This window comes from Microbacterium sp. X-17 (assembly GCF_039615055.1).
This window is the reverse complement of sequence record NZ_JBDHNI010000002.1, coordinates 1-113,523: the sequence shown is the minus strand read 5'-3', so window position 1 is coordinate 113,523 and position 113,523 is coordinate 1. Positions and strand designations below refer to the sequence as shown.

The 113,523-nt window shown below is 71.0% G+C and carries 106 protein-coding genes and 1 rRNA gene (1 of these 107 only partly in view); 88 read left to right on the top strand and 19 right to left on the bottom strand.

Annotated features, from left to right (window positions below; genetic code table 11):
- On the bottom strand, positions 1-636 hold the 5' portion of the coding sequence (locus tag ABCS02_RS09040; RefSeq protein WP_345835307.1) for an A/G-specific adenine glycosylase. The gene continues 231 nt to the left of window position 1, outside the view; the window shows 636 of its 867 coding nt (coding positions 1-636); its start codon is at positions 634-636; the stop codon falls past the left edge of the window.
- A gap of 127 nt (positions 637-763) precedes the next feature.
- On the opposite strand from ABCS02_RS09040, the gene ABCS02_RS09035 reads away from it, so the two are divergent.
- From ABCS02_RS09035 to ABCS02_RS09015, 5 genes are read left to right on the top strand one after another with little or no spacing between them, the layout of a single operon-like run.
- A complete protein-coding gene (locus ABCS02_RS09035; protein WP_345835306.1) occupies positions 764-1,315 on the top strand; it encodes a hypothetical protein in 552 nt (183 codons plus the stop codon).
- Positions 1,315-2,202 carry a tRNA pseudouridine(55) synthase TruB gene (gene truB / locus ABCS02_RS09030; protein WP_345835305.1) on the top strand — a complete coding sequence of 296 codons (888 nt, stop codon included), beginning with the start codon at positions 1,315-1,317 and terminating at the stop codon, positions 2,200-2,202. The genes ABCS02_RS09035 and truB overlap by 1 nt, the downstream gene beginning before the upstream one ends.
- Positions 2,199-2,567, top strand: coding sequence for a hypothetical protein (locus tag ABCS02_RS09025; RefSeq protein WP_345835304.1), 369 nt, complete (start codon positions 2,199-2,201; stop codon positions 2,565-2,567). The genes truB and ABCS02_RS09025 overlap by 4 nt, the downstream gene beginning before the upstream one ends.
- Before the next feature lie 44 nt (positions 2,568-2,611).
- Positions 2,612-3,043 carry a hypothetical protein gene (locus ABCS02_RS09020; protein ID WP_345835303.1) on the top strand — a complete coding sequence of 144 codons (432 nt, stop codon included), beginning with the start codon at positions 2,612-2,614 and terminating at the stop codon, positions 3,041-3,043.
- Positions 3,040-3,996, top strand: a complete 957-nt coding sequence (locus ABCS02_RS09015; RefSeq protein WP_345835302.1) for a bifunctional riboflavin kinase/FAD synthetase — start codon at positions 3,040-3,042, stop codon at positions 3,994-3,996. Before ABCS02_RS09020 ends, ABCS02_RS09015 begins: the two co-directional genes overlap by 4 nt.
- Here ABCS02_RS09015 and deoC read toward each other — a convergent pair.
- Positions 3,990-4,706, bottom strand: coding sequence for a deoxyribose-phosphate aldolase (gene deoC / locus ABCS02_RS09010; RefSeq protein ID WP_345835301.1), 717 nt, complete (start codon positions 4,704-4,706; stop codon positions 3,990-3,992). The genes ABCS02_RS09015 and deoC overlap by 7 nt on opposite strands.
- Before the next feature lie 93 nt (positions 4,707-4,799).
- On the opposite strand from deoC, the gene ABCS02_RS09005 reads away from it, so the two are divergent.
- The 4 genes from ABCS02_RS09005 (at position 4,800) to ABCS02_RS08990 (ending at position 9,922) form a co-directional block, all read left to right on the top strand.
- On the top strand, positions 4,800-5,417 hold the full coding sequence (locus ABCS02_RS09005; RefSeq protein WP_345835300.1) for a hypothetical protein: 618 nt from the start codon (positions 4,800-4,802) through the stop codon (positions 5,415-5,417).
- Between the two features lie 168 nt (positions 5,418-5,585).
- Positions 5,586-7,742 (top strand): DEAD/DEAH box helicase, encoded by a 2,157-nt coding sequence (locus ABCS02_RS09000; protein ID WP_345835299.1) that lies wholly within the window; start codon positions 5,586-5,588, stop codon positions 7,740-7,742.
- A gap of 89 nt (positions 7,743-7,831) precedes the next feature.
- On the top strand, positions 7,832-8,860 hold the full coding sequence (locus ABCS02_RS08995) for an ATP-dependent 6-phosphofructokinase (protein ID WP_345835298.1): 1,029 nt from the start codon (positions 7,832-7,834) through the stop codon (positions 8,858-8,860).
- 66 nt (positions 8,861-8,926) lie between these two features.
- The gene (locus ABCS02_RS08990; protein WP_345835297.1) at positions 8,927-9,922 is read left to right on the top strand and encodes a heparan-alpha-glucosaminide N-acetyltransferase domain-containing protein; all 996 of its coding nucleotides are present in this window, start codon (positions 8,927-8,929) and stop codon (positions 9,920-9,922) included.
- Positions 9,923-9,928: 6 nt separating this feature from the next.
- Here the strand turns inward: ABCS02_RS08990 and ABCS02_RS08985 are convergent, their stop codons facing one another.
- The gene (locus ABCS02_RS08985) at positions 9,929-12,049 is read right to left on the bottom strand and encodes a S9 family peptidase (RefSeq protein WP_345835296.1); all 2,121 of its coding nucleotides are present in this window, start codon (positions 12,047-12,049) and stop codon (positions 9,929-9,931) included.
- A gap of 54 nt (positions 12,050-12,103) precedes the next feature.
- On the opposite strand from ABCS02_RS08985, the gene ABCS02_RS08980 reads away from it, so the two are divergent.
- The 3 genes from ABCS02_RS08980 to ABCS02_RS08970 all read left to right on the top strand — a co-directional run bounded on the left by ABCS02_RS08980 (position 12,104) and on the right by ABCS02_RS08970 (position 14,947).
- Complete coding sequence (locus tag ABCS02_RS08980) at positions 12,104-13,018, top strand: phosphodiesterase (RefSeq protein ID WP_345835295.1); 915 nt, start codon at positions 12,104-12,106, stop codon at positions 13,016-13,018.
- Between the two features lie 31 nt (positions 13,019-13,049).
- Entirely contained in the window at positions 13,050-14,504 is a 1,455-nt protein-coding gene (locus ABCS02_RS08975; RefSeq protein ID WP_345835294.1) for an aspartate ammonia-lyase, read from the top strand.
- A 92-nt stretch (positions 14,505-14,596) separates the two neighbouring features.
- On the top strand, positions 14,597-14,947 hold the full coding sequence (locus ABCS02_RS08970; RefSeq protein ID WP_345835293.1) for a DUF4190 domain-containing protein: 351 nt from the start codon (positions 14,597-14,599) through the stop codon (positions 14,945-14,947).
- Positions 14,948-15,001: 54 nt separating this feature from the next.
- On the opposite strand, the gene ABCS02_RS08965 is transcribed toward ABCS02_RS08970, so the two are convergent.
- Positions 15,002-15,865, bottom strand: coding sequence for a fumarylacetoacetate hydrolase family protein (locus ABCS02_RS08965; protein WP_345835292.1), 864 nt, complete (start codon positions 15,863-15,865; stop codon positions 15,002-15,004).
- Between the two features lie 182 nt (positions 15,866-16,047).
- Here ABCS02_RS08965 and ABCS02_RS08960 point away from each other — a divergent pair, with 182 nt between their 5' ends.
- Entirely contained in the window at positions 16,048-16,416 is a 369-nt protein-coding gene (locus ABCS02_RS08960; protein WP_345835291.1) for an FKBP-type peptidyl-prolyl cis-trans isomerase, read from the top strand.
- Positions 16,417-16,530: 114 nt separating this feature from the next.
- Positions 16,531-17,088, top strand: a complete 558-nt coding sequence (locus ABCS02_RS08955; protein ID WP_345835290.1) for a YceI family protein — start codon at positions 16,531-16,533, stop codon at positions 17,086-17,088.
- A gap of 109 nt (positions 17,089-17,197) precedes the next feature.
- On the opposite strand, the gene ABCS02_RS08950 is transcribed toward ABCS02_RS08955, so the two are convergent.
- Positions 17,198-18,502 (bottom strand): MFS transporter, encoded by a 1,305-nt coding sequence (locus ABCS02_RS08950; protein WP_345835289.1) that lies wholly within the window; start codon positions 18,500-18,502, stop codon positions 17,198-17,200.
- A 140-nt stretch (positions 18,503-18,642) separates the two neighbouring features.
- Here ABCS02_RS08950 and rpsO point away from each other — a divergent pair, with 140 nt between their 5' ends.
- The 3 genes from rpsO to ABCS02_RS08935 all read left to right on the top strand — a co-directional run bounded on the left by rpsO (position 18,643) and on the right by ABCS02_RS08935 (position 21,267).
- A complete protein-coding gene (rpsO, locus tag ABCS02_RS08945) occupies positions 18,643-18,912 on the top strand; it encodes a 30S ribosomal protein S15 (protein WP_345835288.1) in 270 nt (89 codons plus the stop codon).
- 143 nt (positions 18,913-19,055) lie between these two features.
- Complete coding sequence (locus tag ABCS02_RS08940) at positions 19,056-19,934, top strand: alpha/beta fold hydrolase (RefSeq protein WP_345835287.1); 879 nt, start codon at positions 19,056-19,058, stop codon at positions 19,932-19,934.
- A gap of 121 nt (positions 19,935-20,055) precedes the next feature.
- On the top strand, positions 20,056-21,267 hold the full coding sequence (locus tag ABCS02_RS08935; protein ID WP_345836314.1) for an LLM class flavin-dependent oxidoreductase: 1,212 nt from the start codon (positions 20,056-20,058) through the stop codon (positions 21,265-21,267).
- A 3-nt stretch (positions 21,268-21,270) separates the two neighbouring features.
- Here ABCS02_RS08935 and ABCS02_RS08930 read toward each other — a convergent pair whose 3' ends face one another.
- Positions 21,271-22,071, bottom strand: coding sequence for a hypothetical protein (locus tag ABCS02_RS08930; protein ID WP_345835286.1), 801 nt, complete (start codon positions 22,069-22,071; stop codon positions 21,271-21,273).
- A gap of 14 nt (positions 22,072-22,085) precedes the next feature.
- On the bottom strand, positions 22,086-22,568 hold the full coding sequence (locus ABCS02_RS08925; RefSeq protein ID WP_345835285.1) for a VTT domain-containing protein: 483 nt from the start codon (positions 22,566-22,568) through the stop codon (positions 22,086-22,088).
- A gap of 173 nt (positions 22,569-22,741) precedes the next feature.
- Between ABCS02_RS08925 and ABCS02_RS08920 the strand changes: the two genes are divergently transcribed.
- A complete protein-coding gene (locus tag ABCS02_RS08920; protein ID WP_345835284.1) occupies positions 22,742-24,691 on the top strand; it encodes a glycosyltransferase in 1,950 nt (649 codons plus the stop codon).
- Positions 24,692-24,869: 178 nt separating this feature from the next.
- On the opposite strand, the gene ABCS02_RS08915 is transcribed toward ABCS02_RS08920, so the two are convergent.
- Entirely contained in the window at positions 24,870-26,045 is a 1,176-nt protein-coding gene (locus ABCS02_RS08915; protein ID WP_345835283.1) for a hypothetical protein, read from the bottom strand.
- A gap of 318 nt (positions 26,046-26,363) precedes the next feature.
- Here ABCS02_RS08915 and ABCS02_RS08910 point away from each other — a divergent pair, with 318 nt between their 5' ends.
- The 4 genes from ABCS02_RS08910 to ABCS02_RS08895 all read left to right on the top strand — a co-directional run bounded on the left by ABCS02_RS08910 (position 26,364) and on the right by ABCS02_RS08895 (position 30,830).
- Positions 26,364-28,631, top strand: coding sequence for a polyribonucleotide nucleotidyltransferase (locus ABCS02_RS08910; protein ID WP_345835282.1), 2,268 nt, complete (start codon positions 26,364-26,366; stop codon positions 28,629-28,631).
- Between the two features lie 301 nt (positions 28,632-28,932).
- Positions 28,933-29,208 (top strand): hypothetical protein, encoded by a 276-nt coding sequence (locus ABCS02_RS08905; protein WP_345835281.1) that lies wholly within the window; start codon positions 28,933-28,935, stop codon positions 29,206-29,208.
- A 96-nt stretch (positions 29,209-29,304) separates the two neighbouring features.
- Complete coding sequence (locus ABCS02_RS08900) at positions 29,305-30,306, top strand: hypothetical protein (RefSeq protein ID WP_345835280.1); 1,002 nt, start codon at positions 29,305-29,307, stop codon at positions 30,304-30,306.
- Positions 30,306-30,830: a hypothetical protein gene (locus tag ABCS02_RS08895; RefSeq protein ID WP_345835278.1), complete on the top strand. Its 525-nt coding sequence runs from the start codon at positions 30,306-30,308 to the stop codon at positions 30,828-30,830. Before ABCS02_RS08900 ends, ABCS02_RS08895 begins: the two co-directional genes overlap by 1 nt.
- Before the next feature lie 467 nt (positions 30,831-31,297).
- On the opposite strand, the gene ABCS02_RS08890 is transcribed toward ABCS02_RS08895, so the two are convergent.
- Positions 31,298-31,675, bottom strand: a complete 378-nt coding sequence (locus ABCS02_RS08890; RefSeq protein ID WP_345835277.1) for a hypothetical protein — start codon at positions 31,673-31,675, stop codon at positions 31,298-31,300.
- Between the two features lie 61 nt (positions 31,676-31,736).
- A complete protein-coding gene (locus tag ABCS02_RS08885; RefSeq protein WP_345835276.1) occupies positions 31,737-32,318 on the bottom strand; it encodes a hypothetical protein in 582 nt (193 codons plus the stop codon).
- A gap of 186 nt (positions 32,319-32,504) precedes the next feature.
- Here ABCS02_RS08885 and ABCS02_RS08880 point away from each other — a divergent pair, with 186 nt between their 5' ends.
- Both ABCS02_RS08880 and ABCS02_RS08875 read left to right on the top strand, forming a co-directional pair.
- Positions 32,505-33,362: a hypothetical protein gene (locus ABCS02_RS08880; protein ID WP_345835275.1), complete on the top strand. Its 858-nt coding sequence runs from the start codon at positions 32,505-32,507 to the stop codon at positions 33,360-33,362.
- 1 nt (position 33,363) lies between these two features.
- Positions 33,364-33,651: a hypothetical protein gene (locus ABCS02_RS08875; protein WP_345835274.1), complete on the top strand. Its 288-nt coding sequence runs from the start codon at positions 33,364-33,366 to the stop codon at positions 33,649-33,651.
- A 38-nt stretch (positions 33,652-33,689) separates the two neighbouring features.
- Here the strand turns inward: ABCS02_RS08875 and ABCS02_RS08870 are convergent, their stop codons facing one another.
- Positions 33,690-34,751 (bottom strand): histidine kinase, encoded by a 1,062-nt coding sequence (locus ABCS02_RS08870; protein WP_345835273.1) that lies wholly within the window; start codon positions 34,749-34,751, stop codon positions 33,690-33,692.
- Between the two features lie 304 nt (positions 34,752-35,055).
- On the opposite strand from ABCS02_RS08870, the gene ABCS02_RS08865 reads away from it, so the two are divergent.
- The 5 genes from ABCS02_RS08865 to ABCS02_RS08845 all read left to right on the top strand — a co-directional run bounded on the left by ABCS02_RS08865 (position 35,056) and on the right by ABCS02_RS08845 (position 39,055).
- Positions 35,056-35,781: a response regulator transcription factor gene (locus ABCS02_RS08865; RefSeq protein ID WP_345835272.1), complete on the top strand. Its 726-nt coding sequence runs from the start codon at positions 35,056-35,058 to the stop codon at positions 35,779-35,781.
- Between the two features lie 189 nt (positions 35,782-35,970).
- Positions 35,971-36,996, top strand: a complete 1,026-nt coding sequence (locus tag ABCS02_RS08860) for an aldo/keto reductase (RefSeq protein WP_345835271.1) — start codon at positions 35,971-35,973, stop codon at positions 36,994-36,996.
- 90 nt (positions 36,997-37,086) lie between these two features.
- The gene (locus ABCS02_RS08855) at positions 37,087-37,689 is read left to right on the top strand and encodes a histidine phosphatase family protein (RefSeq protein WP_345835270.1); all 603 of its coding nucleotides are present in this window, start codon (positions 37,087-37,089) and stop codon (positions 37,687-37,689) included.
- Between the two features lie 107 nt (positions 37,690-37,796).
- A complete protein-coding gene (gene dapB, locus ABCS02_RS08850) occupies positions 37,797-38,615 on the top strand; it encodes a 4-hydroxy-tetrahydrodipicolinate reductase (RefSeq protein WP_345835269.1) in 819 nt (272 codons plus the stop codon).
- The gene (locus ABCS02_RS08845; RefSeq protein ID WP_345835268.1) at positions 38,612-39,055 is read left to right on the top strand and encodes a hypothetical protein; all 444 of its coding nucleotides are present in this window, start codon (positions 38,612-38,614) and stop codon (positions 39,053-39,055) included. Before dapB ends, ABCS02_RS08845 begins: the two co-directional genes overlap by 4 nt.
- 457 nt (positions 39,056-39,512) lie before the next feature.
- Here ABCS02_RS08845 and thyX read toward each other — a convergent pair whose 3' ends face one another.
- A complete protein-coding gene (gene thyX, locus ABCS02_RS08840; protein WP_345835267.1) occupies positions 39,513-40,250 on the bottom strand; it encodes an FAD-dependent thymidylate synthase in 738 nt (245 codons plus the stop codon).
- Positions 40,251-40,353: 103 nt separating this feature from the next.
- Between thyX and ABCS02_RS08835 the strand changes: the two genes are divergently transcribed.
- From ABCS02_RS08835 to dapF, 16 genes are all read left to right on the top strand, one after another.
- A complete protein-coding gene (locus tag ABCS02_RS08835) occupies positions 40,354-40,782 on the top strand; it encodes a thioredoxin family protein (protein ID WP_345835266.1) in 429 nt (142 codons plus the stop codon).
- Position 40,783: 1 nt separating this feature from the next.
- Positions 40,784-41,320 (top strand): DUF4395 domain-containing protein, encoded by a 537-nt coding sequence (locus ABCS02_RS08830; RefSeq protein ID WP_345835265.1) that lies wholly within the window; start codon positions 40,784-40,786, stop codon positions 41,318-41,320.
- A 91-nt stretch (positions 41,321-41,411) separates the two neighbouring features.
- On the top strand, positions 41,412-41,837 hold the full coding sequence (locus ABCS02_RS08825) for an OsmC family peroxiredoxin (protein WP_345835264.1): 426 nt from the start codon (positions 41,412-41,414) through the stop codon (positions 41,835-41,837).
- Positions 41,830-42,753 (top strand): TIGR01777 family oxidoreductase, encoded by a 924-nt coding sequence (locus ABCS02_RS08820; RefSeq protein ID WP_345835263.1) that lies wholly within the window; start codon positions 41,830-41,832, stop codon positions 42,751-42,753. Before ABCS02_RS08825 ends, ABCS02_RS08820 begins: the two co-directional genes overlap by 8 nt.
- A 31-nt stretch (positions 42,754-42,784) precedes the next feature.
- On the top strand, positions 42,785-43,762 hold the full coding sequence (dapA, locus tag ABCS02_RS08815) for a 4-hydroxy-tetrahydrodipicolinate synthase (protein WP_345835262.1): 978 nt from the start codon (positions 42,785-42,787) through the stop codon (positions 43,760-43,762).
- A gap of 62 nt (positions 43,763-43,824) precedes the next feature.
- Positions 43,825-45,501: a ribonuclease J gene (locus ABCS02_RS08810; RefSeq protein ID WP_345835261.1), complete on the top strand. Its 1,677-nt coding sequence runs from the start codon at positions 43,825-43,827 to the stop codon at positions 45,499-45,501.
- 53 nt (positions 45,502-45,554) lie between these two features.
- Positions 45,555-48,161, top strand: coding sequence for a DNA translocase FtsK 4TM domain-containing protein (locus tag ABCS02_RS08805; RefSeq protein ID WP_345835260.1), 2,607 nt, complete (start codon positions 45,555-45,557; stop codon positions 48,159-48,161).
- A gap of 1 nt (position 48,162) precedes the next feature.
- Entirely contained in the window at positions 48,163-48,732 is a 570-nt protein-coding gene (pgsA, locus tag ABCS02_RS08800) for a CDP-diacylglycerol--glycerol-3-phosphate 3-phosphatidyltransferase (protein ID WP_345835259.1), read from the top strand.
- Entirely contained in the window at positions 48,729-49,277 is a 549-nt protein-coding gene (locus ABCS02_RS08795) for a CinA family protein (RefSeq protein ID WP_345835258.1), read from the top strand. Before pgsA ends, ABCS02_RS08795 begins: the two co-directional genes overlap by 4 nt.
- Positions 49,278-49,427: 150 nt before the next feature.
- Positions 49,428-49,736, top strand: coding sequence for a helix-turn-helix transcriptional regulator (locus ABCS02_RS08790; protein ID WP_345835257.1), 309 nt, complete (start codon positions 49,428-49,430; stop codon positions 49,734-49,736).
- Entirely contained in the window at positions 49,737-49,964 is a 228-nt protein-coding gene (locus ABCS02_RS08785) for a DUF3046 domain-containing protein (protein ID WP_345835256.1), read from the top strand. It begins immediately after the preceding gene.
- A gap of 236 nt (positions 49,965-50,200) precedes the next feature.
- A complete protein-coding gene (gene recA / locus ABCS02_RS08780; protein WP_345835255.1) occupies positions 50,201-51,253 on the top strand; it encodes a recombinase RecA in 1,053 nt (350 codons plus the stop codon).
- Entirely contained in the window at positions 51,250-51,834 is a 585-nt protein-coding gene (locus ABCS02_RS08775; protein WP_345835254.1) for a regulatory protein RecX, read from the top strand. The genes recA and ABCS02_RS08775 overlap by 4 nt, the downstream gene beginning before the upstream one ends.
- A 42-nt stretch (positions 51,835-51,876) precedes the next feature.
- Positions 51,877-53,442 (top strand): tRNA (N6-isopentenyl adenosine(37)-C2)-methylthiotransferase MiaB, encoded by a 1,566-nt coding sequence (gene miaB, locus ABCS02_RS08770; RefSeq protein ID WP_345835253.1) that lies wholly within the window; start codon positions 51,877-51,879, stop codon positions 53,440-53,442.
- Between the two features lie 54 nt (positions 53,443-53,496).
- A complete protein-coding gene (miaA, locus tag ABCS02_RS08765; RefSeq protein ID WP_345835252.1) occupies positions 53,497-54,420 on the top strand; it encodes a tRNA (adenosine(37)-N6)-dimethylallyltransferase MiaA in 924 nt (307 codons plus the stop codon).
- Between the two features lie 23 nt (positions 54,421-54,443).
- Positions 54,444-55,307, top strand: a complete 864-nt coding sequence (gene dapF / locus ABCS02_RS08760; RefSeq protein WP_345835251.1) for a diaminopimelate epimerase — start codon at positions 54,444-54,446, stop codon at positions 55,305-55,307.
- Here the strand turns inward: dapF and ABCS02_RS08755 are convergent.
- Positions 55,294-55,944 (bottom strand): methyltransferase, encoded by a 651-nt coding sequence (locus tag ABCS02_RS08755; protein ID WP_345835250.1) that lies wholly within the window; start codon positions 55,942-55,944, stop codon positions 55,294-55,296. The two genes, dapF and ABCS02_RS08755, sit on opposite strands and share 14 nt — an antisense overlap.
- A gap of 74 nt (positions 55,945-56,018) precedes the next feature.
- On the opposite strand from ABCS02_RS08755, the gene hflX reads away from it, so the two are divergent.
- Positions 56,019-57,524 carry a GTPase HflX gene (hflX, locus tag ABCS02_RS08750; protein ID WP_345835249.1) on the top strand — a complete coding sequence of 502 codons (1,506 nt, stop codon included), beginning with the start codon at positions 56,019-56,021 and terminating at the stop codon, positions 57,522-57,524.
- 71 nt (positions 57,525-57,595) lie between these two features.
- Here hflX and ABCS02_RS08745 read toward each other — a convergent pair whose 3' ends face one another.
- On the bottom strand, positions 57,596-59,485 hold the full coding sequence (locus ABCS02_RS08745) for a prolyl oligopeptidase family serine peptidase (RefSeq protein ID WP_345835248.1): 1,890 nt from the start codon (positions 59,483-59,485) through the stop codon (positions 57,596-57,598).
- A 178-nt stretch (positions 59,486-59,663) separates the two neighbouring features.
- Here ABCS02_RS08745 and ABCS02_RS08740 point away from each other — a divergent pair, with 178 nt between their 5' ends.
- Both ABCS02_RS08740 and metE read left to right on the top strand, forming a co-directional pair.
- Complete coding sequence (locus tag ABCS02_RS08740) at positions 59,664-60,629, top strand: methylenetetrahydrofolate reductase (RefSeq protein ID WP_345835247.1); 966 nt, start codon at positions 59,664-59,666, stop codon at positions 60,627-60,629.
- Positions 60,626-62,935, top strand: coding sequence for a 5-methyltetrahydropteroyltriglutamate--homocysteine S-methyltransferase (gene metE, locus ABCS02_RS08735; protein ID WP_345835246.1), 2,310 nt, complete (start codon positions 60,626-60,628; stop codon positions 62,933-62,935). Before ABCS02_RS08740 ends, metE begins: the two co-directional genes overlap by 4 nt.
- On the opposite strand, the gene ABCS02_RS08730 is transcribed toward metE, so the two are convergent.
- Both ABCS02_RS08730 and lexA read right to left on the bottom strand, forming a co-directional pair.
- Positions 62,923-64,305: a hypothetical protein gene (locus ABCS02_RS08730; RefSeq protein ID WP_345835245.1), complete on the bottom strand. Its 1,383-nt coding sequence runs from the start codon at positions 64,303-64,305 to the stop codon at positions 62,923-62,925. The genes metE and ABCS02_RS08730 overlap by 13 nt on opposite strands.
- Before the next feature lie 114 nt (positions 64,306-64,419).
- Positions 64,420-65,100 carry a transcriptional repressor LexA gene (lexA, locus tag ABCS02_RS08725; protein ID WP_345835244.1) on the bottom strand — a complete coding sequence of 227 codons (681 nt, stop codon included), beginning with the start codon at positions 65,098-65,100 and terminating at the stop codon, positions 64,420-64,422.
- Positions 65,101-65,357: 257 nt separating this feature from the next.
- Between lexA and ABCS02_RS08720 the strand changes: the two genes are divergently transcribed.
- From ABCS02_RS08720 to ABCS02_RS08695, 6 genes are read left to right on the top strand one after another with little or no spacing between them, the layout of a single operon-like run.
- Complete coding sequence (locus ABCS02_RS08720; RefSeq protein WP_345835243.1) at positions 65,358-65,720, top strand: LysM peptidoglycan-binding domain-containing protein; 363 nt, start codon at positions 65,358-65,360, stop codon at positions 65,718-65,720.
- A 9-nt stretch (positions 65,721-65,729) separates the two neighbouring features.
- Positions 65,730-66,821, top strand: a complete 1,092-nt coding sequence (locus tag ABCS02_RS08715) for a histidinol-phosphate transaminase (protein WP_345835242.1) — start codon at positions 65,730-65,732, stop codon at positions 66,819-66,821.
- On the top strand, positions 66,818-67,426 hold the full coding sequence (gene hisB / locus ABCS02_RS08710; RefSeq protein WP_345835241.1) for an imidazoleglycerol-phosphate dehydratase HisB: 609 nt from the start codon (positions 66,818-66,820) through the stop codon (positions 67,424-67,426). Before ABCS02_RS08715 ends, hisB begins: the two co-directional genes overlap by 4 nt.
- Complete coding sequence (gene hisH / locus ABCS02_RS08705; protein WP_345835240.1) at positions 67,423-68,058, top strand: imidazole glycerol phosphate synthase subunit HisH; 636 nt, start codon at positions 67,423-67,425, stop codon at positions 68,056-68,058. The genes hisB and hisH overlap by 4 nt, the downstream gene beginning before the upstream one ends.
- An 11-nt stretch (positions 68,059-68,069) precedes the next feature.
- The gene (gene priA, locus ABCS02_RS08700; protein WP_345835239.1) at positions 68,070-68,822 is read left to right on the top strand and encodes a bifunctional 1-(5-phosphoribosyl)-5-((5-phosphoribosylamino)methylideneamino)imidazole-4-carboxamide isomerase/phosphoribosylanthranilate isomerase PriA; all 753 of its coding nucleotides are present in this window, start codon (positions 68,070-68,072) and stop codon (positions 68,820-68,822) included.
- Complete coding sequence (locus tag ABCS02_RS08695) at positions 68,803-69,576, top strand: SseB family protein (RefSeq protein ID WP_345835238.1); 774 nt, start codon at positions 68,803-68,805, stop codon at positions 69,574-69,576. Before priA ends, ABCS02_RS08695 begins: the two co-directional genes overlap by 20 nt.
- Before the next feature lie 144 nt (positions 69,577-69,720).
- Here the strand turns inward: ABCS02_RS08695 and ABCS02_RS08690 are convergent, their stop codons facing one another.
- A complete protein-coding gene (locus ABCS02_RS08690) occupies positions 69,721-70,080 on the bottom strand; it encodes a DUF1844 domain-containing protein (protein ID WP_345835237.1) in 360 nt (119 codons plus the stop codon).
- Between the two features lie 182 nt (positions 70,081-70,262).
- Here ABCS02_RS08690 and infC point away from each other — a divergent pair, with 182 nt between their 5' ends.
- The 16 genes from infC to argH all read left to right on the top strand — a co-directional run bounded on the left by infC (position 70,263) and on the right by argH (position 90,001).
- Entirely contained in the window at positions 70,263-70,898 is a 636-nt protein-coding gene (gene infC, locus ABCS02_RS08685) for a translation initiation factor IF-3 (RefSeq protein WP_345835236.1), read from the top strand.
- Between the two features lie 32 nt (positions 70,899-70,930).
- A complete protein-coding gene (gene rpmI / locus ABCS02_RS08680; RefSeq protein WP_345835235.1) occupies positions 70,931-71,125 on the top strand; it encodes a 50S ribosomal protein L35 in 195 nt (64 codons plus the stop codon).
- 32 nt (positions 71,126-71,157) lie between these two features.
- Positions 71,158-71,544: a 50S ribosomal protein L20 gene (gene rplT, locus ABCS02_RS08675; protein ID WP_345835234.1), complete on the top strand. Its 387-nt coding sequence runs from the start codon at positions 71,158-71,160 to the stop codon at positions 71,542-71,544.
- Between the two features lie 78 nt (positions 71,545-71,622).
- A complete protein-coding gene (locus ABCS02_RS08670; protein ID WP_345835233.1) occupies positions 71,623-72,435 on the top strand; it encodes an RNA methyltransferase in 813 nt (270 codons plus the stop codon).
- 159 nt (positions 72,436-72,594) lie between these two features.
- Positions 72,595-73,635 carry a phenylalanine--tRNA ligase subunit alpha gene (gene pheS, locus ABCS02_RS08665; RefSeq protein ID WP_345835232.1) on the top strand — a complete coding sequence of 347 codons (1,041 nt, stop codon included), beginning with the start codon at positions 72,595-72,597 and terminating at the stop codon, positions 73,633-73,635.
- Positions 73,635-76,139, top strand: coding sequence for a phenylalanine--tRNA ligase subunit beta (gene pheT, locus ABCS02_RS08660; protein WP_345835231.1), 2,505 nt, complete (start codon positions 73,635-73,637; stop codon positions 76,137-76,139). The genes pheS and pheT overlap by 1 nt, the downstream gene beginning before the upstream one ends.
- 223 nt (positions 76,140-76,362) lie before the next feature.
- Entirely contained in the window at positions 76,363-77,103 is a 741-nt protein-coding gene (locus ABCS02_RS08655; protein ID WP_345835230.1) for a dienelactone hydrolase family protein, read from the top strand.
- A gap of 45 nt (positions 77,104-77,148) precedes the next feature.
- Entirely contained in the window at positions 77,149-80,052 is a 2,904-nt protein-coding gene (locus tag ABCS02_RS08650) for an MMPL family transporter (RefSeq protein WP_345835229.1), read from the top strand.
- Complete coding sequence (locus tag ABCS02_RS08645; protein ID WP_345835228.1) at positions 80,049-81,893, top strand: hypothetical protein; 1,845 nt, start codon at positions 80,049-80,051, stop codon at positions 81,891-81,893. The genes ABCS02_RS08650 and ABCS02_RS08645 overlap by 4 nt, the downstream gene beginning before the upstream one ends.
- Before the next feature lie 193 nt (positions 81,894-82,086).
- A complete protein-coding gene (gene argC / locus ABCS02_RS08640; RefSeq protein WP_345835227.1) occupies positions 82,087-83,136 on the top strand; it encodes an N-acetyl-gamma-glutamyl-phosphate reductase in 1,050 nt (349 codons plus the stop codon).
- A gap of 19 nt (positions 83,137-83,155) precedes the next feature.
- The gene (gene argJ, locus ABCS02_RS08635; RefSeq protein ID WP_345835226.1) at positions 83,156-84,313 is read left to right on the top strand and encodes a bifunctional glutamate N-acetyltransferase/amino-acid acetyltransferase ArgJ; all 1,158 of its coding nucleotides are present in this window, start codon (positions 83,156-83,158) and stop codon (positions 84,311-84,313) included.
- Entirely contained in the window at positions 84,310-85,215 is a 906-nt protein-coding gene (gene argB, locus ABCS02_RS08630) for an acetylglutamate kinase (RefSeq protein WP_345835225.1), read from the top strand. Before argJ ends, argB begins: the two co-directional genes overlap by 4 nt.
- Positions 85,212-86,438 (top strand): acetylornithine transaminase, encoded by a 1,227-nt coding sequence (locus ABCS02_RS08625; protein WP_345835224.1) that lies wholly within the window; start codon positions 85,212-85,214, stop codon positions 86,436-86,438. The genes argB and ABCS02_RS08625 overlap by 4 nt, the downstream gene beginning before the upstream one ends.
- Positions 86,435-87,358, top strand: a complete 924-nt coding sequence (gene argF / locus ABCS02_RS08620) for an ornithine carbamoyltransferase (protein ID WP_345835223.1) — start codon at positions 86,435-86,437, stop codon at positions 87,356-87,358. The genes ABCS02_RS08625 and argF overlap by 4 nt, the downstream gene beginning before the upstream one ends.
- The gene (locus ABCS02_RS08615; RefSeq protein ID WP_345835222.1) at positions 87,337-88,482 is read left to right on the top strand and encodes a heparan-alpha-glucosaminide N-acetyltransferase domain-containing protein; all 1,146 of its coding nucleotides are present in this window, start codon (positions 87,337-87,339) and stop codon (positions 88,480-88,482) included. Before argF ends, ABCS02_RS08615 begins: the two co-directional genes overlap by 22 nt.
- Before the next feature lie 85 nt (positions 88,483-88,567).
- Positions 88,568-90,001: an argininosuccinate lyase gene (gene argH, locus ABCS02_RS08610; protein WP_345835221.1), complete on the top strand. Its 1,434-nt coding sequence runs from the start codon at positions 88,568-88,570 to the stop codon at positions 89,999-90,001.
- A 9-nt stretch (positions 90,002-90,010) separates the two neighbouring features.
- Here argH and ABCS02_RS08605 read toward each other — a convergent pair whose 3' ends face one another.
- Positions 90,011-90,538, bottom strand: coding sequence for a hypothetical protein (locus ABCS02_RS08605; RefSeq protein ID WP_345835220.1), 528 nt, complete (start codon positions 90,536-90,538; stop codon positions 90,011-90,013).
- 289 nt (positions 90,539-90,827) lie between these two features.
- On the opposite strand from ABCS02_RS08605, the gene ABCS02_RS08600 reads away from it, so the two are divergent.
- The 15 genes from ABCS02_RS08600 to ABCS02_RS08530 all read left to right on the top strand — a co-directional run bounded on the left by ABCS02_RS08600 (position 90,828) and on the right by ABCS02_RS08530 (position 108,436).
- Positions 90,828-91,316, top strand: coding sequence for a hypothetical protein (locus ABCS02_RS08600; RefSeq protein WP_345835219.1), 489 nt, complete (start codon positions 90,828-90,830; stop codon positions 91,314-91,316).
- On the top strand, positions 91,316-92,983 hold the full coding sequence (locus tag ABCS02_RS08595) for a protein kinase (RefSeq protein ID WP_345835218.1): 1,668 nt from the start codon (positions 91,316-91,318) through the stop codon (positions 92,981-92,983). Before ABCS02_RS08600 ends, ABCS02_RS08595 begins: the two co-directional genes overlap by 1 nt.
- A gap of 199 nt (positions 92,984-93,182) precedes the next feature.
- A complete protein-coding gene (pstC, locus tag ABCS02_RS08590; RefSeq protein WP_345835217.1) occupies positions 93,183-94,121 on the top strand; it encodes a phosphate ABC transporter permease subunit PstC in 939 nt (312 codons plus the stop codon).
- On the top strand, positions 94,121-95,467 hold the full coding sequence (pstA, locus tag ABCS02_RS08585) for a phosphate ABC transporter permease PstA (protein ID WP_345835216.1): 1,347 nt from the start codon (positions 94,121-94,123) through the stop codon (positions 95,465-95,467). The genes pstC and pstA overlap by 1 nt, the downstream gene beginning before the upstream one ends.
- Entirely contained in the window at positions 95,464-97,065 is a 1,602-nt protein-coding gene (gene pstS / locus ABCS02_RS08580) for a phosphate ABC transporter substrate-binding protein PstS (RefSeq protein WP_345835215.1), read from the top strand. The genes pstA and pstS overlap by 4 nt, the downstream gene beginning before the upstream one ends.
- Before the next feature lie 177 nt (positions 97,066-97,242).
- Positions 97,243-99,789 (top strand): hypothetical protein, encoded by a 2,547-nt coding sequence (locus ABCS02_RS08575; RefSeq protein WP_345835214.1) that lies wholly within the window; start codon positions 97,243-97,245, stop codon positions 99,787-99,789.
- Between the two features lie 83 nt (positions 99,790-99,872).
- Positions 99,873-101,075: a hypothetical protein gene (locus ABCS02_RS08570; RefSeq protein WP_345835213.1), complete on the top strand. Its 1,203-nt coding sequence runs from the start codon at positions 99,873-99,875 to the stop codon at positions 101,073-101,075.
- A gap of 40 nt (positions 101,076-101,115) precedes the next feature.
- Positions 101,116-102,711, top strand: a complete 1,596-nt coding sequence (locus tag ABCS02_RS08565; RefSeq protein ID WP_345835212.1) for a hypothetical protein — start codon at positions 101,116-101,118, stop codon at positions 102,709-102,711.
- A 108-nt stretch (positions 102,712-102,819) separates the two neighbouring features.
- Positions 102,820-103,446 (top strand): hypothetical protein, encoded by a 627-nt coding sequence (locus ABCS02_RS08560; RefSeq protein WP_345835211.1) that lies wholly within the window; start codon positions 102,820-102,822, stop codon positions 103,444-103,446.
- Positions 103,447-103,543: 97 nt separating this feature from the next.
- Positions 103,544-104,656, top strand: a complete 1,113-nt coding sequence (locus ABCS02_RS08555) for a hypothetical protein (protein ID WP_345835210.1) — start codon at positions 103,544-103,546, stop codon at positions 104,654-104,656.
- Complete coding sequence (locus ABCS02_RS08550) at positions 104,653-105,468, top strand: hypothetical protein (protein ID WP_345835209.1); 816 nt, start codon at positions 104,653-104,655, stop codon at positions 105,466-105,468. Before ABCS02_RS08555 ends, ABCS02_RS08550 begins: the two co-directional genes overlap by 4 nt.
- Before the next feature lie 149 nt (positions 105,469-105,617).
- The gene (locus tag ABCS02_RS08545; RefSeq protein ID WP_345835208.1) at positions 105,618-106,466 is read left to right on the top strand and encodes a sortase; all 849 of its coding nucleotides are present in this window, start codon (positions 105,618-105,620) and stop codon (positions 106,464-106,466) included.
- Positions 106,467-106,946: 480 nt separating this feature from the next.
- Entirely contained in the window at positions 106,947-107,729 is a 783-nt protein-coding gene (locus ABCS02_RS08540; protein ID WP_345836313.1) for a phosphate ABC transporter ATP-binding protein, read from the top strand.
- 207 nt (positions 107,730-107,936) lie between these two features.
- Positions 107,937-108,200 carry a ribbon-helix-helix protein, CopG family gene (locus ABCS02_RS08535; RefSeq protein ID WP_345835207.1) on the top strand — a complete coding sequence of 88 codons (264 nt, stop codon included), beginning with the start codon at positions 107,937-107,939 and terminating at the stop codon, positions 108,198-108,200.
- Positions 108,197-108,436, top strand: a complete 240-nt coding sequence (locus tag ABCS02_RS08530) for a toxin (protein ID WP_345835206.1) — start codon at positions 108,197-108,199, stop codon at positions 108,434-108,436. Before ABCS02_RS08535 ends, ABCS02_RS08530 begins: the two co-directional genes overlap by 4 nt.
- A 40-nt stretch (positions 108,437-108,476) precedes the next feature.
- Here ABCS02_RS08530 and ABCS02_RS08525 read toward each other — a convergent pair whose 3' ends face one another.
- The gene (locus ABCS02_RS08525) at positions 108,477-108,962 is read right to left on the bottom strand and encodes a hypothetical protein (protein ID WP_345835205.1); all 486 of its coding nucleotides are present in this window, start codon (positions 108,960-108,962) and stop codon (positions 108,477-108,479) included.
- A 223-nt stretch (positions 108,963-109,185) separates the two neighbouring features.
- Here ABCS02_RS08525 and tyrS point away from each other — a divergent pair, with 223 nt between their 5' ends.
- From tyrS to ABCS02_RS08510, 3 genes are all read left to right on the top strand, one after another.
- On the top strand, positions 109,186-110,490 hold the full coding sequence (gene tyrS / locus ABCS02_RS08520; protein ID WP_345835204.1) for a tyrosine--tRNA ligase: 1,305 nt from the start codon (positions 109,186-109,188) through the stop codon (positions 110,488-110,490).
- A gap of 152 nt (positions 110,491-110,642) precedes the next feature.
- Entirely contained in the window at positions 110,643-111,446 is an 804-nt protein-coding gene (locus tag ABCS02_RS08515) for a DUF4184 family protein (protein WP_345835203.1), read from the top strand.
- Positions 111,447-111,986: 540 nt separating this feature from the next.
- Positions 111,987-113,508, top strand: a 16S ribosomal RNA gene (locus tag ABCS02_RS08510).
- Positions 113,509-113,523 lie beyond the last annotated feature (15 nt).

Genomic DNA, 113,523 nt, shown 5'->3' with positions numbered 1-113,523 from the left:
CCCGGCAGTGCGCCACGCGCAGCGATCCGCGAGGGGGCACGCGTCGCAGCGCGGGGCGCGCGCCGTGCAGACGGTCGCGCCGAGCTCCATCGCCGCAGCGTTGACCACCGCCGCCGCGTGTCGATCGGCCGGCAGGAGCGCCGCCATCCGCTCGAGGTCGCGTCGGGACGGCGCATCCGGGTGCGCCCGCCCCTCGACGGCGCGCGCGAGCACGCGGCGGGTGTTGGTGTCGACGACGGGGTGCCGGTCGCCATAGGCGAACACGGCGACGGCGCGCGCCGTGTAGTCGCCGATCCCGGTCAGAGCCAGGAGCGCGTCGATGTCCCGCGGCACCGTGCCGTCGTGCCGATCCCGGATCTCCGTCGCAGCCCGGTGCAGCCAGAGCGCCCGACGGGGGTACCCGAGGTTCGCCCAGTGCCGCACGGCGTCCGCGGGCGTCGCCGCGGCGAGCGCCGCGGGCGTCGGCCAGCGTTCCAGCCAGGCCTCGAGGTGCGGGATGACCCGGTTCACGGGCGTCTGCTGCAGCATGAACTCGCTGACGAGCACGCCCCAGGCTCCGAATCCCTCCCGCCGCCACGGCAGGTCCCGCGCGTTCTCGCGGTACCACGCCCCGAGCGGCGCGGCGAAGTCGGGCATCCTCCCACCCTAGGTCGCGCAGAACTCCTGCACTTCTGTCCCCGAGGTCCGCCGGGAGGCGGATCCGGGGGCCACGCCGCCCGGGCTGCAGGAGTTGTGCGGCGGCGGCGCGGCCTAGGCTGGGGGCATGCGCCTGCCGATCACGCCTGCGACCACGCTGTGGCGCGAGCTGCGTGACGAGGTGCGCCACCACTACCCCCGTGGACGGATCGTGATCGGCGTCGACGGGACGCGTGCGGCGGCGTTCGCGGACGGCCTCGCGGAGACGTTCGCCGAGGACGGCGGCGTCGCCGTCCGCGCCTCGCTCGCGGCGTTCCTCCGCCCTCGCGCGCACCGCACGGACGACGCCCCGTACGACACCGCGACGTTCCGTCGGGTGCTGATCGACCCGTTCCGGGACCTCGGACAGACGGGCGGCACGGCGGGGTTCCAGCTCGCCGCGTTCGACGCCGAGCGGGACACGCCCGTCGTGGCGCAGTGGACGACCGCGCCGCGCGACGCGATCCTGATCGTCGACGGAACCGGGTTGCAGCAGCCGGGTCTCGCGGGCCTGTGGAACTGGACCGCGTGGCTCGACGCCGGCGAGCCGCATCGGCAGGGCGAGGCGACGCGGGCCGACGCGATCGTCGACGTGACGCGCCCGGGCGATCCGCGGCGGGTCTTCCGGGACTTCTGCTGATGCTGGATCCGGTGGGCATCCTGCCGGTCGACAAGCCGGGCGGGATCACGAGCCACGACGTCGTCGCCCGCGCGCGCAGGGCTCTCGGCACGCGGAAGATCGGGCACGCGGGCACCCTCGATCCGATGGCGACGGGCCTCCTGATCCTCGGGGTGGGCGCGGCGACGCGCTTGCTGACGTTCCTCGTCGGCCTCGACAAGACGTACACCGCGACCGTCCGCCTCGGCGTCGCGACCGACAGCGACGACGCGGACGGCGAGGTCACGGGCGAGACGGATGCCGCCGGTGTCGAACGCGCCCGGATCGAGGCCGCCATGACGGCGCTCACGGGACGCATCGCGCAAGTGCCGAGCACGGTCTCTGCCATCAAGGTCGGCGGCCGGCGCGCGTACGACCTCGCCCGAGCCGGGGAGGAGGTCGAGCTCGCGGCGCGCGAGGTCGTCGTCTCGCGCTTCGCCCTCCTCGACCTTCGCCCCGTCGGACGCGCGCTCGACCTCGACGTCGTCGTGGACTGCTCGAGCGGCACCTACGTCCGCGCGCTCGCGCGGGACCTCGGCGCCGCCCTCGGCGTCGGCGGCCACCTGACGGCCCTGCGCCGGACCCGGATCGGGGACTTCGACGTGGCGGATGCGGCGGGCCTCGACGCGCTCGATCCCCAGCGGCTCCTCCCTCCGGCCGAGGTCGCGGCCCGCGTGCTCGGCCGGCTCGACGTCACGGCGGAGGAGGCGCGCGACCTCCGGCACGGGAAGCGGATCGGCGACGCCGCCCGCCTCACCGGCGAGCGCGCCGCTGCCATCGATCCGGACGGCGTCCTCGTCGGGATCGTGGAGCGCCGGGGGAGCGAGCTCAAGAGCCTCATGAATATGCCGGAAGGGGCATCCGCGTGATCCTGTGGTTCACCCTCGTCCAGGTCGGCGTCGCCGTCGTCGGCGGCATCCTGTGCCTCGTCCTCGGTCTCGCCGGGCGGCGCCCGAGCGACCTCACCGTCGGTGCGCTGGCTCTCCTCGAACTGCTGCTGATCGCGCAGGTCGTGATCGCCATCGTCTCGCCGCTCGCGGGGAATCCCCCGACCGGCAGCGCGCTCGAGTTCTGGGTGTACCTCATTTCCGCGGCTCTTCTCCCGCCCGCGGGCGTCGCATGGGCCCTCCTCGAACGCAGTCGCTGGAGCACGGTCGTCATGGGGATCGCCGCGTTCGCGGTCGCGATCATGGTGTGGCGCATGTACGTCATCTGGACCGTCCAGAACACCTGAGCCCCGGGGGCCGGGTGTCCCGCACCCTCTAGACTCGATACGCCATGTCCTCGACGTCCGCCTCCCCCCGCCGCATCCGCGGGCTCGGCACCCTTCTCGTGATCGTGTACGGGATCATGGCGCTCGCGGCGACCGGGCGGTCGTTCGTGCAGATCGTCGGCGACTTCGAGGCCGCGCCCCTCGCGTATTCGCTGTCGGCGCTCGCGGCCGTCGTCTACATCCTCGCGACGCTTGCGCTCGTCTTCTCCGGCTCCCGCGCCTGGTACGTCGTCGCGTGGGTCGCGATCTGCTTCGAGCTGGCCGGGGTCCTGGTCGTGGGCACGCTGAGCCTGCTCGACGCCGCGCTCTTCCCGCACGACGCCGTGTGGTCCCTCTACGGCTACGGGTACGTCTTCGTCCCGCTCGTGCTTCCGGTCCTCGGTCTGTGGTGGCTGCGGGTGCACCGCCCCGCGGCGGTCCCCGCAGCGGCGGGATGATCGTCTTCCACGACCCGGGGGAGGTGCCGCCGGGATTCGGGCCGTCGGTCGTCGCGATCGGCAAGTTCGACGGCGTGCACGCCGGCCACCGCGTGGTGCTCGAGCGCGCCCGGGTGGATGCCGCCGCCAACGGATGCGCCGTGGTCGTGGTCACCTTCGACCGGCATCCGCTGAGCGTCCTGCGCCCCGGCAAGCGTCCGGAGAGCGTCGCCGGGGTGTCGCAGAAGCTGCGGCTGCTCGCCGGGATGGGCGTCGACGCCACGCTGCTCCTCACCTTCGACGCGCGGCTCGCGGCCCTTTCGCCCCGCGATTTCGTGCGCTATGTGCTGGTGGAGCAGCTGCAGACGCGAACCGTGCTCGTCGGCAACGACTTCCGATTCGCGCGGGACGGGGCAGGAACGCCGGAGACGCTCGTCGCGCTCGGCGAGGAGTACGGCTTCCGGGTGGACGTCGTCGAGGACGTGCGCGCGATCGACAACGAGCGGCGGGTCTCCTCGACGTGGATCCGCGAGGCGCTCGCCGACGGTGACATCGAGACGGCCTCCCGGCTCCTCGGCCACGCGCCGTCGGTCTACGGAGAGGTCGTTCACGGCCTCAAACGCGGGCGCGAGCTCGGCTTCCCGACAGCGAACCTGTCTCACGATCTCGAGGGGTTCGTGCCCGCCGACGGCATCTACGCCGGCTGGCTCGTCGACGAGTCGACGCCGCTGCGCCCGGGCACCCGGTACCCCGCCGCGATCAGCGTGGGAACGAACCCGACGTTCGACGACGTCGAGGTGCGGCAGGTCGAGGCCTACGTTCTCGACGAGGTCGACCTCGACCTGTATGGGCACATGGTCGAGGTGGAGTTCACGGCGCGGATCCGCGGGATGGTGGCGTTCTCCGACGTCGAGGCGCTCACCGAGCAGATGACCGACGATGTGCGCCGCGTGCGGGACGTCCTCGCTCAGTAGCTCGACGGGTCCGCAGCGCCGCTCGCGGCGGCGCCGGAGCGGATGTCCTGGAGCTCGCCCAGGATCGTCGCGCTCGCGCTCGTCCCGAGCCGGGTCGCCCCGGCATCCAGCATCTCGAGGGCGGTCGCGAGTCCCCGGACGCCGCCGGATGCCTTCACCCGGACCCCGGGTCCGACGCTCGCACGCATGAGCCGGACGTCGGCCGTGGTCGCCCCGCCCCCGCCGAAGCCCGTCGAGGTCTTGACGAAGTCCGCGCCGGCGCGCTCGGCGAGGCGGCAGCCGCGCGCGATCTGCTCGGCGTCGAGGAAGGAGGTCTCGAGGATCACCTTCACGACGCGGCCCTCCGCCGCGTCCACGACCGCGCGGATGTCGTCCGCAACGACGTCATCGAAGCCGGAGCGCAGCGCGCCGATGTTCACGACCATGTCGAGCTCGACTGCTCCGTCGGCGACGGCGCGGCGGGCCTCCGCGACCTTGGCGTCGGTCGTCGTCGCGCCGTGCGGGAACCCGATGACCGTGCCCACCGCGACGCCGGTCCCCGCGACACGGACGACGGCGTGCGCGACATCGGCGGGGCGCACGCACACGCTGAAGACGCCCCACTCGACCGCGACCGCGAGCTCGGCATCCACCTCGGTGCGCGTCCCTTCCGGGCGCAGGATGGCGTGGTCGATCGTCGCGGCGAGCTCCGCCACGGTGAGTTCCGGCATGCGTCCAGGGTACGGCCGCGTCGCGGGACGCCCGAGTCGCGCCGGGTTAGGCTCGGACGGCGCGCGCGGGCGCACGGATGTGGGAGGTCGGTCATGCTCCGGAACGGACGGACGAGGCTGGCCGCAGTGGCCGGCGTGCTGCTCGTCGCGGCGTTCGTGACGGCCTGTTCCCCGGATCCCGGGCCGGCACCCGTGACAACGGACGCGCTGCCTCCGGCGGCTGCGGACGGGCCGACGGAGACCCCGACGCAGACGCCCGCGCCGGTGACGCTGCCGGCGTCTTGCGCCCAGCTCTACTCGCCAGCGATGTTCGCCGCGCTCCCGCAGACGGGCCCGCTCAACGACCCGGGCATGCAGCTCCCGTCAACGCAGATCACGAGCGCCCTCGTGATCCTCCAGAGCGGCATCCCGACCCTGCGCTGCACGTGGGGCAGTCCGTCCGGGAAAGGGTTCTCGACGAACGCCTCCGTAGTGTCCGCGGACCAGGCGACGAAAGTGCAGGCCGCGCTCGACGAGGCCGGTTTCACGTGCCAGACGCAGGCGGCGGGCGTGCTCTGCACGGTTTCCGGTACGACGTCCGACCTCAACGGTCAGGCCGTGACGCACGGGGAGACGCAGTACCTCGACGGTGCGCTCTGGGTCACGACGGCGTGGGTCGGCGCGCTGCCGGACGGCTACACGCAGGACATCGTCCACACCCTCGGCCGGTGAGCGGCCGGATGCCGTAGACTCGTCGTGGCGTTCCGCAGCGGCGCGCACTCGCCGTAGCGAGTGATCCACTGGTCGGTTCCGCCCTGTTCGCATCGACACGGCTCTGCTGCGTGCGAACGTCATCTCCGACCGGTTCGCCCGGTCGCCGGCACGACGCTCAGGAGGAGCATGCCGACCACGGCACCCGCCGCAACGCGGCACAGGAAGCCGAGCTCGTCTCGTCGCGACGACGAGGCGCCCCTCATCCCGATCCTCGCCCGCAAGGTCCGCGAGGTCGAGGCCAAGGCGCAGCGCGGAAAGCTCGGCCCGACCAATCGCGTGAAGTTCCAGGTCATCGCGTTCCTGGTGCGCGAGGAGCGCGCGCGCGTCAAGAGCGACGCCGACGTCACCGACGCGGCTCGCGCGGAACTCCTCAAGCGGCTCGACGGCGTCGCGACGATCCTCGCCAAGACGGCGGCGCGCGACACGTCCCTCATCCAGCTCCTGGAGGTCGACCAGGCCACGTCGCCGGTCGCCCGCCGGATGCGCCGCGATTGGCTGCTCGAGTCCGGCGCCGAGCTGCCGCCGGACGAGCTGATCATCACCGACGTCGTCCCCGCCGCGACCCCGGTCGTCCCCGCGGCTGTCGCGTCGCGGCAGGTCGTGCCGACGGCGATCGAGGCGCGCCAGCTCGCGAACCCGTTCCTCGCGCCCGACCTCACCGCCCGCCCCGCGGGCGACACCCCGCGCCGCCGTCTCGACGGCTGGGAGCTGATGGGCCCGCTGTACAAGGCGTTCGAGTCCGGCGCCGGCGGGGGAGCGGCCACGATGGACCTCCCGCCCGTCCCCGAGTTCGACCACCTCTCGCCGCGCGGGCTCGACGTCATGCCGCACCAGTCGCGGTTCCTGGAGGCCGTCCGCGACGGTCACCGGACCTTCCTGCTCGCCGACGAGCCGGGGCTCGGCAAGACCGCCGAGTCGGTGCTCGCGGCCTCCGTCGCCGGCGCCTACCCGCTGCTCGCGGTGGTCCCGAACGTCGTGAAGATGAACTGGGCCCGCGAGGTCTCGCGGTGGACGCCGCAGCGGCGTGCGACGGTCATCCAGGGCGACGGAGAGGACGTCGACGCGTTCGCGGACGTCTTCATCGTCAACTACGAGATCCTCGACCGGCACCTCTCCTGGCTCGGCTCGCTCGGGCTCAAGGGCATGGTGGTCGACGAGGCGCACTTCATCAAGAACCTGACGTCGCAGCGCTCGCAGAACGTGCTTGCTCTCGCCTCCCGCATCCGCGAGAACGTCCGCAACCCGCTGCTGCTCGCCCTCACCGGAACGCCGCTCATCAACGACGTCGAGGACTTCGACGCGATCTGGCGCTTCCTCGGGTGGACGAACGGCGAGAAGCCGGGTCCGCTGCTCATGGGGCGGCTGGACGAGACGGGTCTCACGCCCGCCGACAAGGCGTTCTACCCGGCGGCGCGTGATGCCGTGATCTCGCTCGGCATCGTGCGGCGCAAGAAGAAGGATGTCGCCGCCGATCTTCCGGACAAGCTCATCGCCGACCTCCCGGTCGAGCTCGACGACGAGTACGGGCGCTCCATCCGGCAGGCCGAGCGCGAGCTCGGGTCCCGGCTCGCCGCGCGCTACCGGCGGATCGTCGAGGCTCGCGGCACGGCGCACCGGGCCGGTCCGATCCCGGCCGACGAGGTCGACCACGACATCGTGCGGCTCGTCGCGCAGCACGAGCTCGACGAGTCGAAGTCCGCGGCGGCGGGCTCCGAGAACGTCTTCACGATGGTGCGGCGGATCGGTCAGGCCAAGGCGGTCCTCGCGGCCGACTACGCGGCCCAGCTCCAGCGCTCGGTCGGCAAGGTCGTGTTCTTCGCGAAGCACATCGACGTGATGGATGCCGCGGAGGCGCACTTCGCGGCGGCGGGCATGAAGTCCGTCTCGCTCCGCGGCGACCAGACGTCGGCCGCGCGCCAGCAGGCGATCGACGCGTTCAACGACGATCCGGCGGTCGGCGTCGCCGTCTGCTCGCTCACGGCGGCGGGTGTCGGCGTGAACCTCCAGGCGGCGTCGAACGTCGTGCTCGCGGAGCTGTCGTGGACCGCGGCGGAGCAGACGCAGGCGATCGACCGCGTGCACCGCATCGGGCAGGACGAGCCGGTCACCGCATGGCGGATCATCGCGGCGCACACGATCGACACGAAGATCGCCGAGCTGATCGACACGAAGCAGGGTCTCGCGGCCCGCGCGCTCGACGGCGAGGCCGTGGATCCGTCGTCCAGCGACTCCGTACAGCTGTCCGCGCTCATGCACCTGACGCGCGAGGCGCTGACCTCGTAGTCCGTCCTCGCCCCCGCCCGCATCCCGGCGATAGGGTCGAGGCGGGCAATGGCGCCTGGTCTCGTCCGCCCGACAGCAGGGATCCACATATGAAGATCGGCATCCTCACCAGCGGGGGCGACTGCCCCGGTCTCAACGCCGTCATCCGCGGCGTGGTGCTCAAGGGCACGAAAGCGTACGACCTCGAGTTCGTCGGCATCCGCGACGGCTGGCGGGGTCTGGTGGACGCCGACTTCTTCCCGCTCACGCGCCACGACGTGAAGGGCCTCTCGAAGGTCGGCGGCACGATCCTGGGCACGAGCCGCACCAACCCGTATGAGGGGGCGCGCGGCGGCGCGGAGAGCATCGCCCGGACGATGCGCGACCACGGCATCGACGGCATCATCGCGATCGGCGGGGAGGGCACGCTGGCCGCGGCGAACCGCCTCCACAAGGACGGGATCGCGGTCCTGGGCGTGCCGAAGACGATCGACAACGACCTGCGTGCGACCGACTACTCCTTCGGCTTCGACACGGCCGTGAACATCGCGACCGAGGCGATGGACCGGCTCCGCACGACCGGTGACTCGCACCAGCGCTGCATGGTCGCCGAGGTCATGGGCCGCCACGTCGGGTGGATCGCGCTGCACGCCGGGGTCGCCGCGGGCGCCCACGTCATCTGCATCCCCGAGGTGCCGATGTCGCTCGAGGAGATCTGCGCGCTCGTCGAGAAGGCGCACGACCGCGGCCGCGCGCCGCTCGTCGTGGTCTCCGAGGGCTTCACCCTCACGGGCATGGACCAGGCCTACAGCGACAAGGGCCTCGACGCCTTCAACCGGCCCCGCCTCGGCGGCATCGGCGAGGTGCTGGCGCCGGAGATCGAGCGGATCACGGGGATGGAGACGCGCGCCACGGTGCTCGGCCACATCCAACGCGGCGGCTCCCCGTCCGCGTTCGACCGTGTCCTCGCCACGCGCCTGGGTCTCGCCGCGGCCGACGCCGTGATGGACGGGGCATGGGGCGAGATGGTCGCCATGCACGGCACCGACATCGTGCGCGTCCCCTTCGAGGACGCCCTCGGCGAGCTCAACAAGGTCCCCCTCTACCGCTACGAAGAGGCCGCCGCCCTCTTCGGCTGACCCACCTGATCCCGCTTGGCGGGACGGGGGCGGCGGGGGAACGGGGCGAGGGGTAGCGTGAGGGCCATGGCGGTGTCGAGCGATGTATCCCCGGAGAGGGATGCCGCGGCAGGCGGGCCTGCGACGGGACGGATCCTCTCCGTCGACCGCTTCCGCGGCGCCCTCGTCATCCTCATGGTGGGCGGGAACTACCTCGGCGGCGTCGGCTTCGTGCCGTCCTGGCTCAAGCACGCGCCGGACATCGGCCTCACGGTCGCCGACCTCGTCGCACCGGCGTTCGTCTTCGCGATCGGGCTCTCGTACGGTCCGTCGTTCGCGCGCCGAGCCCGCTTCGGTCTCGGCGTCGCCTACCGCCACTTCCTCACGCGCTACCTCGCCCTCATCGGCATCGGCGCGATCCTCACGGCCGGCGGCACCGCCGTCGCCGGCCAGCCCACCGACTGGGGCGTGCTCCAGGCGATCGGCGTCGCGGGCCTGATCTGCCTCGTCGTCATCCGCTTCGGCACCGTCGTCCGCTTCGCCGCGGGGGCGGTCCTGCTCGTCGTGTTCCAGCTCATCCTCGAGGCGGGCGCGGTGCCGGTCGTCCACGCCTCGGTGCAGGGCGGGTTCGTCGGCGCGCTCTCGTGGGGCGCGCTCCTCATCCTGTCGACGGCGGTCGCCGACGTCTGGCGCCGCGGGCTCCTGCCGCTCCTGCTCTGCTCCGGCATCCTCACCGTCGTCGCGGTGGTGTCGGTGTTCGTGGTGCCGGTCGCGAAGACGCGCGTCTCCCTCAGCTACGTGCTGGTGACGCTCGCGGTCGCCTCGATCGCGTTCCTGCTGACGGATGCCGCGGCTCGCGCGCTCCCGCGCCGCGCGGGCCTCGTCTCCTGGTGGGGCGAGTACCCGCTCGTGCTCTATCTCCTGCACCTGCTGCTGCTCGCGCTCGTCGTGCTGCCGGACGCGCCGTGGTGGTACGCGGACGCGCCGCCCTGGCTCGCCGCCGCGCAGCTCGCCGTCATCCTCGTCGTGCTGTCGTGGGTCGCGTGGCTCCTGCACCGGGGCCGCGCCCGCGTGCGGCTCTGACCCGGCTCAGGACTCCGCGACGCCGAGCACATCGAGGAGCCAGGCGAGCTCGAACGCGCGCTCCCGCCACGCGTTGTAGCGGCCGCTCACGCCGCCGTGGCCGGCGGCCATCTCGCACTTCAGCAGCGCATCTGCTCCGGTCTCGCGCAGCCGCGCGACCCACTTCGCCGGCTCCACGTAGAGGACGCGCGTGTCGTTGAGCGACGTGACCGCGAGGATCCGCGGATAGGTCACGCCGTCGCGCACGTTCTCGTACGGCGAGTACGACTTCATGTACGCGTACACGTCGGCGTCGTGCAGCGGGTCGCCCCACTCGTCCCACTCGATGACGGTGAGCGGCAGCGAGGGGTCGAGGATCGAGGTCAGCGCGTCCACGAACGGCACGTCGGCGAGGATGCCGGCGAACAGCTCCGGCGCGAGGTTCGCGACCGCGCCCATGAGGAGGCCACCCGCGCTGCCGCCTTCCGCAACCAGGCGGTCGGGAGTCGTGTAGCCGTGGTCGATCAGGTGCGTCGCGCAGTCGACGAAGTCGGTGAACGTGTTGCGCTTCGTGAGCGTCTTGCCGTTCTCGTACCACCCGCGACCCATCTCGCCCCCGCCGCGCACGTGCGCGACGGCGAACACGACGCCGCGGTCGAGCTCCGACAGCCGCGGCACGGAGAAGCTCGGATCGATCGAGTGCTCGTACGAGCCGTACCCGTAGAGGTGCAGGGGTCGGGGGGCCGACCCGGCGTCGCCGAACGAGCGCTTCCACACGAGCGAGATCGGGATCTCCGCGCCATCGGCGGCCGTGGCCCAGACGCGGGCCTGCGCGTAGTCCGCGGGGTCGTATCCGCCGAGGACCGGCTGGCGCTTCAGGAGCGTCAGCCCTGCGGTCGCCACCTCGTAGTCGTACACGGTGCTCGGGGTCACGAACGAGCCGTACCCGAGCCGCAGGACGGGCGGTGCCCACTCCGGGTTCGACCCCGCGCCGACCGCGTAGAGCGGCTCGTCGAACGCGAGCTCGTCCACGTCGCCGGTGGCGTAGTCCAGCATCCCGATCCGTGGGAGGCCCGCGCGCCGGTAGCCGACGACGCCCCAGTCGCGGAAGGTCGACAGGCCGAGCAGCCGCCGGCCGGGCTCGTGCGGGAGCACGACCTCGCGGGGGCCCGCGGGATCGGATACCGCAACGCGCACGAGCTCGAAGTCGAGGGCGTCCTGGTTGTGGAGGATGTACAGGACGTCCTCGCCGTCGACGACGGCGTGCGAGGAGTCGTACTCGACCCCCTCGTTGCGCGGCCACACCACGCGCGGTTCCGACCGCAGGTCGGTCGCGTCGACGAGCCACTCCTCGGACGTGATCGACGACCCGACGCCGATCATGAGGTACCGCTCCGAGCGGGTGAAGCCGGCGTCGACCCAGTACCGCTCGTCGGGCTCGTGGAAGAGGCGCGTGTCCGACGCGACCGGGGTGCCGAGCTCGTGCAGCCACACCGTGTCGGGGCGCCAGGCCTCGTCCACGGTCGAGTAGACGACGAACCGGCCGTCGGGGGAGAGGGAGGCGCCGGCGAACGTGTTCGGGATCTCGTCGGGCAGCGCGGTCCCCGTCGCGAGGTCACGGACTCGCAGCGTGTAGCGCTCGTCGCCCTCCGTGTCGACGCCGTAGAGGAGGAGTGCGCCGTCGCTCGACGCGTCGAACGAGCCGAGCGAGAAGAAGTCGTGTCCCTCCGCCTCGGCGTTGCCGTCGAGGAGCACCTGCTCGTCGGGGGCCTCGACGCCCGGCGTCAGCTCCGGCGGCGTCCAGTCGTCCGGGCCCGTGAGCGGCGCGCGGCAGTGGATGCCGTACTGCTGGCCCTCCACGGTCCGGGAGTAGTACCACCAGCGGCCCTGTCGCACCGGCACGGAGAGGTCCGTCTCCTGCGTCCGGTCCTTGATCTCGCCGAAGATCCTCGCCTGCAGTCCTTCGAGGCCCGCGGTCCGCGCGCGGGTGTACGCGTTCTCCGCCTCGAGGTGCGCGAGGACGTCGGCGTCGTCCTTCGCCCGCAGCCACTCGTACGGGTCCTCGAACGCGTCGCCGTGGTGCTCGCGCACGACGGGGCGACGCGCGGCTGTCGGAGGGGCGGAAAATGCGGGGTTCAGGTCGGCCACATGTCCACGCTATCCGGCTGCGTGGTGTCCGGTCGCCGCCCTAGGCTGGGCGGCATGGATGCCGTGCAGTTCGGTCAACACGCCCCCTACCGCCGGCTCATCGTCCACCTCAGCGACACGCACCTGCTCGCGGGCAACCCGCCGCTCGGCGGCGTGTACGACACGGCCTCCGGCCTCGCGCGCACGCTCGCGGCCGTCGAGGACCTCGGTGTCCGGCCGGACGCGATCGTGTTCACAGGCGACCTGACCGATCTCGGCGAGCCCGAGGCGTACCGCGCGCTGAAGGCCGCGGTCGATCCAGTCGCCGCTCGGCTCGGCGCCCCGGTCGTGTGGGTCGCCGGCAACCACGACGAGCGCCCCGCGCTGCACGAGGCCCTCCTCGGCGAGACCCCGACCGAGCGGCCAGTCACGGGGGTGTGGGACCTCGGCGGCCTGCGCCTCGTGGCGCTCGACACGTCGGTGCCCGGCTGGCACCACGGCGACCTCGACGATGCACAGCTGGCCTGGCTGTCCGACGTGCTCGCCGAGCCGGCGCCGCTCGGCACGATCCTCGCGATGCACCATCCGCCGCTGCCGAGCCACCTACCCGTGTTCGACATCCTCGAGCTCCGCGACCAGCCGCGTCTTGCCCGTGTGCTCGCGGGCACCGATGTCCGCGCGATCCTCGCGGGGCACCTGCACTACTCGACGAGCGGCACATTCGCCGGCATCCCGGTGAGCGTCTCGGCCGCCACCTGTTACACGATGAACCTCGCGCGTCCGGCGGCGTCGGTCAACGGGATGGATGCCGGCCAGTCGTTCCAGCTCGTCCACGTGTGGGACGACACGATCACGCACGCCACCGTGCCCGTCGTCGACGCGCCCACCGGCGGGTTCTTCACCGCCGAGTGGGTGGCGCGCATGGCGGGTCTGAGCCCGCAGGAGCGCCTCGACGCCTTCTCCCGTAAGCCGCCGCGGGTCCCCGCGTAGGCTCTCACCGACATTCGACCCGAGGAGCTCCATGTCGCAGGACGCGACCACGCGCACCGAGACCGATTCGCTGGGGTCGATGGAGATCCCCAGCGACGCCTACTGGGGCATCCACACGGCCCGGGCGCAGGTGAACTTCCCGATCACGAAGCGTCCGATCTCGGTCTATCCCGAGCTCGTGGTGGCGCTCGCGATGGTCAAGCAGGCCTCCGCTCGCGCGAACCGCGAGATCGGTGTGCTCGACCCGGAGCGGGCCGATCTGATCGACCGCGCCGCGCAGCGGATCATCGACGGCCAGCTGCACGACCAGTTCGTCGTCGGGGTGATCCAGGGCGGCGCCGGGACCTCCACGAACATGAACGCGAACGAGGTCATCGCCAACCTCGCGCTCGAGCTCGCCGGCCGCCCCAAGGGCGACTACGCGTACCTCTCGCCGATCGACCACGTCAACCGCAGCCAGTCCACCAACGACGTGTACCCGACGTCGGTGAAGATCGGGCTCTCGATCGCGCTGCGGAGCCTGCTCGACGAGCTCGCGCTGTTGGGGGCGTCCTTCCGCGCGAAGGGGGTCGAGTTCCACGACGTCGTGAAGGTGGGCCGCACGCAGCTGCAGGATGCCGTGCCCATGACGCTCGGGCAGGAGTTCCACGGGTTCGCGACGACGCTCGGCGAGGACGAGCAGCGGCTCCGCGAGAACGCGCAGCTGCTGACCGAGATCAACATGGGCGCGACCGCGATCGGGACGGGCATCACGGCGCATCCCGCTTTCGGGGGCGCCGTCCGGCGGCACCTCAGCGAGATCGCGAGCCTCGACCTGCTGACGGCCGACGACCTCGTGGAGTCGACGAGCGACACCGGCGCGTTCATGTCGTTCTCGGCATCCCTCAAGCGCAACGCCATCAAGCTGTCGAAGATCTGCAACGACCTGCGTCTTCTTTCGAGCGGGCCGCAGGCGGGACTCGGCGAGATCGACCTGCCGCCCCGCCAGGCCGGGTCGAGCATCATGCCCGGCAAGGTCAATCCGGTGATTCCCGAGGTCGTCAACCAGGTGGCGTTCGCAGTGGCGGGGGCGGATCTTACGGTGACGATGGCCGCCGAGGCGGGGCAGCTGCAGCTCAACGCGTTCGAGCCAGTGATCGCCCATTCGATCTTCCAGTCGATCACGTGGATGCACCAGGCGATGTGGACGCTCCGCGTGCACTGCATCGACGGGATCACGGCCAACCGGGAGCGCCTCGGCGCGATGGTCGGCTCGTCCGTGGGCGTCGTGACGGCCCTGACGCCGTTCATCGGCTACGCGGCCGCGGCGGCGCTCGCCAAGACCGCGCTCCTAACCGGGCGGTCGGTCGCCGACCTGGTGGTGGAGGCGGGGCTCATGACGCGCGCGGAGGTGAAGAAGCAGCTCTCGCCCGCGCGCCTCTCCGGACTCGAGGCGATCACGACGACGATCCCCGTGATGCGCGCCCCGGAGGACATCGTTCCGTGATCGCGCGACGCGCCCTCGGGGTGCTTGCGGGAAGCTCTCAGCAATCGCTAAGGTTCGGGATTGACCAGCCACACTTTCCTATTGGAGGAATCGTGACCGAACCCACGTCGTACCCCGCGGCCCCCGCGCCCGCACCCGCTCAGTCCGGATCCGCGCCCGGCCGCACGCTTGGCATCGTCGCCATCTTCGTTGCGATCTTCTTCAACATCATCGGCCTCATCCTCGGCATCGTCGCGCTCGTCCAGAGCCGTCGTGCCGGGGTCAAGAACGGCCCCGCGATCGCCGCGATCATCATCGGCGCGGTCCTGATCGTGATCGGCATCATCATCGTGATCGTCGTCTCGGTGACGGTCGGTGCCGCCGTCAACGACCTCATGCGGCAGTGCGCCGAGCTCGGCGCGGGGAGCCACGTCATCAACGGCGTGACGGTCACCTGCAACTGATCTGACAGAGAAAGCGCCGGCGCGGATCATCCGCGCCGGCGCTTTCTCGTTGCCTCAGTCCAGGATGCGGCAGTGCGTCGTGAGCTCGCCGATGCCGTCGATGCCGACCGTCACGGTCGAGCGGTCGCGCAGGAAGATCTGGGGATCCCGCGAGTAGCCGGCGCCGCCGGGGCTGCCCGTCGAGATGAGCGTGCCCGGCAGCAGCGTCGCCGACTGCGACAGGTGCGAGACGAGCTTCGCGACACTGCGGATCATCTGCCCGGTCGTGGCATCCTGCACCGTGTGCCCGTCCAGCACCGTCCAGATCCGGAGCGCCTGCGGGTCGGGGATCTCGTCCGCGGTCACGACGAAGGGCCCCGTCGGGGTGAAGCCGTCGAACGACTTGCACCGCGACCACTGCGCCTCGGCGAACTGGATGTCGCGGGCGGTGATGTCGTTGACGACCGTGTAGCCCCACACGTGTCGGAGGGCGTCGGCCTCGGCGACGTCCTTCGCGGGCGCGCCGATGATCACCCCGAGCTCCGCCTCGTAGTCGACCGACGTCGACAGGGTGTGCGGCCAGGTGGTCGTGCCCTCGTGCCCGGTGAGCGAGTTCGGCCAGAGCACGAAGACGGTCGGTGCGGTGTCGGCCTTGAGGCCCAATTCGCTGGAGTGCGCGGCGTAGTTGAGGCCGACCGCGAGGATGGCAGGCGGGGCGAGCACCGCCGAGGCGAACCGCTGTCCGTCGAGGGCTGCCGGCACCGCCGTCGGCGCGGCCCGTCGCACGCGATCGAGCTCGGCGGTGCCACCTTCGATGAGCTCGGAGAGCAGCCGGGGTGCGCCGGGATAGAGCTCGTCCACGAGCCGGACCTCGTCGCCGTCGATGAGACCGAGTCGGGGTCCGTCGGATCCGGGTACGAGGAGATGAGCGAAGCGCACCCCCTCAGGCTACCGAAGCGTGTCGGGCCGGGGCCTCGACGAGACAGACTCAGCGCCCGGGCCGCGGCGATGCCTGCGTGTCCTCCGGGCGCTGAGTTGATCTCGTCCCAGGATGCCGACGGGTCCGGATCCTGTCAAGAGTTCGCCACGGAGGCCCGGCCGCGCATGCTTGGATGGAAACCATGAGCGACAACCTGTCCAAGCCCGAGATCGATGCCCCCGCCGGCCCCGCCCCCGCGGAGCTCGTGATCCGCGACATCGTCGTCGGCGACGGCGCCGAGGCGGTCGCCGGTGCGACCGTGACGGTCCACTACGTCGGCGTCGAGTTCGAGACCGGCGAGGAGTTCGACTCCTCCTGGGGTCGTGGCGAGAGCATCCAGTTCCCGCTGCGCGGCCTCATCCAGGGGTGGCAGGACGGCATCCCGGGCATGCGCGTCGGCGGTCGCCGCGAGCTCGTCATCCCGCCCGCCCTCGCCTACGGTCCCGCGGGCGGCCACTTCCTCGGCGGGAAGACGCTGATCTTCGTCATCGACCTCGTCGCGGTCGCCTGATCCGTCACCGGATCGTCACGACGAATTTGCATTCGTCGGAATAGATCCGCGGCGGGCGCGGTTGCTCCTCGGTGAGGCCGCGATCGGCGCGGCGCAGGACTGCGGAGGGCACCCATGACTGACTCGACCATCGACATCCCCGGCTACAAGGCGGGCACCTGGGTGCTCGACCCGGTGCACAGCGAGGTGACGTTCTCGGTGCGTCACATGATGATCTCGAAGGTGCGCGGCTCGTTCGGGGTCAAGGCGGCGACGCTCGTCGCTCCCGAGAACCCGCTCGAGACGACCGTGACCGCGACGGCGGATGTCGCCTCGGTGAACACGAACTCGGAGCAGCGCGACCAGCACCTCCGCTCGGCGGACTTCTTCGACGCCGAGACCTTCCCGACGATCGGTTTCACCTCGACCGGCGTCCGCGTCGAGGGCGGCGACTTCCTCGTCGACGGCGACCTGCAGATCCGTGGCATCACGAAGCCGGTCACGTTCGAGGTCGAGTTCAACGGCTTCGGCACCGACCCGTACGGCAACTACAAGGCGGGCGCGACGGCGAAGACCGTCATCAACCGTGAGGACTTCGGCCTCACCTGGAACGCGGCGCTCGAGTCCGGCGGCATCATGGTCGGCAAGGACGTCACGATCGAGCTCGACCTGCAGGGCACCATCCAGTCCTGACCCCCGCGGGCCCGGGCCCCACCCCTTCGGGGCCGGGCCCCCACCCCACGCCAGAACGCGCTTGTGTCACGAAAACGGACCGTTTTCGTGACACAAGCGCGTTCTCACGTCAGGCGACGGGTTGATTCGCGTCGTAGGACCGGAAACCGGGGCTCAGGCGGACGAGCGTCGTCACGATCGCGAGGATGAGGAGGCCGCCGAGCAGCGGCGGGAACCACAGCGCCGTGAAGGTCGCGAGCGCGCCGGCGTAGAGCGCGCCGATGCGCGGGCCGCCGGTGACGACCACGATGAAGATCCCCTGCAGCCGCCCGCGGATCGCATCCGGGACGGCGGCCTGCATCATCGTCCCGCGATAGATCGCGCTCACGTTGTCCGCGCCGCCGGCGACCGCCAGCACGACGACCGCCACCGCGATCAGCACGAGGTTCGGGTTCGCTTCGCTCACGGTGCCCGGCGGGGCGAACCAGCCGAGCGCCGCGGCGCCGAGGACGAGCCCGAACGCCGCGATCGCCGCACCGTAGACCAGGACGGCGCGCTCGATCCCGATCCCGTGCCGCCGGAACCGGCCGACCGGACCCGAGAAGAGGCTCGCGAGGACGGCGCCGATCGCGAACGCGGCGGTCAGCGCGCCGGTCGTGATCGCGCCGCCGCCGAGCAGCACGGCGCCGATCGCGGGGAACAGCGCGAGCGGCTGCCCGAACGTCATCGCGACGATGTCGAGGATGTATTGCAGGCGGATGTTGGCCGCGCGGCGGAGGAACGCGACCCCGTCGCGCAGCGACTCCAGGCCCGGCCGCACGATCGTGCCTTCCGGGCGGATGCGCGGGAGCGTCCAGAGGCCCAGGAACAGGCTCGTCATGAGCAGGACGTCGACCGTGTACGTCCAGCCGTACCCCACCGTCGCGACCAGGACGCCGGCGAGCGCCGGGCCGACCATCACCATGAGGCCCATCTCCATGCCCTGGAGCGCCGCCGCGGCGGGCAGCATCTCCCGCGGCAGCAGCCGCGGCACGATCGCCGCCCGGGTCGCCTGCACGATCGAGTTGGCGGCGGAGATCACGATGCTGAGGACGTACAGCGACCACACCGACTCCGCGCTGGCCCACGCCAGCACCGCGAGCGCCACGGTCGACGCGAACGTCACGGCGGCGGCCAGGAGCGCGACGAGGCGCCGATCGAACGCGTCGGCCAGCATGCCGCCGTAGAGGCCCGCCACCACCATCGGGAGCAGCCCGGTGACCGCGATCATCGCGACCGCGAACGTGGACCCGGTCAGGGCGAAGACGTGCAGCATGACCGCCACAACTGTGACCTGGCCGCCGAGTCCGGAGAGGGTCGTCCCGATCCAGAGCCGCGCGAACGCCGGGTGCGACGTCAGCGGACGGATGTCGAGAAACGCGCTGCGGGACGGCATCCCCCCATCATCTCGTCGTTTCTCCGGTGCGCCGCGCTGCTGGTAGACTTCTTCGGTTGCCGTCACGACGGCCGCGGATGAAGAGAGCTCGCGCAGAAGGCGACGAGCGCCGCGCAGCGAGAAGAGAGGGGATCGGCCCTATGGCACTTGAAGCAGAGACCAAGAAGGCGATCATCGAAGAGTATGCGACGCACCCCGGTGACACCGGTTCCCCCGAGGTGCAGGTTGCCCTGCTGACGCAGCGCATCAAGGACCTCACCGAGCACTTGAAGGAGCACAAGCACGACCACCACTCGCGTCGTGGCCTCTTCCTGCTCGTCGGTCAGCGCCGCCGCCTGCTCGGCTATCTCCAGGACATCGACATCGAGCGCTACCGTGCGCTGATCGAGCGACTGGGGCTCCGCCGATAAGGCACCCCGGCATATATCGCTTTCCGAAGGCCGTCCCACGGTGTGGGGCGGCCTTCGTCGTTCCCGCTTCGACGCCGTCCCGACTGTGACGAAGCTCGACGTGTCGCCCCACCGGTAGGGTCGATTCGGAGGAGATTCACAGCATGACGATGATGGACGAGGCGATCGAGCGCGACCGCGCGATCGTGGACATCGACTGGCACATCTTCCCCGACGGCACGCGCCGCGATCGCTTCGCGGCGCCGAGCGGAGAGCTCGTGCGGGTGCGGCTCGGCGATCCCGATGCGCCGCGGGTCCTGCTCGTTCCGGGTGTCGCGGGATCGAAGGAGGACTTCGTCCGCCTCTTCCCCCTGCTCGCGGATGCCGGATACCTCGTCGAGTCCTACGACATCGCCGGCCACTACGAGTCGATCGACGCGGGACCCGCGAACCTCCACCCGCCGCGCGAGCACTACGACTATCCCCTGTACGTCGACGATCTGATCGCGATCCTCGAGGACGGCGCGCCCGCGCACGTCCTCGGCTACAGCTTCGGCGGTCTCGTCGCCGAGCTCGCCCTCGTGCAGCGGCCGGAACTCTTCCGCAGCATCGCGCTGATGTCCACCTCTCCCGCGTTCGGGCAGGTGTTCCGCGGGGTGAAGCACATCGGCCCGATCTCCGACATGCCGCCGCACCGCGCCGCGGGCCTCATTCTCTGGGGCATCCGCTACAACCTGAACCGCACCCCGCCCGGCCGCATCGCGTTCGTGCGCGAGCGGCTGGATGTCACGCCGCGAGCCTGCATCGACGACGTCATCGCGATGATGATGGCGACGCCCGACGTGCTGGAGGGGGTCGCCGCCGCGGACGTCCCGAAGCTCGTCGCCGTGGGGAACAGCGATCTCTGGCCGGCCGAGCAGCACCGCGCGTTCGCGGAGCGCATCGGCGCGCGGATGCAGGAGTATCCGACGGGCCACGCGCCGTGCGAGACGACGCCGCACCAGCTCACACGCGATCTGCTCGCGCTGTACGCGGAGGGCTGACCCGCCGGGAATACCCCGGGCCGGGGAGCGTTTCACGACATACATTCACTTGCATGAAAACGGGCGCACAAGGCCCGGGAAGCGGGAAGACATCGTGAGCGACACCGAGCACTGGCCGGGGATGCAGTTCGGGATCATGAGCGTGAGCGACATCACGCAGGATCCCACGACGGGCTATACGCCGACGGAGGCCGAGCGGATCCGGGACACCCTCACGATCGCGAAGCACGCGGAAGAGGTCGGCCTCGACGTGTTCGCGATCGGCGAGCACCACAACCCGCCCTTCTGGTCGTCCTCGCCGACCACGACGCTCGCGTACATCGCGGCGCAGACGGAGCGCCTCGTCCTGTCCACCTCCACGACGCTCATCACGACGAACGACCCGGTCAAGATCGCGGAGGACTTCGCCGTCCTCCAGCACGTCTCGAACGGGCGCACGGACCTCATGCTGGGGCGCGGCAACACCGGCCCGGTGTACCCGTGGTTCGGGCAGGACATCCGGCAGGGGCTGCCGCTCGCGATCGAGAACTACAACCTCCTGCACCGGCTCTGGCGGGAGGATGTCGTCGACTGGTCGGGACAGTTCCGCTCGCCGCTGGAGTCGTTCACCTCGACGCCGCGCCCGCTCGACGGGGTGCCCCCGTTCGTGTGGCACGGCTCGATCCGGACTCCGGAGATCGCCGAGCAGGCGGCCTACTACGGTGACGGCTTCTTCGCGAACAACATCTTCTGGCCCAAGGAGCACTACCAGAGGCTCATCGGCCTCTACCGCCAGCGCTACGCGCACTACGGCCACGGCACGCCCGAGCAGGCGATCGTCGGTCTGGGCGGGCAGTTCTTCGCTCGGACGAAGTCGCAGGACGCCGTCGCCGAGTTCCGTCCGTACTTCGACAACGCGCCGGTGTACGGACACGGCCCGAGCCTCGAGGACTTCACGGAGATGACGCCGCTCACGGTGGGCTCGCCGCAGCAGGTCATCGACCGCTACGCCTCGATGCGCGAGACGTTCGGCGACTACCAGCGGCAGCTGTTCCTCGTCGACCACGCCGGCCTTCCGCTGAAGATCGTGCTCGAGCAGCTCGACATCCTCGGCGGCGAGATCGTGCCCGTGCTGCGGAAGGAGCTGGCGCGCGACCGCCCCGCGGAGGTTCCGGACGCGCCCACGCACGAGCTCCTCGTTCGGGCCGCGTACGGCGACGGCCCCGCCCGTCAGGCGCGGCCGAACGCCAACCGCGGCGACAACCTGACGGTCGGCTCGCCCTACCAGGACACGGTCGACGCGGCGCCGCAGGGCGCGGCGTTCGGTGCCGCGGCGGCGCGCACCGGCGCGTAGCGGTCAGTCCGGGATGACGCGGTACGCGTGGGCGGTTGCCTGCGCGTACCACCCGACCCGGCGATACGGACGGATGCGGACGCCGGCCGGGATGCCCACCCGGTCGGCGTCCGCGCGTCCGGGGCCGCCGCAGTCGAGGATGAGCGGTGTCGGCGTCGGGCCCGTCCCGCACCTCCCGAGCCACAGCACGGCGTGCACGATCTCGCCGGACTTCGACGCGATGAACACGATGTCGGCGGGCTTCAGCTGCGCGACGAGCGTGTCGTAGTCGCCACGGATGACGCGGATGCCGGGCACGGCATGCGGATCGCCGGGCGGCAGCAGGTGCGTCTGCGCCTGCTTCGCGACATCCGTCGAGAAGTGCAGCCCGAGCGCGTATGCGTACGCGAAGCCGGTGAAGTTGCTGCAGTCCAGGCCCGGTCCGCGGCGTCCCGAGCGGACCTCCTTCCACGGCCAGTCCGCGGGCGGGTGCCAGGCCGGGACGTGGTGGTGCTGGTAGTCGAGGCCGATGAGCGCCCCGGCGACCGCGAGCACGCGTTCCCGGGCGGTTTCCGCATCGAGGGCTGCCGCCGGCGCGGGATACCGACGCTGGGTCGGTCCCCAGTTGCCCCAGCGCGTGCGGGTCGAGCGCGAGTACCAGTCGGTGTCGGGGATGCTCGCCTGCGCCGCGGGGTCGTTCCACGGCCACGTGTCGAAGCCGGCGAGCCGCGCCTCGGTCGGCGTCTCGAACGCGAGGGCGTAGGGGGAGCGGTAGTCCGGCGCGACGGCCTGCGGGGTGAGGGCGTCGAGCCCCGTCATCGTCATGACAGATCAGTCTGTCAGCGGTCGGCGACGTTCTCCACGAGCGCCTCGGCATCCTGCCGTGACCGCCGGGTAATGCGAGAGATGAGCGCGTCGAGGCCCAGACCCAGAGCGATCGCGACCACGACCGAGACGATGACGGCGACGACCGGCCCGCCCGGGAGGATCGCCGCGATCGCCGCACCCACGAGCGCCTGGTACGCCGCCCACAGTGTGGCCGCGATGGCCGCGACCAACGCGAACCGCGCCGCGGAGACCCTCGACGCGCCGGCCGTGAGGCTCACTGCGATGCGGGCGAACGGGATGAAGCGCGCGACGAACAACGCGACCGCGGTGCGCTGATCGAGCCGCCGTCGCGCCCACGCGAACCCGACCTGGATGCTGTGGTGCCGCATCCACTTCCAGCGGGTGAGCCCGACCGAGTCGATGACGACGACGAGACCCATGACGGGCAGCGCCCATGGGCTCTGGGCCACCTGCGAGATGATCTCGTCGATCACGCTGCCGTGTCTAACGGCCGCCGGTGAACGGGAGTCGAACGGCGTCGGCGACGTGGCGAGGGACAGCCGGTGACCGCCCGCGGTGCATCCGGTGAACACTCGTCGACCTCGCGTGTGGACCGCGCTTGGGTGCGACGGCCAGCCGCCACCCTGGATACGTGAGAGTCGCGGTCATGGCAGAGTCCTTCCTGCCGCACATGAACGGAGTCACGGGCTCCGTCCTTCACGTTCTCCGCAATCTGGCTCGGGCGGGGCACGAGGCGCTCGTCATCGCGCCGCACTCGGGGGAGTACACCGCCGATCTGTACGGCGCTCGCACCGAGCTCCTCCGCTCCCTCCCGATGCCCTCCTACCCCCAGGTCCGGGTGGTCATGGCCCGCACGGCCCGGCTGACCGCGCTCCTGCGCGACTTCGAGCCGGATGTCGTCCACCTGGCGTCCCCGTTCGTGCTCGGCTGGCAGGCCGTCAACGCCGCCGACGCCCTGCGGATCCCGAGCGTCGCGATCTACCAGACGGACGTGGTCTCGTACGCGGAGAAGTACGGTCTGCCGCGGGCGAAGCCGCTGGTCGAGGCGCATGTCGCGCGCCTGCATCGCCGCGCGACCCTGACCCTCGCCCCGTCCTCGTCGTCGGTCGCGCAGCTCGAGGGGCTCGGCGTGGATCGGCTCCGACGCTGGGGGCGCGGCGTCGACACGGTCCTCTTCGATCCCCGCAAGCGCGACGACGCCCTGCATGCGTCGCTGGCCGGCGACGACGTCATCGTCGGCTACGTGGGCCGGCTCGCGCCGGAGAAGCAGGTCGACGACCTGAAGGCGCTCGTCGGCATCCCGGGCGTGCGCCTCGTGATCGTCGGCGACGGCCCGTCGCGGCCGGCTCTGGAGCGCGAGCTGCCGGACGCCGTCTTCCTCGGCCACCTGTCGGGGGAGCGCCTCGCCGAGGCGATGGCGAGCTTCGACGTCTTCGTGCACCCCGGCGAGAGCGAGACGTTCGGTCAGACGATCCAGGAGGCGCTCGCCAGCGGGGTTCCGGTCGTCGCGACGGGCGCCGGCGGGCCGGTGGACCTCGTCCGCTCCAGCATCGACGGTTGGCTGTACCGGCCCGGCGACCTCGGCGACCTGCGGGACCGGGTCGAGGATCTCGTCGGCGATGCGTCGAAGCGGGCCGCGTTCGCGCGGGCGGCGCGCGAGTCCGTCAAAGACCGCACGTGGGACGCCCTGTGCGCACAGCTCATCGGCTACTACGAGGAGGCGCGGGCGCTCCGGCCGATCGACGACGCGCTGCTCGTGCGGCGGTCGACGCGGCCCGCGGCGGTCCTGCAGCCGGCGACGGTCGCGCCGAAGTGGTCACGGTTCGTGGCCCTCGGCGACTCGCTCACGGAGGGCCTGTGCGACGGATCGCGCATGCCGTCCGGGGAGTTCCGCGGCTGGGCCGACCGGCTCGCCGAACTCCTCGCGCAGACGAGCAGCGCGCCCGGGGCCTTCCGGTACGCGAACCTCGCCGTACGCAGCCGCAAGATCCATGACCTGACGGTGGAGCAGGTGCCCCGGGCGCTGGAGCTGCGGCCCGACCTCGTGTCGATCTTCATGGGATCGAACGATCTCGTGAGCCGCCGGAATACGCCGGAGGCGCTCGCCGACGAGCTCGAGCGCTGCGTCCGGCGCCTGCGGGACGCCGGCTCCGACGTCCTCCTCGTGACGCCGTTCCTGCCCCGTCGCCGCGCGGCGATGCTGTTCGCCCGCCGCTTCGCCGAGTTCAATGCGCACGTGCGGCGGATCGCGGCCGAGACCGGCTCGATGCTGCTCGACGTCGAGGCGCTGCCCGCGGTCGGCGACCTCGGCATGTGGGCCGACGACAAGGTGCACCTGCGCTCGCGGGGTCACCGCTACCTCGCCTACCGCTCCGCCGACGTTCTCGGCGTTCCGGATGCCGAGGCGCTCGGCGGTCTGGAGGCGGCCCTGCACGACGAGGAGCCGCTCACCTCCGGGTGGCTCCGCCGCGACGCCCTGCCGTGGATCTGGCGCCGCCTGCGCGGCCGCACCGCCGGCGACGGCCTGACCGCGAAGCACGCCGACTACATCGAGCTCCCGCGCCCCGGCATCGGCCGCAAGACCCCCGTCGCCTGACTCGCGGTTTCCCCGCCGACCCGCCCGGTTCCCTCACCCGCCGGTTCCCCCGGGCCGACGCGGCCTGTCCACCCCTCCGCGAGAACGCGCCCGTGTCACGTTTGCACGGCGTGTCTGTGACATACGCGCGTTCTCACGGGGTGGTGGACCGGGGTGGTGGGACCGGGTGGACGCGGGGTCAGTACCAGTTCGTGCGCTCGGAGTGGTCCCACGCGGAGCAGGGGGTGCCGTAGCTCCGGTCGATGTACGACAGGCCCCAGTCGACCTGCGTGGCGCCATTCGTCCGCCAGTCGGCACCCGCGGACGCCATCTTGCTCCCGGGAAGCGCCTGCGGGATGCCGTAGGCCCCGCTCCACGGGTTCAGCGCGTCGGCTCGCCACCCCGACTCGCGGTTCCAGAGGAGCACGAGGCATTGGTACTGGTCGTCGCCCCACCCGTACGCGCCGATCGCCGATCGCGCATACGCCCGCGCACCTGCCGGATCCACCACGACGCCGTAGCCGCCCCCCGAGTCGCCTGGGTCGCCGGACCCGCCGCCCGACCCGGACCCGCCCGACCCTGAGCCCGAACCCCCGGAACCCGAGCCCGAGCCCACGGAGGGCGGCGGGCTCGGCGGGGGCTCCGCCGCGACCTCCTGGCCGATCCGGTACTGCCGTTCCACCCGCGCGGTCGTGTCCTTGAGCGTCGCCAGCTGCGCATACATCGTGTCGACCTGGCCCCGCAGGGAGGAGACCTGGGCGCCCTCCGCGGCGACGGCGGCCTGCGCGTCCCTCGAGGCGGTGTCCGCGGCATCGGCGAGCCGCACGCGTTCCGCCTCCGCGGTCTGCGCCTGCGCGCGGAGGGATGCGGCGGTGTTCGCGTCGGCGACGGCCGCGCCGGAGATCTCGCGCCAGGTCGCGTTCAGCCGGTCGAGCAGCCCCAGGCGGTCGAGGATCGTCGAGGGGTCGGCATCCGTCAGCAGGCGCGCCAGGAGCGGCGTCGAGGACTCCTCCCGGTAGCGGCCGGATGCCAGCGCGCCGAGCGTCTCCTTCGCGGTGGCCAGGCGCGCGTCGGCCGCCGCGCTCTCGGCGCCGAGCTGCTGCGCTCGCGTGGTCGCGGCATCTGCGTCGACACGGGCCTGCGTCGCGGTGGCGGCCGCGGTCAGCGCCGTGTCGGAGAGGGCCGCCGAGCGTGCCTGCGCGTCGTCGAGCGCCGCGTTCAACCGGTCGACCAGCGCCTGCGTCGCGGCCTGGTCGTTCCGCGCACCCTGGACGTCCGACCACGTCGGATAGTCCGTCGCGGCGGCCGGCAGGGGGGTCGCGATGGACAGCGCGATCACGGCGGCCGCGGCGGCGGCGATCCCGAGACGCGTCACCGAACGCCGTATGGCCGTTGCTCCTCGAACGTCGGCTCGAACACCGTGGCGCCCCCTCTGTCCTCGCCGGATCCTCGTCCCACGATAGGCGCGGGCCCGCCGCATCGCCAGGCGGAGGGCCCTGGTAGGCTGATGCAGGCTGCCTACGGGCACCGCCAACTCAACAGAACTCAGGGAGCAGGTCGGCAGACAGCTGGTCTCCTGTGGTGGGTTCCCCGACGGATGCCGGGTGATCTTCTACTGGTGACCAGCGCGGACACGCCGCAATCGCGCCGCGCCCGGCTCTGCCCTGCTCCCTTCGAACGAAGGAGACACCTCTTGGAGGGTCCGGAAATCACCGCCGCGGAGGCCGTTCTCGACAACGGCCGCTTCGGCACCCGCACGGTCCGTTTCGAAACGGGCCGGCTCGCGCAGCAGGCGCAGGGCGCCGTCGCCGCGTACCTGGACGAGGAGACGATGCTCCTGTCCGCCACCTCCGCGAGCAAGCAGCCGCGCGAGGGCTTCGACTTCTTCCCGCTCACCGTCGACGTCGAGGAGCGCTCGTACGCCGCCGGCAAGATCCCCGGTTCGTTCTTCCGTCGCGAGGGCCGCCCCTCGACGGAGGCGATCCTCGTCTGCCGCCTCATCGACCGCCCGCTGCGCCCGTCGTTCGTCGACGGCCTCCGCAACGAGGTCCAGATCGTCGTCACGGTGCTCTCGATCGCGCCCGGCGAGTTCTACGACGCGCTCGCCATCAACGCGGCGTCGCTGTCGACCCAGATCTCGGGCCTGCCGTTCTCCGGCCCGATCGCGGGCGTGCGCCTGGCGCTCATCCCGGGTCACGGCCAGAACGCCGACCAGTGGGTCGCGTTCCCGAGCGCCAAGCTCCTCGAGGAGGCCGTCTTCGACCTCATCGTGGCCGGCCGCGTCCTCCCGGACGGCGACGTCGCGATCATGATGGTCGAGGCGGAGGCCACGGAGGGCAGCTGGAACCTCATCCAGGGCGGTGCGACGAAGCCGAGCGAGGAGATCGTCGCGCAGGGCCTCGAGGCTGCGAAGCCCTTCATCAAGGAGCTCGTCGCCGCTCAGAACGTCGTCGCGAACACCGCGGCGAAGGAGATCCAGGCCTACCCGGTCTTCCTGCCGTACACGCAGGAGACGTACGACTTCGTCGCCGCCCGCGCGCAGGACGAGCTGAAGGGGATCTACCAGATCGCCGACAAGATCGAGCGCCAGAACGCCGACGACGCGCTCAAGGACCGGATCAAGGCCGAGGTCGCCGCCGCCGTCGAGGCCGGCGAGCTGCCCGCATCCGCCGGTGGCGAGGTGTCCGCCGCGTACAAGTCGGTCACGAAGAAGATCGTCCGCGGACGCATCCTCACGGAGGGCGTCCGCATCGACGGCCGTGGCCTCGCCGACATCCGTCCGCTCGACGCCGAGGTGCAGGTCATCCCGCGTGTCCACGGCTCGGCGATCTTCCAGCGCGGCGAGACGCAGATCCTCGGCGTCACGACGCTGAACATGCTGAAGATGGAGCAGCAGATCGACTCGCTGTCGCCCGTCACGCACAAGCGGTACATCCACCACTACAACTTCCCGCCGTACTCGACGGGTGAGACCGGCCGCGTCGGCAGCCCGAAGCGCCGCGAGATCGGCCACGGCTTCCTCGCCGAGCGCGCGCTGGTGCCGGTGCTCCCGGCGCGCGACGAGTTCCCGTACGCGATCCGTCAGGTGTCCGAGGCGCTCGGCTCCAACGGCTCGACGTCGATGGGCTCGGTCTGCGCCTCGACGCTGTCGCTGCTCAACGCGGGTGTGCCGTTGCGCGCTCCCGTCGCGGGCATCGCGATGGGTCTCGTGTCCGACGAGGTCGACGGGCAGACGCGCTACGCCGCGCTGACCGACATCCTCGGCGCGGAGGACGCGCTCGGCGACATGGACTTCAAGGTTGCCGGCACGAGCGAGTTCGTCACGGCGATCCAGCTCGACACGAAGCTCGACGGCATCCCGTCGTCGGTCCTCGGCGCCGCGCTCACGCAGGCCAAGGAGGCGCGCCTCACGATCCTCAGCGTGATCAACGCGGCGATCGACAGCCCGGACGAGATGGCCCCGACGGCCCCGCGCGTCATCAGCGTGCAGATCCCAGTCGACAAGATCGGCGAGCTGATCGGCCCCAAGGGCAAGACGATCAACGCGATCCAGGACGAAACCGGTGCCGACATCTCGATCGAGGAGGACGGCACCGTCTACATCGGCGCGGTCGACGGCCCCTCGGCCGAGGCGGCGCGCGCGCAGGTCAACGCGATCGCCAACCCGCACAACCCGGAGATCGGCGAGCAGTACCTCGGCACGGTCGTGAAGATCGCGACGTTCGGTGCGTTCATCTCGCTCCTCCCGGGTAAGGACGGCCTGCTGCACGTCAGCGAGGTCCGCAAGCTCGCGGGCGGCAAGCGCGTCGAGAACGTCGAGGACGTGCTCGGGGTCGGCCAGAAGCTCCTCGTGCGCATCACCAAGGTCGACGACCGCGGCAAGCTCTCGCTCGAGCCCGTGCTCGACGAGGATGCCGCCGCCGAGGCCCCGGCCGAGCCGGAGCCCGTCGCCGCCGAGTAGTCCTTACGCGGAATTCACAACCGAGGCCTGGGTCACCCCAGGCCTCGGTTGCGTTTCCGGGGCCTATCGGTCCTCGGGCTCCTGAGTCTCGGGTCGATCGATGTTGCGCTCTGACCGAATCGACGAAAGGCAGCAGCCCAGCGACCAAAGTAGGTAGCGGCGCTCCTTCCCCATGCGCATTCTGATTGAGAGATGTCACCTTTAGCCCGGTGTCCGAGAAGCACGGAGGTTCGTGGGCGAGCACTGACGGACGCGGCGTAGATATCTCTGATCGCCCGAGACAAGGCAGGGGAGACTGGAAATGAAACGAAACCTAGAAGCGCCAGGCAAAAGAAGGTCTGTCACCCAACTACTCAAGGGAACACTTGGCGTGGCGGCGATTATTACGCTCGTCACCACCGCGACCAGCGCTGCCTCAGCTAACCAGGCAGACACACCTCTCCAGGTCGATCTCGGCACCGCGGCAGTAACAGAGGCCGACGGAACTCCACTTAACATCACCTGGACGCAGGATGATCCTGCACAAGCAATCGGTGTGGCAACGCTCTCCAACGGCAAACCTGCTCAGATCACGTAACTATCCGCGCTGCCTGTCCCGAACGAAATTCTCCGCAGGCCCGAAAGAACTGCGGATCCACGGAAGCTCGAAAAGGCAAAAACCTATCCCGGTATTTTGCCGGCCGAGCTTGTCGGCACCAGCTTTGTCGAGGGTGGTGGCGATTCCGTAACCTCGGGAACAGTCGCCTCTAGCGAGGCGGATCCCTCGGAGTTCGAAACTGTCTCCCTCACCGCCGTAACTCCGACGACTGTCAGCTACGCGTGGAAAGGCTACGGGGCAACCTACGAGATATCCAAGGACGGAGCCCCGTTCCTCAACACTACGAACCCGGTATTCATGGATAGCGGTCTCGGAAGCGGTACGCGCGTAGTTTACCAAATCACGGCCTATGATGAACAGAACGCTGTCGTAGCTAACCGTACGGTACCGATCACGACACCGGGCGTCGGGAATGACTTTGCATCGCTCGCGCGGAGCGGCGTTACGCCCCTCAGCTACCAGCCATACAATTCAAAGGCGATATATCGGACCTTTATCAGCGATTATCGGGTGGCTCTCGACCTTCTCGCTACTTTTGGGTGCGGACAGGCGGGCACGAACAACCGCACGTTCGGTGGGGACTCTCGAGGATATGCGCTTCCAGGTTCCAACGCGCCGTGGGACAACATCTCGTCTCGAACATCCGTCGCATTGAATATCAACTGGAATAACCCCTACCCATATGACATTCAATGGGTAAAGCAGATTGGGACGACTCATCTCTACGAGGGTGATACACTCATCGACCAGCGAACGGCAAGCGACGCCGGCATCCAGATTTCTGACGTCCAGGTTGCGGGTTCATATGCCCAAGCGCGTGTGAATCACGATGTCGGAAACCCCTTCTGCTCGGCTGGGTCGATCAAATATAATGTGGTATTTCGCTGGTACCGTAACGGGACGTTCGAAGTCGTTGGATGGCGTCAGCCCGTCCCAAGCCACGAGGTTTGGGGCGGATGGGACAACGGAGTGGGTAATATGAATTGGGATGCTTTCGCCCTTCTCGGCAACGAAGGATTCAATTGTTTGGCCGGCTTCTGCGGAAACCGGACCATGAACTACTCCTTGACTCACTGATGATGGACGGCGTCAAGGGTGCGGGAGTTGGATACTTCTCACTTCTTACGGGTTCCCTCGTCGGAGTGGCCCTTGGCGCCGTCTTTCAGACATCGATACTCCGACCCAATTCTGTTGCATCAGCGTGGTACATATTCAGCGGCTATCTTGTAACCGGCGACGCGGTCTTGCTCGGAGCAATGCTCCTCATCGGTGTCCCCGTCTGTCTTTTCATGCGGCGTCGTCGGGCTACTAGAGGGCAGACTCTGGGCGCTCTGACTATCGCCGCAGTGCTGACGGCCCTCGTTGTTGGAGGCACGCTGGGCCTCTTGAGCGGTCAGGCCGCAATCTGGATACTGATCTTCCTGGCCGCGATCGCCTGGTGCTGGGCCGTCGCGATCATCCTCGTGCGACCCTTCGACGCACTACCGCGAATCAGGTGGTCAATTCTGGGGATTCTCATCGCCCTGCTCGCAGCCGCGAGCGTCACGATCGCTCTGGGGCTACTTCCGTGGCAGGCAGGTTCCACTGTGTCGATCACGTAGCGCAGTGTCGGTCTAGTCGAACAGCCGGCCGGCAGAAGCCCCTCGTGCGCATCGTCAAGGTCGACGACCGCGGCAAGCTCTCGCTCGAGTCCCGGCTCGACGAGGATGCCGCCGCCGACGCTCCTGCCGAGCCGGAATCCGTCGCCGCCGAGTAGTCCTTACGCGGAGTTCACACCGAGGCCTGGGTCACGCCCGGCCTCGGTTGCGTTTAGCCTTCTATCCGTCGTCCGGGGACACGGGATCGTCGAACGCAACCGGGAATGCCTCGAGCGCAGGGATGTCAGAGCGCGCTCGATGGTCGCGGTGGGTCCACGGACGAAGGGGCTGCGGTCGAGTTGACCCCACGAGAGATCGCTCGTCACCGAGAATACGCGCGGATCGCAACATCATGCGCCCTCTCGACGTACGACGCCACCGACCGGCCGTCGGGCGCCATCGTGTTCACGAGGCGTTGGTACGCGGAGTCCTCATCGAGCGTCATCTGGTGACTCCGCGCTCGTGGGGTCGCGCACCGCTGCGGCCTGGCGCGAAGCGACCAGATGCGCAGCCCGGAGAGATTCGGGTCGGAGCGTCTCGTCGCGGACGAGCTGCCAGAACGTTCCCGGCACGGTTCCGAGGTCGCGCCACAGCCACGCTGCGTAGGCCACCGAACTCGCGACCGTCGCGGCAAGGAAGACGAGGCCGTCCACGATGCCCAGGCCGATCGCGAGGGATCCCGCGACCGCGGCGATCACGAGGAGGACGAAGAGCGCGAGGAACGGGACCCACCGCAGGCGGGGCACACGCGCGGTGGCGAGCAGAACCCCGGCCGCCAAGCCCGCGATTCCGACGATCACGTACTGCATCTTCCCCCTGCTTTCGACTGCGATTGAGCCCGGCTGCGCGAGCCGCTGATCCGACCCGGAGTTACGCCGCTCGGAGCGCGCGGCGTCGACCCGTTCGATGCATCAGGATCACGGCGGCGATCGTCAGCAGCGCGAGAATGGCTGCGCCGAAGAACGTCGCGAGAAATCCGATGAGGATCAGCCCGCCGATGATCCCCGCTATGGCTGGCAGGCCGATGGCGGCGAGCCGCGACAACCTCGATCGCCGGAGGGCCGGCGCGAGCACGCTCACCACCGTCGCCGTGAAGAGTGCGACCGAAAGCAGGATCAGCGCGAGCCAGACCGGTCCGCCGAAGGATGGCTCCATCTCGTCGTCGACGAGCCGGTACCAGACCAGGTGGGCTGCGCCCGCGAACCCCAAGCCGATCGCCATGAGCGCGGACGGGACCCTGAGGGATCGGCGGCGCGAGCCGGAGGCGATGCCGAGCGCAAGGGCGGCGAGCACCGGAGAGACGACGAAGGTGAGGGTCTGAGCGAGGATCCCCAGTTCGACGCGGTGAGAGCCGATCGCGACGACAGCGCCGGCTGCCGCGACGGCTGACGCCGTGGCAAGGCTGAACGCGAGCGGCCACCGGAGCGAGCGCCAGATGCCCTGAGCGTTCATGTCGTTGCCTCCGCGGTAGATGAGGACCGGATGCGCGTCGTCAGCCTACGGTGCTCGTCGTTCGGTCTCAGGCGGGAGTCGACGAAAGGCAGCTTTCGAGTACCAAAGGAGGTAACGGCAACTCCGGTCTCTCGACCACGCTGGCGAGAGCATCATCCCCGAATCGTCGAAAGACAGGAGATTGTCATGGCCCTCCGCGGAAGAGGATCCCAGCGACAGCGTTTCGCGGCGCTGGCTACTTCGATCACGGTCGCCACCGCCGGCCTCGTCGCCGTTCCGGTGGGTGCGATCGCCGACGATGGCCACGTCTCGGTGGCCGAGATTCAGGCGTCCTTGACGAACACGGAGCGCGTGAACGACGCACTGATCGCCGAGGCGACGCCGTCTCGAACCACGACCACGGCTGCGGCGGTGGCCGAGGTCGGCGGCGGCACCACCGTGTCCGTGCCCATCGATCCGGCGGAGGGCATATCGCTCACGCAGCCCAACGGCTCGATCCTTCGTGTCGAGTTGCCCAACGCTCAGCGCGCCGACGACGCGGCTCGCCTGCCGGGTGGAGGCGTGGCGTACACAGCCGACGGCGACAGTGCGAACACGGTCATCCCCACCAGCCGCGGCGTGCAGATGCTGACGACTGTCGCGGGCGGCGGTGCACCGACTCGGTACGGCTACGAGGTCTCGCTCGGCGAAGGTCAGCGGCTCGAACTCCTCGATGAGGGCGGTGCGCTCGTCGTGAATACCGACGGCTCGGCGGCCGCGGCGGTGTCCGCGCCGTGGGCGAAGGATGCGAACGGTAGGGATGTCCCCACGCATTACGAGCTCGCGGGAAACGCGCTGGTGCAGGTCATCGACCACGCGAGCGTCAGCGACGTCGCCTACCCGGTGGTCGCCGACCCCATCTGGCTGGCGCCCTGGGTCGTCCGCTGCCTGATCGGGATCGGCCTCAATGGAGCGGCGATCGCGCGGATCGCGTCGACCGGTTCGCCCGGAGCGATCCTTGCCGCGGGCGGCTTCGCTGCTCTCCGATGTGTGCTGGGCCGCTGACATGGCACTGCCGAAGGACATCAACGAGCTCAAGCTGAGGTTGCAGCTGGTCAACGAGCAGATCGCCCAGCATCCGCTCAACTCGGACCTGATGAAGGCGTCGAACGACGTCGTGGAGTCGCGCGGCGCGAAAAACGTCTCCGCCGTCGAAGACGAGCTCGCCGTCAACGAGCTCCTCCCGCTCGAGGAGATCGGACGGACGACGGTCACCGGTCTTCGCAGCTTTGCCAGACTCCACCGGCTGCGGCGAAAACTCGAGAGGCGTATCGCGCGCAGGCAAGCGCGGTGAAGGCAGCGACCCGACGACGTGAAGGGGCCCGAAGCGCGTCACACGCGGGGGAGAGCAAGCGTCGCGAGCCATCCACCGTCGACAGCGGCCGCGTCGAACTCTCCGTCCGCCAATCGAGCCCTCTCCCTCATACGGTCGATTCCGTATCCCCCCGACCGCTCCGTGGAGGCGGGGCCTGCCGGAACGTCGTTCCAGACGGAAACCGTGAGCTTCCTCTCGGTCATGGTGACGGCGATGCGCGCTGCTTGGCTCTGCGGCGCGTGAACGATCACATTGTTGGCCAGCTCGCGGGCAACACGTACCACCGTGGTCGCGACGTTCAGCGACAGCTGACCCTCATCGTCCGGCGCCCGCTCGAAGGCGAGCTCCGTCGGGATGCCCGCGGCTTCCAGACGGGAACGAACCTCCTCCACGACCTCCGCGATGGTTGGCGGTTGCTCGGCCTCGTCGCGGACATCGCTCCCCGTCTCGACGTGAAGTATCCGGCGGATGTCCACGAGCGCTTGGCCGGTGGCCTCGGAGATCGCATGAAGCGACGTGGTCCGCGTGGTCGAATCAGCCGCGAGAGGGAGTGCTCGGGCGTGCATTGCTGCGATCGTGATGTTGTGGGCGACGATGTCGTGGAGCTCGTCGGTCATCCGCTCGCGTTCCTGGCGGACGGCGATCTCGGTCTCTCGTTCACGGCGCGCGAGGTCCTTCTCCAGCCTCTGCCTGGCGGCGACCGTACGACGGATTGCGACGCCGACCGCGCTGGACGCGAGGCCGATGGCAGAAATCGCGATGGCGCCACCCCCGCCGATGTAGCCCTGGGCCCAGCCGGTCATCAGAAGGGTCGCGGCGACCAGGAGGTACGCCGCGATCAACGGGGCGGTGCAGGCGTAGATCACGAGGCCCGAGACGACGGCCAGAAGCAGGGAGAGCTGGGGAGTGAATCCGACCAGGGTCGCGGCGAGGCCGACGAAGACGACAAGGATGGTCGCGACCCACGGGCGCCATGCGAAGACAGCGCACGCGAGGAGCGCGGCGATTTCGATGGTCGACCCGATCGACCATGTCGTCATGTCGATGACGAGCGAGGCGAGGACGGCGAGGGTGACCACCGCGAGCAGCGACCAGCGTGCGGGCGGAGCGAGCAGGACACTCCCGTCCGGTTGTCGCCCCGTGAGCGTGCGGGCCGTCCGCGAGGCGGATGGGCTCCCGTCGGTGTCGCTCACGGGTCCCATCCACCCATTCTGCCGCGGCCGGCATCACTGGCAGATGCGAAGAACCCTACAAACCCAGTCGATGATTCCCGCCGTAGTGCTGGCCTTGCCACCGAGCGCGGCGAACGCGTTGAGAATGAGCATGATCCCCCCAGAAGTTGGCCGATGACGGCCTGCTAAAGATGTCCGCCGTTGATTCTCAATGATTCTGCTGACGTCGACTAGCGACGAAAGTCGCTATCTCCCGTCCGGCTCGGTGCATAGGATCGTCGCCATGTCGTCCATCCGCGTGCTCGTGGCGGACGACGAGAAGCTCATCCGTGCCGCACTTCGAGTCTTCGTCAGCTCTGCTGAGGACATTGAGCTAGTCGGAGAAGCGGTGGATGGGGCGGATGCGGTCGCGAAGTCGCGCCGAAGCGTTCCTGACGTCGTCCTGATGGACCTGCAGATGCCGGTCATGGACGGAATCGAGGCGACCGCGGCGATTGCGACCGAGCTCCCGGATGTCCGGGTGCTGGTCCTCACGTCGCTCGCCTCCGACCGGCGCATCGTCGAAGCGCTTCGTGCCGGTGCGTCGGGGTACCTCCTCAAGGACACGTCTCCGGAGGACGTCATCGCCGCCATCCATGCCGCCCACCGGGGCGACACGATTCTGTCGCCGCGGCTGGCGCGCGCACTTGTGTCCGCCGTGCAGGACAGCGACGATCGTTCGAGGTCAGCGCCGTCGTCCGGCGACCTCACCGAGCGCGAGATGTCGATCGTCCGCCTTCTGGCGACGGGGCGGGCGAACGCGGAGATCGCCTCGACCCTCCATCTTGCGGAGACCACGGTGAAGGCGAACCTCAGCCGGATCATGCGCAAATGGGCGCTGCGCGACCGCGTTCAGGTGCTGATCCATGCCGTGAGACTCGGTCTCGTTCAGCTCTAGATGCATGCGCCCACAGGGGTTGCGGCACGGGGTAGGCGTGTCGTGATCAAAAAGTTATCAATCCCTAAGGATCGCGTCGTCCGACAACCCCGCGGGGCGGCTCCTCTGCCCTACTCTCGGAAGTACGCGCTGGGGGGTGTGGGGGCCGAGTGTCACCGCGCCGCCGGCGCTCGGGTGAGGGGGTGACGGATGCCGTTGTTCGACACCGGTGCTGCCCGAGGGCCCGTCGTCCCGGAGCAGACCGCCCCCGCGACCGTGCACCCGTCCGGTCCCATCCCGATCGCGCTCGCGCGACCGCCGCGAGTTCCCCTGGGGGAGAGCGGCTTCGACGTGTTCCCGCTCGTCCTCGGCGGCGCGGAGTTCGGGTGGAACGCGGATCAGGCGACGAGCCACCGCATCCTCGATGCGTTCCTCGCCCGCGGCGGCACGATGATCCACACCTCCGACTCGTACACGGGCGGGCGCAGCGAGCACATCATCGGCAGCTGGCTCGCGCAGCGCGGGATGCGCGACGACGTGGTCGTGTCCACCCGGGTCGGCACGCATCCCGACAATCCGGGCCTCGGCCCGGTCCCGCTCGTCCGGGCGGTGGAGGGGTCGCTCACCCGGCTCGGCACCGACCGCATCGACGTTCTGTACCTGGATGCCGTCGCTGGCGGCGACGCGCGGCTCGAGGACATTCTCGCGACGGTCGACTGGCTCGTCGGCTCCGGGAAGGTGCGCGCCATCGCGGCGTGCGGTCTCTCCGCCGAGAAGCTTGTGGAGGCGCGCATTCTCTCGTCGGCCGGATATCCCCGCATCACGGTGATCGACGTGCCGTACAACATCCTCCAGCAGGACGAGTTCGCGTCCGACCTGCGTCTCGTGGTGGGGGCGCAGGGGATCGCCGTGACCCCCTCGCACGCGCTCGCGCACGGGTTCCTCGCGGGTGTGCACCGCTCCCGTACCGCGCCGGTGCTGTCGGTCCGCGGCGCCCAGCGCGCCGCGAGCCTCACGCGCCGCGGCGCCCGGGTCCTGCGGGCGCTCGACGCGATCGCCGCGGAGAAGGGCGTCGCAGTCGCGGCGGTCGCCGTCGCGTGGCTGCTGTCGCAGCGCGCGATCACCGCGCCCATCGTGAACGCGCACGCCGTCGCCCATGTCCACGAGCTCGCCGACGGGGTCGCGGTGCGGCTCAGCCGCTCGCAGCTCTCCGACATCGCTCGCGCCGCCGAGTGATCCCGTGTCTGGAGCGTGACGTACGCTGTTAGTCGTGCCCGAGGTCGTGCCTGACCGCGCGACGCGATCGCCCCGAGGAAGTGAGCAGTCGTGACGCACTACATCTATCTCGTGCGACACGGTGAGCATCAGGATGCGGAGCACGGCCTGGAAGACGGCCCGCTGTCGCCGCGCGGACGCCGCCAGGCGGAGCGGATCGCCGACCGGCTCTCGCCGATCCCGTTCGACGCCGTCTGGCATTCGCCGCTCGTCCGGGCCGCCGAGACGGCGCGCTTGGTCGCCCAGCGCTTGCCCTCGCTGAAGCCGCAGCCGTCCGCGTTGCTGTTCGACTGCGTCCCGACGGGGATGACGGAGGACGCGCCGCCCGTCTTCGAGCCGTTCTTCGGCTCCATCACCGAGGCCGAGGTCGAGGCCGGGCGCGCGCAGATGGAGGACGCCACGAGCGAGTTCCTCGTCCGCAAGAAGGGCGAGGTGCACGAGCTCCTCATCACGCACAACTCGGTCATCGCGTGGTTCGTGCGTGAGGCGCTGCAGGCGCCGGCGTGGCGGTGGATGACGCTGAACCAGGCGAACTGCGGTCTCACGGTGCTAGCGCAGAAGTCGAACCGCCCGTGGACGCTCGTTTACCACAACGACCTCGCGCACCTGCCGTTCGAGCTGCGCACCGGGCTTCCCGAGATCCCGCTCGTCTGAGCCCCGCCCACCCCTTCGCGAGAACGCCCTTATGTCACGTTTCTCCGGCGTGTCTGTGACATACGCGCGTTCTCGGCGGGGGGAGGCCGGGCCGTAGGCTGGAGTCCATGACGACGCGCGTGGCCATCGTGGGTGCGACCGGGAAGCTCGGCAGCATCATCCGCGACGTCGTCGAGCAGGAGAGCGGTTTCGAGGTCGGCGCCTGCCTTTCGTCGCGCGACGACATCGCGCTCATCGAGGGCCATGACCTCGTGGTCGACGCGTCGACGCCGATCGTGTCGATCGATGTCGTCCGCGCCGCGCTCGAGCGCGGCATCCCGATTCTCGTCGGCACGAGCGGCTGGTCCGGCGAGCGCATCGCGCTCGTCCGCCCGCTCGCGGATGCCGCCGGGGTCGGCGCCGTGTTCATCCCGAACTTCTCGCTCGGATCCGTGGTCGGCACCGCGCTCGCGGCGGCCGCCGCGCCGCTGTTCGACTCCGTCGAGATCGTCGAGGCGCACCGCGACACGAAAGTCGACTCGCCCAGCGGCACGGCCGTGCGTACCGCGGAGCTGATCGCCGCGGCGCGTGAGCACGTCGGACCCGTGTCCGCGCCGCACGTCGACCAGCGCGCGCGGGGTCAGCAGGTCGCGAGCGTGCCGGTGCACTCGCTGCGCCGCCCGGGCGTGATCGCGCGTCAGGAGGTGCTGCTGTCCGGCCCGGGGGAGACCCTGTCGATCGTGCACGACACCACCGAGCCGGCGCTGGCATACGCGCCGGGCATCCGCGTCGCGCTGCGGGCCACGCCCGCCGTGCGTGGCGTCGTCGTGGGACTGGAGAGCTTCCTCGACATCGGACTCCGCACCCCGGGCGCGCCGGACACGGCGAACGGACCGGTCGACGAGGGCGGCGTCCCGGGCCAGGTTGCCCGGGTGACGGGGGTATGAGCACCCGCATCGGCGTCGCGGTCATCGTCGCGGCGCTCGCGCTGTACATCATCCTCGTCGGGCAGCGCGCGTGGATCCTCGTCACCAGCGGGGAGCCGGTCGGCATCGCGATGGGCGCCGCCCTCATCGTGCTGCCCCTCATCGCGATCTGGGCCGTCGGCCGCGAGATCCTGTTCGGCTTCCAGGCGACCGCGCTGGGCCGTCGGCTCGAGGCCGAGGGGCGGCTGCCGGACGAGTCCGTGCACGTGCGCCCCAGCGGCCGCGTCTACCGCGAGGACGCGGATGCCGTCTTCCCGTCCTACCGCGCGGAGGTCGAGGCGGCGCCGGACGACTGGCGCTCCTGGTACCGTCTGGGCCTCGCATACGACGCCGCCGGCGACCGCCGCCGTGCGCGTGCCGCGATCCGCCGCGCGATCCGCCTCGCCCGTACTCACCCCTGACCGCGAGATTCCTCGGGCCCTGCCCGCGTCCGGCTCGCGCCGTCGCGCGCGGGCGCCGTCCCCGCGCCCGCCCCGCCCTGCCCTGCCCGCGCCGCGCCCGCGCGCGGGCGCCGTCCCCGCGCCCGCCCGGCCCGCGCCGAACCCACCTCCTCCTCGCCAGATCACGTCTTCGCAGCGCCAGGAAGGCGTGGGTTCGCGAGGAGGAGGTGGGTTCGCGCGCGAGGAGGAGGTGGGTTCGCGCGCGAGCCGGAGGTGGGTTCGCGCGCGAGCCGGAGGTGGGTTCGCCGGCGAGAGGGAGGCCCAGGAGAGCGCGCCCGGGGGCGGCGCGACCCCGCGCCCGGGCGCCGCGCCCGGGCTCCGCGTCCGCCGACCTCACCTCCTCCTCGCCGGATCACCCCCTCGCAGCGCAAGGAAGGCGTGGGTTCGCGAGGAGGAGGTGGGTTCGGGGCCGGGGGGGCTAGGGGGCGACGCGGCCGTTCGCGTTGAAGGCGGCGTGCGTGTGCGGCATGAGGTCCTTCCAGAGGGCCTCCATCTTCTCGCCGCACATCTCGATCTCGCGCTGCGGGAACGACGGGAAGTGCGTGCCCTCGACCCGCGTCCGCAGGGAGAGGAAGTTCATGAGCGCCCGCGCGTTCATCGTCACGTACATCGACGAGTAGATGTTGAGCGGGAGGACGATGCGCGCGACCTCGCGCGCGACGCCGGCCTCGAGCATCCGCTGATATGCCTCGAACGCGAGGGTGGATGCCGTCCGCGTTGCGTCCTGGACGATCTCGTGCTGCTCGGCCGAGCCGGGCAGGAAGTCGTACGCGCCGGGCTTGCCGACCTGGACGAGGTTGCGGTCCTCGTTCGGGACGTAGAAGACGGGGCGCAGCTCGCGGTAGCGGCCGGACTCCTCGTTGTACGACGCGATGCGGTGCCGCATGAACTCGCGGAACACGAAGATCGGCGCCTGCACGTAGAAGGTCATCGAGTTGTGTTCGAACGGCGAGCCGTGGCGGTCGCGCATGAGGAAGTTGATGAGCCCGCGGTCGCGGGGACCGACCTCGTCGCCAGCGCTCTCCAGCGACTGCTCGCCCAGCGTCGAGACGCGGGCCGCGAACAGGACGTCGCCGTCCGAGGCGCTGGATCGGACGAGCTCCACGGTCACGTCGCTGCGGAATTCGATGGCGGGCGTGTCTGCGGCGTCGGTCACGGTGCCACCCTACCGGCCGCCTCCGACGCGCTCTGTTACGCCCGACCGTCATATTCGCGGACGATCGCCCCCGCCCCTCCGGGGCGCGGATATCGTCACTGCTGTGACACTCGTGGGTGCGCTCATCGCGGTCGCCGTGCTGCTGGCCGGCGCCGTGATCGGCGGTGTGCTGTTCCAGAGGTCGCAGGGGCGCGCGCATCACACGGCGGAGCGCGCACCCGTCGACCCGGTGCGGCTCGGCGACGTTGAGTTCGGCCGCAGCGCGACGCTGGTGCAGTTCAGCACCGAGATGTGTGCGAAGTGCCCGGGCGTGCGACGGACGCTCACCGCGGTGGCGGACGCGCACGACGGCGTCCGGCATGTCGACGTGGATCTCACGCATCGCCCCGACATCGCGCGCGACTTCGGTATCCTCCAGACGCCGACGACTCTCATCCTCGACGGCCGCGGCGTCATCCGGACGCGCCTCGGCGGCGCCCTCCGACGCGATGTCGTCGAGACGGAGCTGGTCCGGCTCACGGAGGCCGCCTGACATGACCACGCCCACCCGCCCCCGCGGCATCGACCCGCGAGGCCCGCGCTTCGTGGCCGGGATCACCGCGGTGCTCCTGCTGATCGACGTCCTCCTGGGGCTCACCGGGCTGCCGACCGCCTACGCGCCGTCGACGGGCTGGGCGATCACGCAGGCGACCGTCCTGCAGCGGATCCTCGACCCCGCCTTCCTGCTCCTGCTCGTGATCGCGCTCCTGTTCCTGTGGTCGGTCGCCTGGCCGCGCACCGCGCCATGGGGTGTGCTGTACCGCAGGCTCGTGCAGCCGAGGCTGGCCCCGCCGACCGAGTTCGAGGACCCGCGCCCGCCGCGCTTCGCGCAGGGTGTCGGCCTCTTCGTGACCACGATCGGTCTCGTGCTGCAGCTGTTCGGCGTGCCCTGGGCGCTGCCGATCGCCGCCGCCGCGGCCTTCGTCGCGGCGTTCCTCAACGCGGTGTTCGGGCTGTGCCTCGGATGCCAGCTGTACCTGCTGCTGCAGCGCGCCGGCCTCGTCGGCCGTGCCTCCGCGACGTCCGCGTGAACTCTCCGCGAATCCCTCCCTCGGTGTCGCGCGCGCCGTTAGGCTGACCCCCGACGCACGAGGCGTGCGACCGACAACCCCGGAGGTTCCGATGGCGATCACGAGCGAAGCGACCACCGACTGGAAGGGCAGCCTCGTCGAGGGCGCGGGTACCGTGACGTTCGACTCGTCGAGCATCGGCACGTTCGATATCAACTGGAAGGCCCGCTCGGAGGGATCCAGCACGGTCACGACGCCCGAGGAGCTCCTGGCCGCGGCGCACGCGTCGTGCTTCAGCATGGCCCTGTCGCACGCTCTGGCCGGGAACGGCACCCCGCCCGCGTCGATCCGCACGACCGCCTCGGTCACGTTCGCGCCGGGCACGGGCATCACCGGCAGCCACCTCAACGTCGAGGCGAACGTCCCGGGCCTCGACGCGGCCGACTTCGACCGCTTCGCCGAGGACGCGAAGGCGAACTGCCCGGTCTCGAAGGCCCTCGCCGGGGTGGAGATCACGCTCGAGGCAGCGCTTGCCTGAGAGTCCCCGCGGGGACGGGGCGGCGCGCTCGCGCGTCGTCCTGGCCGGATCGTCCGGCCTCATCGGCTCGGCCCTCGCGGCCTCGCTGCGCTCCGACGGCGTGACGGTGACCCGCCTCGTGCGCCGACCGGCGCGCACGGCCGACGAGGTGGAGTGGCACCCGGGTGCGAGCGCGCTCGATCCGGCTGTCCTGGCGGGCGCGAGCGCCGTCGTCGGGCTGAGCGGCGCGAGCGTGGGGCGCTTCCCGTGGACGGCGGCGTACAAGCGCACGCTCGTGTCGTCGCGGCTCGGTCCGACGCGTGCGATCGCGGATGCCGTCCGTGCGCTCGGCGCGGACGCCCCGGCATTCGTTTCGGCCTCGGCGGCCGGGTACTACGGATCGGGCGTGCGCCTGACCGAGGACGCGCCCGCGGGGGACGGTTTCCTCGCGAACCTCTGCGCGCAGTGGGAGCGGGCGGCGCGGTCGGCCGGCGACTCGGCGCGCGTGGCTCTGCTCCGGACCGCGCCGGTCCTGCATCCGGACGGCGTCCTCAAGCCGCTCATGCTCCTCACCCGTGCCGGGCTCGGCGGCCCCGTCGGCCGCGGCACCCAGGCGTGGCCGTGGATCTCCCTCGACGACGAGGTCCGCGCGATCCGGCACGTGATCGACGCGGGTCTGACCGGTCCGGTGAACCTGACCGGACCCACGCGCGCCACGGCGAACGACATCGGCTTCGCCCTCGCGGTTCGCATGAACCGCCCGTTCCTCCTGCGTGCACCCGTCTGGGCGATGCGCCTCGTGCTGGGGAGGGATGCCACCGAGGCGCTGCTGACGTCGGACGCTGACATCGTCCCCGCCGCCCTGACATCCTCGGGCTTCGAGTTCCGGCACCCGACCGTGGAGTCGGCGATCGCCGCCGCGGTCCCCGCCGCCTGAGCGGCGGCCCGGAACCGATAGCCTTGGGGGTATGACGCACGCGCCCAATCCCTTCGGACAGGTGCTCGTCGCGCTCGTCACTCCGATGACGGCCGACGGCGAGGTCGACTGGCCCGGCGTCGAGAAGCACATCGACGACGTCGTCGGCGCGGGCGCCGACGGGATCGTGGTGACCGGCACGACGGGGGAGACCTCGACCCTGACCGACGCCGAGAAGATCCGGCTCGTCGAGGTCGGCAAGGATGTCGCGGCCGGTCGGGCGAAGGTCATCACGGGCGGCGGCTCGAACGAGACCGCCCACGCGATCGAGCTCTACCGCGCGAGCGCGAAGGCGGGCGCCGACGGGCTCCTGGTCGTGACGCCGTACTACAACAAGCCGACGCAGGCCGGCATCCTGACGCACTTCCGCATGGTGGCCGACGCCACCGACCTGCCGGTCATGCTCTACGACATCCCCGGCCGCACCGGCGTTCCCATCAAGTACGAGACGATCCTGCGTCTCGCGAAGCACCCGAACATCCTCGCGATCAAGGACGCCAAGGGCGACTTCAGCGAGGTCAGCCGCGTGCTCAACCAGACCGACCTTCTGTACTTCTCGGGCGACGACGCCAACGTGCTCCCGCACCTCTCGATCGGCGCGACGGGCCTCGTCGGCGTGACCGGCAACATCGCCGCCGCGCCGTATCGCACGATCGTCGACGCGGTGAACCGCGGCGACCTCCGGACCGCGACGGCGGAGCACCAGCGCCTGGAGCCGCTCGTCCGCGCCGTCATGACGCACGTGCCGGGCACGGTGGCGGCGAAGTACATCCTCCACGGCCTCGGCCGCATCGGAAGCCCCCGCGTCCGGCTGCCGCTCGTCGGCCCGGAGGAGTGGGAGGCCGCCCTCATCGAGGACGAGCTGGCCCTGGTGACCAGCGTCCCGGGCGCCGATTTCTCCAACTTCCGTCCCGATCGGAACGCGGCCGCCGGCGGCGCGCTCCCGAAGGTGCACGGCACGACCAGATAGGCCGCGCCCGGCGCGCGGAAAAGCGAAGGCGGGCGCGAGGTGCGCGTCCCGGAAAGGCACGGATGCCGACGACCGTCTACGACCCCCCCGAGCTCGAGCCCGGAACCCTGCGCGTCACGCCCCTCGGTGGCCTCGGCGAGGTCGGCCGCAACATGACGACCTTCGAGTACGAGGGCAAGCTCCTCATCGTCGACTGCGGGGTGCTCTTCCCGGAGGAGCACCACCCCGGGGTGGACCTGATCCTGCCCGACTTCGAGCCGATCAAGCATCGCCTCGCCGACATCGTCGGCGTCGTGCTCACGCACGGCCACGAGGACCACATCGGCGCGGTGCCGTACCTCCTCAAGCTGCGCCAGGACATCCCGCTGATCGGCTCGTCCCTCACGCTCGCGCTCACTGAGGCGAAGCTGAAGGAGCACCGGATCGCGCCCTACAGCCTCACGGTCAAGGAGGGGCAGCGCGAGCAGGTGGGTCCGTTCGACCTCGAGTTCGTGGCCGTCAACCACTCGATCCCCGACGCGCTCGCGGTCGCGATCCGCACCCCCGCGGGTCTCGCGCTCGCGACGGGCGACTTCAAGATGGACCAGCTGCCGCTGGACGACCGCCTGACCGACCTCCGTGCGTTCGCGCGGCTCGGCGAGGAGGGCGTGGACCTGTTCCTCGTCGACTCGACGAACGCCGACGTCCCCGGCTTCACGCCGCTCGAGCGCTCGATCGGGCCGGTGCTGGACCAGGTCATCGCGAAGGCGCCGCGCCGCGTCATCGTCGCGAGCTTCTCGAGCCACGTACACCGCGTGCAGCAGGTGCTGGACGCGGCGGCCGCGAACGGCCGCCGGCTCGCGTTCCTCGGGCGCAGCATGGTGCGCAACATGACGATCGCGGAGGAGCTCGGCTACCTCCACGTGCCCGAGGGCGTCCTCATCGACTACAAGAAGGCGCGGGATCTGCCCGACGACCGCATCGTCTACATGTCGACCGGGTCGCAGGGCGAGCCGATGGCGGTGCTGTCGCGCATGGCGAACCTCGATCACGCGATCGAGGTGGGATCCGGCGACACGGTCATCCTCGCCTCGAGCCTCATCCCGGGCAACGAGAACGCCGTGTACCGGGTGATCGACGGGCTCACGAAGCTCGGTGCGAACGTCGTGCACCGCGCGAACGCGAAGGTGCACGTCTCCGGGCACGCCGCCGCGGGCGAGCTGCTCTACTGCTACAACATCCTCCAGCCGCGCAACGTCCTGCCCGTCCACGGCGAGTACCGGCATCTGAACGCGAACGCGAAGCTCGCGATCGACACCGGCATCCCCGCCGACCGGACGATCGTCGGCGAGAACGGGACGGTCGTCGACCTCCGGGACGGCGTCGCGCGGGTCGTCGGTCAGCTCGATCTCGGCTTCGTGTACGTCGACGGCTCGACGGTCGGCGAGATCACCGAGGCCGACCTCAAGGACCGCCGGATCCTCGGCGAGGAGGGCTTCGTCTCCGTCATCGTGGTGATCGACACGGCCACCGGCCGGATCATCAGCGGGCCCGACATCCACGCGCGCGGAGTTGCGGAGGACGACGCGGTCTTCGAGGCCGTCAAGCCGAAGATCGCCGCGGCGCTGCTGGAGTCCGTGCAGTCCGGCGTGCGGGACAACCACGCGCTCTCCCAGATCGTGCGCCGCACGATCGGCCGTTGGGTGAACCAGTCGCTTCGCCGCCGGCCGATGATCGTGCCGCTCGTGATCGAAGCGTAAGCCGGAGCGCGCCGCTACGGCCGGATGTCCCCCTCCCGGCCTACCGTGGAAGTATGCCCAGGAGTACGCGTTCGAGCACGAGCGGTCGCGCCGCGCAGACGTCGCGTGCGCGCAAGCCCGAGCCGGCGCCGAAGCGGTACGTCGGCGAGGAGGATCGCCCGGGCGTCGCCGTGCGGGCGTGGATGGGTCTCGCGCACGCGATCGGCGGGCTCTTCCGCGCCTTCGGCCCGGAGACGCTGGAGAAGGACCAGCGGCGGGACGGGTTCCCGTTCCTCCTGGTGCTGCTCGCGGTGGTGGGCGCGATCGTCGAGTGGTTCCTCATCGGGACGGATGTCTCGGCCGCTCTCAGCGCGTATACCGTCGGCGGCCTCGTGGGGCGGCTCGCGTTCGTCCTCCCTGTCCTGCTCCTGATTCTCGCGGGCTGGATGTTCCGGCATCCTTCGAGCGTCCACGACAACGGCCGGATCGGCATCGGCTTCGGCCTCCTCGTCGTCTCGATCGCGGGCTTCTGCCATGTCCTGGGCGGGCGTCCCGCGCCGAACGAGGGGCTTCCGGCGCTCAGCCAGGCCGGCGGCCTGTTCGGGTGGATGATCGGGGAGCCGCTCGCGCTGGCGCTCACCGACGTGGGTGCGTGCATCGTGCTCGGCCTGCTGGTGTCGCTCTCCCTGCTCGTGGTCACGAAGACGCCGCCGAACCGCATCGGGCGCCGCATCGGCGACCTGTACGCGTGGATGTTCGGCCAGGAGCACGCCCGCCCGGTCGAGGAATCCGCCGCCGTGGCGGCGGACGAGGACCCCGGCAAGGCCGCGCTGCCGTGGTGGCGCCGGAACACGTCCGGCCGCGAGGAGGAGACCGGCGCCGGCCTCGACGCCGACGACCTCACCGAGCTGCTGTTCGCGGATGCCCCGGGCGCCGGCGGCTTCGACCGGGCCATCGCGCCGGCGCCGCCGGTCATGCCCGAGGCGGTGACCGAGGTGATCTCGCCCGACGTCTCGGCTCGGGCCGCGCGCGGCCTGCAGGACGACGACGGCCTCCCGCTCGACGACGAGCTGCCCGAGATCGCCGGGATGGGCACCGACCGGGAGCGGGTCGCGCCGCAGGCTCCGTACCGTCTCCCGTCGGTCACGGCGCTCGCCGCGGGGACGCCGGCGAAGGCGCGGTCGGCGGCGAACGACGAGGTCGTCCGTGCGATCACCGAGGTGCTGCAGCAGTTCCAGGTCGACGCGCGGGTCACCGGGTTCTCGCGCGGCCCGACCGTGACGCAGTACGAGATCGAGCTCGGACCCGGGGTCAAGGTCGAGCGGATCACCGCTCTTACGAACAACATCGCGTACGCCGTTGCGTCCAACGAGGTCCGGATCCTCGCGCCGATCCCCGGGAAGAGCGCGATCGGCGTGGAGATCCCCAACACGGATCGCGAGATCGTGACGCTCGGCGACGTCCTGCGCTCCCAGACCGCGCAGCAGCAGACGCATCCCATGACGATCGGCGTCGGCAAGGACGTCGGCGGCGGCTACGTCATCGCCAACCTCGCGAAGATGCCCCACCTCCTCGTCGCGGGCTCGACGGGGTCGGGCAAGTCGAGCTTCGTGAACTCCATGATCACGAGCCTGCTCATGCGCGCGAAGCCGGCGGACGTGCGGATGGTCCTGATCGACCCGAAGCGCGTGGAGCTCACGAGCTACGCGGGCGTGCCGCACCTCATCACGCCCATCATCACGAACCCCAAGAAGGCGGCCGAGGCGCTGCAGTGGGTCGTGAAGGAGATGGACATGCGGTACGACGACCTCGCGTCGTTCGGCTTCCGCCACATCGACGACTTCAACCGCGCCGTGGTGGCGGGGGAGGTGCAGGTTCCGCCGGGCAGCGAGCGCGTCCTCCGGCCCTACCCGTACCTGCTCGTCGTCGTGGACGAGCTGGCCGACCTCATGATGGTCGCTCCGCGCGACGTCGAGGACTCGATCGTGCGCATCACCCAGCTCGCCCGCGCGAGCGGCATCCACCTCGTCCTCGCGACGCAACGGCCGAGCGTGGACGTGGTCACGGGCCTCATCAAGGCGAACGTCCCCTCGCGGCTCGCGTTCGCCGTCACGAGCGTGACGGACTCGCGCGTCATCCTCGACCAGCCGGGCGCCGACCGGCTCATCGGCCAGGGAGACGCGCTCTTCCTCCCGATGGGCACGTCGAAGCCCGTCCGCGTGCAGGGTGCGTGGGTGAGCGAGGCCGAGATCGAGCAGGTCGTCAAGCACGTCACGGGTCAGGCGCGGCCGGAGTACCGGTCGGATGTCGCGGCGGTGGCCGAGAAGAAGGAGGTCGACGCGGACATCGGCGACGACCTCGAGCTGCTCCTCGCCGCCGCGGAGCTCGTGGTCTCGACGCAGTTCGGCTCCACGTCGATGCTGCAGCGCAAGCTGCGGGTCGGCTTCGCGAAGGCGGGCCGGCTGATGGACCTGCTGGAGTCGAGGGAGATCGTGGGGCCCTCGGAGGGCTCGAAGGCGCGCGACGTGCTCGTGACGAACGAGCAGCTCCCCGGTGTGCTCGCCCGCCTCCGCGGCGAGGACACGCCTGCCGCGGACCCGGTCGACGCGCAGTTCGACGGGCTGCCGGTCGTCGAGGACGACGGCGACGAGGACGCCTGGCAACTGACGGGGCGCGACTGAGATGGCGGTCCCGCGGCAGCTGCCCAACACGATCACGATCGTGCGGATCCTCTTCGCGCCGGTCTTCCTGTGGATGCTGCTGGCCGACGGCGGCGCGGACGGCCCGCTCCGCTGGTGGGCCGCGGTGCTGTTCGTCGTCGCGATCGCCACGGACGGCGTCGACGGGTGGATCGCGCGCCGGTACGAGATCGTCACGGACCTCGGGAAGCTCCTCGACCCCATCGCGGACAAGGTGCTCACCGGGGCCGCGTTCGTCGGCCTCTCGATCCTCGGGGAGCTCCCGTGGTGGATCACGATCGTCGTCCTGATCCGCGAGGTCGGGATCACGGTCTACCGCCTCGTCGTCGTGAGCGACCACGTCCTGGCGGCGGCGTGGATGGGCAAGCTCAAGACAGTGGCGCAGGCCGTCGCGCTCGCTCTCGCGCTGGCACCGCTCTGGACCGTCTTCGGCGACTGGGTGTTCTGGGTCAACGGCGTGACGATGACGATCGCGGTGCTCCTCACGATCGCGAGCGGCATCGACTATGTCGTCAGCGAGGTGCGCGGCCGTAGGACGGATGCTCGGACATGACCGAGTCGCCGCTCCCGGTGAGCCTCGAGGCCACCCGCCGCTCCCGCCGCCGTCCGGACGCCGAGCGGCGGACGGACGCCGAACGCCTGCTCGATCGGCTGGTGGAGCTCGACTGGTCGATCGCGACCGCCGAGTCGCTGACGGGCGGCCTCGTCGTGGCATCCCTCGTCGCCGTGCCGGGTGCATCCCGGACGGTCCGCGGCGGGATCGTCGCGTATGCGACGGGCCTCAAGCAGTCGCTGCTCGATGTCGACGCGACGCTGCTCGAGGTCGGCGGCGCCGTCCAGGCGAAGGTCGCGCGGCAGATGGCGGAGCGGGTGCGGGAGACCATGGCCGTCGACGGACGCCCCGCCGAGGTCGGCATCTCGACCACCGGCATCGCCGGCCCGGACTCGCCCGACGGGCAGCCGGTCGGCACGGTGCACATCGGCGTGTCCACGCCGCTCGGCACGCGCGTCGAGTCGCTCGTCCTGTCCGGGACGCGCGAGGAGATCCGCGCCGAGGCGGTGCAGCTCGCGATCCGGCTGGCCCGCGACGCGCTCTGAGCCGCCGGGAACAAAGACCGTTTCACCTCGGTTACATTCGGTGATTCCCACCCCATGCACAGCGCAGAGCGTTAGTCTGGCAACACCTGGTGTTATACCGTTGTCCCTCCCGAGGACGGCGGCGGAATCGGCGGTGAGGAGGGGCCCAAGATGATCCTGGTTCGCAATGAGATCGGCGAAGTCCTGCGCGACTTCCGGCAGCAGAAGGGCCGTACCCTCCGCCAGGTCGCCAGCCGGGCGAGCGTCGCGCTCGGGTACCTCAGCGAGGTCGAGCGGGGCCAGAAAGAGGCCTCGAGCGAGATCCTCGCCTCGGTCGCCGAAGCGCTCGACGTCCCCATCTCGACGATCATGCGCGAGGTGAGCGACCGGCTCTCGGTGCTCGAGGGCATCCAGACCTTCCCGGACGTGGTGCCGGACGATCTGGTCGCCTCGATCGAGCCCGAGCTCTCCCTTCGCTAAGTGCGCCGGAGCGAGTTCGAGCGCGCCGTCGCAGACGAGTTCGGTGCGCGGGGCCCTGCCCTGATGACCGACCTGGTTCTGACGCGCGTGGACGGCCGCACGGCGGCGCAGGCGGTCGATGCCGGCTTCCCGCCGCGCGAGATCTGGCTGGCCCTGTGCGCCGAGATGGATGTCCCGGATGCCCGTCGCCACGGTGTGGGCCGGCTGGAGCCTCGCCGCCGAAACTGACCGCGGCCCGGGCGGCGTGTCGTCGAACGTTCGTTCGAGAGAGGCATAGTCTCCTGCACAGCGGATGTCGCACGACGTCTGTCCACAGAAGCGGAGCGACGCCGGCAGAATGTCGGAGCCCCTTCGTAGCGTGGATATCGCCGATCGGCACCCACGCCTTGTCGCTGCATTCGTCCCACCGGGGCGGAGCGCGACAGCCTACAGGCGACGGAAACGCGAGCACGAAGGAGCACGGCATGCCATCACCCGCCGACCGCGAGAAGGCCCTGGAACTGGCCCTCGCCTCGATCGACAAGCAGTTCGGGAAGGGCTCGGTCATGCGGCTGGGCAGCGACGAGCGGGCGCCCGTCGAGGTCATCCCGACCGGCTCCATCGCCCTCGACGTCGCCCTCGGCATCGGGGGTCTGCCCCGAGGCCGCATCATCGAGATCTACGGGCCGGAGTCGTCCGGAAAGACGACGCTGACGCTCCACGCGATCGCGAACGTCCAGCGTGCGGGCGGCATCGCCGCGTTCGTCGACGCCGAGCACGCCCTCGACCCCGACTACGCCGCCAAGCTCGGCGTCGACATCGAGCAGCTGCTCGTGTCGCAGCCCGACACCGGGGAGCAGGCGCTCGAGATCGCCGACATGCTGGTGCGCTCCGGCGCGATCGATCTCGTCGTGATCGACTCGGTCGCCGCTCTCGTCCCGAAGGCGGAGATCGAGGGGGAGATGGGCGACTCGCACGTCGGTCTGCAGGCTCGCCTCATGTCGCAGGCGCTCCGCAAGCTCACGGGCGGCCTGAATCAGACCAACACCACGATGATCTTCATCAACCAGCTCCGCGAGAAGATCGGCGTGTTCTTCGGCTCGCCGGAGACCACGGCCGGCGGCAAGGCGCTCAAGTTCTATGCGTCGGTGCGGCTCGACATCCGCCGGATCGAGACCCTGAAAGACGGGACCGACGCGGTCGGCAACCGCACGCGGGTGAAGGTCGTCAAGAACAAGATGGCGCCGCCGTTCAAGCAGGCCGAGTTCGACATCCTGTACGGCACCGGCATCTCCCGCGAGGGCAGCCTGATCGACTTCGGCGTCGAGCACGGCATCGTCAAGAAGTCGGGCGCTTGGTACACGTACGACGGCGATCAGCTCGGTCAGGGCAAGGAGAACGCCCGGGCGTTCCTCCTGGCGAACGAGGACATCGCCGCCGAGATCGAGCAGAAGATCAAGGAGAAGCTCGGCATCGGCGTGGCGCGGCCTGCCGCGGCTTCCGTCGAGGACGAGCTGGCCCAGCGCCGTCCGGCGTGACCGGCGACGCGGGGGAGGGCGGGCTCGCGCCCGTCATCCCCCTCTTCCCCGAGCGGGCGGCCGAGCGGTGGGATGCGAGCTGGATCGACGACCCGCCCGCGAGGACCGTCGCCGCGGACGACGAGGATCGTGTCAGCCGGGCCGAGTCGGTGCTGCTGCGGAAGCTGCGCGCGCGCCCGCTGTCGGTGACCGAGGCGGAGGGGATCCTCCGCGGCGAGGACGCGCCCGGCCCCGCGGTGGCCGAGCTGCTCGCACGGTTCGTCGATCTCGGGTACCTCGACGACGCGGCTCTCGCGGAGCGGCTCGTGGAGCTCGCCACCGGGCGCCGCGGGCAGGGGCGACACATGATCGCCCAGACGCTCGCCCGGCGCGGCATCCCCCGCCCCCTCGCGGATGCGGCGCTCGCCGGCCTTCCCGACGACGAGGACGAGCGGGCGCTCGAGTTCGCACGGACCAAGGCGCGCGCGATGCGCGGGCTCGACACACAGACCGCGCTGCGACGCCTGACCGGGCAGCTGGCACGGCGCGGCTACGCGTCCTCGGTGGCGCTCGCCGCCGCGCGCCGGGCGCTCGAGGAGTAGCGGGCCCCGGCCGACACGTGTCGGCATAAAATGGCTCGCATCATGTCTGCTCCCGAGCTCTCCTCCGCGCCGACGCTGATCGCGCCCTCTCCCGCCGCGCTCGCCGGGGACGGCGGGGCGCGGACCTACGAGGTGCGCACGTTCGGATGCCAGATGAACGTGCACGACTCGGAGCGGCTGTCCGGCTCCCTCGAGAGCGCCGGCTACGTCCGGGCTCTGCCCGGTGACGAGGCCGACGTCGTCGTCATCAACACGTGCGCCGTCCGCGACAACGCGGCCGGCAAGCTCTACGGCACGCTCGGCCACCTGGCATCCGTGAAGAAGCGCAAGGACGGCATGCAGATCGCGGTCGGCGGCTGCCTCGCGCAGATGGACAAGGACGCGGTGCTCGACAAGGCGCCGTGGGTCGACGTCGTGTTCGGCACGCACAATATGGGCTCGCTGCCGGCGCTCCTGGAGCGCGCGCGGCACAACGGCGAGGCCGAGCTCGAGATCCTCGAGTCGCTCGAGGTGTTCCCCTCGACGCTGCCGACGAAGCGCGACTCCGCGCACAGCGGCTGGGTGTCGATCTCGGTCGGCTGCAACAACACCTGTACGTTCTGCATCGTCCCGAGCCTGCGGGGCAAGGAAAGGGATCGCCGGCCCGGCGACATCCTGAGCGAGATCCGGCTCCTCGTCGAGGACGGCGCGATCGAGGTCACGCTCCTCGGGCAGAACGTGAACTCCTACGGTGTCGAGTTCGGCGACCGGCAGGCGTTCGCGGGTCTGCTGCGCGCGGCGGGCGAGATCGAGGGGCTGGAGCGCATCCGGTTCACGAGCCCGCACCCGGCCGCCTTCACGGACGATGTCATCGACGCGATGGCGGAGACGCCGGCCGTCATGCCGCAGCTGCATATGCCGCTGCAGTCGGGCAGCGACCGGATCCTGCGGGCGATGCGGCGTTCGTACCGCAGCGACCGCTTCCTCGGCATTCTCGATCGCGTGCGGGAGCGGATCCCGCACGCCGCGATCTCGACCGATATCATCGTCGGCTTCCCCGGGGAGACCGAGGAGGACTTCGAGGAGACGATGCGCGTCGTCGAGCAGGCACGGTTCGCGAGCGCGTTCACGTTCCAGTACTCGATCCGCGAGGGGACGCCGGCCGCCACGATGGCGGACCAGGTGCCGAAGGCCGTCGTGCAGGAGCGGTACGACCGGCTCATCGCCCTGCAGGAGCGCATCTCGCTGGAGGAGAACCAGGCCCAGCTCGGCCGCCGGGTGGAGGTGCTCGTCTCGACGGGCGAGGGCAAGAAGGATGCCGAGACCCACCGCCTGACCGGCCGCGCCGAGGACAACCGGCTCGTGCACTTCGAGGTGCCGGCGGGCTCCGCGGTGCCGCGGCCCGGTGACGTCGTCACGGTGGAGATCACGCACGCGGCGCCCTTCCACCTCCTCGCGGATGCCCCGGACGGCGCGCCCCTCCGCATCCGCCGCACCCGCGCCGGCGATGCCTGGGACCGCGCGCAGGCGGAGTCCTGCGCCGTTCCGGCGCCCGGCGCGGGCACGCCCGGCGCGGGCACGCCCGGCTCCGTGAGCCTGGGCCTGCCCGTCCTCCGCGCCGGTGTCTGAGCCTGTCCACCTCCCCGTGAGAACGCGCTTGTGTCACGAAATCGGACCGATTTCGTGACACAAGCGCGTTCTCAGGGCCGGGCGGTCTGGGCCGTGGTGGGCGCTACCGGCACCGGGAAGACCGAGCTCTCCCTCGGGCTCGCGGAGGCACTGGCGGCGGACGGGCAGCCGGCCGAGATCGTGAACGCGGACGCCATGCAGCTGTACCGCGGTATGGACATCGGCACGGCGAAGCTGCCGGAACCTGCGCGCCGCGGCATCCCGCACCACCTCCTCGACGTGCTCGACGTGACCGAGGAGGCCGCCGTCGCGGCGTACCAGGAGGCCGCGCGCACGGCGATCCGGGACATCCACGCGCGCGGGCGCGACGCGATCCTCGTCGGCGGGTCCGGGCTCTACGTCTCCAGCGTGCTCTTCGACTTCCGCTTCCCGCCGCGCGACCCCGACCTGCGGGCCGCGCTCGAGGCCGAGCTCGAGACGGACGGACCCGGGGTGCTCTACGCGCGGCTGGCCGAGGCCGACCCGGCCACGGCCGCGCGGGTCGATCCGCGCAACGGCCGGCGGATCGTGCGGGCGCTCGAGATCCTCGCGCAGGGCCAGGTCACGCACGGGGCCGCGCTCCCGGACGCGCCCGTGCTCTGGCATCCGGACACGCGCATCGTCGGGCTGGAGGCGCCGCGCGACGAGCTCGTCGCGCGGCTCGACCGCCGCGTCGAGGGGATGTGGCGCGATGGGCTGCTCGACGAGGTGACCGGCCTCCGCGAACGAGGGCTCGAGCACGGGGTGACCGCGCGCCGCGCGATCGGCTACGCGCAAGCCCTCGGGCAGCTCGCGGGGGAGACCGACGAGACGACCGCGATCGCGGAGACCCAGGCCCTCACCCGTCGATATGCGCGGCGCCAGGTGTCCTGGTTCCGCCGCTATCCGGACGTGATCTGGCTGCCCGCCGGCGCCACGGCGGCATCCGTCCTGCCCTGATCCCGCGCCGGTAGGCTGAGGGGATGCCGCAGACCATCGCCTTCACGAAGGGGCACGGCACGGGCAACGACTTCGTCATCGTGGCCGACGCCGAGGGGGAGCTCGATCTGACCGACGACCAGGTTGCGATCCTTTGCGATCGCCGCTTCGGGATCGGCGGCGACGGGATCCTGCGGGTCGTGCGCGCGAGCGCCATCTCGGAGGGCGCGGAGGCCGTCGCCGCCGGCGCGGAGTGGTTCATGGACTACCGCAACGCCGACGGCTCGATCGCGGAGATGTGCGGCAACGGCATCCGGGTCTTCATGCGCTACCTCGACCAGGCCGGATGGGCCGTGCTCGCCGACGAGCCGGTGCTCATCGGCACGCGCGCGGGCGTGAAGACCCTCACCCGCAGCGAGCGGGGGATCGAGGTCGACCTCGGTGCGTTCCGGATCGAGGATGCCGAGGTGCTCGTCCGCGCGAAGGGGCTCGCCATCGCACGGCCCGGGGTGGGCGTCGACGTGGGGAATCCGCACGTCGTGGTGGCGTTGTCCTCCCGCGAGGAGCTGGAGGGACTCGACCTGAGCGCGATCCCGGTGCTGGATCCGGCCCCCGCAGCGGGCGCGAACGTCGAGTTCGTCGTGCCGTCCGACCCGCTGGTCGTGAACGGCGTGGGGTCGCTCACGATGCGCGTGTTCGAGCGCGGCGTCGGGGAGACGCTCAGCTGCGGCACCGGCGTCGCGGCGACCGCGCTTGCCGTGCGGCACTGGGCCGGTCCCGCCGCTCCCGACCGCTGGACCGTGTCGGTCCCGGGCGGGGAGCTGGGGGTCCGGGTGACGCCGGAGAACCACGTGCTGCTGTCGGGCCCCGCGGCCCTCGTCTACACGGGCGAGATCACGCTCGCCTGACGACATCGAGCGTGTCGGTGCGCGGTGAGCCGTGATGGCGCACCTTCAGCACGCGGAACCCGCGTCCCGTGGCGGCGCGGTGCACGCTGAATCCCTCGGCGAAGGTCGCCGCCAGCCAGCGCTGCAGCGAGTCGGAGCCGAGGTTCCGCGCGACCACGAGCCACGCGTCGGAGCGCTCGTCGAGACGCGGCAGCCAGCGCTCCAGCAGTCCGTGCAGCTCGTTCTTGCCCACGCGGATCGGCGGATTCGTGCGGATCGACCGGAAGACGACCTCGTCGGGAACATCGTCGGGCATCACGGCGTTGATGTTCCTTAGACCGAGTTCCTCCGCGTTGCGGCGGACGAGGTCGAGCGCTCGTTCGTTGACGTCGACTGCCCAGATGGTGGCATGTGGCGACTGCATCGCCAGCGAGAGCGCGATCGGGCCCCAGCCGCAGCCGAGGTCGAGAAGGTGACCTCCGACGGGCGCCGGTGGCGTGTTCGCGAGCAGCACGGCCGTCCCGGAGTCGACGTGATCGGGGCTGAACACCCCTCCCGCCGTCGTGACCTCCACGTCGTTGCCCGCGAGGAAGACGCGGATTCGGCGGGGATTCTCTGGGCTGGAGGGGGCGACACTGAAGTAATGCTCGCTCCCCATGCGTGCGAGCGTAGCGGAGACGCGCGCCAGCGGGGAGGCTAGAGTTCGAGGATGCTCCGCAGCGAGAGGAACGGATGACCGACACACCCACACGAGACGTCGACGGCACCGAGCGCGACGTCGTCGACCGGGTGCTGGAGAACGCCGACGCGCGCGTCGCGTCACGGATCTTCGGAGCACAGGCGCTTCAGGACGCCGCGACCGTCGCGAACAACGACGGCGACCAGTGGGATCGCGACGACCGCGCCGCCCTCCGACGCGTGCCGGGGCTCTCGACGGAGCTCGAGGACGTCACCGAGGTCGAGTACCGGCAGCTGCGGCTGGAGAACGTCGTGCTGGCGGGCGTGCACCCCCAGGGCGGGACCGAGGACGCCGAGAACTCGCTGCGCGAGCTCGCCGCCCTCGCCGAGACGGCGGGCGCCGTCGTGCTCGACGGCGTGCTGCAGCGGCGGCCGCACCCCGACCCCGCGACCTACCTCGGCCGCGGCAAGGCCGAGGAGCTGCGCGACCTCGTCGCCGCTCTCGGCGCCGACACCGTGATCGCCGACACGGAGCTCGCGCCCAGTCAGCGGCGCGCCCTGGAGGACGTCGTCAAGGTCAAGGTGATCGACCGGACCACCGTCATCCTCGACATCTTCAGCCAGCACGCGAAGAGCCGCGAGGGCAAGGCACAGGTCGAGCTCGCCCAGCTCGAGTACCTGCTCCCGCGCCTGCGCGGGTGGGGTGAGTCGATGAGCCGCCAGGCCGGTGGCCAGGTCGGTGCCGGCGGTGCGGGCATGGGCTCCCGCGGACCCGGTGAGACCAAGATCGAGCTCGATCGGCGCCGCATCCGCACGCGCATGGCGCAGCTGCGTCGGCAGATCAAGGACTTCGCCCCGGCGCGCGACGCCAAGCGCGCGGAGCGGAAGCGCAACACGGTGCCCTCGGTCGCCATCGCGGGGTACACGAACGCGGGCAAGTCGAGCCTCCTCAACCGGCTCACGAGCGCGGGCGTCCTCGTTGAGAACGCCCTGTTCGCGACGCTGGATGCCACGGTGCGCCGCACCGAGGCATCCGACGGCCGCGTCTACACGCTGACCGACACGGTCGGGTTCGTGCGGCAGCTGCCCCACCAGCTCGTGGAGGCCTTCCGCTCGACGCTGGAGGAGGTCGCCGGCGCCGACGTGATCGTGCATGTCGTGGACGGATCCCACCCGGATCCCGCGGCGCAGCTCGCGACCGTCCGTGACGTCCTCGGCGAGGTCGGCGCGCGCGGGACGCGGGAGATCGTCGTCTTCCACAAGGCCGACCTCCTGGATCCGGATGCCCGGCTCGTGCTCCGAGGGCTCGCGCCCGACGCGCACTTCGTGTCGTCTCGCACGGGCGAGGGCATCGCCGAGCTGCGCGCCGCGATCGAGGATGCCCTGCCGCTGCCGGCCGTGGAGATCCGCGCCCTCGTGCCGTACGACCGCGGCGAGCTCGTCGCGGCGGCCCACACCGCGGGCCACATCGTGTCGCAGAGCCATGAGCCCGCCGGGACGCTGCTGCACGCACACGTGTCCGAGCGCCTGGCCGCGGACCTCCGCCCCTTCACCCTCTGACCCCGACCCCCTCCACCTGAGAACGCGCTTGTGTCACGAAATCGGGTCGATTTCGTGACACAAGCGCGTTCTCACGGGGAGGGGGCGGGGGTGAAGCCGAAGGTCTGACCCAAGAACGACAGCTCGCGGGTGAGGACGTCCTGCATCGTGTCGGCGCGGCGGAAGCCGTGGCCCTCGCCCTCGTAGAGGACGTACTCGTGCGGGATGCCGCGGGCGGCCAGGGCCCGGACGATGGCCTCGGACTGCGACGGGGGAACGACCGCGTCGTCGGTCCCCTGCATGATCAGCATGGGCACGCGGATCCGGTCCACGTGCATGAGGGGGGAGCGCTCCAGGTAGAGCGGCTCTGCCTCGGGCAGCGGACCGATCAGCCCGTCGAGGTAGCGCGACTCGAAGTCGTGCGTATCGGCGGCGAGAGCCCGGGCGTCGCCGACGCCGTAGCGCGAAATGCCCGCGGCGAACGTGTCCGTGCGGGCCAGCGCACCGAGCACGGTCCATCCGCCCGCCGAGCCGCCCTCGATCGCGAGGCGCTCCCCGTCGGCGCGGCCCTCGCGGGCCAGGGCGCGGGCCGCGGCGGCTACGTCGTCCACGTCGACGACGCCCCACTGTCCGCGGAGGCGCTCGCGGTACCCTCGGCCGTAGCCGGTCGATCCGCCGTAGTTCACGTCAAGCACGCCGATCCCGCGGCTCGTCAGGAACGCGATCGTGGCACTCGGCGCGCCGCCGACGTGGCTCGTCGGCCCGCCATGCACGAGCACGATATACGGCGGGAGCTCGCCCGCGGGCCCCTCGGCCTCGGGGCTGGTCGGCGGGAAGTCGAACGCGTGCACCGGACCGTGCGGGCCGCGGGCCGTGAACGCCCGCGCGCGCGGCAGCCACGCGGCATCCCAGGGCCACCGCCCGCCCGCCAGAGCCTCGGCCTCGCCCGTCGTGACGTCCACGAGCCAGAGCCCGGACGGATGCGCCGCCCCGGCGCCGGTCAGCAGCACATGCGTCCCGCGCGCGTCCTCCAGGACGACCTGCGACGAAACCGGCACGTCCACGCGCTCGGCCTCGCCCGTCGCGGGATCGATCACGACGAGCTCGTCCGATCCGTTCGTGCGCAGAGCCGCGATGCGGCCGTCGCCGAGCATCCCATACCAGCGCGTGCCCAGCACCCACAGCGCGCCGCCGGTGTCCGCCTCTGCGGGGGCCAGCAGCGTGACCGCGCCGGTGCTCGGGCGCACCCGCGCCAGGTTCCAGCGGCCCGTGGCGTCGTCGAGGAAGGTCAGCTCGTCCGGGCCGGTCCAGGTCGGCTGGAGCGCGGTCCCCGTGCCCGCGATCTCGACCGTGCCTGTCTCGATCGAGCAGACGCGCAGGCGCGCGCCGTCCCACGGCATCGCGGGATGTTCCCACGCGATCCACGCGATGCGCTCCGCGTCCGGCGCCAGCGCGGGCTGGGCGACGAAGCCGCTGCCGTCGACGAGCACCTGCAGCGCCGCGGCATCCTCCGCGGCGGCCCCGTCGAGCGGGATGATGACGAGCCCGTGCGTCACCGCGCCGTCGGCGGCGTGCGTCTCGCGCACGGCGAGGAGCCGCCCGTGCTGGACGGACAGGCCGCCGAAGCGCATGCCCAGCTCCGCGGGCGTGAGCGGGCGTGCGGCGCCGTCCCGGAGGATCCAGACGCGCTGGTCGGCGCGCTCGACGAAGACGAGCTCGCCGGCGTCCGTCGCGGCCCACGCGCCTCCGCCATACTCGTGCACGCTCGAGCGGGCGTTTCCCGGCGCGGGTAGGAGCTCGCGCACCGTGCCGTCGACCGCCCGGGCGCGGACCGTCATCCGTCCGCCCTCCTCGGGCACGCTCTGCGCCCACCACACCTCGTCGCCGACGAAGCGGGCGCCGTCGAAACGCGCCGAGGCGCCGGTCACCAGGGCGGGGGTGAGGGGAGACGGCCAGGCTCCGTAGGGGAGGGTCGCGCGCACGCTCTCACGTTACGCGGTGAAACACTCCTTCATCCGGGTCCGCGCCGGTCGCCGGGGCGGCTAATCTAGGGGAGTCCGGCTTTCGTGCCGGGCAGGAGCGACAGCCGAGCCCGGCACCCGCCCGTCATCCGTCCGCCGTGTCGCGGCGACGGTTCACGTTCGAGTGCAAAAGGATGCCGTGTTCGCCCAGCCGTTCACCGAGGACGCCGATCGCGTGTCGATCTCGTTCGAGCTGTACCCGCCGCGCAGCGCCGCGTCCGAGATCCGGCTCCCCGAGACGATCGCGCGGCTCGCCGCCGTCCGGCCGCGGTTCCTCGCGGTGACGTACGGCGCCGGCGGATCGACCGGCGGGCGCTCGCTCGAGGTCCTGCGCCACATCCGCGCCCACACCGACATCGAGCCCCTCGCGCACGTGACCTGCATCGGCAACACGTACGCCGGGACTGCCTCGCTCATCCGCGAGTTCCTGGATGCCGACGTCACGAGCTTCCTGGCCCTGCGCGGCGACCCGCCCGCGGGCACGGCGCCGGGCGAGGAGATCCTCGGCGACCTGCAGAGCGCGGCAGAGCTCGTGCAGCTGATCGACCGCGTGCAGGCGGAGCGCGCGCCCTACCGGGAGGAGCCGGTGTCCGGTCATCCCGGCGCCGTGCGCGTCGCGCCCCGGCGTCCCGTCGACATCGCGGTCGCGGCGTTCCCGCTCGGCCACCCGCGATCCCGCTTCCCGCAGCAGGACGTCGATGCGCTGCTCGCCAAGCAGGCCGCCGGTGCGACCCTCGCGATCACCCAGACGATCTTCCACGCCGACGACTACCTCGCCTTCGTGCAGCGCGCGCGGAACGCGGGCGTCACGATCCCGATCCTGCCGGGGATCATGCCGATCACGTCCCCCGCGCGCCTGCGTCGTCAGCTTCAGCTCAGCGGCGACCCCGAGCCGTCCGACCTTGCGATCGCGCTCGAGGTCGAGCCGACGGTCGAGGGGCAGCGCGAGATCGGCGTCGAGCACGCCGCCGCCCTCGCCCGCGCCGTGGTCGCGGGCGGCGCCCCCGGAGTCCACCTGTACGCCTTCAACCAACACGAAACGGTGCTCGCGGTCCTCCGCGAGGCCGGCATCCTGAACCAGTTCGAAGAGGAGAACGCACGATGACCTCATTCCCCGCCGGGACGATTCTCGGCTACCCCCGGATCGGCCGCCGCCGTGAGCTGAAGCGGCTCGTGGAGTCCTACTGGGCCGGCCGCATCGACGCCGACGAGCTCGAGACCGGCGCCCGCGACCTCCGCGCCGCCACGCGCCGGCGTCTCGCCGAGCTGGGGCTCGGGCGCGACGACTCGTCGATCCCCGAGTCCTTCTCGTTCTACGACCAGGTGCTCGACGCGACCCTCGCGGTCGGCGCGCTGCCGGCCCGCTTCGCCGACGTCGCCGGCGACAGCCTCGACGCGCTGTTCGCGGCCGCCCGTGGCGATGCCGCGCGGGCGCCGCTCGAGATGACGAAGTGGTTCGACACGAACTACCACTACCTCGTGCCGGAGATCGGCCCGGACACCGCGTTCGCGCTGACCGGCGACCGATTCGCGCGCCAGGTCGCCGAGGCGCGCGCCGACGGCTTCACCACCCGCCCGGTCGTCGTCGGCCCCGTCACGCTCCTCGCCCTCGCGAAGCCGACGGACGAGGCGCCGGAGGGCTTCTCCGCGCTCGACCGCCTCGACGACCTCCTGCCCGTGTACGTCGAGCTGCTCGCGCAGCTGCGCGAGGCGGGCGCCGAGTGGGTGCAGCTGGACGAGCCCGCTCTCGTGAGCGAGAGCCTGCCCGCGCCGGCCTCCGAGCTCGCCGCCGCCGCGGCCCGCGCGTACGCCGTGCTGGGCGCCGCGGCATCCCGCCCGTCGATCCTCGTGGCGGCCGGCTACGCGCAGCTGACGGATGCCGCGTGGGCGGCGCTCGCGGCGGCTCCGGTCGAGGCGATCGCGATCGACCTCGTCCGCGGTGACGTCCCCGCGCCCGTCGCAGGCCTCGAGGGCAAGACCCTCGTGGGCGGTGTCGTGAACGGCCGCAACATCTGGCGCGGCGACCTGCGCGGAGCGTGGGGCGCGCTCGAGCGCCTGCGCGCCCTCGGCACGCCCGTCGCCGCCGGCACCTCGACCTCGCTGCAGCACGTGCCGCACGACGTTCAGGACGAGCCCGACCTCGACGCGCGCCTGGTCTCCTGGCTCGCGTTCGCCGACCAGAAGGTGGGCCAGGTCGCCGTCCTCGCCCGCGGGATCGAGCAGGGCGAGGCCGCCATCACGGCCGACCTGGATGCCGCGACCGCGGCGCTCGCCGACCGCCGCTCGGCGCCCGGTGTGCGCGTCGACGCCGTCCGCGCCCGCACTGGTGCGCTGTCGTCCGACGACTTCACCCGCGGCGACTACGCCGCGCGCCAGGCCGCGCAGGAGGCCGAGCTCGGCCTTCCGCTGCTGCCGACGACGACGATCGGCTCCTTCCCGCAGACCGGCGACATCCGTCGTGCGCGTGCCCGGTTCGTCCGCGGCGAGCTCACCGAGGCGGAGTACGAGGAGTTCCTCCGCGCCGAGATCGCGCGCGTCGTGGAGCTGCAGGAGGACCTCGGCCTCGATGTCCTCGTCCACGGCGAGCCCGAGCGCAACGACATGGTGCAGTACTTCGCCGAGAACCTCGACGGCTTCGCGGTCACCGCGAACGGCTGGGTCCAGTCGTACGGTTCGCGCGCGACGCGTCCGTCGATCCTCTGGGGCGACGTCTCGCGCCCGGCGCCCATCACGGTGCCGTGGTCGACGTACGCGCAGTCGCTGACCGCCAAGCCCATGAAGGGGATGCTGACGGGCCCCGTCACGATCCTCGCGTGGTCCTTCGTGCGCGACGACCAGCCCCTCGCCGAGACGGCGAACCAGGTGGCTCTCGCCCTTCGCGACGAGGTCGCCGACCTCGAGACCGCGGGCATCCGCATCGTCCAGGTCGACGAGCCGGCGCTGCGCGAGCTCCTGCCGCTCAAGGCGGCGGACCAGCCCGCCTACCTGGAGTGGTCGGTCGGCTCGTTCCGTCTCGCGACCGCGGGAGTGGCCGAGGCGACGCAGATCCACACGCACCTCTGCTACTCGGAGTTCGCCGTCGTGATCGACGCGATCGCGGGCCTCGACGCCGACGTCACCTCGATCGAGGCCGCGCGCAGCCGCGGGGAGGTCATCGACGACGTCGCGGCGTCCGGCTTCGGCCACGGCGTCGGCCCCGGCGTCTACGACATCCACTCGCCGCGCGTCCCCGACGTCGACGAGGTCGAGGGGCTCCTGCGTCGCGCGGTCTCCGCGATCGAGCCCCGTCAGGTGTGGGTCAACCCGGACTGCGGTCTGAAGACCCGTGGCTACGAGGAGACGACCGCGTCCCTGCGGAACCTCGTGACGGCGGCCACCGCGGTCCGCGCCACGCTCGATCAGGCGGTCTGACCGCCCGACGGGCCGTCCTCGTCCGCGACCGTCTCCGCTTCGGCGGGGACGGTCCGGGCGGGGTCGCCCGGATGCCGCGACAGCAGCTCCACCACGAGCCAGACGAGCAGCGCGATCACGACCGTCCAGATGACGGTCCCGAACGTGAGCGGCCGCAGGAAGAACAGCACGACCACCGTCAGGACGAGGATGGCGATGCGCACCAGCAGCCGCTGATGGAACAGCCATTCGCCGAATCGGCCGGTCGAGAGGCCGCGGCGCTGGAGGCCGTTGCGCGCACTCGTCGTCAGCGAGGCCGAGAACGAGCGGACGCGCCGCGCGCCGCGCCAGCGCCCGCCGAGCCAGGCCGCGATCGCGATGACGACGCCCAGGAACGTGAGCACGATCGCCGAGTCGCGCATCGCGCCGACCACCGCGAAGTAGATCGTGTCGAGCGTCCCTGACGGGACGCCGAGCGCGGGCGCGTTGAGCCCGAGCACGACACTCGCCCCCGTGAGGGCGACGACGAGGAAGCCGGCGCCGAGCGCGAAGCCGACCCCGACGCCGAGCAGGGCCGTCGAGCGTCGGCGGGCGAAGAGGACGCCAGCCGCGAACAGTGCGAGGGTCGCGACCGGGAGCCAGTACCCGATCGTGACCGCCAGGTTGTAGATCGTGTTGACGAGGAGCAACGAGCTCGACTGGGCAACCACGATCGTCGCGTTGATCGTCGGGATCGCCGACGCGAAGCCGAAGCCCTGCTGCACGAGCGTCGTCTTCAGCTCGTCGATGATCGGACCGAGCTGGATGCCGACGACGCCCTGGCCGTCGACGGTGATGGCGCCGCTCTGATCGCCGGTCGCGCTCGCCACGAGCGCGCGGTGGCTGGCGACGAGCGCCTTCTGCCAGATCGTCGCGAACGCGTCGGACTGCACGATCCCCGTCACGGCGGAGTTCACGAGGCTGTGGACGCCCGCGATCGCGGGTTGGCGCAGCAGCTGCAGGGCCGCGAGGGCCCGGGGCGGGAGGTTCAGGCCGGCGAGCCCGTCGAACAGGTCGTTCGTGTAGCCGTCGATGTTGACGTTCTCGTTGATGGCCGTCGTCGCCTTGTCGATGATGAGGGCCTGCACGTCGGGGTCCTTTGCGAGCGGCGCGAAGGTGGCGACGAACGTGTCCTCGTCGACGAGCTGGGCCCGGGACCAGGTCCCGACGACGGAGACCGGGACGAGGATCGCCGCGAGCGTGATGCAGATCGCGGAGACGAGCGCCCGCCACCATCCGCCGCGTCGGGGCGCACGCGCCGGGGAGGGCTCGGACGGCCCGCCCCGCAGGGCCGAGTTCTCCGCCTCCAGTTCGCGGATGCGCTGCTCGAGCGCCGCGGTCGTGTCGGTCATGGCTCATCCTCTGCGCGTCAGCGCGCCCTGTATGGACACGTTCTCGCTCATTCTGATGGGCGCGCGTCCGCACCGCATCCCGCGGAACGGGTGATTCGCCGCTCCGACGGTGCCTCAGACGGTGCGCAGGAGCGCGACGACCTTGCCGAGCACGACCGCCTCGTCGCCCAGGATCGGCTCGAACGCGGAGTTGCGGGGGAGCAGCCACGTGTGCCCGTCGCGCTGCCGGAACGTCTTCACGGTCGCCTCGCCGTCGAGCATGGCCGCGACGATATCGCCGTTCTCCGCGGTCTGCTGCGAGCGCACGACGACCCAGTCGCCGTCGCAGATCGCCGCGTCGATCATCGACTCGCCGGACACCTTCAGCATGAACAGCTCGCCCTTGCCGACGAGCTGCCGGGGGAGCGGGAAGATCTCCTCGACCTGCTGCTCCGCCGTGATCGGGATGCCGGCGGCGATCCGCCCGACCAGAGGCACGAGCGCCGCGTCCCCGAGCGCCGGCGCGGTGTCCGCCGGGTTCTCCGCCGCCGTGCCCGGCAGGTCGATGAGGACCTCCATGGCGCGCGTCTTCCCGGCGTCGCGGCGCAGGTACCCGCTCAGCTCGAGCTGGTTGAGCTGGTGGGTGACGCTGGAAAGCGACTTGAGCCCGACCGCGTCGCCGATCTCCCGCATGCTCGGAGGGTAGCCGTGCCGCGAGATCGAGCGCTGGATCACCTCGAGGATCGCCAGCTGCTTGTCGCTCAGACTCTTGCGGCGCCGCGTCTGGGGGCGGCCCGCGCCGGGGGTCTCGGCCATGGGTTCAGCTCCCGTCTCGCCCCGAGAAGGGGCAGTGGTCTTCGAATGTCGGAGGTCCGTGATGCGGTGTCCGTGTCGAAACGGTATCCGGATGCCGCGGCCCGCGCTCGCAAGGGAGCGCGTGTCGCGTTCGATCGGATTCCGAACCGACGTCCACTTGACAGTGTAGAGAATCGAAGATAACTTCGGAAGAGAAGTTCGCATCCGGCCTCCCCGGCCGGGGGTCCGGATGCGAACGTCCCCCCAGAGGAGGCGTCATGAGCAGCATCACCGCACCCACGGTCTTCCCGCGACCTGCGACGCGGCTGCGCCTGACCGCGCGCGGTCGCCGCGTGCTGGCGGCGCTCGTCGCCGCACCGCTCGCGATCGCGCTCGGGTTTGCGATCCTCGCCGGGGGCAACGCGCTGGCGTCGCGAGACGGCGGTGCCCCCGCGGGCTCGTTCGCGACCGTCACGGTCGGCGCGGGGCAGTCCCTGTGGTCGATCGCCGAAGAGGTCGCACCCCAGGCCGATCCGCGCGACGTCGTCGACGCGATCGTGCGCCTCAACGCGCTGGGCGGCACCCAGGTCGCGCCCGGGCAGCAGCTCTCGATCCCGGCCGAGTACTCCGCCGCTCGGTAGCATGGATCGGTGACCGTTCGCCTGTCGCTCGATGACCTCCCCCTTCGCGCCGAACTCCGCGGCCAGACTCCGTATGGCGCGCCGCAGGCGCCGCTGCCGATCGCGCTGAACGTCAACGAGAACACGCATCCCGTTCCGGAGGACGTCGCCGACGACATCCTCGACGCCGTCGCGCGGGCGCTCCGCGAGGTCAACCGTTACCCGGACCGCGAGTTCATCGGGCTCCGCGAGGCGTTCGCCGAGTACCTCGGCCACGGCCTGTCCGCGTCCGACATCTGGGCGGCGAACGGCAGCAACGAGGTGTTGCAGCACGTGCTGCAGGCGTTCGGGGGCCCGGGGCGCACGGCGTTCGGCTTCGCGCCGACGTACTCGATGTACCCGATCCTCGCGCGGGGGACCGGTGCGAGCTGGATCCCGGGCCACCGCGAAGCCGATTACACCGTCAGCGCGGAGAGCGCCGCCGAGCAGGTGGACCGGATCCAGCCCGATGTCGTGTTCCTGTGCGCGCCGAACAACCCGACGGGCACGCCGATGACGCTCGACGTCATCGAGGCCGTCTACGACGCGGCGCCCGGCATGGTCGTCGTCGACGAGGCATACCAGGAGTTCGCCCCGCGGGACACGCCGTCGGCCTTGACGCTGCTGCCCGGGCGGGAGCGGCTCGTGGTCTCCCGCACGATGAGCAAGGCGTTCGCGTTCGCGGGCGCACGCGTGGGGTACCTCGCGGCCGATCCGGCCGTGATCGACGCCCTGCGGCTCGTTCGCCTGCCGTACCACCTGAGCGCTCTCACGCAGGCCGCCGCGACCGCGGCCCTCCGGCACGCGCCGACGATGCTGCGGATGGTCGACGAGATCGTGGCGCAGCGCGACCGGATCTCGGCGACCCTCGACGCGCTCGGATACGACCCGTCCCCGTCATGGACGAACTTCGTCCTGTTCGGCGGTGTCGACGACCCCGCCGCGGTGTGGCGCGCTCTCTACGACCGTGGCGTCCTCATCCGCGACATCGGCATCCCGCACAGCCTTCGCGTCACCGCGGGCACGGAGGACGAGACGACCGCGTTCCTCGACGCCCTGGCCTCGCTAGAATCGGGCGCATGACCAGCGCTTCTCGCACCGCGGCCGTGCGCCGCGCCACGAGCGAGTCCAGTGTCGAGCTCGAGCTCGACCTGGACGGCACCGGGGCGAGCTCGATCTCCACGTCCGTGCCGTTCTTCGACCACCTCCTGACGGCTTTCGCGAAGCACTCGCTGACCGACCTCACCGTCCGCGCGACCGGCGACACGCACATCGACGCGCACCACACGGTGGAAGACGTCGCCATCGTGCTCGGGCAGGCGATCGGGGAGGCGCTCGGCGACAAGTCCGGGATCTCGCGCTACGGCGATGCGTTCGTGCCGCTCGACGAGGCGCTCGCCCAGGCGGTCGTCGACCTCAGCGGCCGGCCGTACCTCGTGCACAGCGGCGAGCCGGCGGGCTATGAGTTCCACCTCATCGGCGGTCACTTCACGGGCTCCCTCGTGCGCCACACGTTCGAGGCGATCGCGTTCCACTCGGCCATGACGCTGCACGTGCGCGTGCTCGACGGCCGTGATCCGCACCACATCGCGGAGGCGGAGTACAAGGCGTTCGCGCGCGCCTTCCGTCAGGCGAAGTCGCTCGACCCCCTCGTCTCGGGCATCCCGAGCACGAAGGGCGCTCTGTGAGCTCACCGCTCGTCGTCGTCCTCGACTACGGCTCCGGCAACGTCCACTCGGCGGTGAAGGCCCTCGCGGCGGCGGGGGCCGACGCGCGCCTCTCCGCCGACCGGGCGCTCGCGCGCGAGGCCGACGGCCTCGTCGTGCCGGGGGTCGGGGCGTTCCGCGCCGTCGCGGATGCGCTGCGGGCGACAGGGGGAGACGAGCTCGTCGATCGGCGGCTCGCCGGCGGGCGGCCCGTGCTCGGGATCTGCGTGGGGATGCAGGTGCTGTTCGGTCGCGGGGTCGAGCGCGGCGACGACGTCGAGGGGCTCGGCGAGTGGCCCGGCGTCGTGACGGAGCTCGACGCGCCGGTCCTGCCGCACATGGGCTGGAACACCGTCGAGGCCGCGGAGGGTTCCCGGCTCTTCCGCGGGATCGAGCACGAGCGCTTCTACTTCGTGCACTCCTATGCGGCGCAGCAGTGGCATCTCGAGACGCAGCCGCCGTTCCCGCCCGCGAAGCTCACGTGGTGCGAGTACGGCACGCGGTTCCTGGCGGCCGTGGAGAACGGGCCGCTGTCGGCGACGCAGTTCCACCCCGAGAAGTCGGGCGATGCCGGCATCCGTCTGCTGCGCAACTGGGTCGAAAGCCTCGGGTAGGCTCGCAGCTTGTGTCCAACGACTTCGCCGTCACCCCGGAACTGATCCTCCTGCCCGCCGTGGACATCGCGGACGGCCAGGCCGTGCGCCTCACGCAGGGCGAGGCTGGCAGCGAGACGAACTACGGCGACCCCGTCGATGCGGCCCTCGAGTGGGCGCGTCAGGGCGCCCGGTGGATCCACCTCGTCGACCTCGACGCGGCCTTCGGCCGCGGCAGCAACGCGAGCATCATCCGTCGCGTCATCGCCGAGGTGCCGGGCGTGCAGGTTGAGGTGTCCGGTGGCATCCGCGATGACGCCTCGCTCGAGGCCGCCCTCGAGTCCGGCGCTGCCCGGATCAACCTCGGCACGGCCGCGCTGGAGAACCCGGAGTGGGCCGCCGACGTCATCGGTCGCTACGGCGAGGCGATCGCGGTCGGGCTCGACGTGCGCGGCACGACGCTCGCCGCCCGCGGCTGGACCCGCGACGGCGGTGAGCTGTGGACCGTGCTCGACCGCCTCGAGGAGGCGGGATGCAGCCGCTACGTCGTGACCGACGTCACGAAGGACGGCACCCTCCGCGGCCCGAACCTCGACCTCCTCCGGGAGATGTGCGAGCGCACGCCGAAGCCGGTCGTCGCCTCCGGCGGCATCTCGAGCCTCGACGACATCGCCGCGCTCCGCGAGCTCGTCCCGCTCGGCGTCGAGGGCGCGATCGTCGGGAAGGCGCTGTACTCGGGCGCGTTCACGCTCGTCGAGGCCCTGGATGTCGCCGGAGCCTCCTGACCACGGGCACGACTCCGCGGGCGTCCCGTGGGACGGCCGTGAGCTCCACGCGAACCCGAGCGCGGGCGACGACGGATCCGCCGACCCCGCGCTGCTCGCGGCGCTGGAGGTCTTCGCAGCGGGGCGGGGCGACGAGGCCGCCGTCGTCGACGCGTACCGCGACGCACGCCTCCTGATCCCGCTGCTCGCGCAGAAGGGCGAGGAGGGGATCGGGCCCACCGGCCTCGCCGTCGACAAGACCCAGGAGCTGTCGATCGTGACGGTGGCGGCTCCGGACGGCCGCGCGGTTCTGCCCGTGTTCACGTCCGTCGCGACGCTCGCGGCCTGGGATCCGGCGGCCCGGCCCGTGCCCGCCGCGGGGGTGCGGACCGCGCTCGCGGCCGCCGCGGACGACACCGACCTCATCGTGATCGACCCCGGCTCGCCGACCGAGTTCGTCATCCGCCGGCCTGCCGTATGGGCGATCGGGCGCGGCGAGCCCTGGGAGCCGCCCTACCGCTCGCCCGAGGTCGCGGCCGGCCTGCACGAGAGCGTGGGGGGCGAGCTCGCGGTGATCGACGTCCGGCTCGAGCCCGGGGATCCGACCGCGCGCCTGCGCGGGCCCGAGCTGACCGTGCACCTGGAGCTCGCCGCGGGCCTGGACGAGCCCGCCCGCGACGCGGTCCTGTCCCGCCTCGCCCGCCGCTGGGCCGCCGACGATCGCATCGCCGTGCAGGTGGACTCGCTGTCAGTGAAGCTCCACCGCTCCCGCTAGCCCGGCATCCTCCCCGCGCCCTCCCGAGATCAGGTGATCTCGCGTAGTCAGGGCGAAATCCCGCTCAATCGTCCTGCGTACGCGAAATCACCTGATCTGGCGCGGTGGTTTCCGGGGCGAGCGGAGGAATCGGATCCGCCGGGGTCAGGTGACGGGGCCGGTCCACTTCTCGCCGGGGCCCTCGCCGATCGGGTCGGGGAAGGGGGAGGCCTCGCGGAAGGCGAGCTGCAAGGAGCGCAGGCCGTCGCGGAGCGAGCGGGCGTGCATGTCGCTGATGTCCGGCGCCGACGCGGTCACGAGCCCGGCCAGCGCGTTGATGAGCTTGCGCGCCTCGTCGAGGTCGGTCTGGGTGTCCGGGTCGTCCGCGAGTCCGGTCTTGACCGCGGCGGCGCTCATGAGGTGCACGGCCGTCGTGGTGATGACCTCGACGGCGGCGACATCGGCGATGTCGCGCGTCGCTGCGGTCGCAGCATCCTCATAGGCGTGATCGTGGGCGTCCGACATGACGGGGCTCTGCTCTCTGATAGGCTGTGCGAGCACCGGAGCGTCTTGTTCCGGATCGAAAGAGGATTCATCCCACCCGCGCTTGCCGCTCCAGGCTACCGGGTCCGCACACTCCGCCTCCCGCTTCCTCGAAGCCGGCGAGGTCGTCAGGGTGTTGAGCCGACGGTCACGCGTCGTGCCGGGTGGGGAACGACGAAAGAGAGTTCCGCATCAGCGATCCCCGCACCAACGAGCGCATCCGCGTCCCCGAGGTCCGCCTCGTGGGGCCGAACGGCGAGCAGGTCGGCGTCGTCCGCATCGAGGTTGCACAGCGTCTGGCCCAGGAGGCCGATCTCGACCTGGTCGAGGTGGCCGCCGACGCCAAGCCTCCCGTGGTCAAGATCATGGACTACGGGAAGTTCAAGTACGAGACGGCGCAGAAGGCCAAGGAGGCCCGACGCAACCAGGCGAACACCGTCCTCAAAGAGGTCCGGTTCCGCCTGAAGATCGAGGCGCACGACTACGAAACCAAGCGCAAGCGCGCGGAGGGCTTCCTCCAGGCCGGCGACAAGGTGAAGGCGATGATCCTCTTCCGCGGCCGCGAGCAGGGCCGTCCGGACCTGGGTGTGCGCCTCCTCCGGCGCTTCGCCGAAGACGTGGCCGAGTTCGGCACCGTCGAGTCGAACCCCACCCTCGACGGCCGCAACATGACCATGGTGATCGCACCGCACAAGAACAAGTCCGAGGCGAAGGCCGAGCAGAACGCGCAGCGCGCGGCGCAGAAGGACGCAGCCCGTCCCCCGCGCGACGCCGCCGAGCCGGCCGCCGAGACCCCCTGACCGCTCCGGCGGGACCACACGAAGGAAGAGAAATGCCGAAGCAGAAGACCCACTCGGGTGCCAAGAAGCGCTTCAAGATCACCGGCACCGGCAAGCTCATGAAGCAGCAGGCGAACCTCCGCCACAACTTCGAGGGCAAGCCCACGAAGCGCACGCGCCGCCTCTCGCAGGAGCAGGTGCTGGCCCCGGGCGACGCCAAGGTCGCCAAGAAGCTCCTCGGCCTCTGAGCGCCGAACGCACGGAATAGGAACGATACGAAATGGCTAGAGTCAAGCGGGCCGTCAACGCCCACAAGAAGCGTCGCGTCATCCTGGAGCGCGCGTCCGGCTATCGCGGGCAGCGCTCGCGTCTGTACCGGAAGGCGAAGGAGCAGGTCACCCACTCGCTCGTCTACGCGTACCGCGACCGCCGTCGCCGCAAGGGCGACTTCCGCCGTCTGTGGATCCAGCGCATCAACGCCGCGAGCCGCGCGAACGGCCTGACCTACAACCGGTTCATCCAGGGTCTCGGCCTCGCCGGCATCCAGGTCGACCGCCGGATGCTGGCCGACCTCGCCGTCACCGACCCGGCGACGTTCGCGTCGCTCGTCGCCACGGCGAAGCAGGCCCTCCCGGCGGACGTGAACGCCGCCAAGGCCTCCGCGTAACGACACGGAACGAAGGCGCCCCTCCGATGGAGGGGCGCCTTCGTCGTGTCCAGCCGGTCGCGACCCTAAACTGGGGCCGTGCTCGAGAACCCGCGTTCGCCGCGCGTGCGCGCCGTCGCGAAGCTGACGAAGCGCAGCGCTCGCGTGGAGACCGGGCTTTTCCTCCTCGAGGGGCCGCAGGCCGTCCGCGAGGCGCTCGTCTACCGCCCGGAGACCCTCCGCGAGCTGTTCGCCACCCCGTCCGCGGTCGAGCGGCACCCGGACGTGCGGGCCGCCGCCCGCCAGGCCGGCGTCGAGGTCGTGCTGGCGAGCGAGGCCGTGCTCGAGGGCATGGCCGACACGGTCACTCCGCAGGGGGTCGTCGCGGTCGCGAAGCAGTTCCCCACGGCCTTGGATGCCATTTTCTCGGCATCCCCGCGTCTCGTCGCGATCTGCGAGGAGGTGCGCGATCCGGGTAACCTCGGCACGATCATCCGCGCGGCCGACGCCGCAGGCGCGGATGCCGTCATCCTGACCGGTCGCACGGTCGATCCCTACAACCCCAAGGTGGTCCGGGCCACGACCGGATCGCTGTTCCACGTGCCGGTCTCACTCGGGGGCGATCTGGCGGATGTCGTGGCTCGCGCACGCGACGCCGGCCTGCGCGTCGTCGCGGCGGATGTCAAGGGGGACGACCTGCTCGCTGCCCGGGCCGCCGGGGTCCTCGCCGGCGCCGTGGCGTGGGTCTTCGGGAACGAGGCGCACGGGCTCGCCGACGAGGCGGTCGTGCTCGCCGACCAGGCCCTGCGCGTGCCGATCTACGGCCGCGCCGAGTCGTTGAACCTCGCGACCGCCGCCTCGGTGTGCCTGTACGAGACGGCGTTCGCGCAGCGCGCGACCCCCTCCGCCTGACCGCAGCCGCCCGGCCCGGTCCCCGCGCGAGCGCGCGCCCGCGCTCCTCTTCCTCGCATCCGCCACCGAAGTTCGCGGCGCGCGTGCGAGGAACAGGCGCGCGCGGGATGCGGCCGGACGCCGGGGGAGGGACGCCGCGGCTCGGTAGACTCGATGCTCGTGTCCGATGCACCCGAGATCACCCCCGCCGCCGTCGACGCGGCGGTCGAGGCGGCGCTGCAGGCGATCGCCGCTGCCGCCGATTCCGCGGCCCTGAAGGAGGCGCGCGCGGCGCACACGGCCGAGGGCTCGGCCCTCGCCCGGCTGAACGCGCAGATGCGCGACGTGGAGCCTGCGCGCAAGGCCGAGCTGGGCAAGCTCGTGGGCCAGGCCCGCGGCCGGGTCACCGAGGCGCTCGCGGCACGCGAGGAGGAGCTCGGGCGCGCGGAGACCGCGGCGCGGCTCGAGGCCGAGCGCGTCGACGTGACGGCGATCGCCGAGCGCGGGCGGATCGGCGCGCGGCATCCGCTCACCCTCCTGCAGGAGGAGATCGCCGACATCTTCGTCGGGATGGGGTGGGAGATCGCGGAGGGCCCCGAGCTCGAGCACGAGTGGTTCAACTTCGACGCGCTCAACTTCGACCAGGACCACCCGGCGCGGCAGATGCAGGACACCTTCTTCGTCGACCCGGTGGACCGCCATCTCGTGATGCGCACGCACACGTCGCCCGTGCAGGTCCGCTCGATGCTCGAGCGCGAGCTGCCCATCCACGTCCTGTGCCCGGGGCGCGTGTACCGCACCGACGAGTACGACGCGACGCATCTGCCCGTGTTCTCGCAGTTCGAGGGCCTCGTGATCGACCGCGGCATCACGATGGCGCACTTGAAGGGGACGCTCGACCACGCCGCCCGAGTCCTGTTCGGACCCGAGGCGAAGACGCGCTTCCGCGCAAACTTCTTCCCGTTCACCGAGCCGTCGGCGGAGCTGGACCTCTGGCATCCGACGTTCAAGGGCGGCGCCCGGTGGATCGAGTGGGGCGGATGCGGCATGGTCAACCCGAACGTGCTGCGCGCGGCCGGGATCGACCCGGAGGAGTACTCGGGCTTCGCGTTCGGGATGGGCATCGAGCGCACGCTCATGTTCCGCAGCGACGTGCAGGACATGCGCGACATGGCGGAGGGCGACGTGCGCTTCAGCGAGCAGTTCGGGATGGTGGTGTGATGCGCGTCCCGCTGTCGTGGCTGCGTGAATTCGTGGACGTCCCCGCGGGGACCACGCCGGACGAGATCCTCGCGTCCCTCGTCTCGGTCGGGTTCGAGGAGGAGGACGTCCACCGTTTCGAGCTGACCGGCCCGATCGTCGTCGGCGAGGTGCTCTCGTTCGAGGATGAGCCGCAGTCGAACGGCAAGACGATCCGGTGGTGCCAGGTCGACGTTGGCCCGGAGCAGGGCGGGACCCGCGGCATCGTCTGCGGCGCCGCGAACTTCTTCGCCGGGGACAAGGTGGTCGTGACCCTGCCCGGCGCGGTGCTGCCCGGGCCCTTCCCGATCGCGGCGCGCAAGACGTACGGCCACACCTCGGACGGCATGATCGCCTCGGCGAAGGAGCTCGGGCTCGGCAGCGAGCACTCCGGCATCCTGCGGCTCGCCGAACTCGGGATCGACGCCCCGGTCGGGACGGACGCGATCGCGCTCCTCGGGCTCGACGACGTCGCGGTCGAGATCAACGTCACGCCCGACCGCGGCTACGCGCTGTCGCTGCGCGGCGTCGCGCGCGAGTACGCGCACGCCACGGGGGCGGCGTTCCGCGACCCGGCGCTGCGGCCCGTCGCCGAGCTCGATCCCGGCACGGGCTTCCCCGTCGCGATCGCCGACGACGCCCCGATCCGCGGCCGCGTCGGCGTGACCGAGTTCGTCGTCCGCACCGTCCGCGGGGTGGATGCTGCGCGCCCGACGCCGCCGTGGATGATCACGCGCCTGGCCCTGGCCGGCATCCGCTCGATCTCGCTGCTCGTGGACATCACGAACTACGTCATGCTCGAGCTCGGGAACCCGATCCACGGGTACGACCTCGACCGTCTGACGGGCGGTCTGAGCGTCCGCCGTGCCCGGGCGGGCGAGACGCTCGAGACGCTCGACGGGCAGACGCGCACGCTCCACGCGGAAGACCTCGTCATCGCGGACGAGTCCGGGGCGATCGGCCTCGCTGGCGTCATGGGGGGAGCGGCGACCGAGATGAGCCGCGAGACCCGCGACGTGCTCGTGGAGGCGGCGACGTTCGACCCGACCACGGTCGCACGCACGGCCCGGCGGCACAAGCTGCCGAGCGAGGCGTCGCGGCGGTTCGAGCGCGGAGTCGACCCGGCGGTCGCGCTCGCGGCCGCACAGCGCGTCGTCGACCTCCTCGTGCAGCTCGCCGGGGGCACAGTCGACCCGCTCGGGAGCGCGCAGCTCCCGTCGCTGGAGCGCGAGACGATCGACCTGCCCGCCGGCTTCGTGCCGGGCCTCATCGGCGTGGACTACACCGGCAACCAGGTGCGCGGCGCGCTCGAGCTCATCGGTTGCGCCGTGGCGGAGACCGCGAGCGGCTGGCGCGTGACGCCGCCGACGTGGCGCCCGGACCTCACCGACAAGTGGACGCTGGCCGAGGAGGTCGCGCGCATCGAGGGATACGACCGCATCCCCTCCGTCGTGCCGCGCGCGCCCGCCGGCCGCGGGCTGACCGCCGCGCAGCGGGGCCGTCGCCGTGTCTCGAACGCCCTGGCCTCGGCGGGGCTCGTGGAGACGCCCTCGTTCCCTTTCACGACGCCCGAGCAGAACGACCTGCACAGTTCGGCATCCGGCACGCCGCAGCCCTCGGTGCGGCTCGCGAACCCGATGGATGGGCAGGCGCCCGTCCTGCGCCGCTCTCTCGTGCCCGGCCTCCTGCAGGTGGCGCACCGGAACGTCGCCCGGGGCCTCGTCGACCTCGCGCTGTTCGAGACCGGCGTCGTGTTCCTGCCCCGGATCGGCGTCGAGTACGGCACCCCGTTCGTGCCGCCGCTCGCCGTGCGGCCGGATGCCGCGACCCTCGTGCTCCTCGACGAGGCCGTCCCGCCGCAGCCCCGGCACGTCGGCGTGCTCTTCGCGGGGCATGCCGTCGCGAAGCGGCCGGGACAGCCGGCGGTGGCGGCGGACCTCGCGGACCTCTTCCACGCCGTGCGCGTGATCGCCGCGGCGGCCGGCGTCGATGTGACCTTCGCGCAGGGCGAGCGCGCCGCCCTGCACCCCGGCCGGACGGCCGTCGTGCGGGTCGGCGACGTCGAGATCGGCTACGCCGGGGAGCTGCTGCCGGCCGTGGCCGAGGCATCCGATCTCCCCGGACGCGTGCTGGTCGCCGAGCTCGACCTCGACCTGCTGCTGGAGCTCGCCGGTGCCCGGACCACGGCGGCGAGCCTGTCGCCGTTCCCGGCCGCGACGCAGGACGTCTCGCTCGTCGTGGATGCCGGCCTCCCGGCCGACGCCCTGCGCGACGCCCTCGTCGAAGGGGCCGGTGAGCTGCTCGAGTCGGCCCGACTCGTGGACGACTACCGCGGCGCGGGAGTGGACGCGGGCCGGAAGGTCCTGACGTTCGCGCTGCGCTTCCGGGCCCCCGACCGCACGCTCACCGCCGCCGAGGCGACGGAGGCGAAGCTCGCCGGCGTCGCCGTGGCCGAGTCCCGCCACGGCGCCCGCATCCGAGACTGACGCGCCCGCCCCGGGTGTGCCCGCGCCCCGTCCCCCCTCCCCCGCGTCCGCCGTCACGAGCGGAGGAGATGGGACGAGGGGAGGAGGATTTCGCGTGATCCCTCCTCCCTTGCTCACATCTCCTCCGCTCATCACGGGTGCGGGCAACCGGTGCGGGGCAGGGGTGCGGGCGCGGGAGAGGCCCACGCGCGTGGGTAGGGTAGGCCCCGACCAGAGGAGCACCATGACTGAGCGCATCACGCTGACGGCGCCGGATGGCACGGGGTTCGAGGTCGCGGTCGCGCGGCCCGAGGGCACCGTGCGCGGCGGGATCATCCTGATCCACGAGATCTGGGGGCTCGTCGACCACATCGTCGACGTCGCGGAGCGGTACGCGGCGGAGGGATACCTCGTCGCGGCGCCGGACATCCTCAGCCGCGAGGGCATGGCACCCGCGGTCGGTGCGGAGCTCCACGACCTCGTGCACAGCGCGGACGAGGCGACGCGGATCGCGGCGCAGCCGCGGATGCGCGAGGCGCTGTCCGGCAGTCGCGCGCCCGAGTACGCGGCGTGGGCGGTCCCCGCGCTGCGGACGGTCGTCGACTGGCTCGAGGCGCAGCCCGGGGTGGACGGCCGCATCGGCGTGACGGGCTTCTGCTTCGGCGGCACGTACGCGTTCCTCCTCGCGACCGCCGACGACCGCGTCCGCGCGGTCGCGCCCTTCTACGGCCGGGCCCCGGAGCCCGCGCAGATCGCATCGATCCATGCGCCGATCCTCGCCCTCTACGGCGGGCACGACCAGGCACTCATGGACGCGCTGCCGGGCGTGCGGCAGGCGATGACGGATGCCGGGGTGGATTTCACCGAGGTCGTGTACCCCGAGGCGCACCACGCGTTCTTCAACGACACCGGATCGCGCTACGACGCGGAGGCCGCCGCGGATGCGTGGCGACGCGTGCGGGAGTTCCTCGCCGCCCGTCTCTGACCCGCTACGCTGTGGCTCGCCGGTCGGCCGGCGTAGAGGAGCCCGATGTCGTCGTTGCTGTACCGCCTGGGGAGGTTCGCGGCCCGCCGCCGCTGGCTCGTCATCGGGATCTGGGTCGTGCTCGTGATCGGCGCCTCGCTCGCCGCCGGTGGGCTCGGCGGGACGCTGCAGTCGACGTTCGCGATCCCGGGGACGCAGGCGCAGACCGCGCTCGACTCCCTTCAGCAGCGCTTCCCGCAGCTCGGGGGAGCGAGCGCGCAGGTCGTGTTCGTCGCCCCGCAGGGGAGCGGCATCGCCTCGGATGCGGCCGTGATCGGGAAGGCCTGTGAGGGGATCGCGGCCGTCCCGCAGGTGACCGGCGTCACGTGCCCGTATCCGATGACCGCGTCGGGGGCGACCCCGGCCGGGAACGGGACGCCGAAGCAGGTGTCGTCCGACGGGACGATGGCGTTCGCCGCCGTGCAGCTGTCCGTCCCGGCGACCTCGATCACCCCCGCACTCGTGTCGAGCATCGAGGCGGCCGCGGAGCCCGCCACCGCCGCGGGGCTCCAGGTCGCCTACGGCGGCCTCGCGACCGAGGCCACGGGCGTCGATTGGACCGAGCTCGTCGGCCTCGCGATCGCGTTCGTGGTGCTCGCCGTGACGTTCGCGTCGTTCGTCGCCGCCGGCGTGCCGCTCGTGACGGCCCTGGCCGGCGTCGGGCTCGCGTCGAGCTCGATCCTCGTGGTCGCGGCCTTCGCCCCGGTGTCCTCGACCGCGCCGCTGCTCGCGACGATGCTCGGCCTCGCGGTCGGGATCGACTACGCGCTCCTCATCGTGTCGCGCCATCGTGCGCAGCTGGCTGCGGGGATGGCGGTGCGCGAGTCGATCGCCGTCGCGACCGCGACCGCGGGCACCGCCGTCGTGTTCGCGGGCCTGACCGTCATGATCGCGCTGATTGGCCTGTCCGCCGCCGGCATCCCGTTCCTGTCCGTCATGGGCCTGGGGGCGGCGGGCGCGGTGTTGTGCGCCCTGCTGGTCGCGGTCACGCTGCTGCCCGCGATCCTGGCCGTGCTGGGCCGCTCGCTCCGCCCGCGGGTCCGGAAGAAGGCGAAGGCCGCCGCCCCCGATCCCGCGCGCGCTCGCGGCTGGGGACGGCTCGCGACCGCCGCCCCGTGGGTCACGGTCGTGATCGTGGCCGGCGCGCTCGGCACGCTCGCGATCCCCGCCGGCGGGCTCCGCCTCACGCTGCCGGATGCCGGCTACGACGCGCCGGGCAGCCCGCCGCGCGTCGCCTACGACCTGCTCGACGAGGGCTTCGGGCCCGGGTTCAACGGGCCGCTCCTCATCACCGCCGACATCTCCGGCACCCTCGACATCCAGAACGCGCTGAACGCGCTCGACGGCGCGTTCGGCAGCGTCCCGGGTGTCGCCGCCGTGTCGCAGGCGTTCCCCAACCAGGCCCTCGACCTCGCCGTGATCACGGTGACGCCGACGACCAGCCCGTCCTCGGACGAGACGGTCGCCCTCGTGCGCACGCTCCGCGACATGGCGCCCGCGTTCGCCGCGAAGAACGGCTTCACGTACCAGGTGACCGGGCAGACGGCGCTCGCGATCGACATCTCCGACCGCCTCGAAGAGGCGCTCCTGCCGTTCGCGCTCATCGTCGTGGGGCTGTCGCTCGTGCTCCTGACGATCATGTTCCGCTCGCTCGCGGTGCCGATCTCCGCCGCGGTCGGCTACCTGTTCACGGTCGCGGCCACCCTCGGTGTGACGCGCGCGGTCTTCGAGTGGGGGTGGGGCGCGAACCTCATCGGCGCCGCGAAAGTGGGGCCCGTCATCAGCTTCCTGCCGATCCTCGTGATGGCGGTCCTGTTCGGGCTCGCGATGGACTACCACGTCTTCCTCGTCTCGCGGATGCGCGAGCAGTTCGTCACGATCGGCGACGCGCACCGGGCCGTGCTGGGCGGGTTCCGCGCCTCCGCGCGGGTCGTCACCGCGGCTGCCCTCATCATGACGAGCGTGTTCGCGTCGTTCGTGCCGGGCGGCAGCGCCGTCATCCAGCCGCTCGCGTTCGCGCTCGCGGTCGGCGTGCTGATCGACGCGTTCGTCGTGCGGATGACGTTCATCCCCGCGGTCATGATGCTGCTCGGCCGCCACGCGTGGTGGCTGCCGAAGGGGCTCGCCCGCGTACTGCCGAACGCCGACATCGAGGGCGAGGCCGTCGAGCGGATGCTGGCGCAGCGCGACTGGCGCGACGCGGATCCTGATGCCGCGACGGACATCATCCGCGCCCACGATCTGCGCGTGCGCGACAGTGCCTCGCTGACCTTCGCGGCGGCGCCCGGGTCCCTCGTGCTGGTGCACGGCGAGCCGGCCGACACCGCGTGGATCCTGAGCGTCCTCGCGGGCCGCACGGGCGGGTTCGAGGGCGACCTCGCCGTCGACGGGCTCCTGCTGCCGTTCGACCGCCGCACGGTCGCGCGCCGGACCGCCTATGTCGCCCGCCGCCCGGAGCAGCCCGACGCGTCGACGCTCGGCGAGCACCTCGCGCGGGGCCTGCGCTGGAGCGGCCTGCGCGGCTCGGCGCTCGCGGCGCGCACGCACCGCGCGGCGTCCGTGTTCGATGCGCTCGTGACGGCGCTCGCGGATGGCGAACCCCGCGACCGCGACCCCGGCACGGCCGTGAGCGAGCTCGAGGAGTCGGAGCTCTGGGCCGCCGACGTCGCGGTCGCGCTCGCCGGAGGGCTGCGGCTCGTCGTGATCGACCTGGGCGACCGCATCCTGCAGGGCGGCGCCCTCGAGGTCGTCGTCGCGCAGGCGGATGCCGACGCCACGCTCGTCGTGGGCACCGAGGTCCCGCCGCCGCCGGTAGCGCGGACGGTCGTCGTCGTGGACGCGTCGGCCGCGACGCCCGAGCCCGAGCCCCCGGTGTCCGAGCCGCCGGTTCCCGAGGAGGTGCTCGTATGAAGCGGGCCTGGACCCTTCTGATCGCGCCCGGCCGGGGCCTCCGCCGGTGGCAGGTCGTCGCCGTGCTCGTGCTCGCGGTCCTCGCGCCGCTGCTCGTCGTGCTCGCGCTCGTCCCGTCGCACGCGGACCGCGCGGTGCCGGTGGCGCTCGTGAACCAGGACGTACCGGACACGAGCGGCAGCACGCCGATCGCGGCCGGCAAGCTCCTCACACAGAACCTCATCTCGCAGGACCACGCGGTCGACTGGGTGCTGACGGATGCCTCCACCGCGGCATCCGGGCTCACCGACGGGCAATTCCTCGCGGTCGTGACGATCCCGTCCGACTTCTCCACGAACGTCGCGACCCTCTCCACCGCGTCGCCCGTGCGCACCAACCTCGCCCTCGCCACGAACGCCCAGCACGGGTACGTCGGGTCGGTCGTCGCGGACGCGCTGAGCGCGGCCCTCCCGGCCGGGGTGTCCGCGCAGCTCACGAGCCAGTACGTCGGCGGGGTGCTCTCGGCCTTCGCGAAGCTCCAGCCCGGCATCGCGCAGGCCTCCTCCGCGGCGCAGACGATCGCGAACGGCACCGCGCAGGCCGGCACCGGCGCCAGCGAGATCGCGTCGGGCACGCAGCAGCTCAGCAGCGGGCTCGACCAGATCGGCGGCGTCGTCCACGCGCTTCCCTCCGGCGTCCGCGACCTCGGCAAGCTGACGGCCGCGGGCGCTGCGGCATCCGCGGACCTGTCCGCCGACCTGGCTGTCCGGGCCGTCGGCGCCGGCGCCCTGTCCGACCTGCAGAAGGCCCAGGTCGCCGACGTGAAGGCGCTTCTGGACGCGATCGACGCGAACCCGAACGCGGCCGCGAGCACGCTGCGCGCCCGGGTCGACGCGATCCGCGCCGACGCCGAGGTCGTGAACGACGGGCTGCACGGCCAGGACGACGCGCTCGGCCGCGACGCCGTCACGGCCGGCGGCGTCGCGCTGGGCGCGGGCACGATCGCGGTGCTCAGCGGTCCCGTCGCGGACGGCGTCGGAGCCCTCGCGAACGGCCTCGACACGGCCTCCTCGGGGGCCGCGCAGCTGGCGGATGCCAACACCCAGCTCGCGGGGGGCCTCAGCCAGCTCGCCTCCGGCGGGAACCAGCTCGCGTCCGGCCTCGCGTCGGCCGCGGCATCCATCCCGGACTACACCGCGCAGCAGCAGCAGAACATCGCCGCCGTGGTCGCGCAGCCGATCGCGGTCGCGACCGACCAGGCCGCCGGGCCCGACTCGGGGCAGCAGTCCACGCTCGCCGCGATCGCGCCGATCGCGCTGTGGCTCGGCGCGATCGCGACGTTCCTCGTCGTCCGCCCCTACGCCCGTGCCGCCCTGTCGACGCCCGCCTCGACGCTGACGCTCGCGCGCGACGGGGCACTGGTCGCGACGGCCGTCGCCGTCGGGCAGGCCGTGCTCGTCTGGGTGGGCTTCGTCGTGCTGGGGGTGCCGCCGGACCGGTTCGCGGCGGCCGCGGCCCTGTCGCTCGTGACGGCGGTGAGCTTCGCGTTCGTGCATCAGGCGCTGTGCGCGTTCCTCCCGCGGGCCGGGCTCATCGTGTCGCTGATAGCTCTCGGGGTGCAGGTCGTGGCCGCCGGCACGCTCGTGCTCCCCGCCCTGGCTCCGGCCGCCGCGGGGCCGCTCAGCATCCTGCCGCTCAGCCTCGCGCTACAGGGCGCGCAGGCGCTCGTGGGCGGCTCGCTGCACGAGGTGCTCGGCGCCGTCGTCGGCCTCGCGATCTGGGCGGTCCTCGGTGCGCTCGCGACCCTCGTCGCGATCTCGCGCGCCCGCGGGCGCGTCGTGGTCGCCGCCCTCGGGGTCTGAACGTCCGGATTTGCGGATGCCTCGCGGCGCGACTATCGTCGCCGCATGTCCTCGGCGCCGTCTCTGCTCCTCGTGAGCGGCCGCGCGCGCCGGCGTCTGGACGGCCGCCGACTCTAGGCGACGTCGCGCGCCCGATCCGGGTGCCCCACGTCGCCGTCGAAGTGGCCCTCGTTCCAGACTCTAAGGTGGATTCATGACCTCTTCGGTCGCCGTCTCCGGCGCATCCGGCTACGCGGGGGGCGAGATCCTGCGCCTCCTCGCCGCCCATCCCGACGTCGAGATCCGTACCGTCACCGCGCACGCGAACGCCGGTCAGCCGCTCATCGCGCACCAGCCGCACCTCCGCTCGCTCGCGCACCTCACGCTGCAGGAGACGACCCCCGAGGTGCTCGCGGGGCACGACATCGTCGTGCTCGCGCTGCCACACGGGCAGTCCGGGCAGTACACCGACGCGCTCGCCGACGTCCCGCTCGTGATCGACGCGGGTGCCGACCACCGGCTCACCTCGCCGGCCGACTGGGCCGCGTTCTACGGCGGCGACTTCCACGAGCCGTGGACGTACGGCGTGCCCGAGCTGCCGGTCGCGGGGGGCAAGCAGCGCGAGCGCCTCGTCGGCGCGACGCGGATCGCGGCTCCGGGCTGCAACGCCTCCACGGTGAGCCTGAGCCTCGCGCCGGGTGTCGCCGCGGGTGTCATCGACGCGTCCGACATCGTGACGGTCCTCGCGGTGGGCCCGTCCGGGGCGGGGAAGAGCCTCAAGACGCACCTCCTCGCGAGCGAGCTCCTCGGCAGCGCCAACCCGTATGCCGTCGGCGGTACGCACCGCCACATCCCGGAGATCCGGCAGGCGCTGGCCGCCGCTGCGCCGGCCGCGGGCGACATCCGGATCTCGTTCACGCCCGTCCTCGTGCCCATGGCGCGGGGCATTCTCGCGACCTCGACGGCGCCGATCTCCCCGGGGGCGACGGATGCCGAGATCCGTGCCGCCTGGGAGGACGCATACGGCGGCGAGACGTTCGTGCAGCTCCTCCCCGAGGGCGAGTTCCCGCGCACCGCCGACGTCTTGGGGGCCAACACCGCGCTTCTCGGCCTCGCGATCGACCGGGCCGCGGGCCGCGTCGTCGTGGTGGCCGCGGTCGACAACCTCGTCAAGGGGACGGCCGGCGCCGCCGTGCAGTCCCTGAACCTTGCGCTCGGCCTTCCCGAGGACCGCGCCCTGACCGTGAATGGGATCGCCCCGTGACGATGAGAAAGGCACTGTCGTGAGCGTCACCGCCGCCGCTGGATTCGAGGCCGCCGGGGTCGCCGTGGGCCTCAAGTCGACGGGCGCGCCCGATGTCGCGGTCGTCGTCAACACCGGTCCGCAGAAGACCGGGGCCGCGGTGTTCACGACCAACCGCGCGAAGGCGAACCCGATCCTGTGGTCGGAGCAGGTCATCCGCGACGGGGTCGTGGAGGCGATCGTCCTCAACTCCGGCGGCGCGAACTGCTTCACCGGCTCGTTCGGATTCCAGACGACGCATATGACGGCGGAGCGCACGGCCGAGCTGCTCGACGTGAGCGCGGGCGATGTCCTCGTGTGCTCGACCGGTCTCATCGGGACCGGGGACGAGGTGTTCCGCGGGAAGGTGCTCGAGGGTGTCGCAGCCGGGCTCGCGGCCCGGAGCGCGTCCGGGGGAGAGGCCGCGGCCCGCGCGATCATGACGACCGACACCGTGCCGAAGCAGGCCGTCCGGCGCGGCGCGGGCTGGACGATCGGCGCGATGGCGAAGGGCGCCGGGATGCTGGCGCCGGGGCTCGCCACGATGCTCGTCGTCATCACGACCGACGCCGAGCTGGAGGCGGCCGAGGCGGACGCGGTGCTGCGGCACGCGACGCGGTACAGCTTCGACCGGCTCGACTCGGACGGCTGCATGTCGACGAACGACCAGGTCACGCTGCTCGCGTCCGGGGCCTCCGGCATCCGTCCCGACCTCGACGTGTTCCGCGCCGAGCTCACGGACCTCTGCCAGGACCTCGCGCGTCAGCTGCAGGCCGACGCGGAGGGCGGCAGCCACGACATCGTGATCGAGGTCGTGCGCGCCGTCACCGAGGAGGACGCCGTCGAGGTGGGCCGTTCGGTCGCGCGCAACAACCTCTTCAAGGCCGCGATCTTCGGCAACGACCCCAACTGGGGGCGCGTGCTGGCCGCGATCGGCACCACCCGCGCCGCGTTCGATCCGTACGCCGTCGACGTCTCCATGAACGGCGTGCGCGTGTGCGCCGACGGCGGTCCCGACCGCCCGCGCGACGAGGTCGACCTGTCGCCGCGGACGGTGTCGATCCGGATCGACCTGAAGGCGGGCGCGGCGGAAGCCACCATCCTCACCAACGACCTGACGCACGACTACGTGCACGAGAACAGCGCCTACGCGACATGACCCACATCGACCTGCAGGACACCGACCCCGCCGAGGCGAGCGCGAAGGCGGCGACGCTCATCGAGTCGCTGCCGTGGCTGCGGCGTTTCCGCGACCAGATCATCGTCGTCAAGTACGGCGGCAACGCGATGCTGACGGAGGAGCTCCAGGACGCGTTCGCCGCCGACATGGCGTACCTCCGCTGGGTCGGCGTGAAGCCCGTCGTCGTGCACGGCGGCGGCCCGCAGATCACGAGCATGCTCGACCGCCTCGAGATCCCGAGCGAGTTCAAGGGCGGGTACCGGGTCACGAGCACCGAGGCCATCTCGGTCGTGCGGATGGTGCTGACGGGCCAGATCAACCCGCAGCTCGTCTCGAAGATCAACGCGCACGGACCCGTCGCGACCGGCCTGTCCGGTGAGGACGCCGGCCTGTTCGGCGGGCGTCGGCGCGGCGTTGTCATCGACGGTGTCGAGCACGATCTCGGCCGCGTCGGCGATGTCGTGACCGTCGACCCGCAGCCGGTGCTCGACCAGCTCGCCGCCGGCCGCATCCCGGTCGTGTCCGGCATCGCGCCCGACCTCGACCACCCCGGTGACTCCCTCAACGTCAACGCGGATGCCGCGGCCGCGGCGCTCGCGATCGCGCTGGACGCCGCGAAGCTCGTGATCCTCACCGACGTCCCCGGGCTCTACGCGGATTGGCCGGATCGGTCGTCGCTCGTCTCGCACCTCACCGCGGCGGAGCTGCGCGCGCTGATGCCGCGGCTCGAGTCGGGCATGATCCCGAAGATGCAGGCGTGCCTGGACGCCGTCGACGCGGGGGTCGACACGGCCGCGATCATCGACGGCCGCGTGCCGCACTCGGTGCTGGTCGAGATCTTCACCCAGAAGGGAATCGGAACAGAGGTGGTGGCGGAATGAGCGATCTGACCGACAACAGTACGTGGCGGGAGGACGCCGACCGCGACCTCACGTTCAACGCCGGCGACCGGCTGGAGCTCTTCGTCCGCGGCGAGGGCGCCTATCTCTGGGATGCCGATGGCAAGCGCTACCTCGACTTCCTCGCCGGCATCGCGGTGAACTCGCTCGGCCACGCGCATCCGGTCTTCGTCGAGGCGGTCTCCCGCCAGGCGGCGACGCTCGCGCACGTGTCGAACTACTTCGCGACGCCCCCGCAGCTGGAGCTCGCGGCGCGGCTCAAGCGCCTCGCCGGCACGGGCCCCGGGGGTCGCGTGTACTACGGCAACTCCGGCGCCGAGGCGAACGAGGCGGCGTTCAAGCTCGCCCGGCTGCACGGGGGCCCGGAGCGGCCGCGCATCCTCTCGCTGCTCGACTCGTTCCACGGGCGCACGATGGGCACGCTCGCCCTCACCGGGAAGCCGTGGATGCAGGCGCCGTTCGGGCCGATGATTCCCGGGGTCGAGCACCTCGAGTCCACGATCGAGGCGCTGGAGGCGGCGATCGACGACCGCGTCGCGGCGCTGTTCCTCGAGCCCGTGAAGGGCGAGGCGGGCGTGATCGACCTGCCGGCCGGCTTCCTCCAGGCGGCGCGCGAGCTCACCGCGCGGCACGGCGCGCTGCTCATCGTCGACGAGATCCAGACCGGCGCCGGACGGACCGGGGAGTGGTTCGCGTTCCAGCGCGCCGGCATCGTGCCCGACGCGATCACGGTCGCGAAGGGGATCGGCGGCGGCTTCCCGATCGGCGCGCTCATCACGTTCGGCACCGTGGGGGAGCTCTTCTACCCCGGTTCGCACGGCTCGACGTTCGGCGGCAACCCGCTCGCGACCGCGGTGGCCTCCGCCGTGCTCGCCGAGATCGAGCGGGCCGGGCTCGTCGAGAACGCGGCCGAGCGCGGCATCCAGGTCCGGGATCGGATCGCGGCTCTGGGCTCCCCGCTCGTCACCGGCATCCGCGGGGAGGGCCTCCTCATCGGCGTCGGGCTCGCGCATCCGGTCGCGAAGGCGGTCGTGGCCGCTGCGCACCAGCACGGCCTGGTTATCAACGCGCCCAACGACGACACGATCCGCCTCGCGCCGCCGCTCACGATCGGCGACGTCGAGGTCGACGAGTTCGCCGACCTGTTCGGCCGCGCGCTCGCGACCGTGCAGGATGCGCTCGTGCTCGAAGGGAACCGGTCATGACGCGGCACCTCCTGCGCGACGACGATCTGACGGCGTCCGAGCAGAACGAGATCCTCGACCTCGCGATCGAGCTGAAGAAGGACCGCTTCGCGCAGAAGCCCCTCGCGGGCCCGCAGACGGTCGCGGTCATCTTCGACAAGTCGTCGACGCGCACGCGGGTCTCGTTCGCGGTCGGCATCGCCGACCTCGGCGGGTCGCCGCTCATCATCGCGACCGCCAACAGCCAGCTCGGCGGCAAGGAGACCCCGGCCGACACCGCTCGCGTGCTGGAGCGCCAGGTCGCCGCGATCGTGTGGCGCACGTACGCACAGGCGGGGCTCGAGGAGATGGCGCGCGGCACGCGCGTGCCGGTCGTCAACGCCCTGAGCGACGACTTCCACCCGTGCCAACTGCTCGCCGACCTGCTCACGATCCGCGAGCACAAGGGCGATCTCGCGGGCCTCACGCTCGCGTTCTTCGGCGACGGCCGCTCCAACATGGCGCACTCGTACGTGCTCGCGGGTGTCACCGCGGGCATGCACGTGCGGGTCGCCTCTCCGGAGGCGTATGCGCCGCGGGAGGACGTCGTCGCGGATGCCGACCGTCGGGCCGCCGAGACCGGCGGATCCGTCACCCTCTTCACCGACCCGATCGAGGCGGCGGCCGGCGCCGACGTCGTCGTGACGGACACGTGGGTGTCGATGGGCAAGGAGGAGGAGAAGCTCGCGCGCCTGCGCGACCTCTCGGCCTACAAGGTGACGAACGAGACGATGGCGCTCGCCCGGCCGGACGCGATCTTCATCCACTGCCTCCCGGCCGACCGCGGCTACGAGGTGGATCCCGAGGTGATCGACGGTCCGCAGAGCGTCGTGTGGGACGAGGCGGAGAACCGGCTCCACGCGCAGAAGGCGCTGCTGGTGTGGCTCCTTCGCCAGCCCTGACCGGCGCCTGGCAACGGCTCTCCGGCCCCGGGCGGCTCGAGGGCGTGGACCTCGCGCGCGGGCTCGCCGTGATCGGGATGCTCGCGTCGCACCTGCTGACGCTCGCCCCGTTCGATCCGGCGGATCCGGGCGCGACGTGGCCCGACCTCGTGAACGGGCGGTCGTCGATCCTGTTCGCGACGCTCGCAGGCGTGTCGATCGGCCTCATGACCGGGGGGACGCGGATCCCGACCGGGGAGCGCCGACGCGACGCGCGCTTCCGGATCGCGGTGCGCGCGGGGGTGATCTGGCTGATCGGCGTCGTGCTGGTGTGCACGCTTCTGCCGGTGTTCGTGATCCTGCCCGCGTACGGCATCCTGTTCCTGCTCGCGCTGCCGCTCCTCGGCCTGTCGGCGCGAGCGCTGTTCGCGATCGCCGCCGTGGTGGCCGTGGGGATGCCGTTCCTCCAGCCGATCCTCAGCGACCTGCCGCTCTGGGAGAATCCGTACGGTCACCTGCTGGCGCTCCTGACCGGATGGCACTACCCGTTCACGCTGTGGTTCGCGTTCCTCGCGGCTGGGATGGGGCTCGCGCGGCTCGGCCTGCGGTCGATCGCGGTGTGCACGATCGGCGCGCTGGTCGGTCTCGGGATCGCGTTCGTCGCATTCGCGCTCTCGCCCGCCGTCGGCGAGGGGGAGGTGGCCGGGGACTACTGGGCGCGCGTGTGGACGGGCCACGCCCACTCGAGCGGGCTGCTCGAGGCGGTGGGGTCGGGCGCATTCGCGATCGCGGTGATCTGCCTGTGCATGCTCCTGTGCCGTACGCCGGTCCGCTGGCTCGTGCTGCCGCTCCGCGCGGTCGGCAGCATGCCGCTGACCGCGTACACCGCGCAGCTCCTCGCCTGGGCCGCCTGGGCCCTGGTCGCGCTCGGCACGACGGAGAGCCTCCTCGGCTTCCGCGCGCTCGGTCCGTTCTGGCCGCTGACGATCGCCCTCGTGCTCGCGTGCACCGCGTGGGCCCTGACCCTGGGCCGCGGCCCCCTGGAGTGGGTGCTGGACACCGTCTCCCGCATCCCCGAGCGCGAGCGCGCCCCCGCCCCGGACCCCGGCCGCGAGACTGCATCGGAGCGCCGAGGCCGCGGATGAGGGCGGAAGCCTCGGCGCGCGGATGCAGTCTCGCGGGACGGTGCCCCGCGCTGGGGCGCCGGGCACCCGCCGGTAGGCTGGAGGGATGAGCGGCGGTACGGAGCATGGCACCAACGAGGGCGCGCTGTGGGGCGCCCGCTTCGCGTCGGGGCCGTCGCCGGAGCTCGCGGCGCTGAGCCGCTCCACGCACTTCGACTGGACCCTCGCGCTCTACGACATCGCGGGCTCTCACGCGCACGCGAAGGCGCTCGCGGCGGCCGGATACCTCGACGCGGACGAGGAGCAGCGGATGCACGCGGCCCTCGACACGCTGAGCCGCCGCATCCAGGACGGCACGCTCCGTCCCGCGGCCTCCGACGAGGACGTGCACGGCGCGCTCGAGGCGGCCCTCATCCGCGAGGCGGGTCCCGAGCTCGGCGGGAAGCTCCGCGCCGGCCGCAGCCGCAACGACCAGATCGCCACGCTCGTGCGGATGTACCTGCTCGACCACGCGCGGGTCATCGCCCGCGACCTTCTCCGCGTCGTCGATGCGCTGGTGTCGCAGGCGGAGGCCCACCCGGACGCCATCATGCCGGGCCGCACCCACCTGCAGCACGCGCAGCCCATCCTCCTCGCGCACCACCTGCAGGCGCACGCGTGGCCGCTCGTCCGCGAGCTGGAGCGCCTGCGCGACTGGTCGGTGCGGGCATCCGTTTCGCCGTACGGCGGGGGAGCGCTCGCGGGATCCAGCCTCGGCCTCGACCCGGAGCTGGTCGCGCGCGAGCTCGGCCTCTCGGGCGGCCCCGCGGAGAACTCGCTCGACGGCACGAGCGCGCGCGACGTCGTGGCGGAGTTCGCGTTCGTCGCGGCGATGATCGGCGTCGACCTGTCGCGGCTGGCGGAGGACGTGATCCTCTGGAACACGCGCGAGTTCGGCTTCGTCACCCTCGACGACGGCTACTCGACCGGGTCGAGCATCATGCCGCAGAAGAAGAACCCCGACATCGCAGAGCTCACGCGCGGCAAGTCCGGCCGCCTCATCGGCAACCTCGCGGGGCTCCTCGCGACCCTGAAGGGCCTCCCGATCGCGTATAACCGCGACCTGCAGGAGGACAAGGAGCCCGTCTTCGACTCCGTCACGACGCTCGAGCTCGTGCTCCCGGCCGTGGCCGGCATGGTCGCGACGATGCGCTTCGACACGGCCCGGATGGCGGAGCTCGCGCCCGAGGGCTTCTCGCTGGCGACGGATGTCGCGGACTGGCTCGTCCGCGCCGGGATCCCCTTCCGCGACGCGCACGAGATCTCGGGCGCGCTCGTCCGCGCGTGCGAGGAGCGCGGCATCCGCCTCGAGGAGGCCCCCGACGACCTGCTCGCCGCCGTGTCGCCGCGCCTGACGCCCGAGGTGCGGACCGTGCTCACGATCGAGGGCTCGGTCGCGAGCCGCTCCGCCCGCGGCGGCACCGCCCCCGCGCGGGTGGAGGAGCAGCGCGGCGAGCTGATCGCCCGCGCCCAGTCCGTCGCCCACGCCCTCGGCCTCTAGCCGAGGCTGCTAGACCGACTCGAGGTTCCGCAGAAGCACGTCTCGAGCGAGGGTCGAAGCGGGCACGTGGTGCGCATCCGCACGCTCGCTCACGGCCGCGTACTCTTCCTCGCTGAGGCGTACCTGGAGGACCCGAGTGCGGTCGTGGCCTCGCGTCACTCGCACTCCTTTCGGGAGTGGGGTAGCGGGGTCGGCAGACGCCTGCTCCGCTGCCTCGACTTCCGAGGCGAGCAGGTCACTGATCTTGCTCATCGTCGTTCCTCTCGTAGTAGCCCAGGTCCCGCGCATTCGCGGGCCACCCCGAGCCACCCCATTCCTTCCCGTCGTCGTCGTCGACCACCACGATGACTGCGAGCACTGTGCTCGCATCCTGGAGTAGCCGATCACTCTCACGGAGCGTCCCGAGCGGCTCGCGTAGTCCGGCTCGAAGACGATCCGCCGCGGGTCCGCGAGGGCTTCCTCGGCCTGCTCGACCGTTACGCCATGGCGTTCCTCCATGTGCGCCTCTCGCTCACTCCAGTCGACTCCGAGGTACACAAGACCATTCTATCTTTTGTAATACACAAGAGGTAGTGCGCTGGCGCGTCGCGCACAACTCCTGCAAAACGGCCCGCGGCGGACCCGAACCCGCGTCATCCTGCGGGGCGCGCCGCGTCACGCGCAGGATCCGCAGGAGTTGTGCGCCGCGTCTGCTCGGGACGGCGGCTAAAACACCTCTCGTCGAGACTTCGGCAACCTGTCGTTCGTCTTCGGGACGCACCTCCGTTCGCCCGCGACCCCCACGCTGTTTGACGCGCGACCGCCGCGCAGACGAGGAGCGTTCACCGTGGCAGCGGCGCACTTCGTCCTCGTCGACTTCGCCTCCGGGCGGGAGAAGGCGCTCGCGGAGTGGCGGCGCAGCGCGCAGCTCCTCCAGGAGCTCCGGCGCCAGCCGGGGGATGCCTACGGCGAGGACGTGCTCGTGCCGCCGGTCGGTCCGATCTTCGGCTGGCGTCTCGTCGCCCCCAACAACCGCGACCTGGCACGGAGTGCGCGGTTCTTCGGCTCCGAGGGCGACGCCGCGGCCGCGATCGAGGCCCTGCGGGCGGGCGCCGCGCGGATGACGACGCGCCTCGTGGTCGCGCCGACCTTTCGCGGCTTCGGCTGGGAGGCCGCCCTCGACGGCGCTGCGACGCTCATGTGCGCGCGCTGGTACGAGGGCCGCGCCATCGCGCATAACGCCGCGAAGATCGTCACGCGGATCTTGGTCGAGGAGACCCCCGAGGCCGCGGTGCCCCTCGCGTCGCGGACCGCGATCCGGGGCGCGCGTCGCTGATGCGGATCGCGCGATACCGCACGGTCCGCCGGCTGGGCGCGGGCGGCACGGCATCCGTCTACGAGGCCGTCGACGACGCCGGGGCGCATGTCGCGTTGAAGCTCCTGCATCCGCATCTGGCCGGCGACCCGGGGCGGTGGGACGCCTTCTTCGAGGAGGTCCGGGCGTCCTCCGCCGTCGATCATCCGGCGATCGCGGCGATCCTCGACTGGGGGGTGCAGCGGGGCGCCGATCCGACCGTCTGGATCGCGATGGAGCTCGTGCGGGGGAGGACCCTCGCCGCGCACGTCGCCGACGCCGGGCCCCTGCCGGTCGCCGAGGCCGTTACCGTGGCGGACGTCCTCCTCGATGCGCTCGCGAGCGCGCACGCGGCAGGTGTCGTGCACCGCGACGTGAGCCCGGCGAACGTCATGCTCGACACGGATCCGGACACCGGCGCGGTCGATCCGGCCTCGGTGCGGCTGCTCGACTTCGGCCTCGCCGACATCCCGGGCCGTTCGACGCGCGGCGGGGATGCCCTGCTGAGCGCGCCCGGTGGTGACGGCGTCGTCGCGAACGTGCGCTACGCGTCGCCCGAGCATCTCTCCGGCGCGTCCGTCGTCGAGGCGAGCGACGTGTACCAGGCCGCGGCGACTCTGTGGTTCGCTCTCACCGGCGCGCCGGTCTTCGCGGGCACCACGGACGAGGTCGTCCGCGCGCACCTCGGCGCGACGCCGCCGCGCCTGAGCTCGGTGCGCGCCGACGTGCCCGCGGCGCTCGACCGGGTGCTCGCCCACGCGCTGCGCAAGCACCCCGCCGACCGGTACGACGCGACCGGCATGCGCATCGCCCTGCGCGAGGCGCTCGCGGATGCTGCGGCCACCGATGCTGCGAACGGTGCGGGCGTGACGGAACGCATCCCCCTCCTCCCGCCGCTCGCCACGGACGACATCAGCGGGCACACCGCGGTGTACCGGACGAGCGTCGAAACCCCCGCAGCCGGCGGAATGAACCCCGCCCACCTCGCGCCACGCCGCCGCGGCCGATTCGCCCAGGGGTGGGTCGTGGCGGGCGCCGGGGCGGCGGCGATCGCGGTCATCGTCGCGCTCGCGGCGAGCGCGCGCCCGACCTCGGTGACCCCGACCGCGGCCGCGTCGACGGTGCCCTCGCCGACGGCATCCGCCACGACGGCCTCGCCCGCCGCGGTACAGCTCGTGGCCGTCCCCGAGCTGGTCGGCCTCTCGCGGGGCGAGGCGATCGCCGCGCTGGGGCGGGTCGGTCTGCGGGTCGGGCCGGTCGACGCGGTGGATGCCGCGGTCGCTGCCGACACGGTGACCGACACCCTGCCCGCCACCGGCGCATCCGTCGCGCTCGGCACGGCGGTCGCGCTCACGGTCGGCAGCGGCAACAACGTGGTGCCCGACGTCGCGGGGCTCGACGTCGGGTCGGCGACCGTGCGGCTCGCCGCCGCGGGCTTCGTCGCCTCCATCGAGCCGGCAGCGTCGGACGCGGCGTCCGGCACGGTCCTGTCGGTGGCACCGCAGGGCAGCCGTCCGCTCGGCTCGCCCGTCGTGCTGCGCGTCTCACGCGGTTCCGCGACCGCCAGCCCGACGCCCACGCCGACGACGACCTCCACGCCCACCCCGACGGCAACACCGTCCCCCGGACCGACAGGCGGTGCCCGATGAGCGGCCACTCCTCGACCGCCGTGTCGATACTCCTCGGCAAGGCGGATTCCACATCCGATTCACCCGCGGGGCGGATGCTCGGCGAGTCCAGATCAGCTCGCGTCATGGCGGAGAACGGAAGCAGCTCATGAGCGAGGCCCCCACTGAGGTGCTTACCACGCCGGCGCCACCCACGCCGCGCTCCCTGAAGTCGCGCCCCGTGCGTGCCGACCGCGTCTTCCGCGGTGTGAGCTACGCAGCGGGCGGCACGACGGTCGCGATCATGCTCGCGGTCGGCCTGTTCCTGACCCTGCGCGGCGGTGACGCGCTGAGCGTCGCGGGGTTCTCCTTCCTCACCACGCAGGAGTGGTCGCCGGAGACCGGTCACTTCGGAATCGTGGCGGTCCTCTTCGGCACGATCACGATCGCGATCATCGCGATGTGCATCTCGGTGCCGCTCGCCCTCGGCACCGCGCTCCTCATCAGCGAGATCGTCCCGGGCCGGGTGAAATCGATCCTCATCACGCTCGTCGACCTCATGGCGGCGGTCCCCAGCGTCGTGTTTGGCCTCTGGGGCGTCTTCTTCCTGCAGGCCAACGTCATCCCCATCTCGCAGTGGATCTCGACGTATTTCGGCTGGATCCCGATCTTCGCGGTGACCGACGCCTCTGGCCAGCACATGACGGATGCCGGCGCTTACACGTCGTCGGCGTTCATCGCGGGAATCGTCGTCGCGCTCATGGTCGTGCCGACGCAGACCTCCGTCATGCGGGAGACGTTCTCGCAGGCGCCGCTTGGCGAGCGCGAAGGCGCGCTCGCCCTCGGGTCGACACGGTGGGGGATGATCCGCACGGTCGTGCTGCCGTTCGGCCGCGGCGGGATCATCGGCGGCACGATGCTCGGCCTCGGCCGGGCTCTCGGGGAGACGATCGCGGTCGTCATGATCATCTCGCCGATCTTCTCGATCAACTGGCAGGTGCTGAAGACCGGTACGAACTCGGTGTCCGCCCTCATCGCGCTGCGCTACGGCGAGGCGAGTCAGTTCGGGCTGTCGGCGCTGATGGCGGCCGGCCTCGTCCTGTTCATCATGACGCTGCTCGTGAACTTCACGGCGTCGACGATCGTCGCGCGCAGCCGATCCGGGGCGGAGAGCAACTGATGTCGACGATCGAGGCCCCGCCGCTCGAGGAGTTGCCGGACGACCCCGAGCTCGACGAGCTCGAGCCGCGTCGCACGGAGATCCCCGAGCGGACGAGCGAGGTCGGGCAGAAGCGCGACCTCCGCAGCATCCGCCTCGACGATACGTTCAACCTGCTCGGCGGCGTGGCCGCGGGTCTCGCGATCGCCACCCTGCTGTTCGGCTGGCTGACCCCGATGACGGGCATCGTCGGCTGGATCGTCATCTCGTTCCTCGCCTTCCTCGGCGCGTACGCCGTCCTCTCGTCCCTGCGCGCCGACCGGCTGACCGTCAGCGAGCGCATCATGACGGCGCTGTTTTACTCCGCCGGCGTGATCCTGCTCTGCGCGCTCGTCTTCGTGCTCCTCTACACCGTCATCCGCGGCATCCCCGCGCTCGTCAACCCGAACTTCTTCGTGGAGACGATGAAGCTCGCCGGTCCCCTGGATCCGCTCAGCCTCGGCGGTATCTCGCACGCGATCGTCGGCACGCTCATCCAGATCAGCATCGCCCTGATCATCACGATCCCGCTGGGCATCGCCACCGCGGTCTTCCTGAACGAGATCGGCGGCCCGTTCGCCCGATTCGTCCGCACCATCTCGGATGCGATGACGGCCCTCCCGTCGATCGTCGCGGGTCTGTTCGTCTATGCCGCGATCGTCACGCTCATCACACACCAGCGTTCAGGCTTCGCCGCCTCGCTCGCGATCAGCGTGATGATGCTGCCCATCATCATCCGGGCCTCCGACGTCGTGCTCCGCCTCGTGCCGAACAACCTGCGCGAAGCCTCGTACGCGCTGGGCACCACCCGGTGGCGGACGGTGTGGAACGTGGTCCTCCCGACCTCACGGTCGGGGCTCGTGACCGCCGTCATCCTCGGCACGGCGCGCGGTATCGGCGAGACCTCGCCCGTACTCCTGACCTCGGGCGTGACGGCGGAGATGAACCTGAACCCTTTCCAGGGGCCCATGATCTCGCTCCCGCTGCAGGTCTTCGACTTCGTCAAGTCACCCGAGCCGACGATGATCGCCCGCGGCTTCGGCGCCGCCGCGGTACTCGTCCTCCTCGTGCTGACGCTCTTCATGATCGCCCGCCTCATCGGCGGCAAGGGGCCGGGCCAGCTCAGCGACCGTCAGCGTCGTGCGGCTGCCGACGCCTCCCGTCGCGACCTCGCGCGCATCGACGCGTCGCATCGTGCCGCCGATCCGGACGCCGCGGCGTCGGACGCCCGCAAGCCCAAAGGCAGGCCGCCCGCAGACCTCGAATGGCGCCTGGCCCGGCGCGCCGCCGACAACCGTCCCGCATCTCCAGAGGAGACCCCCTCGTGAACGTCCGCGCCCGTCTGTCCCGGCTCGCCGTCGGGGCGATCGCCCTCGCGCTCTTGAGCGTCGGCGTCAGCCCGGCGCACGCCGCCGATTCGTACGTCCCGATCTCCGGGTCCGGCTCGACGTGGTCGCAGAACGCGCTGGATCAGTGGCGCAAGAACGTCGCCAGCAACTACGGCATGACCGTGAACTACTCCGGGAACGGGTCGTCGGCCGGCCGGACGGACTTCATCAACCAGACCGTCGACTTCGCGGTCAGCGAGATCCCGTTCCAGGCCAACCCGCAGGACGGATCCCCGCCCGAGGTGCCCACGTCGTCCTACGCGTACATGCCGATCGTCGCCGGTGGCACGTCCCTGATGTACAACCTGAAGATCGGCGGCCAGCGGGTGACCAACCTGCGCCTCTCCGGCCCCGTGATCGCGAAGATCTTCACCGGGGCCATCACGAACTGGAACGACCCCGCGATCCAGGCCGACAACCCCGGTCTGGCGATGCCGGACAAGACGATCACGCCGGTCATCCGATCCGACGGCTCCGGCACGAGCGCGCAGTTCACGGCGTGGATGGCGGCCCAATTCCCGGACATCTGGACGTACCACATGACCTCGCAGTTCCCGGTCATCAACTCCACGTTCAAGGCGCAGAACGGGTCTCTCGGTGTCGCCGGCTACGTGAGCCAGGACTATGGCGAAGGCGCGATCACGTATGTCGAGTACTCCTACGCGCTGAAGTCGGGGTTCCCGGTCGCGAAGGTGCTGAACCAAGCCGGCTACTACATCGAGCCGACCTATCAGTCGGTCGCGGTCGCCCTCATGGGCGCGACGATCAATCCCGACCTGACGCAGAACCTCGACGGCGTGTACAACAACACCGACCCCCGCACGTATCCGATGTCGAGCTACTCGTACATGATCGTGCCCACCCAGACGAACAAGGTCTTTACGACCGACAAGGGCAAGACGCTCAGCAAGTTCGCCGACTACATGATCTGCGAGGGCCAGCAGCAGGCCTCGGCACTCGGATACTCCCCGCTGCCGATGAACCTGGTCCAGGCGGCATCCGACGTCATCACGAAGATCCCGGGGACGGTCGGCGGCGTCGACTTCAACAGTTGCAACAACCCGACGTTCAAACCCGGCGACTCGCCCTCGAACAACCAGCTCGCACTGGCTGCTCCGCAGCCGAAACCCTGCGACAAGCAGGGTCCCACCCAGTGCGTCACCGGCACCGGCGGAGCGGCGCAGCAGGCGACCGCCGGCACCGGAGCCGGCGCCGTGAACGACGATGGCACGTCGGCCAGCGGTGGCGGCGGGGCTTCCGACGGCTCGGGGGGCACCAGCAGCGGAGCCGGCGGCGGGGGGGCAGCCACGAACGCCGGTGGCCCGGTCTACGACGCGAACGGCAACCAGGTCTCGCCCGGTTCTTCAGGGGGGCCGGCGGCAGTGTCCGCGCCGTTCAACCTCGCGGCGGATGGGTGGGGGACGCCGCAGTACATCATGCTTGCCGCCGGCGTTCTCCTGCTCCTCGCCGTCGTGCTTCCCCCCTTCCTGTCGCGTCGCCTACGTCGCTCCGGGAACGGGTCGAAGTCGTCCACCTAGTCGTTCAAGATTTCCGTCTTCACCTGGGATATTTCTTAGTTTGATCGGCGACGGTCCACTGGAGTGAGCTCGTTCCCAGGCGGTTCATCAGAAGTACACACGGCGCTTTTAGCTTGATGCCGAAGACGCGCGCCTGATGCCCCGAACCCATGCGCGCGGCCGAGCTGGAGGAATGCAGTGCCCGAAACTCCGCGAACGCGAGCACGCCGCTGGATCGTCTCCAGCATCGCCGGCGTCGCTTGCGCTCTCTTCGTCGTCGGACTGACCGGGGCCGGCGTCGTGTCGGCCGCGCCGGCGCAGGCCGCCAGCGGCAGCTCCTCCGCGGTGACGATCACCGCGAAGCAGCAGGACCCGAACATCGCCAGCGCTCCTTTGCCGGACCTCTCCGTGACGGTTTCTCAGACGCAGAACCTCGTAGCGCAGGGCATCCGGCTGAGCTGGAGCGGTGGCAAGAAGTCAACGCCGCCGGGGGCTGCCAACGGGGGTACCAACTTCCTGCAGATCTTCATGTGCTGGGGGGATGACCCGGCGGATACGACGCGACCGGACCGGACCACGTGCGTTTACGGCGGCGCCGACGCCTCGGGCGCGACGCGCGACGGCACGCGGCCCATGCCGATCTCTCAGATCCCCGCGGAGGACCAGCCCTACACGGCGCCGAGCTCGGTCTCCTTCCTTCCGCCGTACACCGGGATCCCCTTCGTGGCGCGCGATGGCACCCGCGTCGACGGGATCAAGACCGACCCGAAGACGGGCAAGAAGTCGCTCGATACCTCGGTGAACCTGAACATCAACAAGTTCTTCACGCCGTACACGACGAACGAGATCCCCTGGGCCGGATCGGGCGACGACGGCACTGGCTCTGTGTCGTTCGAGGTGCAGACCGCAGCGCAGTCGCCGGCGCTCGGCTGCGGGAATCCGGTGGTCAGTGGCGGCGTCACGACCGGAGCCGGCTGCTGGCTCGTGGTCCTCCCGCGGGGCACGGCCGACAACGGCTCCTCGAGCACCGACCAGTCCGGCCTGTTCATCGACTCCTGGCGCCACGCGCTGGCCGTGAGGATCGGGTTCGAGCCCCTGGGAAGCCGGTGCCCGGAGGGGACGGCGGAGCGCCAGCTCGCCGGCAGCGAGCTGGCCTTCTATGCCATCAGTTCCTGGCAACCGGCGGTGTGCAAGCAGGCGGGTGCGTCGGTCTACTCGCTCCTCACGATCCCCGAGGTCGACGCGGTGAACTCCGCGGCGACGACCGATGGTGCGCCGCTCGCGCTCACCAGCTATCCATATCAGACCGACGGGCCCGATCCGCTCCAATACGCCCCCATTGCGCTCACCGGAGTGACGATTTCGATGGCAATCGATCGCTTGCCCGACCCGTTCAAGACGCTGCCCGCAGCCTACGCCGACGCCGCGCGCACCTCCTTCAAGACCATGAACCTGACTCCGCGCCTGCTCGCGAAGCTGCTCACATACTCCTACAAGGCGTCGCTGCCGACCGGAGCGAACCTGAGTTATCTCAAGGGAAACAACCCCTACAACATCACGAAGGACCCCGATTTCCTGGCTGTCAACGACCCGGAGTGGGCCGCGCAGAACATCAACAGTGTCGGCGTCGCAGACGTGATCATGCCGCAGGGCAGGTCCGACGCGGCACGCGCGGTGTGGGCCTACATCGCGGCTGATCCCGACGCACGCGACTTCCTCGCGAGCAAGCCGGATCCGTGGGGAATGGTCGTGAATCCCTGGTACTCGACCGACTCGACGATCAACCCGACGGGAACCGCGTTCTCGCTCGACCGCGAGGACTTCCCGAAGGCCGATCCGGTCGAATACGACCCGCCGAACGCTGGACCAATCAACCTCGTGACCTGGGCGCCGTACGCGAATGATCTGGCGACTGTCTCCTATCTCACCCTTCGCGGGGACGGTCAGCTTCCGGGGTACTGGGACGTGAGCGCGACGCCGCCGAAGTATACGAAAGCGGCGCGAGCCCTTCCCGGCAATCAAGCGTTGCTCGGCCTGACGAGCACGGCGGCCGCGTCCCGGTATCAGGTGGTTACCGCGTCGCTGCTCAACTCGTCGAGTGCAAAGCCCACGTTCGTGGCCCCGACGGCCGACTCGCTGGAGGCCGCGGCGGCGGCGATGACTCCGCTGGACGCCAAGGGTCAGGTACTGAGCTTCGTCTCGCAGACCACCGCCGCGCAGAACGCTCCCAATGCGTATCCGCTCACGATGCCGGTCTATGCCGCGGCGAATCCCACGATGAGCGACCCGGTGCTGCGCAACGCCTACGGTGCGTTCATCCGGTACGCCGTGAGCACGACCGCTGAGACGCCTGGCGTCGATCCGGGTCAGCTTCCGCCTGGGTATGCGCCCCTGCCCCAGAGCTGGATCGATCAGTCTCTGGCAACGGCCGCGATCATCGAGAGCGGACACGAACCGACCCCCTCGCCGTCACCGTCGTCGCCGGCCACGACGGGCTCCGTGCGGGCGCCGGCGCTGTCCTCTGTCCGGGGCACGGGCACCTCCGCGGGAACAGCATCCGCCGCGACGGCCGCACCGAACCCGAACCCGACCCCGTCCGGCACGGCCGCGCCGGTCCTCAGCAGCGCGATGACCCCTGACGATCCGGACAGCGGCGGGATGGCCTTCGCGATCCCTGCAACTGTGCTGGCCGGCGGTGCCGTCGCGCTCCTCATACCCCTCTTCGGACGTCGCCGACGTATCTGAGACGCGCTTCCTCCGACCCGAAATCTCTCCCTCACCCGCAACTGAACATCCACCCACTGTGCAAGACAACGAAAGGTACTGAGTTGAGACTCAAGAAGATCGCCGCGATCGGTGCGGCTTTCGGTGTGGCCATCGCCGGCTTCGGCCTGGGCGCGGCGGCGCACGCCGACCCGGTCACGGACGGCTACGCGGTCGTCGGTTCCGACACCCTCCAGGATGCCGTGTGGGCGCTCACGAACGGCACCGGCATCACCGGCTCCTCGGTGAAGGCGACCGGCAACGGAAGCGTCGCGGCGTCGTGGGACGCCTTCACGCTCGGCGTCTCGGGCGGCGTTGGCAGCATCCAGACCAAGGCGTTCGGCCCGGTCTTCGACCGCCCGAACGGCTCCGGCGCAGGCCGCAAGGCCCTCCTCGCGTCCTTCGGCGGCACGAGCGGGTCGGCGTTCACCTTCACGACGGGCGTCAACAGCTACAACACCTCGCCGGTCAACATCCAGGGCCAGGTCGACCTCTCGCGCAGCTCGTCGGTGGCCTCGACGGGTGCGACGAGCGTTGCTGGTGGCGTCCTCACCTACGTCCCGTTCGGTCAGGACGCGATCTCGTTCATCTACAAGGTCGGCTCGGGCTCGGCGTCTGACGTCACCGCGGCGACGTCGTTCGTCTCCAACCTCACGAAGGCCCAGCTCCTTTCCATCTACACGGGGAGCAGCACCACGCCGATCTCCGGCACCGCCTTCTCGGTCCAGCCGATGTCGCTGCAGGCGAGCTCGGGCACGTGGAAGACGTTCCTCAGCAAGATCGGCATCAGCGGCGGCGTCACCCTCGGTGCCGGCGTCCTCGGCGGCGCGAGCAACACGACCACCCCGGAGAACGACGGCCGCGTCCTCGCGCCGGCGGCCAACACCGTCGAGATCATCCCGGTCTCGGTGGCGAACTACGTCGGCCAGGTCAACAACGCCGCGCGCATCAACACCTTCGCCGGTGTCTCGGTGGGCTCGATCGAGGGCGTCGCTCCGTTCACGGGCACCGCACCGAACCTCGTCCCGAACGCCACCTACTACAACAGCTCGGACTGGGGCCGCACGGTCTTCATCGTCGTTCGCAGCGCCGCCCTCGACTCGACGAACGCCGCCTTCGACCAGGGCGTCTCCGACCTCGTCGACACGACCCAGACGACCAGCCTCACCTACTGGGGCGCGTCGGCGCTGGCCGGCACGAGCAAGGCCGTCAAGGCCAAGTTCGGCTTCTCCGCTCCGCAGACCGCCGCCTTCACGGCGAACGACTGATCCTCCCCACGACAGAACTCGGAAGAAGGAACACACTCTCATGAACAAGAAGCTCGCGAAGCGCGGCGGGATCGGCCTCGGCGTCGTCCTGACCGCTGCGGCGCTCGTGATCGCGCCGGCCCTCACGGCCAGCGCCGCGATCGTCCCCACGGTCGGCTCGGTGAACCCGGTCTACCTCCTCGACGGCAGCTCGGGCGCCCAGCTCGCCGCCGGTACGGTGCTCGGCTGGAACACGTCGGTCCTGTCCTCCCCGGACGGCACCGTGACGACGCCGTTCACCGCTCCGGCTGGCGCCGTCTCGGCGAAGACGTTCATCTCGCAGCGCGGAAAGGAGACGAGCCTCAGCACGTGGAGCGCCTACGGCCCGCTCTCCCTCACCGCTCTCGCGACGCCGAACCTCAAGCCGAGCGGCAACACGACCGCCGGCCTGGGCACGCCCTCGGGCAGCACCGCGGTCGCCAACGCCGGTGGTGACTACTCGCTCGGTGTCGCCTTCCTCGACTCGACCAACCACGTGCTCGAGGCCGACTACACCTACATCACCGTCGTGGGGAACGCCAACGCCGCCCTCGCGACCTACACCTTCGCGGTGCCGGCCGCGTGGACGCCGGACTTCACCACGTTCTCGGCGACCGCCGGTGCCAGCGCGGTGATCCGCAACGGCAACCTCCAGATCAGCGCGACCGCGGCGAACGCCAACAAGACGGTCGACGTGTGGGTCGAGGGCGCGACGTCGAAGGCCGTCACGGTCACGCTCGACGCGTCGGGCAACGCCGTCAACACCTTGCCGGCCGGTATCAGCGCGGGCACCCGCCTCGCGCTGGCCGAGGGCCACACGATCGACGCGTGGATCGCGGCGAGCGTTCCGGCTCCGATCCAGCAGCCGACGTCCCCGGCGAACGACGCCACCAAGGTGACGATCACCGACCCGGCTCCGGGCGTGAAGACGATCGTGGTGCCCGCGGGCGCCGCGAACGCCAACAAGGTGCTCAATGTCACGGCGTGGTCGGCGGGCACCTCGCTCGGCCAGGTCACGACGGACGCCAGCGGCAACGCGACGGTCGACGCCAGCGCCCTGCCGGCCGGTAGCCACACGGTCGCCCTGACCGACCCGAACACCGACGCGTACGTCGCGTGGGGCACCTTCACGCTGTCGAGCACGACCCAGTTCTCGACGACGCTCTCGGCGGACGTCACCAACTCGGGCAAGTTCGCGCTCGAGGGCGGCGCTGCGGCGGTCAACCTGACGCCGGTCTCGGCGATCACGCGTGGTGCGACCACCGCGCCGGTCGCGCTCGGCCAGTTCAAGGTGACCGACGACCGCAACGTGCTCCTCGGCTGGACGCTGAAGGCGGACGTCGCGAACTTCACCAGCGGTGCCAACACGATCCCGAACTCCGCGTTCGGTATCGCGCCCAGCATCGTGGACGGCGTCTCCGACGGCATCACGCTCGGTGCTGCCCAGGTCGCCGGTTCGGCCAGCTACCCGGTCGCCAAGATCGCCGAGGCCGCCCCGGGCTCCTCGACGCTCGCGGTGGGCACGGACCTGAACGCGAACCTCACGTTCAAGGCCCCGAACAACGCCCTCTCGGGCACCTACACCTCGACGCTGACCCTGACGCTCACCTCGAAGTAATCCTTCGAGAGGCGTCGGGCTTCAGCCCGATGTGAACCCGTGTGGGGGAGGCGCGTGCGCCTTCCCCACACGGCGCATTTCCCCGCACGACGCTAAGGAACACCCTTCATGAAGAACACACGCGGACGCCACGGAGTCGTGGCATCGCGCGGCGCCCTGACGATCGTCGCCGTCCTGATCGCGACGATCGTGAGCGGCTGCACCGCGACGGCCGCGCCCATGGCCCTCAGTACGACCGTCCCGGTCGGCGCCGGCATCGTGCCCACGACCGGCTCCGCCCATCCTCTCTTCCTGGTCGGCGACGAGTACGGCGAGGAGCTTCCCGCCGGGACCGTGCGCGGGTGGGATCAAAACGTCCTCGGCTCCCCGGTGGTCTCCGACCCGTCGGGCACGCATTCCTTCGCCGTTCCGGCGGGCGCGACCGCCGTGGCGACGTTCATCTCCCCGCGCGGGCAGGAGACGAACCTGAAGGCGTGGGACGCCTACGGCCAGCTCGAGCTGATTCCGGCCGGCGTCCAGATGCCGAACCTCAAGCTCAGCGCGAACACGGAAGCCGGATCCGGTTCGCCGTCGGGCACCGCTGCGGTCGCGAAGACGGGCGGCGACTACTCGCTCGGCATCGCCTTCCTGAACAGCAGCAACCAGGTCGTCGAAGCCGACTTCACCTTCATCACCGTCGTTCCGGACGACACCGCGGCGAAGGCCACGTGGACCTGGGCGGTGCCGGCATCGTGATCGAGGTCGCGGACGGTCGCCGTCCTCATACGGCGCATTCACCTGTAGATAAGGGTGGTGTCGTTTTTGCGTCACGTGGTTCGCGAATGATCCCCTCATGGCCTCTGCCCCCCGCTTCGCTATGAATCGCCTCGGTCGCGCGACCCTCGCCGTCTTGCTCGGTGCCTTGCTGATCGGCACTCCGCTCGCCATCGCCGCGCCCGCCCAGGCGGACGACGTGGGCATCTCGACCGTCCCCGCCGGAACCGACGGGAAGGCGGACGGACGGACCCGCTTCGCCTACCGCGCAGACCCGGGTCAGGAGGTCAAGGACCAGTTCCTCGTCTCGAACACCGGTGCAACTGCGCAGACCTTCACCGTGGTGAGCACCGACGCGTTCAACGACGCCCAGGGCGACTTCGCACTGCTGCCCACGGCCACGCAGCCGACCGGCATTGGACAGTGGGTGCACTTCGAGAACGGCGGGAACCGGATCCAGTTCGATCTCGCCCCCGGCGCGAGCAGGGTGCTGCCGTTCGTCGTCGATCTCCCCGCTGACGCGACGCCGGGCGACCACGTGGGCGGCCTCCTCGCATCGGTCGTGACACCGGGCGACGAGGTGAATCTCGACCGCCGCGTCGCCACGCGACTGTATGCGCGCGTGTCCGGTCAGCTGCAGCCACTGCTGTCCGTCTCGAGCATCGGCGCGGAGTGGAACGGCGACTGGTGGAACCCGTTCTCGGGCTCGGTGACGCTCCACTACGTCGTGCAGAATACGGGAAACATTTCCCTCGCTGCGAACACGACGGCGTCGGTGAAGACCTGGTTCGGAATCCCGGTCGGCGCGGCGGCGTCGAGCCCGGTGAACGAGCTGCTGCCTGGGTCGACCGCGGCCGTCGACGTCGAGCTCGCGGGCATCGGACAGCTGGGCTACCTCACGCCGGGCGTGACGCTGAGCCCGTTCGTCGAGTCCCAAGATCCGTCGCTGCAGGTGCCGGCGTCGCCGGTGTCTCGCGACACGTTCCTGCTCGCGCTGCCGTGGACGCTGCTTATCCTGATCGCCCTCATCGTCGCGGTCGTCCTGCTTCTGCGCTGGCGACGTCGCCGCGAAGAGGCTCGGGCGCAGGAGTGGATCGAGTACACCGAGCAGCAGGCGGCGGCGAAGGCCGAGGCGGAGGCGGCGGATGCCGAGGCGGTGCTCTCCGGCGCAGGCAAGGCCGTCGACTCATGAGGCAGCCGCGGCGCGCCGCGCGCGTCGGGGCGGCGTGCTGCGGCATCGCGGTGATCGCGCTGACGTTCCCGCTCGCGGCCTTTCTGGCGCAGAGCGCGTCGGCGGCCGACACCAGCGGCAACGGCGGGGGGAACCTCACCGTCGTTGTGACCGACGGAGAGACGCCGAGTCCGACGCCGAGTCCGACGCCGACCGTGGGCCCGTCGGGGAGCGGAACCGGTCAGGGCAACAGCAATGGTCAGGGCAACGGGTCCGGAAACGGCAATGGGTCCGGAGACGGTCAAGGCACCGGCACCGGTCAGGGCGCCGGCGCGCAGCACGCCGGCACGGTGAACCCCGCGAGCAAAGAGGTCAGCATGAGCGGGATCCTCTTCGTGGGCGGCCTTATGTCGTCGACCGCGCCGTCCATCAACCCCGGTGCGGGCACGGTCGCTCTGTGGTTCACGGTCCGCAACGAATCGACCTCGACGATCGACGCGACGGCGCGGTTCTGGATGGACAGCGTCCTGCTCGGCATCCAGGTGGATGCCGTCGACGACGTGCTCATCACCGGCCTGCAGCCTGGGGAGACCCGCGTGGTGACGACCGAGTTGCACAACGCCGGGCAGTGGACCGCGCTGAACGCGCACGTGACTTTGACGCCGCCGGCGACCGTCGACGGGAAGCAGCTGTCGCCGATCACCCGGGACGCGACGATCGTCATGTTCCCCTGGCTGCTCACCACGGGCGGGATCGTCGGCGGGGTCGCGATCGTGTTCGCGCTCCTCGGCCGCGGGCTCTTCGCTGCCGTCGTTCTGCCGAGGGCGACGTGACCGTCTCCGTCGACCCCGCGCAGGTCGGCCCGCCCGTAGCGCCTCCGCCGTCAGTCGGCCCGCCGCGACCGCCCCGCGGCCGGGGCCGCCCGCCGATGCCCCCCCGCCCGCCGCGGCGGCCGCCCACGCCCGCGCGCCCGCTCGCACCGATGACGGCGGCGCAGGCCATCCTGCGCGGCATCCTCGCCCTGATCGTGGCGATGGCAGTGATGTTCGTCGTGAATCTGCTGATCCTCAGTCCCATCAAGCACTTCGCGTCGCAGCAGCAGCTCAGCGACACCTATCGCGCGGAGCTCACCGCGGGCACTGCCCCGGTGAGCGAGGGCGACTTCAACAAGAACTTGCTGCCGGACGGCGCTCCGGTCGGCATCTTGACGATCCCGCAGCTGGGCCTCCGCGAGGTAATCGTCGAGGGCACGTCCGGTGGTGACCTCATGCTCGGCCCCGGGCACCGTCGCGACACGGCGTTGCCAGGACAGGTGGGCGTCAGCATCGTCATGGGCCGTGCGGCGGCGTTCGGCGGCCCGTTCGGCGGGCTGCAGACGCTCCAGCCGGGCGATGAGTTCCAGGTGCGCACCGGGCAGGGGGAGAGCACGTTCTCTGTGATGGGTCTGCGTTACGCGGGGGATGCCACGCCGCCTGCGCCGGCAGGAGGCGAGAGCCGCCTCATCCTGATGACCGCTCGCGGCGCTCCGTTCATGCCGAACGGGGTCGCCTACGTCGATGCGAAGCTGGTCAGCAAGGCGCAGCCCGCAGGCGTCCGGCAGACCAACGCGGTGACTCTGCCGCAGACCGACAAGCCGCTCGCGACAGACCTGACGACCGTGTGGGCGCTGGTGTTCGCGCTGCAGTTTCTCGTGGTCGCTGAGATCGTCGCGGTATGGGCCTTCCGGCGTGTGGGCCCGCAGAAGACCTGGATCGTCTTTGCGCCCGTGCTGCTGCTGGCGAGTCTGTTCGTCGCGGACCAGATCACCCGACTTCTCCCGAACCTTCTCTGACCGGAGCCTGCATTGCCCGAGAACCCCGAGCCGCGACCCGACGACCCGTACGCGGACGCCGCGGATACCGTCGCCACCGACGGATCCGCGACGTCAGACGCGCCGATCGACCCGATGATCACCGAGGTCGTGTCCGTCGACGAGCGCGCCCTGCTCACCGAGGTCGTCTTCGAATCCATGCCGACCGCCGGCATCCCCGCGCCGGATGCGCAGCCCGCGCCGGATGCCGCGACCGAGCTGCCGGCGCCCGGCGTGGATGCTCCGCACGAGGCCGGCGCGACCCGCCGCGACCACCGCGGCAAGCGCCCGCGCTTCCTCGGCCGCGCGGCGGGTCGGCCCCCGGCACACGCGCCGCACGCGACCTCGTCCGCCGGCTACACGGTGCCGGCGGAGTCGGTCCGGGCGTCCTCGGTTTCGCTCCTCGGGGGTGCGTCGGCGACGGCCGAGCGGCTCGCCGACGCCGAGGCGCAGCTCGCGACGATGGTGCCGCCGTCCGCGCTCGAGGCCCGGTCGATCTCGGCCTGGTTCGGCGACCACCAGGTGCTCCACGATGTGTCGCTGCAGATGCCCGCCGGTCGGATCACCGCCCTCATCGGACCCTCCGGCTGCGGCAAGTCGACCTTCCTCCGCATCCTGAACCGGATGCACGAGCTGGTCCCGTCCGCGTCTCTCGCGGGGGAGGTGCGCCTCGACGACGACGACATCTACGACGCCGGGCACCGCCTCGTCGACGCCCGCAAGAAGATCGGGATGGTGTTCCAGAAGCCCAACCCGTTCCCGGCGATGTCGATCTACGACAACGTCGTCGCGGGACTCAAGCTCGCCGGCATCCGCGCCAGCCGCGGCGAGAAGGACTACCTCGTGGAGTCCTGCCTCACGAAGGCCGGCCTCTGGAACGAGCTGAAGGATCGCCTCCGCGCTCCCGGCGGAGGACTCTCGGGCGGTCAGCAGCAGCGTCTCTGCATCGCGCGGTCGCTCGCGGTGAAGCCGCGGATCCTCCTCATGGACGAGCCCTGCTCGGCCCTCGACCCCACCTCGACGCGCGTCATCGAGCAGACGATGCTCGAGCTCGCGCAGGAGGTGACGATCGTGATCGTGACCCACAACATGCAGCAGGCCCAGCGCGTCTCGACGCAGTGCGCGTTCTTCCTCGCCGCGCAGGGCCAGCCCGGGCACATCGTCGAGCACGGCGACACCGACGCGATGTTCGGCGACCCGATCGACCCCCGCACCCACGACTACGTCAACGGCCGCTTCGGGTAGCCCCGGGTCCGGCGGCTCCGCCCCGCGGGCCGCGGAGCCCGAACCCGGCATCCCACCTATCCAGATCAGGTGATTTCGCCTATTCAGGACGATTCGCGCCCGGAATCCCCTGACTACGCGGAATCACCTGATCTCGCGCGGGCCGATGGCGCTGAAGCTCGGTTGCCCCTCTTGAAGCAGCGTCAGTTTTCGTCATACGGTAATGGCATGACCTCGGACGAGACGATCAACGGGCGCGCCGTGACGGAGGAGCAGATCTCCGCGTGGGCTGCGGAAGCTGAGGTGGGGTACGACGTGGACGCGTTGAAGAAGCGCGGCCGAGGCCGCCCCGGGCGCGGCACGGAGCCGTCGCAGGTCGTCGCCCTCCGCCTGACGCCCGAGGAGCTCGCGGCGGTCGATGCGCGGGCGGAGCGCGAGGGGAAGACGCGTTCCGACGTGATCCGCGAGGCGCTGGCGGCCTCCGCGGCGTGAAGGTCCACGACTCGGCGCTGAGACACGGGATCCGTCCCGAGGATTCGATCCAGGCCGCGACCTGGGCGCTGTGGATAGAAGACCTCGATGACGACAGCCCCGCACGCCAGCTGCGTCTCGGATTCGATACTCGCGGACGGCTCCTGGAGACCGTCGTGATCGTCTTCGATAGCGGGAACGAGCTCGTGATCCACGCGATGAAGGCGCGCCCGCAGATGCTCGAGCTTCTCCCGTAGCGCCCACGACCCCGCCACCGCCCTCGCGCGAGCCGGGGCCTCAGCCCGTGGGGCGACCGGCGGTCCGGGTGGTCTGCCGCGAGGTGCGCCGGCCCGAGGTGGTGGTGCGGTGCGGCATCCCGGCGACCTCGGCGCGGGCGAGCGCGGCGATGGCGGCGCGGCCGCCGGCCAGGGAGTCGGCGGCGTTCGCGTACCAGCGCGCGCACGTCATGGTGCGCCGCTCGGTGTCGCTCGCGGTCCAGCCGTACGAGGTCGGCTCGACCACCACCACGTGCACCTGCAGCCGCTGAGGATCCGCGCGCAGCTCGAGGAGGTGCGTGTGCGCCTCCTCGAACGTCGGATATACGCGCGCGCTGCGCGCGAGCTCGCGGTGGTTCGATGCCAGCAGCCGCCAGATCACCCCGTCGGCCGGGATCGCGCGCCCGACCGCGCGGGGGTCGAGCTTCGTCTGGAACAGCGCCCAGGAACGCTCCAGCTGACTCCACGGCTGACCGACCGTGGCGAACAGGACGACCGGGTCTCCCACGGGTGGCTCCAGGGCAGGGGGATAGAGGGCCCGCATCGGGGGAAGCGGGGGTGACAAAGGGGTGACGCAAGTATCGGCAGGACGCGCAAACCCCCCGGCCTGCGAAGACGAACGAGACCTGTCCGGATGCTGAACGAACAGAGGTCTCTGAGGGACGCTCGGAAGTCCGTCTCGTGTGAAGGCGCTGAACGCGCCGTATGCGCCCGCTGATAGCCTGAAACGCGTGTCTTCGGCTCCTCTTCGCGCGCTCGCGCCTGCCAACGACCCGGCCTTCGCGAACGTCTGGGACGAGCTCGTCTGGCGCGGCCTGGTGCACGTCTCGACGGATGCCGACGCCCTCCGCGCGCTGCTCGGCGGCCCGCCCGCCACGTACTACTGCGGCTTCGACCCGACCGCGCCCAGCCTGCACCTCGGCAACCTCGTGCAGCTGCTCGTGCTGCGGCGGATCCAGCTCGCGGGGCACCGTCCGCTGGGACTGGTCGGCGGATCCACGGGTCTCATCGGGGACCCGCGGCCGACGGCGGAGCGCACCCTCCATACGAAGGAGCTCGTCGCCGAGTGGGTCGACCGGCTCCGCGCTCAGGTCGAGCGCTTCCTGAGCGTCGAGGGCGACAACGCGGCGCTGCTCGTCAACAACCTCGACTGGACCGCGCCGCTGTCCGCGATCGACTTCCTCCGCGACATCGGCAAGCACTACCGCGTCGGCACGATGCTGAAGAAGGATGCCGTCAGCGCGCGCCTCAACTCCGACGCCGGCATCAGCTACACCGAGTTCAGCTACCAGATCCTGCAGGGCATGGACTTCCTGGAGCTCTACCGCGCGTACGACTGCGTCCTGCAGACCGGCGGCAGCGACCAGTGGGGCAACCTGACCTCCGGCGTCGACCTCATCCACCACGTGGAAGGCACATCGGTGCACGCGCTCGGGACGCCGCTGATCACCAACAGCGACGGCACCAAGTTCGGCAAGAGCGAGGGCAACGCCATCTGGCTGGACGCCGAGATGTGCAGCCCGTACGCCTTCTACCAGTTCTGGCTCAATACCGCCGACGGCGACGTCATCGACCGGCTCAAGGTGTTCACGTTCCTCACGCGCGACGAGATCGAGGAGTACGCGCGGCTCGTCGAGGGCGAGCCCTTCCGCCGCGCGGCCCAGCGAAGGCTGGCCGAGGAGGTGACGACGCTCGTCCACGGATCGGATGCCACGGCCGCGGTCATCGCCGCGTCGGAGGCGTTGTTCGGCCAGGGCGACCTGTCCGCGCTCGATCCGCCGACGCTCCGCAGCGCCCTCGAGGAGCTCCCGCACGCCGAGGTGCCCGCCGGCACCGGCATCCTTCAGGCGCTCACCGCCACCGGCCTCGCCTCGAGCCTGTCCGACGGCCGCCGCGCGATCACCCAGGGCGGTATCTCGCTCGACGGCGCCCGCGTCGAGGACGAGTCGGTCACCGTGACCGGCACCCTGCCGGGCGGGGTGTCCGTCCTGCGCCGCGGCAAGAAGACCCTCGCCGGCCTGTTCGTCACGGCCTGATCCTCCGCGCGTGCGCGCCGCCTGTCCGCCCGTGCGCTCTGACCGCCCGTCCGCCCGCAACGACGGGAGGAGATGGGGCCACGGGAGGATCGGCATGCGCGTGCTGATCCTCCGCTCGTCACATCTCCTCCGCCCGTAACGAAGGAGAGCGGATGCCGTTCACGCCGAGCCACGCGATCGTCGCGCTGCCGTTCCTGCGCACGCCGCTCGTGCCCGCGGCCGTCGCGGTCGGGGCGATGGCCCCGGACCTCCCGCTCTTCGTGCGGGGTACGCCGCTCGACTACGCGACGACGCACGATCTCCTCTGGCTGCCGCTGACGACCGCGGTCGCGCTCGTGCTCCTGCTGGGGTGGCGGATGCTGCTGCGTCCCGCCGTCCGCGAGCTGTCGCCCCGCCCGCTCGCCGCCCGGCTGCCGGGGGAGTGGGATGCCGGTGCGTCCTCGGGTCTGCGCGGGACCTTCGCACGGCGCGGGACGCGCCATCCGTCCTGGGCGGGAACGGCCCTGGTCGCGGCTGCGCTCGCGATCGGTGTGGCGACCCACATCCTGTGGGACGAGTTCACGCACGAAGGCCGCGGCGGCACCGTGCTGTTTCCGGCGCTGGCCGAGTGGTGGGGGCCGCTGCACGGATACCGGTGGCTCCAGTACGGCGGGGGCGTCGTAGGCGTCGCGATCCTGGGGGTCGCGGCGGTCGTCTGGTTGCGCCGCAGCACGCCGGATGCCGCGACCGTGCGCCGCGTGCTCCCCGCGGCGGTGCGCGTGGTCTGGATCGTCGCGCTCCCCGCGATCCTGATCCTGGCGCTCGTGTGGGGGTACGCCGTGTACGGCCCGTTCGGCCCCGACTTCACGCCCTCGCACCTCGGTTACCGGGTGCTTCCGGCGGCATCCGCCGTCTGGGTGCTCGGGACGCTGGTGCTCGCGCTCGTCGTGCAGGTGCGCCGTGCGCGCGGCCGCTGAGCGGACGATGTCCTGGTCGGCGGCGGATCCGGGTACGGGGGAGCGTGCGCGACACGCCCGGGATGTGGCTGAACTTGTCCGGATGTTCGGTTCCGCGTAACGTATCTCTTGTTCGCCCCAAAGGAGCGCGGTGAGGCAGAAAGCCTCCCCTCCTCAAGCAGCGGACCGCCCCCCTTACAGAACACAAGCCTTGAGCATGTGTGGTCGCGAGACTACTGTGAGGGGATCCCTTCCCCCGAAGGGTCGGACGTTCGTCGTCCCGATCGAAAGATCAGGACGAGCGAGTTTGACACGGAAAAGGGAATGGGCTAAGATAGAGAAGTTGCCCTGCGGAGACAGTCGAGAGGCTGGAAAGCAGGAGCATCCGATCCTTGAGAACTCAACAGCGTGCACTTGTCAAATGCCAAATAACCTCGTCGGTCAGTCTAACTGACCGAGAGATTCCTTTGGATCAAAACATGGATAGTCAGTAATGACATCCTATTTGGTCAGGTCAAACTCGCTGCTTCGGTCTATTCCGGCCGATCGCAGCAAAATTTCTTTACGGAGAGTTTGATCCTGGCTCAGGATGAACGCTGGCGGCGTGCTTAACACATGCAAGTCGAACGGTGAAGGAGAGCTTGCTCTCCGGATCAGTGGCGAACGGGTGAGTAACACGTGAGCAACCTGCCCCGGACTCTGGGATAACAGCTGGAAACAGCTGCTAATACCGGATACGAGCTGCGAAGGCATCTTCAGCAGCTGGAAAGAACTTCGGTCTGGGATGGGCTCGCGGCCTATCAGCTAGTTGGTGAGGTAACGGCTCACCAAGGCGTCGACGGGTAGCCGGCCTGAGAGGGTGACCGGCCACACTGGGACTGAGACACGGCCCAGACTCCTACGGGAGGCAGCAGTGGGGAATATTGCACAATGGGCGCAAGCCTGATGCAGCAACGCCGCGTGAGGGACGACGGCCTTCGGGTTGTAAACCTCTTTTAGCAAGGAAGAAGCGAAAGTGACGGTACTTGCAGAAAAAGCGCCGGCTAACTACGTGCCAGCAGCCGCGGTAATACGTAGGGCGCAAGCGTTATCCGGAATTATTGGGCGTAAAGAGCTCGTAGGCGGTTCGTCGCGTCTGCTGTGAAAACCCGAGGCTCAACCTCGGGCCTGCAGTGGGTACGGGCGAACTAGAGTGCGGTAGGGGAGATTGGAACTCCTGGTGTAGCGGTGGAATGCGCAGATATCAGGAAGAACACCGATGGCGAAGGCAGATCTCTGGGCCGTAACTGACGCTGAGGAGCGAAAGGGTGGGGAGCAAACAGGCTTAGATACCCTGGTAGTCCACCCCGTAAACGTTGGGAACTAGTTGTGGGGTCCATTCCACGGATTCCGTGACGCAGCTAACGCATTAAGTTCCCCGCCTGGGGAGTACGGCCGCAAGGCTAAAACTCAAAGGAATTGACGGGGACCCGCACAAGCGGCGGAGCATGCGGATTAATTCGATGCAACGCGAAGAACCTTACCAAGGCTTGACATACACGAGAACGCTGCAGAAATGTAGAACTCTTTGGACACTCGTGAACAGGTGGTGCATGGTTGTCGTCAGCTCGTGTCGTGAGATGTTGGGTTAAGTCCCGCAACGAGCGCAACCCTCGTTCTATGTTGCCAGCACGTAATGGTGGGAACTCATGGGATACTGCCGGGGTCAACTCGGAGGAAGGTGGGGATGACGTCAAATCATCATGCCCCTTATGTCTTGGGCTTCACGCATGCTACAATGGCCGGTACAAAGGGCTGCAATACCGTAAGGTGGAGCGAATCCCAAAAAGCCGGTCCCAGTTCGGATTGAGGTCTGCAACTCGACCTCATGAAGTCGGAGTCGCTAGTAATCGCAGATCAGCAACGCTGCGGTGAATACGTTCCCGGGTCTTGTACACACCGCCCGTCAAGTCATGAAAGTCGGTAACACCTGAAGCCGGTGGCCCAACCCTTGTGGAGGGAGCCGTCGAAGGTGGGATCGGTAATTAGGACTAAGTCGTAACAAGGTAGCCGTACCGGAAGGTGCGGCTGGATCACCTCCTTTCTAAGGAGCATCTGG

Excerpts from the sequence above, each read along its gene's own strand:
- ABCS02_RS09035 (WP_345835306.1), top strand. The coding sequence starts at position 764 with ATGCGCCTGCCGATCACGCCTGCGACCACGCTGTGGCGCGAGCTGCGT.
- truB (WP_345835305.1), top strand. The coding sequence starts at position 1,315 with ATGCTGGATCCGGTGGGCATCCTGCCGGTCGACAAGCCGGGCGGGATC.
- ABCS02_RS09020 (WP_345835303.1), top strand. The coding sequence starts at position 2,612 with ATGTCCTCGACGTCCGCCTCCCCCCGCCGCATCCGCGGGCTCGGCACC.
- ABCS02_RS09015 (WP_345835302.1), top strand. The coding sequence starts at position 3,040 with ATGATCGTCTTCCACGACCCGGGGGAGGTGCCGCCGGGATTCGGGCCG.
- deoC (WP_345835301.1), bottom strand. The coding sequence starts at position 4,706 with ATGCCGGAACTCACCGTGGCGGAGCTCGCCGCGACGATCGACCACGCC.
- ABCS02_RS09005 (WP_345835300.1), top strand. The coding sequence starts at position 4,800 with ATGCTCCGGAACGGACGGACGAGGCTGGCCGCAGTGGCCGGCGTGCTG.
- ABCS02_RS09000 (WP_345835299.1), top strand. The coding sequence starts at position 5,586 with ATGCCGACCACGGCACCCGCCGCAACGCGGCACAGGAAGCCGAGCTCG.
- ABCS02_RS08995 (WP_345835298.1), top strand. The coding sequence starts at position 7,832 with ATGAAGATCGGCATCCTCACCAGCGGGGGCGACTGCCCCGGTCTCAAC.
- ABCS02_RS08990 (WP_345835297.1), top strand. The coding sequence starts at position 8,927 with ATGGCGGTGTCGAGCGATGTATCCCCGGAGAGGGATGCCGCGGCAGGC.
- ABCS02_RS08980 (WP_345835295.1), top strand. The coding sequence starts at position 12,104 with ATGGATGCCGTGCAGTTCGGTCAACACGCCCCCTACCGCCGGCTCATC.
- ABCS02_RS08975 (WP_345835294.1), top strand. The coding sequence starts at position 13,050 with ATGTCGCAGGACGCGACCACGCGCACCGAGACCGATTCGCTGGGGTCG.
- ABCS02_RS08960 (WP_345835291.1), top strand. The coding sequence starts at position 16,048 with ATGAGCGACAACCTGTCCAAGCCCGAGATCGATGCCCCCGCCGGCCCC.
- ABCS02_RS08955 (WP_345835290.1), top strand. The coding sequence starts at position 16,531 with ATGACTGACTCGACCATCGACATCCCCGGCTACAAGGCGGGCACCTGG.
- ABCS02_RS08950 (WP_345835289.1), bottom strand. The coding sequence starts at position 18,502 with ATGCCGTCCCGCAGCGCGTTTCTCGACATCCGTCCGCTGACGTCGCAC.
- rpsO (WP_345835288.1), top strand. The coding sequence starts at position 18,643 with ATGGCACTTGAAGCAGAGACCAAGAAGGCGATCATCGAAGAGTATGCG.
- ABCS02_RS08940 (WP_345835287.1), top strand. The coding sequence starts at position 19,056 with ATGACGATGATGGACGAGGCGATCGAGCGCGACCGCGCGATCGTGGAC.
- ABCS02_RS08935 (WP_345836314.1), top strand. The coding sequence starts at position 20,056 with ATGCAGTTCGGGATCATGAGCGTGAGCGACATCACGCAGGATCCCACG.
- ABCS02_RS08930 (WP_345835286.1), bottom strand. The coding sequence starts at position 22,071 with ATGACGATGACGGGGCTCGACGCCCTCACCCCGCAGGCCGTCGCGCCG.
- ABCS02_RS08920 (WP_345835284.1), top strand. The coding sequence starts at position 22,742 with ATGGCAGAGTCCTTCCTGCCGCACATGAACGGAGTCACGGGCTCCGTC.
- ABCS02_RS08905 (WP_345835281.1), top strand. The coding sequence starts at position 28,933 with ATGAAACGAAACCTAGAAGCGCCAGGCAAAAGAAGGTCTGTCACCCAA.
- ABCS02_RS08895 (WP_345835278.1), top strand. The coding sequence starts at position 30,306 with ATGATGGACGGCGTCAAGGGTGCGGGAGTTGGATACTTCTCACTTCTT.
- ABCS02_RS08890 (WP_345835277.1), bottom strand. The coding sequence starts at position 31,675 with ATGCAGTACGTGATCGTCGGAATCGCGGGCTTGGCGGCCGGGGTTCTG.
- ABCS02_RS08885 (WP_345835276.1), bottom strand. The coding sequence starts at position 32,318 with ATGAACGCTCAGGGCATCTGGCGCTCGCTCCGGTGGCCGCTCGCGTTC.
- ABCS02_RS08880 (WP_345835275.1), top strand. The coding sequence starts at position 32,505 with ATGGCCCTCCGCGGAAGAGGATCCCAGCGACAGCGTTTCGCGGCGCTG.
- ABCS02_RS08875 (WP_345835274.1), top strand. The coding sequence starts at position 33,364 with ATGGCACTGCCGAAGGACATCAACGAGCTCAAGCTGAGGTTGCAGCTG.
- ABCS02_RS08865 (WP_345835272.1), top strand. The coding sequence starts at position 35,056 with ATGATTCTGCTGACGTCGACTAGCGACGAAAGTCGCTATCTCCCGTCC.
- ABCS02_RS08860 (WP_345835271.1), top strand. The coding sequence starts at position 35,971 with ATGCCGTTGTTCGACACCGGTGCTGCCCGAGGGCCCGTCGTCCCGGAG.
- dapB (WP_345835269.1), top strand. The coding sequence starts at position 37,797 with ATGACGACGCGCGTGGCCATCGTGGGTGCGACCGGGAAGCTCGGCAGC.
- ABCS02_RS08845 (WP_345835268.1), top strand. The coding sequence starts at position 38,612 with ATGAGCACCCGCATCGGCGTCGCGGTCATCGTCGCGGCGCTCGCGCTG.
- ABCS02_RS08830 (WP_345835265.1), top strand. The coding sequence starts at position 40,784 with ATGACCACGCCCACCCGCCCCCGCGGCATCGACCCGCGAGGCCCGCGC.
- ABCS02_RS08825 (WP_345835264.1), top strand. The coding sequence starts at position 41,412 with ATGGCGATCACGAGCGAAGCGACCACCGACTGGAAGGGCAGCCTCGTC.
- dapA (WP_345835262.1), top strand. The coding sequence starts at position 42,785 with ATGACGCACGCGCCCAATCCCTTCGGACAGGTGCTCGTCGCGCTCGTC.
- ABCS02_RS08810 (WP_345835261.1), top strand. The coding sequence starts at position 43,825 with ATGCCGACGACCGTCTACGACCCCCCCGAGCTCGAGCCCGGAACCCTG.
- ABCS02_RS08805 (WP_345835260.1), top strand. The coding sequence starts at position 45,555 with ATGCCCAGGAGTACGCGTTCGAGCACGAGCGGTCGCGCCGCGCAGACG.
- pgsA (WP_345835259.1), top strand. The coding sequence starts at position 48,163 with ATGGCGGTCCCGCGGCAGCTGCCCAACACGATCACGATCGTGCGGATC.
- ABCS02_RS08795 (WP_345835258.1), top strand. The coding sequence starts at position 48,729 with ATGACCGAGTCGCCGCTCCCGGTGAGCCTCGAGGCCACCCGCCGCTCC.
- ABCS02_RS08790 (WP_345835257.1), top strand. The coding sequence starts at position 49,428 with ATGATCCTGGTTCGCAATGAGATCGGCGAAGTCCTGCGCGACTTCCGG.
- recA (WP_345835255.1), top strand. The coding sequence starts at position 50,201 with ATGCCATCACCCGCCGACCGCGAGAAGGCCCTGGAACTGGCCCTCGCC.
- miaB (WP_345835253.1), top strand. The coding sequence starts at position 51,877 with ATGTCTGCTCCCGAGCTCTCCTCCGCGCCGACGCTGATCGCGCCCTCT.
- dapF (WP_345835251.1), top strand. The coding sequence starts at position 54,444 with ATGCCGCAGACCATCGCCTTCACGAAGGGGCACGGCACGGGCAACGAC.
- ABCS02_RS08755 (WP_345835250.1), bottom strand. The coding sequence starts at position 55,944 with ATGGGGAGCGAGCATTACTTCAGTGTCGCCCCCTCCAGCCCAGAGAAT.
- hflX (WP_345835249.1), top strand. The coding sequence starts at position 56,019 with ATGACCGACACACCCACACGAGACGTCGACGGCACCGAGCGCGACGTC.
- metE (WP_345835246.1), top strand. The coding sequence starts at position 60,626 with ATGACCTCATTCCCCGCCGGGACGATTCTCGGCTACCCCCGGATCGGC.
- ABCS02_RS08730 (WP_345835245.1), bottom strand. The coding sequence starts at position 64,305 with ATGACCGACACGACCGCGGCGCTCGAGCAGCGCATCCGCGAACTGGAG.
- lexA (WP_345835244.1), bottom strand. The coding sequence starts at position 65,100 with ATGGCCGAGACCCCCGGCGCGGGCCGCCCCCAGACGCGGCGCCGCAAG.
- ABCS02_RS08720 (WP_345835243.1), top strand. The coding sequence starts at position 65,358 with ATGAGCAGCATCACCGCACCCACGGTCTTCCCGCGACCTGCGACGCGG.
- hisB (WP_345835241.1), top strand. The coding sequence starts at position 66,818 with ATGACCAGCGCTTCTCGCACCGCGGCCGTGCGCCGCGCCACGAGCGAG.
- ABCS02_RS08695 (WP_345835238.1), top strand. The coding sequence starts at position 68,803 with ATGTCGCCGGAGCCTCCTGACCACGGGCACGACTCCGCGGGCGTCCCG.
- ABCS02_RS08690 (WP_345835237.1), bottom strand. The coding sequence starts at position 70,080 with ATGTCGGACGCCCACGATCACGCCTATGAGGATGCTGCGACCGCAGCG.
- rpmI (WP_345835235.1), top strand. The coding sequence starts at position 70,931 with ATGCCGAAGCAGAAGACCCACTCGGGTGCCAAGAAGCGCTTCAAGATC.
- rplT (WP_345835234.1), top strand. The coding sequence starts at position 71,158 with ATGGCTAGAGTCAAGCGGGCCGTCAACGCCCACAAGAAGCGTCGCGTC.
- pheT (WP_345835231.1), top strand. The coding sequence starts at position 73,635 with ATGCGCGTCCCGCTGTCGTGGCTGCGTGAATTCGTGGACGTCCCCGCG.
- ABCS02_RS08655 (WP_345835230.1), top strand. The coding sequence starts at position 76,363 with ATGACTGAGCGCATCACGCTGACGGCGCCGGATGGCACGGGGTTCGAG.
- ABCS02_RS08650 (WP_345835229.1), top strand. The coding sequence starts at position 77,149 with ATGTCGTCGTTGCTGTACCGCCTGGGGAGGTTCGCGGCCCGCCGCCGC.
- ABCS02_RS08645 (WP_345835228.1), top strand. The coding sequence starts at position 80,049 with ATGAAGCGGGCCTGGACCCTTCTGATCGCGCCCGGCCGGGGCCTCCGC.
- argC (WP_345835227.1), top strand. The coding sequence starts at position 82,087 with ATGACCTCTTCGGTCGCCGTCTCCGGCGCATCCGGCTACGCGGGGGGC.
- argB (WP_345835225.1), top strand. The coding sequence starts at position 84,310 with ATGACCCACATCGACCTGCAGGACACCGACCCCGCCGAGGCGAGCGCG.
- ABCS02_RS08625 (WP_345835224.1), top strand. The coding sequence starts at position 85,212 with ATGAGCGATCTGACCGACAACAGTACGTGGCGGGAGGACGCCGACCGC.
- argF (WP_345835223.1), top strand. The coding sequence starts at position 86,435 with ATGACGCGGCACCTCCTGCGCGACGACGATCTGACGGCGTCCGAGCAG.
- argH (WP_345835221.1), top strand. The coding sequence starts at position 88,568 with ATGAGCGGCGGTACGGAGCATGGCACCAACGAGGGCGCGCTGTGGGGC.
- ABCS02_RS08595 (WP_345835218.1), top strand. The coding sequence starts at position 91,316 with ATGCGGATCGCGCGATACCGCACGGTCCGCCGGCTGGGCGCGGGCGGC.
- pstA (WP_345835216.1), top strand. The coding sequence starts at position 94,121 with ATGTCGACGATCGAGGCCCCGCCGCTCGAGGAGTTGCCGGACGACCCC.
- ABCS02_RS08565 (WP_345835212.1), top strand. The coding sequence starts at position 101,116 with ATGAACAAGAAGCTCGCGAAGCGCGGCGGGATCGGCCTCGGCGTCGTC.
- ABCS02_RS08560 (WP_345835211.1), top strand. The coding sequence starts at position 102,820 with ATGAAGAACACACGCGGACGCCACGGAGTCGTGGCATCGCGCGGCGCC.
- ABCS02_RS08555 (WP_345835210.1), top strand. The coding sequence starts at position 103,544 with ATGGCCTCTGCCCCCCGCTTCGCTATGAATCGCCTCGGTCGCGCGACC.
- ABCS02_RS08550 (WP_345835209.1), top strand. The coding sequence starts at position 104,653 with ATGAGGCAGCCGCGGCGCGCCGCGCGCGTCGGGGCGGCGTGCTGCGGC.
- ABCS02_RS08545 (WP_345835208.1), top strand. The coding sequence starts at position 105,618 with ATGACGGCGGCGCAGGCCATCCTGCGCGGCATCCTCGCCCTGATCGTG.
- ABCS02_RS08540 (WP_345836313.1), top strand. The coding sequence starts at position 106,947 with ATGGTGCCGCCGTCCGCGCTCGAGGCCCGGTCGATCTCGGCCTGGTTC.
- ABCS02_RS08535 (WP_345835207.1), top strand. The coding sequence starts at position 107,937 with ATGACCTCGGACGAGACGATCAACGGGCGCGCCGTGACGGAGGAGCAG.
- ABCS02_RS08515 (WP_345835203.1), top strand. The coding sequence starts at position 110,643 with ATGCCGTTCACGCCGAGCCACGCGATCGTCGCGCTGCCGTTCCTGCGC.